This is a genomic window from Pseudomonas sp. 13159349, assembly GCF_013305685.1.
Classification (GTDB): domain Bacteria; phylum Pseudomonadota; class Gammaproteobacteria; order Pseudomonadales; family Pseudomonadaceae; genus Aquipseudomonas; species Aquipseudomonas asiatica.
In genome coordinates, this window is record NZ_CP045553.1 from 5067510 (window position 1) to 5182852 (window position 115343).

At 61.2% G+C, this 115343-nt stretch carries 87 protein-coding genes, 4 tRNA genes, 3 rRNA genes and 1 other RNA gene (1 of these 95 only partly in view); 36 read left to right on the top strand and 59 right to left on the bottom strand.

The window, feature by feature from the left end; all coding sequences use genetic code 11:
- On the top strand, positions 1-963 hold the 3' portion of the coding sequence (locus tag GEV38_RS23385; RefSeq protein ID WP_015271821.1) for a hypothetical protein. It extends 15 nt beyond the left edge of the window; 963 of the gene's 978 nt are visible here — the last part of the coding sequence; its start codon lies off the left edge, out of view; its stop codon occupies positions 961-963.
- Between the two features lie 479 nt (positions 964-1442).
- Here the strand turns inward: GEV38_RS23385 and mmsB are convergent, their stop codons facing one another.
- Both mmsB and GEV38_RS23395 read right to left on the bottom strand, forming a co-directional pair.
- On the bottom strand, positions 1443-2330 hold the full coding sequence (gene mmsB, locus GEV38_RS23390; protein WP_015271823.1) for a 3-hydroxyisobutyrate dehydrogenase: 888 nt from the start codon (positions 2328-2330) through the stop codon (positions 1443-1445).
- Positions 2331-2340: 10 nt separating this feature from the next.
- The gene (locus tag GEV38_RS23395) at positions 2341-3867 is read right to left on the bottom strand and encodes a CoA-acylating methylmalonate-semialdehyde dehydrogenase (RefSeq protein WP_054572782.1); all 1527 of its coding nucleotides are present in this window, start codon (positions 3865-3867) and stop codon (positions 2341-2343) included.
- Positions 3868-3999: 132 nt separating this feature from the next.
- Here GEV38_RS23395 and GEV38_RS23400 point away from each other — a divergent pair, with 132 nt between their 5' ends.
- Complete coding sequence (locus GEV38_RS23400) at positions 4000-4950, top strand: LysR family transcriptional regulator (protein WP_025340665.1); 951 nt, start codon at positions 4000-4002, stop codon at positions 4948-4950.
- 904 nt (positions 4951-5854) lie between these two features.
- On the opposite strand, the gene GEV38_RS23405 is transcribed toward GEV38_RS23400, so the two are convergent.
- From GEV38_RS23405 to mrcB, 20 genes are all read right to left on the bottom strand, one after another.
- A complete protein-coding gene (locus GEV38_RS23405) occupies positions 5855-6346 on the bottom strand; it encodes an OmpA family protein (protein WP_054571841.1) in 492 nt (163 codons plus the stop codon).
- Between the two features lie 4 nt (positions 6347-6350).
- Entirely contained in the window at positions 6351-7622 is a 1272-nt protein-coding gene (locus GEV38_RS23410; protein ID WP_054571842.1) for a diguanylate cyclase domain-containing protein, read from the bottom strand.
- Entirely contained in the window at positions 7619-8185 is a 567-nt protein-coding gene (locus tag GEV38_RS23415; protein WP_043935908.1) for a YfiR family protein, read from the bottom strand. Before GEV38_RS23415 ends, GEV38_RS23410 begins: the two co-directional genes overlap by 4 nt.
- Before the next feature lie 195 nt (positions 8186-8380).
- Entirely contained in the window at positions 8381-10456 is a 2076-nt protein-coding gene (gene recD, locus GEV38_RS23420) for an exodeoxyribonuclease V subunit alpha (protein ID WP_054571843.1), read from the bottom strand.
- Entirely contained in the window at positions 10453-14130 is a 3678-nt protein-coding gene (gene recB / locus GEV38_RS23425; protein ID WP_173896027.1) for an exodeoxyribonuclease V subunit beta, read from the bottom strand. Before recB ends, recD begins: the two co-directional genes overlap by 4 nt.
- Positions 14127-17609 (bottom strand): exodeoxyribonuclease V subunit gamma, encoded by a 3483-nt coding sequence (gene recC / locus GEV38_RS23430; RefSeq protein ID WP_015271831.1) that lies wholly within the window; start codon positions 17607-17609, stop codon positions 14127-14129. The genes recB and recC overlap by 4 nt, the downstream gene beginning before the upstream one ends.
- A gap of 178 nt (positions 17610-17787) precedes the next feature.
- Positions 17788-17903 (bottom strand): 5S ribosomal RNA (rrf, locus tag GEV38_RS23435).
- Between the two features lie 131 nt (positions 17904-18034).
- Positions 18035-20926, bottom strand: a 23S ribosomal RNA gene (locus tag GEV38_RS23440).
- Positions 20927-21169: 243 nt separating this feature from the next.
- A tRNA-Ala gene (locus GEV38_RS23445) sits at positions 21170-21245 on the bottom strand.
- A 24-nt stretch (positions 21246-21269) separates the two neighbouring features.
- Positions 21270-21346, bottom strand: a tRNA-Ile gene (locus GEV38_RS23450).
- Between the two features lie 85 nt (positions 21347-21431).
- Positions 21432-22968: ribosomal RNA gene (locus GEV38_RS23455) — 16S ribosomal RNA — on the bottom strand.
- Together the 16S, 23S and 5S rRNA genes with 2 tRNA genes alongside form the textbook arrangement of a ribosomal RNA operon.
- 672 nt (positions 22969-23640) lie before the next feature.
- The gene (gene msrQ / locus GEV38_RS23460) at positions 23641-24237 is read right to left on the bottom strand and encodes a protein-methionine-sulfoxide reductase heme-binding subunit MsrQ (RefSeq protein ID WP_015271832.1); all 597 of its coding nucleotides are present in this window, start codon (positions 24235-24237) and stop codon (positions 23641-23643) included.
- The gene (msrP, locus tag GEV38_RS23465) at positions 24237-25250 is read right to left on the bottom strand and encodes a protein-methionine-sulfoxide reductase catalytic subunit MsrP (RefSeq protein ID WP_015271833.1); all 1014 of its coding nucleotides are present in this window, start codon (positions 25248-25250) and stop codon (positions 24237-24239) included. The genes msrQ and msrP overlap by 1 nt, the downstream gene beginning before the upstream one ends.
- Before the next feature lie 79 nt (positions 25251-25329).
- Positions 25330-26181: a CDP-diacylglycerol--serine O-phosphatidyltransferase gene (gene pssA / locus GEV38_RS23470; RefSeq protein WP_009685387.1), complete on the bottom strand. Its 852-nt coding sequence runs from the start codon at positions 26179-26181 to the stop codon at positions 25330-25332.
- 150 nt (positions 26182-26331) lie between these two features.
- Positions 26332-27348: a ketol-acid reductoisomerase gene (gene ilvC / locus GEV38_RS23475; RefSeq protein WP_013974255.1), complete on the bottom strand. Its 1017-nt coding sequence runs from the start codon at positions 27346-27348 to the stop codon at positions 26332-26334.
- A gap of 52 nt (positions 27349-27400) precedes the next feature.
- Entirely contained in the window at positions 27401-27892 is a 492-nt protein-coding gene (gene ilvN / locus GEV38_RS23480; RefSeq protein ID WP_003250040.1) for an acetolactate synthase small subunit, read from the bottom strand.
- Between the two features lies 1 nt (position 27893).
- Positions 27894-29618 carry an acetolactate synthase 3 large subunit gene (locus tag GEV38_RS23485; protein WP_015271834.1) on the bottom strand — a complete coding sequence of 575 codons (1725 nt, stop codon included), beginning with the start codon at positions 29616-29618 and terminating at the stop codon, positions 27894-27896.
- 408 nt (positions 29619-30026) lie between these two features.
- Positions 30027-30359 carry a YqcC family protein gene (locus tag GEV38_RS23490; RefSeq protein ID WP_015271835.1) on the bottom strand — a complete coding sequence of 111 codons (333 nt, stop codon included), beginning with the start codon at positions 30357-30359 and terminating at the stop codon, positions 30027-30029.
- Positions 30359-31177, bottom strand: a complete 819-nt coding sequence (locus tag GEV38_RS23495; RefSeq protein WP_039615235.1) for a tetratricopeptide repeat protein — start codon at positions 31175-31177, stop codon at positions 30359-30361. The genes GEV38_RS23490 and GEV38_RS23495 overlap by 1 nt, the downstream gene beginning before the upstream one ends.
- A gap of 15 nt (positions 31178-31192) precedes the next feature.
- The gene (gene mrcB, locus GEV38_RS23500; protein ID WP_023661650.1) at positions 31193-33514 is read right to left on the bottom strand and encodes a penicillin-binding protein 1B; all 2322 of its coding nucleotides are present in this window, start codon (positions 33512-33514) and stop codon (positions 31193-31195) included.
- A 116-nt stretch (positions 33515-33630) separates the two neighbouring features.
- Here mrcB and GEV38_RS23505 point away from each other — a divergent pair, with 116 nt between their 5' ends.
- Positions 33631-35193 (top strand): bifunctional aminoglycoside phosphotransferase/ATP-binding protein, encoded by a 1563-nt coding sequence (locus GEV38_RS23505; RefSeq protein WP_054573650.1) that lies wholly within the window; start codon positions 33631-33633, stop codon positions 35191-35193.
- A 177-nt stretch (positions 35194-35370) separates the two neighbouring features.
- On the top strand, positions 35371-35649 hold the full coding sequence (locus GEV38_RS23510; protein ID WP_054573649.1) for a TfoX/Sxy family protein: 279 nt from the start codon (positions 35371-35373) through the stop codon (positions 35647-35649).
- A gap of 178 nt (positions 35650-35827) precedes the next feature.
- Here GEV38_RS23510 and GEV38_RS23515 read toward each other — a convergent pair whose 3' ends face one another.
- The 4 genes from GEV38_RS23515 to GEV38_RS23530 all read right to left on the bottom strand — a co-directional run bounded on the left by GEV38_RS23515 (position 35828) and on the right by GEV38_RS23530 (position 39562).
- Positions 35828-36709: a ChaN family lipoprotein gene (locus GEV38_RS23515; RefSeq protein WP_054573648.1), complete on the bottom strand. Its 882-nt coding sequence runs from the start codon at positions 36707-36709 to the stop codon at positions 35828-35830.
- Positions 36710-36876: 167 nt separating this feature from the next.
- A complete protein-coding gene (locus GEV38_RS23520; RefSeq protein WP_015271839.1) occupies positions 36877-37644 on the bottom strand; it encodes a heme ABC transporter ATP-binding protein in 768 nt (255 codons plus the stop codon).
- A complete protein-coding gene (locus GEV38_RS23525; protein WP_162491233.1) occupies positions 37644-38627 on the bottom strand; it encodes an iron ABC transporter permease in 984 nt (327 codons plus the stop codon). Before GEV38_RS23525 ends, GEV38_RS23520 begins: the two co-directional genes overlap by 1 nt.
- Positions 38628-38677: 50 nt before the next feature.
- Positions 38678-39562 carry a hemin ABC transporter substrate-binding protein gene (locus tag GEV38_RS23530; RefSeq protein ID WP_043935916.1) on the bottom strand — a complete coding sequence of 295 codons (885 nt, stop codon included), beginning with the start codon at positions 39560-39562 and terminating at the stop codon, positions 38678-38680.
- 148 nt (positions 39563-39710) lie between these two features.
- Between GEV38_RS23530 and GEV38_RS23535 the strand changes: the two genes are divergently transcribed.
- The gene (locus GEV38_RS23535) at positions 39711-40028 is read left to right on the top strand and encodes a Rieske (2Fe-2S) protein (RefSeq protein WP_015271842.1); all 318 of its coding nucleotides are present in this window, start codon (positions 39711-39713) and stop codon (positions 40026-40028) included.
- On the opposite strand, the gene sfsA is transcribed toward GEV38_RS23535, so the two are convergent.
- A complete protein-coding gene (gene sfsA / locus GEV38_RS23540; protein WP_013974266.1) occupies positions 40018-40731 on the bottom strand; it encodes a DNA/RNA nuclease SfsA in 714 nt (237 codons plus the stop codon). The genes GEV38_RS23535 and sfsA overlap by 11 nt on opposite strands.
- On the bottom strand, positions 40731-41903 hold the full coding sequence (locus GEV38_RS23545) for a pyridoxal phosphate-dependent aminotransferase (protein WP_015271843.1): 1173 nt from the start codon (positions 41901-41903) through the stop codon (positions 40731-40733). Before GEV38_RS23545 ends, sfsA begins: the two co-directional genes overlap by 1 nt.
- Before the next feature lie 210 nt (positions 41904-42113).
- Between GEV38_RS23545 and dksA the strand changes: the two genes are divergently transcribed.
- The 13 genes from dksA (at position 42114) to GEV38_RS23610 (ending at position 60966) form a co-directional block, all read left to right on the top strand.
- Positions 42114-42557 carry an RNA polymerase-binding protein DksA gene (dksA, locus tag GEV38_RS23550; RefSeq protein WP_003259209.1) on the top strand — a complete coding sequence of 148 codons (444 nt, stop codon included), beginning with the start codon at positions 42114-42116 and terminating at the stop codon, positions 42555-42557.
- Between the two features lie 64 nt (positions 42558-42621).
- Positions 42622-43509 carry a tRNA glutamyl-Q(34) synthetase GluQRS gene (gluQRS, locus tag GEV38_RS23555; protein ID WP_015271844.1) on the top strand — a complete coding sequence of 296 codons (888 nt, stop codon included), beginning with the start codon at positions 42622-42624 and terminating at the stop codon, positions 43507-43509.
- A gap of 245 nt (positions 43510-43754) precedes the next feature.
- Positions 43755-43931, top strand: a complete 177-nt coding sequence (locus GEV38_RS23560; RefSeq protein ID WP_003250005.1) for a hypothetical protein — start codon at positions 43755-43757, stop codon at positions 43929-43931.
- Positions 43915-46890 (top strand): sensor histidine kinase, encoded by a 2976-nt coding sequence (locus GEV38_RS23565; protein ID WP_161551537.1) that lies wholly within the window; start codon positions 43915-43917, stop codon positions 46888-46890. Before GEV38_RS23560 ends, GEV38_RS23565 begins: the two co-directional genes overlap by 17 nt.
- Positions 46891-46894: 4 nt before the next feature.
- The gene (locus GEV38_RS23570) at positions 46895-48337 is read left to right on the top strand and encodes a sigma-54 dependent transcriptional regulator (RefSeq protein ID WP_015271846.1); all 1443 of its coding nucleotides are present in this window, start codon (positions 46895-46897) and stop codon (positions 48335-48337) included.
- Positions 48338-49176: 839 nt separating this feature from the next.
- Positions 49177-50571 (top strand): polynucleotide adenylyltransferase PcnB, encoded by a 1395-nt coding sequence (locus GEV38_RS23575; RefSeq protein ID WP_173896029.1) that lies wholly within the window; start codon positions 49177-49179, stop codon positions 50569-50571.
- Complete coding sequence (gene folK / locus GEV38_RS23580; protein ID WP_013974273.1) at positions 50568-51047, top strand: 2-amino-4-hydroxy-6-hydroxymethyldihydropteridine diphosphokinase; 480 nt, start codon at positions 50568-50570, stop codon at positions 51045-51047. The genes GEV38_RS23575 and folK overlap by 4 nt, the downstream gene beginning before the upstream one ends.
- 262 nt (positions 51048-51309) lie before the next feature.
- Positions 51310-52110: a 3-methyl-2-oxobutanoate hydroxymethyltransferase gene (panB, locus tag GEV38_RS23585; RefSeq protein ID WP_015271848.1), complete on the top strand. Its 801-nt coding sequence runs from the start codon at positions 51310-51312 to the stop codon at positions 52108-52110.
- Entirely contained in the window at positions 52107-52970 is an 864-nt protein-coding gene (gene panC, locus GEV38_RS23590) for a pantoate--beta-alanine ligase (protein ID WP_013974275.1), read from the top strand. Before panB ends, panC begins: the two co-directional genes overlap by 4 nt.
- 227 nt (positions 52971-53197) lie before the next feature.
- On the top strand, positions 53198-54862 hold the full coding sequence (gene pgi / locus GEV38_RS23595) for a glucose-6-phosphate isomerase (RefSeq protein ID WP_015271849.1): 1665 nt from the start codon (positions 53198-53200) through the stop codon (positions 54860-54862).
- 242 nt (positions 54863-55104) lie between these two features.
- Positions 55105-57039, top strand: coding sequence for an acetate--CoA ligase (gene acs / locus GEV38_RS23600; protein WP_173896031.1), 1935 nt, complete (start codon positions 55105-55107; stop codon positions 57037-57039).
- Positions 57040-57081: 42 nt separating this feature from the next.
- Positions 57082-57951, top strand: a complete 870-nt coding sequence (locus GEV38_RS23605) for an oxygenase MpaB family protein (RefSeq protein ID WP_015271851.1) — start codon at positions 57082-57084, stop codon at positions 57949-57951.
- Positions 57952-58029: 78 nt separating this feature from the next.
- On the top strand, positions 58030-60966 hold the full coding sequence (locus GEV38_RS23610; protein ID WP_054573644.1) for a DUF748 domain-containing protein: 2937 nt from the start codon (positions 58030-58032) through the stop codon (positions 60964-60966).
- A gap of 122 nt (positions 60967-61088) precedes the next feature.
- Here GEV38_RS23610 and GEV38_RS23615 read toward each other — a convergent pair whose 3' ends face one another.
- Entirely contained in the window at positions 61089-61502 is a 414-nt protein-coding gene (locus GEV38_RS23615; RefSeq protein WP_010955354.1) for a VOC family protein, read from the bottom strand.
- A gap of 60 nt (positions 61503-61562) precedes the next feature.
- On the opposite strand from GEV38_RS23615, the gene GEV38_RS23620 reads away from it, so the two are divergent.
- The gene (locus GEV38_RS23620; RefSeq protein WP_015271853.1) at positions 61563-61865 is read left to right on the top strand and encodes a putative quinol monooxygenase; all 303 of its coding nucleotides are present in this window, start codon (positions 61563-61565) and stop codon (positions 61863-61865) included.
- 78 nt (positions 61866-61943) lie between these two features.
- Here GEV38_RS23620 and GEV38_RS23625 read toward each other — a convergent pair whose 3' ends face one another.
- The 16 genes from GEV38_RS23625 to rlmE form a co-directional block, all read right to left on the bottom strand.
- Positions 61944-62294, bottom strand: coding sequence for a BON domain-containing protein (locus GEV38_RS23625; protein WP_013974282.1), 351 nt, complete (start codon positions 62292-62294; stop codon positions 61944-61946).
- A 264-nt stretch (positions 62295-62558) separates the two neighbouring features.
- Positions 62559-64664, bottom strand: coding sequence for a polyribonucleotide nucleotidyltransferase (gene pnp, locus GEV38_RS23630; protein ID WP_054573643.1), 2106 nt, complete (start codon positions 64662-64664; stop codon positions 62559-62561).
- Between the two features lie 250 nt (positions 64665-64914).
- The gene (gene rpsO / locus GEV38_RS23635) at positions 64915-65184 is read right to left on the bottom strand and encodes a 30S ribosomal protein S15 (RefSeq protein WP_003249971.1); all 270 of its coding nucleotides are present in this window, start codon (positions 65182-65184) and stop codon (positions 64915-64917) included.
- Between the two features lie 147 nt (positions 65185-65331).
- Positions 65332-66249 carry a tRNA pseudouridine(55) synthase TruB gene (gene truB / locus GEV38_RS23640; protein ID WP_013974284.1) on the bottom strand — a complete coding sequence of 306 codons (918 nt, stop codon included), beginning with the start codon at positions 66247-66249 and terminating at the stop codon, positions 65332-65334.
- A gap of 3 nt (positions 66250-66252) precedes the next feature.
- Positions 66253-66651, bottom strand: a complete 399-nt coding sequence (gene rbfA, locus GEV38_RS23645) for a 30S ribosome-binding factor RbfA (RefSeq protein WP_015271855.1) — start codon at positions 66649-66651, stop codon at positions 66253-66255.
- 116 nt (positions 66652-66767) lie between these two features.
- On the bottom strand, positions 66768-69308 hold the full coding sequence (gene infB / locus GEV38_RS23650; RefSeq protein ID WP_054573642.1) for a translation initiation factor IF-2: 2541 nt from the start codon (positions 69306-69308) through the stop codon (positions 66768-66770).
- Positions 69309-69335: 27 nt separating this feature from the next.
- Entirely contained in the window at positions 69336-70817 is a 1482-nt protein-coding gene (nusA, locus tag GEV38_RS23655; RefSeq protein WP_003258062.1) for a transcription termination factor NusA, read from the bottom strand.
- A 59-nt stretch (positions 70818-70876) separates the two neighbouring features.
- Positions 70877-71335 (bottom strand): ribosome maturation factor RimP, encoded by a 459-nt coding sequence (gene rimP, locus GEV38_RS23660; protein WP_003249960.1) that lies wholly within the window; start codon positions 71333-71335, stop codon positions 70877-70879.
- Positions 71336-71465: 130 nt separating this feature from the next.
- Positions 71466-71542 (bottom strand) — tRNA-Met (locus tag GEV38_RS23665).
- 100 nt (positions 71543-71642) lie between these two features.
- Positions 71643-71728: transfer RNA gene (locus GEV38_RS23670), tRNA-Leu, on the bottom strand.
- Positions 71729-71749: 21 nt separating this feature from the next.
- Positions 71750-72148 carry a preprotein translocase subunit SecG gene (secG, locus tag GEV38_RS23675; protein ID WP_015271857.1) on the bottom strand — a complete coding sequence of 133 codons (399 nt, stop codon included), beginning with the start codon at positions 72146-72148 and terminating at the stop codon, positions 71750-71752.
- A gap of 4 nt (positions 72149-72152) precedes the next feature.
- Positions 72153-72908, bottom strand: coding sequence for a triose-phosphate isomerase (gene tpiA, locus GEV38_RS23680; protein ID WP_015271858.1), 756 nt, complete (start codon positions 72906-72908; stop codon positions 72153-72155).
- Between the two features lie 65 nt (positions 72909-72973).
- Positions 72974-74314 carry a phosphoglucosamine mutase gene (glmM, locus tag GEV38_RS23685; RefSeq protein ID WP_013974287.1) on the bottom strand — a complete coding sequence of 447 codons (1341 nt, stop codon included), beginning with the start codon at positions 74312-74314 and terminating at the stop codon, positions 72974-72976.
- A gap of 16 nt (positions 74315-74330) precedes the next feature.
- The gene (folP, locus tag GEV38_RS23690) at positions 74331-75182 is read right to left on the bottom strand and encodes a dihydropteroate synthase (protein WP_015271860.1); all 852 of its coding nucleotides are present in this window, start codon (positions 75180-75182) and stop codon (positions 74331-74333) included.
- An 8-nt stretch (positions 75183-75190) separates the two neighbouring features.
- Positions 75191-77095, bottom strand: coding sequence for an ATP-dependent zinc metalloprotease FtsH (gene ftsH / locus GEV38_RS23695; protein ID WP_015271861.1), 1905 nt, complete (start codon positions 77093-77095; stop codon positions 75191-75193).
- A gap of 203 nt (positions 77096-77298) precedes the next feature.
- Positions 77299-77925 carry a 23S rRNA (uridine(2552)-2'-O)-methyltransferase RlmE gene (gene rlmE / locus GEV38_RS23700; RefSeq protein WP_015271862.1) on the bottom strand — a complete coding sequence of 209 codons (627 nt, stop codon included), beginning with the start codon at positions 77923-77925 and terminating at the stop codon, positions 77299-77301.
- Positions 77926-78027: 102 nt separating this feature from the next.
- Here rlmE and yhbY point away from each other — a divergent pair, with 102 nt between their 5' ends.
- Positions 78028-78336, top strand: a complete 309-nt coding sequence (gene yhbY / locus GEV38_RS23705; protein WP_054573641.1) for a ribosome assembly RNA-binding protein YhbY — start codon at positions 78028-78030, stop codon at positions 78334-78336.
- 141 nt (positions 78337-78477) lie between these two features.
- Here the strand turns inward: yhbY and GEV38_RS23710 are convergent, their stop codons facing one another.
- From GEV38_RS23710 to grpE, 8 genes are all read right to left on the bottom strand, one after another.
- Positions 78478-78918 carry a hypothetical protein gene (locus tag GEV38_RS23710; RefSeq protein WP_052261053.1) on the bottom strand — a complete coding sequence of 147 codons (441 nt, stop codon included), beginning with the start codon at positions 78916-78918 and terminating at the stop codon, positions 78478-78480.
- Positions 78896-79378 carry a transcription elongation factor GreA gene (gene greA / locus GEV38_RS23715; protein WP_170976259.1) on the bottom strand — a complete coding sequence of 161 codons (483 nt, stop codon included), beginning with the start codon at positions 79376-79378 and terminating at the stop codon, positions 78896-78898. The genes GEV38_RS23710 and greA overlap by 23 nt, the downstream gene beginning before the upstream one ends.
- On the bottom strand, positions 79375-82596 hold the full coding sequence (gene carB, locus GEV38_RS23720; RefSeq protein ID WP_015271865.1) for a carbamoyl-phosphate synthase large subunit: 3222 nt from the start codon (positions 82594-82596) through the stop codon (positions 79375-79377). The genes greA and carB overlap by 4 nt, the downstream gene beginning before the upstream one ends.
- 105 nt (positions 82597-82701) lie before the next feature.
- The gene (gene carA / locus GEV38_RS23725; protein ID WP_013974294.1) at positions 82702-83838 is read right to left on the bottom strand and encodes a glutamine-hydrolyzing carbamoyl-phosphate synthase small subunit; all 1137 of its coding nucleotides are present in this window, start codon (positions 83836-83838) and stop codon (positions 82702-82704) included.
- 266 nt (positions 83839-84104) lie between these two features.
- A complete protein-coding gene (gene dapB / locus GEV38_RS23730; RefSeq protein ID WP_015271866.1) occupies positions 84105-84911 on the bottom strand; it encodes a 4-hydroxy-tetrahydrodipicolinate reductase in 807 nt (268 codons plus the stop codon).
- A 13-nt stretch (positions 84912-84924) separates the two neighbouring features.
- Positions 84925-86049: a molecular chaperone DnaJ gene (gene dnaJ, locus GEV38_RS23735; protein ID WP_013974296.1), complete on the bottom strand. Its 1125-nt coding sequence runs from the start codon at positions 86047-86049 to the stop codon at positions 84925-84927.
- A 197-nt stretch (positions 86050-86246) separates the two neighbouring features.
- Positions 86247-88172 (bottom strand): molecular chaperone DnaK, encoded by a 1926-nt coding sequence (gene dnaK, locus GEV38_RS23740; protein WP_015271867.1) that lies wholly within the window; start codon positions 88170-88172, stop codon positions 86247-86249.
- Positions 88173-88273: 101 nt separating this feature from the next.
- On the bottom strand, positions 88274-88831 hold the full coding sequence (gene grpE / locus GEV38_RS23745) for a nucleotide exchange factor GrpE (protein ID WP_003258073.1): 558 nt from the start codon (positions 88829-88831) through the stop codon (positions 88274-88276).
- A 191-nt stretch (positions 88832-89022) separates the two neighbouring features.
- On the opposite strand from grpE, the gene recN reads away from it, so the two are divergent.
- Positions 89023-90696 (top strand): DNA repair protein RecN, encoded by a 1674-nt coding sequence (gene recN / locus GEV38_RS23750; protein WP_025340710.1) that lies wholly within the window; start codon positions 89023-89025, stop codon positions 90694-90696.
- Between the two features lie 206 nt (positions 90697-90902).
- On the opposite strand, the gene fur is transcribed toward recN, so the two are convergent.
- On the bottom strand, positions 90903-91307 hold the full coding sequence (gene fur, locus GEV38_RS23755) for a ferric iron uptake transcriptional regulator (RefSeq protein WP_015271870.1): 405 nt from the start codon (positions 91305-91307) through the stop codon (positions 90903-90905).
- A 97-nt stretch (positions 91308-91404) separates the two neighbouring features.
- On the opposite strand from fur, the gene GEV38_RS23760 reads away from it, so the two are divergent.
- Positions 91405-91938, top strand: a complete 534-nt coding sequence (locus GEV38_RS23760) for an outer membrane protein assembly factor BamE (protein WP_015271871.1) — start codon at positions 91405-91407, stop codon at positions 91936-91938.
- Between the two features lie 61 nt (positions 91939-91999).
- Here GEV38_RS23760 and GEV38_RS23765 read toward each other — a convergent pair whose 3' ends face one another.
- Positions 92000-92434: a type II toxin-antitoxin system RatA family toxin gene (locus tag GEV38_RS23765; RefSeq protein ID WP_003258078.1), complete on the bottom strand. Its 435-nt coding sequence runs from the start codon at positions 92432-92434 to the stop codon at positions 92000-92002.
- Between the two features lie 162 nt (positions 92435-92596).
- On the opposite strand from GEV38_RS23765, the gene smpB reads away from it, so the two are divergent.
- Positions 92597-93079: an SsrA-binding protein SmpB gene (gene smpB / locus GEV38_RS23770; protein ID WP_013974300.1), complete on the top strand. Its 483-nt coding sequence runs from the start codon at positions 92597-92599 to the stop codon at positions 93077-93079.
- 126 nt (positions 93080-93205) lie between these two features.
- On the opposite strand, the gene GEV38_RS23775 is transcribed toward smpB, so the two are convergent.
- Complete coding sequence (locus tag GEV38_RS23775; protein ID WP_013974301.1) at positions 93206-93973, bottom strand: FCD domain-containing protein; 768 nt, start codon at positions 93971-93973, stop codon at positions 93206-93208.
- A 256-nt stretch (positions 93974-94229) separates the two neighbouring features.
- Between GEV38_RS23775 and GEV38_RS23780 the strand changes: the two genes are divergently transcribed.
- The 11 genes from GEV38_RS23780 to GEV38_RS23830 all read left to right on the top strand — a co-directional run bounded on the left by GEV38_RS23780 (position 94230) and on the right by GEV38_RS23830 (position 110328).
- On the top strand, positions 94230-95900 hold the full coding sequence (locus GEV38_RS23780; protein ID WP_015271872.1) for a lactate permease LctP family transporter: 1671 nt from the start codon (positions 94230-94232) through the stop codon (positions 95898-95900).
- A gap of 63 nt (positions 95901-95963) precedes the next feature.
- Positions 95964-97109, top strand: coding sequence for an FMN-dependent L-lactate dehydrogenase LldD (lldD, locus tag GEV38_RS23785; protein ID WP_013974303.1), 1146 nt, complete (start codon positions 95964-95966; stop codon positions 97107-97109).
- Between the two features lie 75 nt (positions 97110-97184).
- The gene (locus tag GEV38_RS23790; protein ID WP_054573640.1) at positions 97185-99995 is read left to right on the top strand and encodes an FAD-binding and (Fe-S)-binding domain-containing protein; all 2811 of its coding nucleotides are present in this window, start codon (positions 97185-97187) and stop codon (positions 99993-99995) included.
- 218 nt (positions 99996-100213) lie between these two features.
- Positions 100214-100510: a hypothetical protein gene (locus GEV38_RS23795; protein WP_013974305.1), complete on the top strand. Its 297-nt coding sequence runs from the start codon at positions 100214-100216 to the stop codon at positions 100508-100510.
- 99 nt (positions 100511-100609) lie between these two features.
- Positions 100610-101004, top strand: a transfer-messenger RNA (tmRNA) gene (gene ssrA / locus GEV38_RS23800).
- Between the two features lie 172 nt (positions 101005-101176).
- Positions 101177-102382, top strand: coding sequence for an integrase arm-type DNA-binding domain-containing protein (locus GEV38_RS23805; RefSeq protein WP_069868762.1), 1206 nt, complete (start codon positions 101177-101179; stop codon positions 102380-102382).
- Between the two features lie 460 nt (positions 102383-102842).
- Positions 102843-103082 (top strand): AlpA family transcriptional regulator, encoded by a 240-nt coding sequence (locus tag GEV38_RS23810; RefSeq protein ID WP_126583735.1) that lies wholly within the window; start codon positions 102843-102845, stop codon positions 103080-103082.
- Positions 103075-103641 (top strand): helix-turn-helix domain-containing protein, encoded by a 567-nt coding sequence (locus tag GEV38_RS23815; RefSeq protein WP_231125690.1) that lies wholly within the window; start codon positions 103075-103077, stop codon positions 103639-103641. The genes GEV38_RS23810 and GEV38_RS23815 overlap by 8 nt, the downstream gene beginning before the upstream one ends.
- Positions 103642-104126: 485 nt before the next feature.
- Positions 104127-106916 (top strand): DNA methyltransferase, encoded by a 2790-nt coding sequence (locus GEV38_RS23820; protein WP_126583734.1) that lies wholly within the window; start codon positions 104127-104129, stop codon positions 106914-106916.
- Between the two features lie 117 nt (positions 106917-107033).
- Positions 107034-109148 carry a DEAD/DEAH box helicase gene (locus GEV38_RS23825; protein WP_173896033.1) on the top strand — a complete coding sequence of 705 codons (2115 nt, stop codon included), beginning with the start codon at positions 107034-107036 and terminating at the stop codon, positions 109146-109148.
- The gene (locus GEV38_RS23830; protein ID WP_069868769.1) at positions 109141-110328 is read left to right on the top strand and encodes a GIY-YIG nuclease family protein; all 1188 of its coding nucleotides are present in this window, start codon (positions 109141-109143) and stop codon (positions 110326-110328) included. The genes GEV38_RS23825 and GEV38_RS23830 overlap by 8 nt, the downstream gene beginning before the upstream one ends.
- A 237-nt stretch (positions 110329-110565) precedes the next feature.
- On the opposite strand, the gene GEV38_RS23835 is transcribed toward GEV38_RS23830, so the two are convergent.
- The 3 genes from GEV38_RS23835 to GEV38_RS23845 form a co-directional block, all read right to left on the bottom strand.
- Complete coding sequence (locus GEV38_RS23835; protein WP_069868772.1) at positions 110566-111678, bottom strand: ImmA/IrrE family metallo-endopeptidase; 1113 nt, start codon at positions 111676-111678, stop codon at positions 110566-110568.
- A complete protein-coding gene (locus tag GEV38_RS23840) occupies positions 111671-112291 on the bottom strand; it encodes a hypothetical protein (RefSeq protein WP_069868774.1) in 621 nt (206 codons plus the stop codon). Before GEV38_RS23840 ends, GEV38_RS23835 begins: the two co-directional genes overlap by 8 nt.
- Before the next feature lie 324 nt (positions 112292-112615).
- Positions 112616-113182 carry a recombinase family protein gene (locus GEV38_RS23845; RefSeq protein ID WP_069868777.1) on the bottom strand — a complete coding sequence of 189 codons (567 nt, stop codon included), beginning with the start codon at positions 113180-113182 and terminating at the stop codon, positions 112616-112618.
- 226 nt (positions 113183-113408) lie between these two features.
- Between GEV38_RS23845 and GEV38_RS23850 the strand changes: the two genes are divergently transcribed.
- The gene (locus tag GEV38_RS23850; protein ID WP_054881517.1) at positions 113409-114368 is read left to right on the top strand and encodes a hypothetical protein; all 960 of its coding nucleotides are present in this window, start codon (positions 113409-113411) and stop codon (positions 114366-114368) included.
- A 539-nt stretch (positions 114369-114907) separates the two neighbouring features.
- Positions 114908-115273, top strand: coding sequence for a hypothetical protein (locus GEV38_RS23855; RefSeq protein ID WP_054881516.1), 366 nt, complete (start codon positions 114908-114910; stop codon positions 115271-115273).
- Positions 115274-115343: the final 70 nt, after the last annotated feature.

A 115343-nucleotide genomic window follows, 5' to 3' on the forward strand; every position in this document is an offset into this window, starting at 1 on the left:
GCGTTTCTCAATCTCAAGCTGCAAAACTATCATAGGCTGAAATCCGACCTGGCGCTGACCGGTCATTCCCTGGAAAAGTTTGACGTGCTGAATTCGCACATCGCCAATACTGTGGTCCGTAGCGGTGAACTTATCATCATCGGCGATCCCACCACGGCTTCCTGCACCAGCCAGGAAGCCTGGATGATGAGACAGGCGACGATTGCGCACATGGGGCTGATGCGCAACGGCCAAGGTGTGGATAACTTTTTCCTGGACAATTTCGAGACCTTGAAGAGCCTCATCGCGCATGCATCTGTGGGCGCTGGTGTAGTCAGTGAAGGGTGGAGCAAGCACCTGAAAGCTATCGAGGCCACCTTGATGGATATCGAGAAGCTGCATCAACAGCATCTCGGGTCAGGGGCCATGGCGGCTCGCGATCAGTTCTATGCAAAGCGTGCCGTCTTGTTCATGAAGTTGGATGAGCAGCTGAACAAGCTGGCGGCTTATGGTTCCGGGATAAGGAACAAAGGCTCGATCAAAAGGACGCTGGGGATATCCACAAAGAGTTATTTGCATACCGGCGAGATTGCAGGATATGCCAACAAAGTCTCAGGCGTGGCGACGGCTGCTAATTTGATCAAGAAAGGAACGTATGTAGGGATTGCATTAGACGTCGCTGCCACGGGCCTGGAGATACATAAAGCCTGTACGCTCGGACGCGAGGAGGAATGCAAAAAGGCGCATTATGTCGAGATTAGTTCATTAACCTTGGGCTTGTTGGGTACTACTGCTGGGGCAGCCAGTGGCAAGCTTATTCTTGGTGCTGCTTGCAGCGTGGTGTTTGGCGTAGCGACAGGTGGAACCGGAGCACTCGCTTGTGGGATATTCGGCGGTACAGTGGGGGGAATGGCAGGCGGAAAATTTGGGAATGAAGCAGGCGCCTGGGCTGGGGAACTTCTATACGAGGCAGTCGCAAAATGACAATCATGCACTGGATTTTTTTAGTCTACAGCATGACAGTCACAACTTTACTTTTCTTGAACCTGGCATTAACAATATATATCGCTCATCGCAAAATTGATTACATTGAAGGATTTTTATTAAATTGCAATGCAATAACCGGCGAAAAAAAACTCTGGCTACATGCTGGCTTGATGGGAAAATTCTTTCGACTAACGAATATATCATTCATACTGCTCATTCCTAAAATCTATGCACGAAAAAACCTCATTGACATCAAAGAAATAAATAATCTACCTTCAAAAATCAAGACCCTCCTAATCTTCATAGGCTCCTCGCTTTTGATATTGACTATCGCATTTTTTGGTTTGGGAATTTTCATGTATTACTTACCCCCCTTGCCTAAATAATGCTCAAAAAACATCGCAGTACGGGCCCCTCCCCTCTGGTGCGCAGTTACAGAGGGAAGGCCGCCCGGCCCGCGATAAAGTCCTCGCTCGTCAATCCTTCTTGCGGTAACCCTCGACGATCGCCGAGAAGTCCTTGCCACCCTCGCCGCGCAGGCTCATGGCCTGGTACAGCTGCTGGGCCACGGCCCCCAGGATCACCGGTTGATGCGCCTGGCGTGCAGCCTCGGTGGCCAGCCCCAGGTCCTTGAGCATCAGCTCGGCGCCAAAGCCACCGGTATAGCCACGCGATGCCGGCGCGGTTTCGATGATGCCCGGCCACGGGTTGTAGGTGTCCGAGCTCCAGCAACGCCCGGTCGAACTGTTGATGATGCCGGCCAGCACCTTGGTGTCGATGCCCAGCGCGTTGCCCAGGGCCATGGCCTCGGACACGCCGATCATCGAGATACCCAGCAGCAGGTTGTTGCAGATCTTGGCGATCTGCCCGGTGCCGACTTCACCGCAGTGCACGATGTTGCGGCCCATCTGCTCCAGTACCGGCTTGAGGGTGGCAAACAGCTCGGTGCTGGCACCGACCATGAAGGTCAGGGTGCCTGCCGCCGCGCCGCCGGTGCCACCGGACACCGGTGCATCGCCCATGTCCACGCCCTTGGCCGCTGCGGCCTTGGACACATCACGCGCCGTCTGCGGGTCGATGGTGCTGCAATCCACGGTCGGCGTGCCGGGGCGAATGCCCGCCAGCACACCGTCTTCGTTCAGGTACACGCTGCGCACATGGGCAGCAGCCGGCAGCATGGTGATCACCAGCTCGCTGTTGGCCGCCGCGTCCTTGGGCGACGGGCTGACCTGCCCGCCCAGTTCTGCCAGCTCGGCCAGCACAGCCTTGTTCAGGTCGAACAGGTTCAGTTGGTGCCCGGCCTTGATCAGGTTGCGGGCCATGGGTGCGCCCATGTTGCCCAGGCCAATGAATGCGATACGCATGACTCTCTCCTTAGCGCAGGCTGATGGTGGTGTTCACACCATCGTTGACACTGTCGTCATCGAACCAGCGGGCGGTGACGGTCTTGGTCTGAGTGTAGAACTGCACCACTTGCTTGCCGTACGGGCCGAGGTCGCCGAGCTTGGAGCCACGCGAGCCGGTGAAGCTGAAGAACGGTACCGGTACCGGGATCGGGATGTTGATACCGACCTGGCCGATGTCGATTTCGCTCTGGAACTTACGCGCTGCCGCGCCGCTCTGGGTGAACAGGCCGGTACCGTTACCGAACGGGTTGGCGTTGACCAGGGCGATGGCCTCGTCGAGGGTGTCGACCTCCAGGGTCACCAGCACCGGGCCGAAGATTTCCTGGGTGTAGACCTGCATGTCGGTCTTCACGCCCGAGAACAGGGTCGGGCCAATGAAGTTGCCTTGCTCGTAGCCCGGTACCGTGACGTCACGGCCGTCGAGTTCCAGCTTGGCGCCTTCCTTGATGCCGCTTTCGATCAGGCCCAGCACACGCTCCTTGGCGCGTTTGGAGACCACCGGGCCGACATCGGTGCCTGGCTCGCAGCCGGCATTGACCTTGAGCTTGCTGGCCGCTTCCTTGATATCCGGCAGCCATTCACGGGCCTTGCCCACCAACACCGCCACCGAGGTGGCCATGCAGCGCTGGCCTGCTGCACCGAAGGCGGCACCGACCAGGGCGTTGACGGTTTGCGTGCGGTTGGCATCGGGCAGCACCACCGCGTGGTTCTTGGCGCCCATCATCGACTGCACGCGCTTGCCGTGCTGGCTGCCCAGGTTGTACACGTGGGTGCCCACTTCAGTGGAGCCGACGAAGGAAATCGCCTTGATGTCCTGGTGGGTGCAAATGGCATCCACCACTTGCTTGCCGCCATGCACCACGTTGAGCACGCCAGCCGGTATGCCGGCTTCCAGCGCCAGTTCGACCAGCAGCATGGTCGACAGCGGGTCCTGCTCGGACGGCTTGAGCACGAAGGTGTTGCCGCAGACGATGGCCATGGGGAACATCCACAGCGGGATCATCGCCGGGAAGTTGAACGGGGTGATGCCGGCGCACACGCCGATCGGCTGGCGCAGGGTATAGGTATCGACGCCGCCGGCAACGTTCTCGGCGAATTCGCCCATCTGCAGGGTGCCGATGGAGGCGGCGTGCTCGACCACTTCCAGGCCGCGGAAGATATCGCCTTCGGCGTCGGCCAGGGTCTTGCCCTGCTCGGCACTGAGGACTTGGGCGATGCGTTTGGTGTTTTCGCGGATCAGCGCCTGCAGCTTGAGCATGATGCGCATGCGCGCACCGATCGGCGTGTTACGCCAGGTCTGGAAGGCACGTTGGGCAGCGGCCACGGCCGCGTCGACTTCTTCGACGGTGGCGAACGGTACGCGCGCCAGCACCTCTTGGGTGGCCGGGTTGACGATGTCGCGCCATTCGGTGGTCGTGGACTCGACCCATTGGCCGTCGATCAGCAGCTTGACCTGCTCGATTTTGGTCTGGTTAGGGGATTGCGGTGCGTTCATCTGCGTTCTCCTTGGAATTATTGTCGGGACGAGATCGCCAGCGCCGTGCAAACGCGAGGTGGCGTCCTGAGGCTTGTTTCGAGTATAGATGTGCAAACATCCAACAAGAACGCACAAAAAAACCGGATCATCATGCAAAAAGACCTTACATCCCTGAGCGCGCTCAACTGGGACGACCTGAAGTTCTTCCTTGAAGTGGCGCGTACGCGCAAGGCCAGCAGCGCCGCCAAGCGCCTGAGCGTGGACTACACCACTGTGTCGCGGCGCATCAGCTCGCTGGAGGGGGCGCTGGGCACCTTGCTGTTCGAGAAATCCCGGACCAACGGCTTTGTCCTCACCGCCGAGGGCCAGCGCTTGCTGGGCTATGCCGAGTCGATCGAGAGCACGCTGCACATGGCTTGCGAGCAGGTGTCCGGCTCGGGTGTGGCGTTGTCGGGGCATGTGCGCATGGGCTGCACCGAAGGCTTCGGCAGTTTCTTCGTCACCCCGCAGCTAAGCCATTTCGTCGATGCCTACCCGGCGATTTCGGTGGACATCCTGCCGCTGCCGCACTTCATCAGCCTGTCCAAGCGCGAGGCGGACATCGTCATCGCCCTGGAGCGGCCGGAGCATGGGCCTTATGTGTGCTGCAAGCTGTGCGACTACCGCTTGCGGCTTTACGCGACCCAGGGCTACCTGGACAGCCATGCACCGATCAACCAGATCGCGGACCTGGCCAGGCACCCGTTCATCAGCTACGTGGACGACCTGGCGTTCAGTTCGGAGCTGCTGTACCTGGCCAACCTGATCCCCAGCGCCAGCGCGCATTTACGCAGTACCAGCGTGATTGCCCAGTACACGGCAGCTTTGCAAGGACGTGGGTTGGCAATTCTGCCGTGCTTCCTCGCCGCACAGGACCCGCGGTTGGTGACGGTGCTGCCGGAGGAGATCGAGGTGACGCGGCAGTTCTGGATGTATTGCCGGGAGGATTTGAGGAAGTTGAAGCGGATTACCCTGCTGTGGGATTACATCCGAGGGGTGACCGAGGCGAATGCACCGTTGTTGATGGGGGAGACACGGGAGATGCGCTTTGCTCAGGAATGAGGGGCTGCTGCGTAGCCCATAGCCGGCAAGCCAGCTCCCACAAGGTCTGCGCCGGATTCAAGGCATGCGCAGGACCTGTAGGAGCGGGCGTGCCCGCGAACACCGGCGCAGCCGGTGCCAGTCACCGAGTCGCCTGCTTCGCGGGCTTGCCCGCTCCCACAGGCACTGTGCTGGATTCAAGACAGGTGCTGTACCTGTGGGAGCCGGCTTGCCGGCGAACACCGGCGCAGCCGGTGCCAGTCACCGAGTCGCCTGCTTCGCGGGCTTGCCCGCTCCCACAGGCACTGTGCTGGATTCAAGACAGGTGCTGTACCTGTGGGAGCCGGCTTGCCGGCGAACACCGGCGCAGCCGGTGCCAGTCACCGAGTCGCCTGCTTCGCGGGCTTGCCCGCTCCCACAGGCACTGTGCTGGATTCAAGACAGGCGCTGTACCTGTGGGAGCCGGCTTGCCGGCGAACACCGGCGCAGCCGGTGCCAGTCACCGAGTCGCCTGCTTCGCGGGCTTGCCCGCTCCCACAGGCACTGTGCTGGATTCAAGACAGGTGCTGTAACTGTGGGAGCCGGCTTGCCGGCGATCACCGGCGCAGCCGGTGCCAGACACCGAGTCGCCTGCTTCGCGGGCTTGCCCGCTCCCACAGGCACTGTGCTGGATTCAAGACAGGTGCTGTAACTGTGGGAGCCGGCTTGCCGGCGATCACCGGAACAGCCGGTGCCAGACACCGAGTCGCCTGCTTCGCGGGCTTGCCCGCTCCCACAGGTACTGTGCTGGATTCAAGACAGGTGCTGTACCTGTGGGAGCCGGCTTGCCGGCGAACACCGGCGCAGCCGGTGCCAGGCAACGCGTTGCCTGCTTCGCGGGCAAGCCCGCCCCTACACGCGGATATGCTGGCCTGGGAGGCTGTGGTCAGTAGGAAGCCACCACAATGGACACCCGCCGGTTCTCGGTACGCCCGGCGCTGGTGCGGTTGTTCGCCACCGGCTGGCTGCTGCCCAGCCCGCGGGACTGGATGTTCTGCGCCGGCATGCCTACCCCGACCAGCGCCCTGGCAACGCTCTGCGCACGGCGCTCGGACAGTTGCTGGTTATACGCCACCTTGCCGGACGAGTCGGCGTGCCCGTCCACCCGCACGCCCTGGATGCCAACGCCGAGCAGCGACTTGCCAATACGCTCGACAATCGCCTGGCTCTGGCTGTTGAGGTTGTCCAGGTCGCTGCCGAACAGCACCTTGCCGGACAAATCGTAGGCCCAGCCTTCGTCGGTCGGGGTAAAGCCTTCACGCTTGAGCACGGCAATCTGCTCGGCGGTCAGGCCTTTGGGCGGAGCGCTCTGGCAGCCGGTCAGCCCCAGCACGGCGAGCAACAAGACCCAAAGGGGGAAACGCAAAGCCTGTAACACGGGTTCAACTCCTGTTCTTGATTTCGCTGGCGGACCGTTCCGTCTGCGCCACTTGCCAATGGCCACGGCGTTTGCGCTTGGCCTGGTACATCGCCGCATCGGCGGCATTCAGAAGACTGGCGGGGTCGGCGCCGTCATCCGGGTAATAGGCAATACCGACACTCAACGAGGTGGCGATACTGCGACCGCTGTCCAGCTGCACCGGCAACTTCATGCTGGCAACGATCTTCTCGGCAATGTGCTCGGCGTCCTGGCGCGAATGCAAAGGCGTCAGCAGCACGGCGAACTCATCGCCACCCAGGCGCGCTACCAGGTCGTGCTCGCGCAGCAGGGCGCGAACGCGGTCGGCCACGCTTATCAGCACTTCGTCGCCGACCGCATGGCCGAGGGTGTCGTTGATCTGCTTGAAGTGGTCACTGTCGAGGAACAGCAGCGCCAGGTGATCCTGCTGCCGTTCGGCATTGCGCACGCTGCGGCTCAGGCGCCCCTCGAAGAAGGCGCGGTTGGGCAGGCCGGTCAGGCTGTCGTGGCTGGCCTGGTGCGCCAGGGTCTGGTTTTCGTTCTGCAGGTGGCTGTGCCATACCTCCAGCTCATCCAGCAGGGCATTGAAGTCATTGCCCAGTTCGTGGAGCTCGGCAATCGGCGCTTCCGGCACGCGCCGGTCGAAACGGCGCTCGCGGCGGGCAGCGTGGGCGACACTGGCCAGGCCGCGCAGCGGGCGGACGATATCGCTTAGCAGACGCCGCGACAGGTACTGGGCAGCCAGGGCGCTGAGCACCGTGCAGAACAGAATGCCGGCCAACCCGCTGAACAGGAACAGCAACAGGCTTCTCCCCTGGCCAACCAGCTCGATGCGCCCGACCTGCTGTTGCTGGTGCGTGATCGGCAGGTTGATCGGCTCATCCAGCAAGGCGGTGGCCACCTGCGCCTCCAGCCGCGCGAGCACGCCGGTATCGCTGCGCTGCCAATGCGCCAGCTGCTCGCCTTCGTTGTTGAAGACCCTGGCTTCGGCCACTTCCTCGGTACTGGCAATCAGCGCCAGCGACTCATTGGCCGCAGCGCTGTCGTCAAACACCACCGCCGCTTCCACGGTGTAGCTGATCGAGCGGGCGATCAGGTGCAGGTTGTCGTTGGCGTAGACACGCAAGGCGAGCACGCCCAGCAGGGTCAGGGATATGCCGGCCAGGCCCACGGCGAGCAAGGCGACGCTGAGGTGGCCACGGCCCAGCACCGAGCGCAGGGTCGGGCGCACGCCGCGCTTGCGGGTTGGTTTCATGGTTGCACCGCCCGGCGCCGCGACAATTGCAGCACGCTGGGATGAATGTGCACGCCGGAGCGTGCCACCGAGTCCAGGTTGACTTCAAAGGCTACCTGTTGGTCGCTGACCCGCAAGCAGAACAGGCTACCGACCGTGCACGGGTCGTCTGCCTCGCTGATGCTCAGCACCGGGTGGCCACTGACGCGCTCGAACAGCCGGTCGCGCTGGCCCTGGTCGAGTTTGCCAATGTAGATGGCGTCGCAGGCCTGGGCGACCTGGCTATCGTCTGCCAGCAGCCGCCGCACCTGCAGCGGTCGGCCAGACTCCTGCACATGGCCTTTGATCAGGTCATCGGCGTATTCGGTCGGGCCGACCAGGCACAGGCGCAAGGGCGAAGGTTCGACGGGCCAGCGGGCGTAGCTGAAGATGCCCAACACCACCTGGGTGACCGCCTTGGCACGTTGCTGCGCCTGGGCGGCAGTCATGGCGGGGTCTGCCTGGGCCGGACCTGCGGAAAGGAACAGGGCGGCCAGCAATAGCGAAAGCACACATCTCGTCACTCGCCTTGCGGCCACGTTCATGTGGGAAATCTCTTAAGGTCCTTTCCGATATCGGCGCAACGATAGCACATGGCCGCATCAATGTAGGTACGAGCAGCTTTGTGCATGGGGATTGATGGCCCCATCGCCGGCAAGCCAGCTCCCACAAGGACTCCACAGCCCTTGAAAACTGCGCTGCACCTGTGGGAGCTTGCCGGCGATAGGGCCTTATCGGTCCTACACCTGCTCCAGCATCAACCCGGAAATACGCCGCACCTTGCGCGCCACCGCCTCTTCGAAAATACCCTGACGAGGCTCGACCAGGCTGAAGCAATGCTTGGCGCGGGTGATGCCGGTGTATACCAGTTCCTTGGTCAGCACCGGGTTGAGCGCATCCGGCAGCACCAGCGCGGTGTGGCTGAACTCTGAGCCTTGGGACTTGTGCACGGTCATGGCGAATACCGTTTCCACTTCGTTCAGCCGGCTGGGCAGGACGAAGCGCACGCCCCCACTGCCGTCGTTACGCGGGAAGGCCACGCGCAGCAAGGGTTCGCCGCGCTCATCCGGCAGACGCAGGGCGATGCCGATGTCACCGTTCATCAGGCCCAGGCCGTAGTCATTGCGGGTGACCAGCACCGGCCGCCCTTCGTACCAGGGCTGCTGGCTGTCGATCAGCCCGGCATTGTGCAGTACCCGCGCCACCCGCTCGTTGAGGCCTTCGACACCCCAGGCGCCGCGGCGTACCGCACACAGCAACTGGAAGTCTTCGAAGCTGTGCAGCACCTTGCCCGCCCATTGCTCCCACGCGGGGTCATCAACGGCGGTATCGAGTGCCGGGCGGAAACGGCCAAGGGTACGCAGGTAGCTGCGATAACCCTGCGGGCCGTCGCTGCCGCGGTTCAGGCCGTCGAGCAGCAGGCGGTCGAAGGCGCGGTCCTGTTCGTGCTTCAGGGCCAGGCTATGCACATCGGGCGGCGGCGTGGCCAGCAGGTTGCGGGCCGCGTGGGAGTCCTGGCGATTGACCAGCCGGGCCAGTTGGCCAATGCCGCTACCTTCGCCAAAACGCCGCGAGAAGCGCAGCATCACCACTTGCTGGGCAAGCGGATTACGTTGCTCATCGCCGGCCTTGAGGCCGATGCCCGCCAGCGATTCGCCACCGGTCTGCTCCAGCCATGCCTCGGTCTCTGGCGAGTAACACCCCTCCTCGGCATCCCGGCACAGGTCACCCAGTACCGCACCGGCCTCGACGGAGGCCAGCTGGTCCTTGTCGCCCAGCAGTACCAGGCGTGCCCGTGGCGGCAGGGCATCGAGCAGGTTGGCCATCATTTCCAGGTCGATCATCGACGCTTCGTCGACCACCAGCACGTCCAACGGCAGCGGGTTGCCGGCATGGTGGCGGAAGTGCCGCGAACCGGGGCGGCTGCCGAGCAGGCGGTGCACGGTGCTGACCTCGGTGGGGATCTGCCCGCGCACCTGGGCGCTGACCTGCAGGCGCTCGACCTGCTGGCCAATGGATTCGGTCAGGCGCGCAGCCGCCTTGCCGGTCGGCGCGGCCAGGCGAATGCGCAATGGCCTGCCCTGCTCCACCGCCGGCGCCTGCAGCAAGGCCAAAAGGCGTACCACGGTGGTTGTCTTGCCCGTGCCGGGGCCGCCGGTGATGATGCTGAAGCCTGCGCGGGTGGCAAGGGCGCAGGCGAGCTTCTGCCAGTCCACCTGGCCAGCCGGCGTACCACCGTCAAACAGCTGCGCCAGGCGGCCACGCAAGTCGGCCGGGGGCGCTTCGGACTGGGTCAGGCGCTGGCGAAGTGTGTGGTCGATGCGCCGCTCGTAATTCCAGTAACGGCGCAAGTACAGGCGCTCCCCGCTGAGCACCAGAGGCCGTGCTTGCTGGCCCGAAGTACCACCGGCGGCCACCAGCGGACTGGCGGCAATGCGCTGGCGCCAGGCGTGCAGGTCGAGGTCGGCGAGCAACTGCGAAGGCAGCAGCAAGGGGCCGGTCAAGGCGTCGCCTTCAGGCGGCAAGGACAGGGCGAAATCGGGCTCGGCCAGGGTCTGCTGCAGGTCGAGGCAGACATGGCCGTGGCCCAGTTGGTGGCTGGCCAGGGCGGCGGCCAGCAACAGCAGTGGGTCGCTACCGGGGGCTAGCTCCTCCAGAAATGATACGAATGCACGGTCCAGGGCACGCAGCCAGCCGCGCTCTACCCAGCGGTCGAGCAGTTGCAGCAGGTCACCGCTGTCATGCTGTGGTGCCAATGCAAGCAGGTGCTCGGCGTGCAGCGGGGTGGGCAACAGGTCGACTAGGCTTCGGCTCATATCACGGCTCCGGCAAACAGGTCCTGCTGCACGGGCGGGTGCTCACCACGGAACAGCGCATCGAGGCTTTCGATCAGCTCACGCGGTGGCTTGGCGTGGTAAACGCCGTGACCACTGCTGCTGGCACCTCGCAGGAAGATGAACAGGGCGCCGCCGACATGGCGGTCGTAGTCGTAGTCAGACAGGCGGGCGCGCAACTGCCGATGCAGGGCCAGCAGGTACAGCACGTACTGCAGGTCGTAGCGATGTTCGAGGATGGCCTTTTCCATGGCCGGGGCATCGTAGGCCTGAATGTCCGGGCCCAGCCAGTTGGACTTGTAGTCAGTCACGTAGTAACGCCCGTCCAGCTCGAAAGCCAGGTCGATGAAACCTTTGAACATGCCATTGAGCACGGTCGGCTGCGCCGCCGGGCGGGCCAGGCCAGGGTGGGTGTGGCGTGCCACCAGGCGGTCGAGTTGTTCGGCATCGACCTGGTGGCTGGCGAACCAGAACTCCATTTCGATCTGGTAGTGGCGCAGCTGTCCGAGCGTTACACCGAGGTCGTTGCCCGGCAACGGCAGCGCTTCGCCCAGCAGGCGCTGCAGCCAATGCGTCAGGGTGGGGATCCAGCCGGTCCAGTCACGACGGTTGCAGCGCTGGCCAACGGTTCGCTCGATCAGCCGTGCATTGCCGCTGACCTGGCTGAAACCCTCGCGGCCAACCCATTCCAGCAAACCATGCAGGAAGGTGCCGGGGTTGGGCCCGCGCGGGAAGCGGTGAATATCGCCACTGTCGGCCGGGACCTCGCGCAGCATCTGGGTATCGACCACTTCATCATCCAGTAACTGCTGGGCCTGGGAACTGTCGGCACCGAGGGTCTGGTCGCCGACGCGCAGGGCACTGTACGAGGCAATCCACCAATGCTCGGCCCCCGCCGCGCGGCGCGGCTTGCGGGCAGGCAGCAGCTCATGCTCGGCGTGCGGCATGCGATATACCTGCTCATCTGCCGACGGTAGGCCCGGGCAGCTGATGTGCGGGCAAGTTGCAGCCAAGGCCTGCAACCAGTCTGTCAGTTGTTGCGGGCCCGGCAGGGCGAGGCCGCCTCCCAGCAGGTAGCCGAACGCCGAGCGGTGCAGTTGCGAGCTCTTCTGGTTGCCCCGCTTGAGGTCGGCGACACCCAGCCAGCAGGCATGCTGGGCACGGGTCAGGGCCACATAGAGCAGGCGCAGGTCTTCGGCCAGGCGCTCGTCGTCGGCGCGGTCGATCTGTTCCTGGTCTGGTGTGAGAGTGAGATGGGCGTTGCCCTGGCTATCATGCCAGGCCAACGGCAGGCGGCTGCCGTCCACCGGTTTGCTGGTGCAGATGAACGGCAGGTAGACCAAGGGGTATTCCAGGCCCTTGGATTTGTGGATGGTCACCACTTTCACCAACTGCTCGTCACTCTCCAGGCGCAGGATCTGCTCTTCACCAGCTTGGCCGGAACTGGCCAGGTGCTCGGCCAGGTGGCGGATCAGCGCCTGTTCGCCGTCCAGTTCGCCGGCGGCCTGTTGCAGCAGCTCGGCCAGGTGCAGCAGGTTGGTCAGCACCCGCTCGCCATCGCTGCGGCGGATCAGCGTGCGCGGCAGCTGGAAGTCATGCAGCAGGTGCCGCAGCATCGGCAGCACGCCCTGGCGCTGCCAGGTGTCGCGGTAACGGCGAAAACGCATGACCCAGTCTTCCCAGACCCGCTCGTCCTGGTTCAGGCGGTCCAGCGCAGCCAGCGACAGATCGAGGGTAAGGCTGGCCAGGGCGGCCTTGAGCAGGCGCTCCGAGTCGGGTTCGGCACAGGCCTTTAGCCAGGCCAACAGGTCGTGGGCTTCCTGGGCGGCGAATACCGAGTCCTTGTCGGACAGGTACACACTACGCACCTCGCGCGCGGCAAGCTCGGCGCGGACCATCTGCGCTTCATGGCCATCGCGCACCAGGATGGCGATGTCCGATGGCAGGCACGGGCGTAGTTCGCCCTCGGCATTCTGGAAACCAGCCGTGCCTTGCTGGCCGCCATTGAGCAAGGCGACGATATGGCTGGCGCAACTGGCTGCCAGCTGCTGCCGGTAAACGCTGCCGGAGACCGGCTCTTCGCTTTCCAGATGCCAGCATTGCAGGGCTGCGCAGGCTTCACCGTCGATCAACAGCTGTTCGCCACGGCCTTTGGCGCGGACCTCGATGAACGGCAGCGGGTTGTCATCAGCCTCGCGGAACAGGAATGCGCCACGCCCTGCCTCACGCGCCTCGGCCTGCAGGAACACCTGGTTGACCGCCGCGACCATGGCCTTGCTGGAGCGGTAGTTGGTGTCCAGGCTGTGCAGGCGACCACTGGTGGCACGGCGGGCGGCAAGGTAGGTGTAGATGTCGGCGCCACGGAAGGCATAGATCGCCTGCTTGGGGTCGCCGATCATGAACAGGCCGGTCTCGGCGCGGTTTTCGCTGATCTGGTAGATGCGCTCGAAGATGCCGTACTGCACCGGGTCGGTGTCCTGGAACTCGTCGATCAACGCCACCGGGAACTGTTCGCGGATCAGGCTGGCCAAGCGCTCGCCGGCCTCGCTGGCCAGGGCATGCTGCAGGCGCAGGGGCATGTCGTCGAAGCCCATTTCCGCACGCCGACGCTTCTCCACTTCGAAGCGTGCCGCTACCCAGTTGGCGGCATGCTCGAGCAATGGGGCATCCGGGCTGTCCAGGGCCTGTAACTGTTGCTGCAAGCTCTGCATGGCATTGAGGGCCGGGTGCTCGGGTGGCTCGCCCTTCCAGGCTTCGGCCATGCCCGCTGGGGTCAGGCGGGTAAAGCCGGTGCCCAGGTCAAGTTCCACCAGTTGTTCGTCTGCGGCCCAGGCGCAGAGTTTGTCGAACCAGGGCTCGAAGTAACGGGCCTGCATCTTGCGGCCATCGACCTGTTTGGCGGCCAGTGCATCACGGCAGATCTGGCGCAATTCCTCGGCCCATTGCGCCCAAGGCGCCTTGAGCCGGGCCAACTGCTCGCCACGCTGCTGCAGCGATGCCTGGATCAGTGCCGCCGGCTCGGGCCCATCGTGCTGGACGCGCACGCGACCGAACAGCGGGCGGATCCGCGGCAGCAAGGCGTCGGGGCTGCCCCAGTGGCCACGCACCCAGGCCAGCGCGTCGCCTTGCATGCCGTAGCAGAAGCGCCGCCAGTAGTCGCGCATGACCTGACCCAGCAGTTCGCTGTGGTCTGTTTCCAGGGTCTGGGTGAACAGGCTGCCGCTGTCGAAGGCATGTTCGCGCAGCATGCGCTGGCACCAGCCGTGGATGGTCGATACCGCTGCCTCGTCCATCCACTGCACGGCAATTTCCAGGCGCCCGGCACAGCGTGGCCAGGCTTCTTCCGGATAGTCGTCACGCAGTTGGTGTAACAGCGGGTCGGCCGCCTCCAGCTCGCCACGGAAGAACCGCGCAGCTTCGGCCAGGCGGGCGCGAATACGTTCGCGCAGCTCTTTGGTGGCGGCGTCGGTGAAGGTCACCACGAGGATCTGCGGTGGTAGCAGCTCGCGGTTGAAGCCCTGCTCGCCACCGTGACCGAGGATCAGACGCAGGTACAGCGCCGAAATGGTGAAGGTCTTGCCCGTGCCGGCGCTGGCCTCGATCAGCTGGCTGCCATGCAGGGGGAAACTCAGTGCCAGGGGACGGTCCTGGGTCATGCGCCTTTCTCCGGGTTGCCCAGGGTCTGCCACGGGGCGTTGAACAATGGGCGGTACAAGGCTTCGCACCAGCCTTCGAAGGTTTCATCAGCGGTGAGTGCGGCAAAGTCGCGGAACTGCCGGGCCAGGGCGATGCTTTCACTGCGCTCGCCGAAGCTGGTGCGCTCGTCGCCTTCGTAGGCGCGGGCGGCAGCAGCCAGGGCTTTGTCGCTATCGTCCTGGGCCAGCCAAGCGAACGCGGTCTTGGCCGCGACCGGCAACGGCGCATTCATCGCCGCCTGACGGGCTACCAGCAGGTCGCCCAGCAATTGCGCCGCCTGCGCTTGCGGCAGTGGCTCAAGCAGCAGGGTCAGGTCGCTGGCCACCAGCGCGCTGTTATAGGGGTAGCCCGCCGCGCAGGCCGCCAGGTGCGTGACCCAGGGCGCGATCAGGCGGTGCCACTTGAGGGCGTTACGCCCGGCACTGATAGTGTTGGGTACGGTGGTGATGCTGAGCAGGCTCTGGTCATCTGCCTGGAATACCCGCCCAAGCCACCCTTCGAGGCGGTGTGGGCCGTGCTCGAAATGCACGGGCAATGCCCCCTCGACCAGCTGCGGCCAGCGTTGCAATAGCTGGCGGTGGCGTTGCAGCAGGTCTGGCAGGGGCTCGATCAGCTCGCGCTGCAGCAGTTCGCCAAAGCCGGCCAGTGGCAGCACGCCACAGCCCTGCAAGCGCCGGGCTTGCGCCTGCAGGGCCTGTTCGGCATTGTCCGGCTCGGCCAGCGCTGCACCCAACAGGCTTTCACTGGCGCCGTATCGTTGCAGGGTATCGAGGACGAAGGGTTCCTCGTCCGGGGTCGGTGCTTCCAGCGCTTCGAAGTACACCTTCAGACGCTGGCTGAAGAAATGCCGCACCGGGTGGCGCAGGAAGTCATTCAGCTGGGTCAGGCTCAAGGCCTCCTCGTCATGGTATGGCGGTAGGCCGGGGTCAGCCTGCTGGTCCTCCTGGCCCTGCTGGTGCAACACCTGCCATTCGTGAGCAAAGCTGAACAGCGGGCTGCCCTTCTGGAAGTAGCGTGAACTGAACGGTTGCAGCGGGTGCTCCTGGGTCAGTGCGTGCAGCAGTTGCTCGCCTGGTTCTGCCGGCTGCCCCTGCTCCGCGCCTGCCAGCTGCCAGCCGGCTGCAAGGTGATCGCGCAACTGGCCGATGAGCACCGAGGCCGGGCGTTCGCTGTTGTCGCGGATACTGCGCCCGACCCAGCTGACATACAGCTGGTCGCGGGCCGACAACAGCGCTTCGAGCAGCAGGTAGCGGTCATCCTCACGGCGCGAGCGGTCACCGGGGCGGTAGTCGCTGGCCATCAGGTCGAAGTCCAGCGGCTGCTGGGCGCGGGGATAATCGCCATCGTTCATGCCCAGCAGGCAGACCACCCGGAACGGGATGGCGCGCATCGGCATGAGGGTACAGAAGTTCACCGAGCCGGCGAGGAAGCGCTGGGACAACTTGCCCTGGTCGAGGCCCGACAGCCAGGCTTCGCGCACTACGGTCAGCGGCAATGGGTCTTGCAGGCCGACGGCCTCGCACACCTCGAGCCAGCTATCACGCAGATCCTGCAACTGCACCAGCAGGAACTCGTCGCGCTCGCCCTCGGCCAGGAAAAACACTTGCAGCAAGGCATGCAGGCGTTCCCCCCACTGGCTGACAGTGGCAGGCTCGGACAAGGCCTGGCCGGCCACTTCGAGCGCGTCGAGCAAGGCGACCAGCGGGCCAATCAGCGCCGCATCCAGGCCACCGATTTCATCGTAGGGTTCGATGCCGTCACAGGCCTCACCCACGCCTACGGCATAACCCAGCAGCATGCGGCGCAGGCCGAACCGCCAGCTGTTCTGTTCCAGCCCAGCAGGCAAGCCCAGGCTGGCCCGCTGCTCGGCATTGAGGCCCCAACGGATGCCGGCACCCTCGATCCAGCGGTGCAGTGTGGGCAGATCGTTTTCGCGTATGCCGAAACGGGCGCGGACTGCCGGCACATCCAGCAGGTCGAGCACTTCGCTGACCGCAAAGCGGCTGTCCGGCAGCTTGAGCAGGTGTTCGAGGGCAATCAACAAGGGTTCGCGGCCACGTTGGCCCTGGTCGGTCAGGGTGAACGGGATGTAGCGCGGATCGTTGCGCTGCAACTGGCCGAATACGGCGCGAATATGTGGCGCGTAGGTATCGATGGCCGGCAGCATGACGATCACGTCACGTGGGCGCAGGGTTGGGTCTGCGCTGAACCGGGCCAGTAACTGATCGTGGAGGATCTCCACTTCGCGTTGCGGGCTGTGGGCGATGTGGAAGCGGATCGAGCGGTCCTTCGCTGGGTCGACTGGATGCCACTGCTCACGAGTTTCGGCGAGCGGACGCAGTTCGAGGATGTCGTCCTGCAACTGGTTGAGCAGCGTGGTGGGCGAGCCCTCACTGAACAGGTCGATTCGACCGTCGCTGAACACGCCCTGGTAACTGCCGGGGTCATCGTAGCTGTCGAGCAGGTTGATGTAGTCGCGGCCTTGTTTGCCCCAGGCGGCCAGCAAAGGGTGGGCATGTTGGTGTAGCGACTGGTCGTCCAGTTGCAAGGGCATGCCCTGCTTGCGTTGCTGGCGCTTGTACTGGTGGCGCAGCAGGTCCTTGTCGGCAACGATATCGGCCCAGTGGTGGCGGCAGGGGTTGTGCACGCACAGTAGCACCTGGCTGAAGCGTGCCAGGCCGGCCAGTGCCTCGAGGGCCTGGGCTGGCAGCGAGGAGATACCGAATACGATCACCCGGGCCGGCAGACCGGCAGGTGCCTGCTTCAGGCTGTTGATCCGTTCGATGAAGCGTTGATGTACGCCGGCACGGCTCTGCGCCATGCCCTGCTCACCAACATCCTCCAGCAATGCACGCCACAACTCGGCCTGCCAGCGGTTGCCCGGGGGCAGCGCCTTGCGTTCACCGCGGGCGGTGTTGAGGATGTGCTCGCCAGCGGCCCAGTCCTTGAGCCAGTCGGCGCGGTAGACCTGATACTGGTCGAACAGGTCGGCCAGGCGCTCGGCGAGCTGGTAACGCTTGCGCAGGTCGCTGTCGTCGGTGAGGAAGCGTCGCAACGGCTCGAAATGGGGACGTTCGATCAAAGCCGGGAGCAGACGCATCAGACGCCAGGTCAGCGGTGCCTTGTCGAGCAGGGAGACTTCGGGAATTTCGTCACGGCCCAGCACGCTGCGGTAAAGCTGCCACATGAAGCTGCCTGGCAGTTGCACATCGATGGCGGCGGCGATGCCACAGCCGCCCTGGTCATCGTCCTGAGGGTCTTCGGCAAGCGCCAGTTTGAGCCATTGGGCGATGCCATTGCTTTGCACCAGGGCGATTTCGTTTTCCAGAGGTGCCAAGGGATAGCGACGCATCCAGCTCACCACCAGGCTGCGCAGGTCGTCGAGGCGGTTGCCGTGGACGATCATGAAGCCGGGGTGGAGGTGAGTGCTGTTGGGCATCGGGAGGTCTCTGGCTGGCGCTGGGGGCTGAGAGGGCACGATATCACGCGGATGCCCGATAGGGCCGAGTGCCATCAGGCTGAAGCTCCCACAGAGGAGAGTTGTACAGGTCTGGGCTTATTGGCCAGAAAGACAAAACCCCTACCTGCATGTGCAGATAGGGGTTTTGCGAAATGAATCTTGACGATGACCTACTCTCACATGGGGAAACCCCACACTACCATCGGCGATGCATCGTTTCACTGCTGAGTTCGGGATGGGATCAGGTGGTTCCAATGCTCTATGGTCGTCAAGAAATTCTGTTGCCAGAATGTCCAGATGGACAGCCCAGCGAATTCGGATATGCGATATTTGTGATGTTGCGAACTTTCGGTTGTTTCGTCTTCACCACCGCAATCTGCGCTAGCAAATTGCTTGGGTGTTATATGGTCAAGCCTCACGGGCAATTAGTATTGGTTAGCTCAACGCCTCACAGCGCTTACACACCCAACCTATCAACGTCGTAGTCTTCGACGGCCCTTTAGGGGATTCAAGATCCCAGTGAGATCTCATCTTGAGGCAAGTTTCCCGCTTAGATGCTTTCAGCGGTTATCTCTTCCGAACATAGCTACCCGGCAATGCCACTGGCGTGACAACCGGAACACCAGAGGTTCGTCCACTCCGGTCCTCTCGTACTAGGAGCAGCCCCTCTCAAATCTCAAACGTCCACGGCAGATAGGGACCGAACTGTCTCACGACGTTCTAAACCCAGCTCGCGTACCACTTTAAATGGCGAACAGCCATACCCTTGGGACCGGCTTCAGCCCCAGGATGTGATGAGCCGACATCGAGGTGCCAAACACCGCCGTCGATATGAACTCTTGGGCGGTATCAGCCTGTTATCCCCGGAGTACCTTTTATCCGTTGAGCGATGGCCCTTCCATACAGAACCACCGGATCACTAAGACCTACTTTCGTACCTGCTCGACGTGTTTGTCTCACAGTCAAGCGCGCTTTTGCCTTTATACTCTACGACCGATTTCCGACCGGTCTGAGCGCACCTTCGTACTCCTCCGTTACTCTTTGGGAGGAGACCGCCCCAGTCAAACTACCCACCATACACTGTCCTCGATCCGGATAACGGACCTGAGTTAGAACCTCAAAGTTGCCAGGGTGGTATTTCAAGGATGGCTCCATGAGAACTGGCGTCCCCACTTCAAAGCCTCCCACCTATCCTACACAAGCAAATTCAAAGTCCAGTGCAAAGCTATAGTAAAGGTTCACGGGGTCTTTCCGTCTAGCCGCGGATACACTGCATCTTCACAGCGATTTCAATTTCACTGAGTCTCGGGTGGAGACAGCGCCGCCATCGTTACGCCATTCGTGCAGGTCGGAACTTACCCGACAAGGAATTTCGCTACCTTAGGACCGTTATAGTTACGGCCGCCGTTTACCGGGGCTTCGATCAAGAGCTTCGCTTGCGCTAACCCCATCAATTAACCTTCCGGCACCGGGCAGGCGTCACACCCTATACGTCCACTTTCGTGTTTGCAGAGTGCTGTGTTTTTAATAAACAGTCGCAGCGGCCTGGTATCTTCGACCGGCATGGGCTTACGGAGCAAGTCCTTCACCCTCGCCGGCGCACCTTCTCCCGAAGTTACGGTGCCATTTTGCCTAGTTCCTTCACCCGAGTTCTCTCAAGCGCCTTGGTATTCTCTACCTAACCACCTGTGTCGGTTTGGGGTACGGTTCCCAGTTATCTGAAGCTTAGGAGCTTTTCTTGGAAGCATGGTATCAACCACTTCGTCGCCTAGAGGCAACTCGTCATCAGCTCTCGGCCTTGAAATCCCGGATTTGCCTAAGATTTCAGCCTACCACCTTAAACCTGGACAACCAACGCCAGGCTGGCCTAACCTTCTCCGTCCCTCCATCGCAATAACTGGAAGTACAGGAATATTAACCTGTTTTCCATCGACTACGCTTTTCAGCCTCGCCTTAGGGACCGACTAACCCTGCGTCGATTAACGTTGCGCAGGAAACCTTGGTCTTTCGGCGTGCGAGTTTTTCACTCGCATTGTCGTTACTCATGTCAGCATTCGCACTTCTGATACCTCCAGCAAGCTTCTCAACTCACCTTCACAGGCTTACAGAACGCTCCTCTACCGCGTCATCAAAGATGACACCCGTAGCTTCGGTGCATGGTTTGAGCCCCGTTACATCTTCCGCGCAGGCCGACTCGACTAGTGAGCTATTACGCTTTCTTTAAAGGGTGGCTGCTTCTAAGCCAACCTCCTAGCTGTCTAAGCCTTCCCACATCGTTTCCCACTTAACCATGACTTTGGGACCTTAGCTGACGGTCTGGGTTGTTTCCCTTTTCACGACGGACGTTAGCACCCGCCGTGTGTCTCCCATGCTCGGCACTTCCAGGTATTCGGAGTTTGCATCGGTTTGGTAAGTCGGGATGACCCCCTAGCCGAAACAGTGCTCTACCCCCTGGAGTGATACATGAGGCGCTACCTAAATAGCTTTCGAGGAGAACCAGCTATCTCCGAGCTTGATTAGCCTTTCACTCCGATCCACAGGTCATCCGCTAACTTTTCAACGGTAGTCGGTTCGGTCCTCCAGTCAGTGTTACCTAACCTTCAACCTGCCCATGGATAGATCGCCCGGTTTCGGGTCTATACCCAGCGACTAAACGCCCTATTAAGACTCGCTTTCGCTACGCCTCCCCTATTCGGTTAAGCTCGCCACTGAATATAAGTCGCTGACCCATTATACAAAAGGTACGCAGTCACCTAACAAAGTAGGCTCCCACTGCTTGTACGCATACGGTTTCAGGTTCTATTTCACTCCCCTCTCCGGGGTTCTTTTCGCCTTTCCCTCACGGTACTGGTTCACTATCGGTCAGTCAGTAGTATTTAGCCTTGGAGGATGGTCCCCCCATATTCAGACAAAGTTTCTCGTGCTCCGTCCTACTCGATTTCATTGACAAGAGATTTTCGTGTACGGGGCTATCACCCACTATGGCCGCACTTTCCAGAGCGTTCCACTAATCTCAAATCAACTTAAGGGCTGGTCCCCGTTCGCTCGCCACTACTAAGGGAATCTCGGTTGATTTCTTTTCCTCAGGGTACTTAGATGTTTCAGTTCCCCTGGTTCGCCTCTTGCACCTATGTATTCAGTACAAGATACTCAGCTTATGCTGAGTGGGTTCCCCCATTCAGAGATCTCTGGATCACAGTCTGTTTGCCGACTCCCCAAAGCTTATCGCAGGCTACCACGTCTTTCATCGCCTCTGACTGCCAAGGCATCCACCGTATGCGCTTCTTCACTTGACCATATAACCCCAAGCAATCTGGTTATACTGTGAAGACGACATTCGCCGAAAATTCGCATGTTGCTCTTTCGAGCAGAACTCACAAATTTTACCTTAGCCTGATTAACCAGCAGTGAAACTGGTCATCAGTCTATATCTATCACATATCCGAATTTTTAAAGAACGATCTGACAAAAGTCAGAAATCAACATTCGAACTGAATGTTCATTTCTAAGTTCTGACAAGCTACTGCGTACGGCGAAAGTGGTGGAGCCAAGCGGGATCGAACCGCTGACCTCCTGCGTGCAAGGCAGGCGCTCTCCCAGCTGAGCTATGGCCCCGTATTCTACGGCTGAACCATGTAATGGTAGGTCTGGGCAGATTTGAACTGCCGACCTCACCCTTATCAGGGGTGCGCTCTAACCAACTGAGCTACAGACCTATAACAGGGTCGCGTTACAGCATCGTCTTTTACAATGAATCAAGCAATTCGTGTGGGAGCTCATCAGCAGGCTGATGTCGTCGATTAAGGAGGTGATCCAGCCGCAGGTTCCCCTACGGCTACCTTGTTACGACTTCACCCCAGTCATGAATCACACCGTGGTAACCGTCCTCCCGAAGGTTAGACTAGCTACTTCTGGTGCAACCCACTCCCATGGTGTGACGGGCGGTGTGTACAAGGCCCGGGAACGTATTCACCGCGACATTCTGATTCGCGATTACTAGCGATTCCGACTTCACGCAGTCGAGTTGCAGACTGCGATCCGGACTACGATCGGTTTTGTGAGATTAGCTCCACCTCGCGGCTTGGCAACCCTCTGTACCGACCATTGTAGCACGTGTGTAGCCCAGGCCGTAAGGGCCATGATGACTTGACGTCATCCCCACCTTCCTCCGGTTTGTCACCGGCAGTCTCCTTAGAGTGCCCACCATAACGTGCTGGTAACTAAGGACAAGGGTTGCGCTCGTTACGGGACTTAACCCAACATCTCACGACACGAGCTGACGACAGCCATGCAGCACCTGTGTCAGAGTTCCCGAAGGCACCAATCCATCTCTGGAAAGTTCTCTGCATGTCAAGGCCTGGTAAGGTTCTTCGCGTTGCTTCGAATTAAACCACATGCTCCACCGCTTGTGCGGGCCCCCGTCAATTCATTTGAGTTTTAACCTTGCGGCCGTACTCCCCAGGCGGTCAACTTAATGCGTTAGCTGCGCCACTAAAATCTCAAGGATTCCAACGGCTAGTTGACATCGTTTACGGCGTGGACTACCAGGGTATCTAATCCTGTTTGCTCCCCACGCTTTCGCACCTCAGTGTCAGTATCAGTCCAGGTGGTCGCCTTCGCCACTGGTGTTCCTTCCTATATCTACGCATTTCACCGCTACACAGGAAATTCCACCACCCTCTACCGTACTCTAGCTCGCCAGTTTTGGATGCAGTTCCCAGGTTGAGCCCGGGGCTTTCACATCCAACTTAACGAACCACCTACGCGCGCTTTACGCCCAGTAATTCCGATTAACGCTTGCACCCTCTGTATTACCGCGGCTGCTGGCACAGAGTTAGCCGGTGCTTATTCTGTCGGTAACGTCAAAACAGCAAGGTATTAACTTACTGCCCTTCCTCCCAACTTAAAGTGCTTTACAATCCGAAGACCTTCTTCACACACGCGGCATGGCTGGATCAGGCTTTCGCCCATTGTCCAATATTCCCCACTGCTGCCTCCCGTAGGAGTCTGGACCGTGTCTCAGTTCCAGTGTGACTGATCATCCTCTCAGACCAGTTACGGATCGTCGCCTTGGTGAGCCATTACCTCACCAACTAGCTAATCCGACCTAGGCTCATCTGATAGCGCAAGGCCCGAAGGTCCCCTGCTTTCTCCCGTAGGACGTATGCGGTATTAGCGTTCCTTTCGAAACGTTGTCCCCCACTACCAGGCAGATTCCTAGGCATTACTCACCCGTCCGCCGCTGAATCAAGGAGCAAGCTCCCGTCATCCGCTCGACTTGCATGTGTTAGGCCTGCCGCCAGCGTTCAATCTGAGCCATGATCAAACTCTTCAGTTCAATACTGCTTGGGTTTTTAAGAAACCCTAAACTTGGCTCAGCAATCTCAAATGACTATGTGATTTCTCGCATGGCCACTTGTGATGCTGATAATCTTTGTGACTATCAGTCCGTACTCACAAGCACCCACACGAATTGCTTGATTCGATTTGTTAAAGAGCGTTTGGTTAAGAGCCTTTCGTCTCAACCGAGGCGCGCATTCTACGCTTTCCTCATTTGCTGTCAAGCGTTTATTTTGAAGTTTTTTGCGAGAAACTCGTTTAGCTTCAAACACTTGACTTACCGCGATCTCTCGCAGCGGGAGGCGAATCATACAGCGTTTAGAAGCGCTGTCAACCATCATCTCAACCGCTGCCGATCATTTGATCGTAGCCCTTTCAACTTCGCTTCAACTATCTAACTCTTTGAAAATCAAGGAGTTTGTCGTTCCGGCGTCGCTGGAAGTGGGGCGCATTATAAGGGGATTCAGAAGGCGGTCAAGGGTTAATTTCATTTATTTGAAATGTTCCAGGCGAAGACCTTATCAAGGCTACCAGGTGCTCGCCACAACACCTTCTGCGCCTGTGAGATCGAGCGCCGCGCGGGCGGCGCTCGATCTCACAGGCGCCAGAAAACTCAAGGCAGGCACATTTCAAAGGCAATGCCATCTCAAGACAGGCCCTTGCCCCTCCCCTATCTCCGGCCAATCCTGGGCAGCACCCGCGCAACAGCAGGAACCCGCAACACCATCAACACAGCCCCAATAACCGCATAAATCGCCCACTCCCGCAGATCCGAGCGCACGATCCACAGAAAATGCAGCAAACCCAACCCAAGTATCACATACACCAACCGGTGCAGCTTCTTCCACCTCGCTCCCAACCGCCGCTGGCTATACCGATTCGAGGTAACCGCCAGGGCCAGCAATCCAAGAAACCCAAGCGCACCCACAATTATGTATGGCCGCTTGCGCAACTCCACCGCCAACTGCCCCCAGTCCAACCCAAGGATGAAGAACAGGTAAGCCAGGACGTGCAGCACGATATAGGCAAACACCCACAACCCCAACTGCCGGCGCACCACGATCCAGCCCGACCATCCCGTCAGCTTCTGCAGCGGCGTCATGCCCAAGGTAACCAGCAGGAAGGTCAGCGCCCCGAGCCCAAGCCGGTCCATCATGATCTTTCCGGGATCAGGCCCTAGCACATTCATCGCCGCCTCATACAACCACCAGACTGGGAACAGGCATCCCACGATGAAAATGGCCAGACGAAACCAGGGGTAACGCATCAATAGTTCTTCCGCAGATCAAGCCCGGTATACAGCGACGCCACTTCATCGGCATAGCCATTGAACATCTGGGTTTCCCGCACATTGGGACTGAACAGCCCGCTGGGCAGCCGCCGTTCACGCGCCTGGCTCCAACGGGGGTGGTCGACCGTCGGGTTCACATTGGCATAGAACCCATATTCATCCGGCGCCAGCCCTTCCCAGGTGGTGCCCGGCTGCTCCGCCACCAGGCTGATACGCACGATCGACTTGATGCTCTTGAAGCCATACTTCCACGGCACCACCAGCCGCAACGGCGCGCCATTCTGGTTGGGCAGCTCCCGGCCATACATCCCGACCGCCAGGATCGCTAAAGGATGCATTGCCTCATCCAGGCGCAAGCCTTCTCTATAAGGCCAGTCGATCAAGGCAAAACCCGAACGCTGCCCCGGCATGTGCTCCGGGTCTTTCAGGGTTTCGAAGCGCACATAACGTGCCTTGGATGTCGGCTCGACCTGCTTGAGCACCTGCGCCAACGGGAAGCCCAGCCACGGAATGACCATCGACCACGCCTCCACGCACCGCAGCCGGTAGATGCGCTCCTCGAGCTGGTACGGTTTGACGAAGTCCTCCAGCGCATAGCGGCCGGGCTTACCCACTTCGCCATCGACCACAACGCTCCACGGTTCGGTCTTCAGGCTGTCGCCATTGGCCGCCGGGTCGCCCTTGTCAGGCCCGAACTCGTAGAAGTTGTTGTAGTGGGTGGCATCCTTGAACGGCGTGATTGCCTCACCCTTGACCGTTACTGCCTGCCATCGGGTAGCTGCGAGCTTTTCATTGAACCAGCCAGGCGCCCTGCCCGCCTCGACATCGGCGTATCGGCTGGCTTCAGCTGCGCGCGCCATGCTCGGCAAAGCGCCCAGGGCCAGGCCAGCCAACGAGCCACCCAGCAGGGTACGACGGGAGAGATAGATGCCTTCGGGGGTGATCTCCGACGCCTTGCACTCGGAAGACCTGGGAAGCTTGATGAGCATGAGCGGCTCCACAGCACTGGATAACGGATGTACCAGTAAGACTATGGAGCCGGCGGGTTATTCCAGCATTAAATGATTGTCACGCTTTGCGACGGCGTGACTTCAGCAGGAACTGAATCGGGCCCGAAGCCGCATAGGCGAGGAAGATCAGCAGCAGGATACGCGGCGGGTCGCTGAACACCACGGCAAACACCAGCACCACGGCCAGGATAGCCACGAACGGCACACGCCCCTTCAGGTCCAGCTCCTTGAAGCTGTTGTACTTGATGTTGCTGACCATCAGCATGCCGGCAGCAGCCACCAGCAGCGCCACCAGGAACGACAGCTTGGAGCCCTGGATGCCGTAGTCGCTGAACGCCCACACGGTACCCGCGACCACACCCGCAGCAGCAGGACTGGCAAGGCCGATGAAGTAGCGCTTGTCGGCGGTGCCGACCTGGGTATTGAAGCGTGCCAGGCGCAGTGCTGCACCGGCCACATAGATGAAGGCAACCATCCAGCCAACCTTGCCCATGTCGCCCAGCGCCCAGCCAAAGGCCAGCAAGGCCGGAGCGACACCAAAGGCAACCATGTCCGACAGTGAGTCGTACTCGGCACCAAAGGCGCTCTGTGTGTTGGTCATGCGCGCGACACGGCCATCCAGGCCGTCGAGCACCATGGCCACGAAGATGGCGATCGCAGCGAAGGCAAAGTACTTGCTCGCCTCGCGCGGGTCACCGGCACTCAGGGCGCTCTGCGCGCTCATCGAGCTGATGATGGAATAGAAACCGGCAAACAGGTTGGCGGTGGTAAACAGGTTGGGCAGCAGGTAGATGCCACGATGGCGTACCTTGCGCCCTTCGGCGTCATGCCCTTCTTCAACGTGCTCATCGACAGGTAGCAGGCTTTCGGCGTCGGAGGGCTTGTTCGGCTCTTCGGGACGTTCGCTCATGGAGGGTACCTTGCAACAGGATGGAAAATGTTCGACACGGACCTGCAAAACAGGTTCTGACGGCAGGCCACTGGTCTGCTTTATACCAGAAGCTGACTGTCAGAACGAAAAAACGCGGCCGAAGCCGCGTTTTTCATCTTTCGATAAGACTTAGTTCTTGGTCTTGTCGACGATTTTGTTAGCCGAGATCCACGGCATCATCGAGCGCAGCTGCTCGCCGATGATTTCGATGCCGTGAGCGGCGTTGTTGCGGCGCTTGGCGGTCATCGATGGGTAGTTGGTAGCACCTTCGGAGATGAACATCTTCGCGTACTCGCCGTCCTGGATGCGCTTCAGGGCATTGCGCATGGCCTTGCGGGATTCTTCGTTGATGACTTCCGGACCGGTTACGTACTCACCGTACTCGGCGTTGTTGGAGATCGAGTAGTTCATGTTGGCGATGCCGCCTTCGTACATGAGGTCAACGATCAGCTTCAGCTCGTGCAGGCACTCGAAGTAGGCCATTTCCGGCGCGTAGCCAGCTTCAACCAAGGTTTCGAAACCGGCCTTGACCAGCTCGACAGTACCGCCACACAGAACAGCCTGCTCACCGAACAGGTCGGTTTCGGTCTCGTCCTTGAAGGTGGTTTCGATGATGCCGGTACGGCCGCCGCCTACGCCCGAAGCGTACGACAGGGCGACATTCTTGGCGTTGCCCGAGGCGTCCTGGTAGATAGCGATCAGGTCAGGGATACCGCCGCCCTTGACGAACTCGGAGCGAACGGTGTGGCCCGGGGCCTTCGGCGCGATCATGATCACGTCGAGGTCGGCACGTGGGACAACCTGGTTGTAGTGGATCGAGAAGCCGTGGGAGAAGGCCAGGGTAGCGCCCTTCTTGATGTTCGGCTCGATTTCCTGCTTGTACAGTTGGCCCTGGAACTCGTCCGGGGTCAGGATCATGACCAGGTCGGCAGCAGCGACGGCAGAGGCAACGTCGGTCACTTTCAGGCCGTGGGCTTCTGCCTTGGCAACGGTGGCCGAACCTTTACGCAGACCGATGGTGACATCCACACCGGAGTCCTTCAGGTTGCACGCCTGAGCGTGGCCCTGGGAACCGTAACCGATGATGGCGACTTTCTTACCCTGAATGATGGAAAGGTCGCAGTCTTTATCGTAGAAAACTTTCATGAAATACCCCTGGTTATATCTCGGCCCCTGCGGAGCCATCGCTAATTTGAATTCAGATGCTGAGCACTTTGTCGCCACGGGCAATGCCGGTAACGCCGCTGCGCACGGTTTCGAGAATCGATGCAGTGCCGATCGCCTGGATGAAGCTGTCCAGTTTGTCGCTGGTGCCGCTCAGCTGCACGGTGTACACGCTGGCAGTCACATCGACGATCTGGCCACGGAAGATATCCGTGGTGCGCTTGATCTCGGCGCGCTGGGCACCGGTGGCCTTGACCTTGACCAGCATCAGTTCACGCTCGATGTGAGCGCTTTCCGACAGGTCGACGAGCTTGACCACTTCGACCAGCTTGTTCAGGTTCTTGGTGATCTGTTCGATCACTTCGTCATGGCCAACGGTGGTCAGCGTCAGACGCGACAGGGTCGGGTCTTCGGTCGGCGCCACGGTCAGGCTTTCAATGTTGTAGTTACGCTGGGAGAACAGGCCGACCACGCGGGACAACGCACCTGGTTCGTTTTCCAGCAGCAGGGAGATGATGTGCCGCATATCAGGTACGCTCCGTCTTGCTCAGCCACATGTCACGCATCGAGCCATCCTTGATCTGCATCGGATAGACGTGCTCACTGCGGTCAACCGCGATGTCGATGAACACCAGGCGGTCCTTCATCGCAAACGCTTCTTCCAGCTTCGGCTTGAGGTCCTTCAGGCTGGTGATGCGGATACCCACATGGCCATAGGCCTCGGCCAGCTTGATGAAGTCAGGCAGCGACTCGACGTACGAGTGCGAGTGACGACCGTTGTAGGCCATGTCCTGCCACTGACGGACCATGCCCAACACACCGTTGTTCAGGTTGACGATCTTCACCGGCAGGCCGTACTGCATGCAGGTGGACAGCTCCTGGATATTCATCTGGATGCTGCCTTCGCCGGTCACGCAGGCCACGTCCTGGTCCGGGAAGTTGAGCTTGACGCCCATCGCCGCCGGGAAACCGAAGCCCATGGTGCCCAGGCCACCGGAGTTGATCCAGCGGTTCGGCTTGTTGAAGCGGTAGTACTGCGCCGCGAACATCTGGTGCTGACCCACGTCGGAGGTTACGAAGGCATCGCCATTGGTCACTTCGCACAGGGTCTCGATGACTTTCTGCGGCTTGATGACATTGCCGTCACCCTTGTCGTAAGGGAACAGCTCGCCATTGCCACGCCATTCGTCGATCTGCTTCCACCAGGCATCCAGCGCCGCCTTGTCAGGCTGCTCGCCGATTTCCTTGAGGATGCCGAGCATTTCGCTGAGCACGCTGTCGACCGGGCCGACGATCGGCACGTCGGCCTTGATCATCTTGGAGATCGACGCCGGGTCGATGTCGATATGGATGATCTTGGCATTCGGGCAGAACTTGGCCGGGCCGTTGACCACGCGGTCGTCGAAACGGGCACCGACGGCGAAGATGACGTCGGCATGATGCATGGCCATGTTGGCAGTGAAGCTGCCGTGCATGCCGAGCATGCCGAGGAACTGGCGGTCGGTACCCGGGAAGCCACCCAGCCCCATCAGGGTATTGGTGACCGGCAGGTTCAGCGACTTGGCGATTTCGGTCAGGGCTTCGGAGCCACCACCGAGGATCACGCCGCCACCGGAGTAGACGATCGGGCGCTTGGCCGCCAGCAGCATCTCTGCAGCCTTGCGGATCTGGCCGGAGTGGCCGCGTACCGCTGGGCTATAGGAGCGCAGCTTGACCTTTTTCGGATAGACGTATTCGAACTTCTCGGCCGGGTTGGTCATATCTTTTGGAATGTCGACCACGACCGGACCTGGGCGACCGGATTGCGCCAGGTAGAAAGCTTTTTTCAGAACTTCGGGGATTTCGCTGGCATGTTTGATCATGAAGCTGTGCTTCACGATCGGCCGCGAAATACCGATCATGTCGGTTTCCTGGAAGGCATCGGTACCCACCATGGTGCTAGGCACCTGGCCGGACAGGATGACCATCGGAATCGAATCCATGTAGGCGGTGGCAATACCGGTAATGGCATTGGTCGCGCCCGGGCCGGAGGTTACCAGCACCACGCCGGCCTTGCCGGTGGCGCGGGCGTAGCCGTCCGCCATATGGGTAGCTGCCTGCTCATGACGAACCAGGATGTGCTCGACTTCCGGTTCCTTGAACAGCGCGTCGTAAACATGCAGGAGAGCACCACCAGGGTACCCGTAGATGTGCTTAACGCCTTCGTCACGCAAGAAGCGGACGACCATCTCAGCGCCAGATAAAAGCTCCACGTTGTTCACCTCTAAAACGCCAGAATACCGCCCTCACTGGACGGGTCTTAATAGGTTTACTGCCAAGCAGAGCATGAGCGAACGTCAGCACTGACTGAGCAAGTATTGGGAGCGCCCCAGAGTGTTGCGGGGTTTTCCCACCCAGCGCGAGGTAACGCGTTGCGGGGTGTAACAGGTCGGCGCGGGTGTGCGCCTCATGATCTGCTTAGCGGGTCTGCTTCTGGCAGTCCCTCTACAGCGGAGATTGGATTCTTCTGATTCGGCGCCAACAAGTCAAGAAAAATTATTGCCAATTTTTCCCCAAGATGAATCCCTGCCACCACTAAAAATCGCTTCAGCAGCAGAATAAATAAGATTTCCACAAAAAAGGGCCACAATCTGCGGCCCTTGAAGGAAAAACTGAAGAAATCAGGCGGAAGGAGCAATCAATTGGTCAAATGCTGCCAACAGGCGGCGTAGCTCACGACTTTGCTCTGGCCGGTCGGTAAATACCGTTTCAGCCATTACCAGGATGCCGGACGCACTAGGCAGCGGGTGGCCCAGCTCGATGATGATCTTCATCCGCGGCAGGAAGATCCATTGGAGCCACTGCTCGAAACTGAGGGTATCGACTGCGAAAGGCACCGTGCTGGCCAGTGCCTCATCGCTTGGCGGCTCGTCATCCCACCAGCCTTGCACCTGCAGCTCTCGTTCGATCAGCAGCAGGTGGTCGGCAACATCCAGAATGCGCTGCTCGATCATCACGAATTGACCCGTGCCTTTTGCCGGGCCAGTGCGGCACCAGCGCTGTCACCCTGCTTCTCGCGGGCCTGGGCGATGGTGTTCCACAGCTCGGCCTGCAGGCTCGGGCGGCCGTTGGCGTAAGTCAAAGCACGACGCGCCAACTGCTCGGCCTGCGGTGCATCACCTTGCGACAGGCGTACCTGGGCCAGACGGTACAGTACCTGTGGCTCGCGCGGGGCAATGCGCTGAGCACGCTCCAGGCTCGATGCGGCACCGTTGAAGTCACCGCTGCCCTGCTGGGTCTTCGCGGTGGTCAGCAGCGCCAGCACCGGGCCGTCCAGCTGCTCGTCGGCCGACAGGCCACCGGTAGCAGCACCGCTACGCGGAATACCGGTTGGCGCGCTGGTGCTTTGCGGGGCGCTGTTCATCGCCGCGATGTCGAAGGGTTCGTCGGCGATCGGGTTTGGATTGGTGGTCATTGGTGCCGAAGTGACCGGACCAGTGGTAATTGGGCCTGGGGTGATCGGCCCCGGGGTAATCGGCGAGGTGCTGATTGGCGCCGCGCCATTGGCCGCCGGGAACGTCTGGATGCCCGAAGCGCCAGCGCCCTGTGGGATCATCACGGTCACGCCGGAGTCTTCAGGCAGCGTTTGAGCCTGCGCGGTACCTGCGTTATAGCCACCCGCAGAGCGATTGGCCGTCACGCGTTCGCTGTTGGACACCCGGGTGCTCGAGTCGACCACCGGAATATTGCCGCGCGGGACGCTGGCGCACCCCTGGAGCACAGCCAGCGCCGTCACGGCAGGAAACAGCCACTTGTTCACGTCACACCTCATCAATGCAGCCTGTTCTTAATTCATCCAGCCCTTGACCCAGTCCATGACCGATTCAACTGGATCCTGCTCGCCGCCACAGGTCGCGCCGGCGGGCGGTTCACTCCCGCGAATATACGGCATCTGCACCGCTCCCGGACAGCTGCCATCAGACCCATGGCCGCTGTACGGGTCAATCCAGGCCTGCACCACGTTGTCCGGTTGCGGCATGTCCAGCGGCAGCGGGTCGGCCTTCTTCATGAAGCTGGTCCACACCTGCAGGGCGCCGGTGGCACCAGTAAATGGCGTCTTGCCGTTGTCGTCACGACCCATCCATACCACGGCCAGCAGGTCCTGACTGAACCCGGAGAACCAGCTGTCGCGCGAATCGTTACTGGTACCGGTCTTGCCCGCCAGGGTGAGATTGCGCGGCAAAGTGTTGTACACCGAGCGGCCGGTGCCTTCGCGCATCACCCGCTGCATGGCGTTCTGCACCAGGTAGATAGCCCCCGGGTCGAAGGTTTGCTGGATCTGGAACGGGTAGCGTTTTAGCGGCTCGCCCTCGGCGGTGAGCACGCTGCGGATACCGCGCATCGGGGTATTGAAGCCGCCGTTGGCGATGGTCTGGTACATCGTCGCAACCTGCATTGGCGACATGCCGCCGGCACCCAGCAGCATGGCCGGGAAGGCTGGCCAGTCAACGTTCACTCCCAGCCGGCCAATGGTCTTGATCACGTTGGGCACACCCACTTCCAGGCCGATCTTGGCAGTCGACAGGTTGTAGGAGTTGGCCAGCCCCTGGTACAGGTAGATGGTGCCATGCGGGCGACGATCGTAGTTCTGCGGGCGCCAGACCTGGCCGTCGGCACCTTTGACCGAGAACGGCTCGTCCTGCACCCAACTGGTCAAGGTGTACTTGGTCGGTTGTTCCAGCGCGGTCAGGTACACCGCCGGCTTGACCAGCGAACCGATCGGCCGCACGGCATCAATGGCGCGGTTGAAGCCGGCGAAGCCGGCCTGCCGGCTGCCGATCAGCGCCTGCACCTCACCGGTTTCCGGATTGGTCACGACCATCGCCGACTCAACCTCGTCCGCCCCCTTGCGCCCCGCGAGGCGCTTGAAGGTCTCGCTCATCGAGGTTTCGGCCTTCATCTGCAGGATCGGGTCGAAGCTGGTGAAGATGCGCAGGCCTTCTTCGGTCAAGTCTTCATCGCGGTAGTCCTGGCGCAGCTGACGCTTGACCAGGTCGAGGAAGGCCGGGAACGAGCTGTCTGCCAGGCTGCCGCGCTTGGTCACGCCCAGCGGCATCTTCTTCGCTGCATCGACTTCTGCCTGGCTGGCCACGCCCTGCTCGGCCACCAGGTCGAGCACCAGGTTGCGGCGGGCCAGGGCGCGGTCCGGATAGCGACGCGGGTTGTAGTAGGACGGCCCCTTGACCATGCCCACCAGCAAAGCGATCTGGTGCAACTTCAGCTCAGACAGCGGTTGGCTGAAGAAGAACTGGCTGGCGAGGCCGAAGCCGTGCACCGCACGCTGACCATCCTGGCCGACGAACACCTCGTTGAGGTAGGCCTCGAGGATCTCGCGCTTGTCGTAGTGCAGCTCCAGCAATACGGCCATCATCGCCTCGGTCAGCTTGCGGCTGAGGCTGCGCTCGCTGGTGAGGTAGAAGTTCTTCACCAACTGCTGGGTCAGGGTGCTGCCACCCTGGCGCATGGAACCTGCCGAGGTATTGACCCACATGGCTCGGGCGATGGACTTGGGCGACACCCCGAAGTGGCTGTAGAAATCGCGGTCTTCCGTCGCCACCAGGGTTTCGAGCAGGTACGGCGGTACCTGGTCGATCTTGATCAGGATGCGGTCTTCGAGGTTTTTCGGGTAGATGCCGCCGATCATCAGCGGCTCCAGGCGCACTACGTCGAGCGTCTTGCCGTTGGCGCCGGAAAGGCCTGCCACGTAATCGCCGGAGAAGCGCACACGCACGAATTGCGCCGGCTCCATGCCCTCGTAGAACTGGAAACCACGAGTATTGAGCTCGACGGTGTTGCCGTTGACTGCCGCCGCTCCCGGCCCGTTGGCCGCGCTTTCACGCCGGTAGCCGAGCGCGTCCAGCTCTGTGAGGAAGTCGTTCTTGCTCAGTTTCTGGCCGGTGAACAGCTCCAGCGGCCGGGCATACACCTTGGCCGGGATGGTCCAGCGCTTGCCGGAAAACTTTTCCTGGACAACGGCATCGAGGTAAACCGCGAAGCCGGCGACTATCACCAGGCCGACCAGGCTGAGCTTCAAAGCCCAGCCCAGCCAGGCGCGGGAGCGGCCGGTCGGGCGTTTCTGAGGGGTACGGGGATTTCGAGTTCGGGTCATGGCGGCGGATTATACGCACTTTATAAAGGCTGGGCAGACGCCCCCGGCGGTAGGCAGGGACGGCACCATTGACCATAATGGCGCATTCGAATTCCCTGCCCCCGGAAGGATTTCCCGTGAGCCAAGCCCTTATCACTGCGTTGCAGAACCCAGCCCTGTACCCTCACCCCGTGGATGGGTTCCAGCTCATCGAGACGCATATCTCCTGGGTCCTGCTCACCGGCGAGTATGCCTACAAGATCAAGAAGCCGATGAACTTCGGCTTCCTCGACTTCACTGGCCTGGACCAGCGCCGGCATTTCTGTAACGAAGAATTGCGCCTGAACCAGCGCCTGACCGACGGCCTGTACCTTGAAGTGTTGCCGATAACCGGTAGCGTCGATGCGCCGCAGATCGGCGGTGAAGGCGAAGCCATCGAGTACGTGCTGAAGATGCGTCAGTTCCCCCAGGGGCAGATGCTCAACACCCTGCAGGCCAATGGTGAACTGAACGCCGCGCACATCGACCAGATGGCCCGGCAGATCGCCGAGTTCCACCTGCAGGCCCCACGCGTGCCGGTGGAGCACCCACTGGGCACGCCGGACAGCGTGATGGCACCTGTGGAGCAGAACTTCGAGCAGATTCGCCCGTTCCTCAGCGACAAGGCCGACCTGCAGCAACTCGACGCCCTGCAGGCCTGGGCACGCAGCAGCTTCGAGCGCCTGCATGGCCTGCTGGAAAAGCGCAAGGCCAATGGTTTCATCCGTGAGTGCCACGGTGACATCCACCTGGGCAACGCCACCCTGATCGACGGCAAGGTGGTGATCTTCGACTGCATCGAGTTCAACGAACCGTTCCGCCTGACCGATGTGTACGCCGATACGGGCTTCCTGGCCATGGACCTGGAAGACCGCGGCCTGAAATGCCTGGCCCGCCGCTTCATCAGCCAGTACCTGGAACTGACCGGCGACTACGAAGGCCTGGAACTGCTCAACTTCTACAAAGCCTACCGCGCGCTGGTGCGGGCCAAGGTTGCACTGTTCAGCATGCCAGCCGATGCCGATGGCGTGCAGCGCGCCACCACTCTTCGCACCTACCGCAACTATGCCAACCTGGCAGAAAGCTACAGCGCCATCCCGTCGCGCCTGCTGGCCATTACCCACGGTGTTTCGGCTGTGGGCAAAAGCCACGTGGCCATGCGCATGGTCGAAGCCCTTGGCGCCGTCCGCGTGCGTTCGGATGTGGAGCGCAAGCGCCTGTTCGGTGAACAGCAGCAGGCTGAGGCTGGCCAGCTGAGTACCGGCATCTATGATCAGGACGCCAGTGTCGCGACCTACCAGCGCCTGCACGAGGTGGCAGCGACCGTACTGCGGGCCGGCTTCCCGGTGGTGCTGGATGCCACCTACCTCAAACGTGATCAGCGCCAGGCCGCGGCGGACATCGCCAGCCAGACGGGCGTGCCGTTCCTGATCCTCGACTGCCATGCGCCAGAAGCGGTCATCGCCAGCTGGCTGGAACAGCGCCGGGCAGAAAACACCGACCCGTCGGATGCCACCCTGGAAGTGGTCAAGACCCAGCAGGCCAGCCGTGAGCCGCTGAGTGCACAAGAGCTGGTGCAGAGCACCCGCGTCGATACCCAGAGCGCCGGGAGCATGGACCAAGTGATCGAGCAGATTCGCCAGCGCTTGCCTGGGCTGTAAGTTCAGCGTTTTCCTGGACCGGCCACTTCGCGGATGAACCCGCGAATAGGCCGGCACAGGACATCTCGTCGCCCCCTATGGCAAAAGGCCGCGCATTTCCTATCCCCCGCTACACTCCTCTCTGACCTGCTCGCGATTTATCCCCCAATCCCCGTTCAGCCATCGCAAGGAGGCTCGATGAACGATGAATTGCAGCATCTGAAGAACCTTGGCAAGACCTCTGCGCAGTGGCTGCATGCAGCCGGCATCCACAGTGCATCGGATCTGCGTCGCCTGGGCGCGGTGGGTGCGTACCAGGCCGTGAAGACACGAGGGTTCCGCGCATCGAAGGTGCTGTTGTATGCCATTGAAGGCGCCCTGCTGGACATGCACTGGAACGATTTGCCGCTGGAGCGCAAAGAAGCGCTCAACCAACAACTGGATGCGAAAAACCCTGCGCAAAAAAATCAGAAATAATCTCGGGAAAGGGATTGACGCCGAAATGAGAATAGTTATGATTATCACAACTGGTCGCGAGACTGGTTGGATAAGCTAAGAGCCCCTGGTTCGGACTCTCAGATTATCTCCTCATCAGGCTAATCACGGTTATTGACCCGGCAATTTGCCGGGTCTTTTTTTGCCTTTTACAGCCCCGTCACCGCAGTTGCGCGCAATAGTCCTGCTCCGGCATCGCTGCCGTGTACCACACAAAATCAGCCTCGCCTGCCTCGACCTGCTCACCAACCTCAGCTAGCAGTAGCACCTTGCTCTCCCCCTGCGCTTGCAGGTCAGCCAAGTGCAACGGTACACCCAGGTCCTTGCGCACGTGATAGGCCCCGGCCAGCAGCAGTGCTGGCTGCGGCGCCGCCAGCAAGCGCTCGGCCATGCGCCGGTCGCGCTGCTGCTGCACGGCCAGCATCGCCGGCAACTGGCTTTCTGGCAGCATCCCGCAATGCCCGGCACGCACATGCTCCAGCAAGGCGGCCTTGACCGTCGGCGCATTGGAGCGTTCGCCCGGTAACAAAGCCGGCTGACGATAGGCCTGGCGCATCTCGCCGGGCGAGAGGTTGGCGGCCAGCACAGGCACCCGCTGCTGCAAAGCCTCGGTCACGATTGGCCCGTACAGCTGCCAATCCCAGCCGTCCTGCCAAGCCATGGCCCTGGGCAGGTCTGCCGGTAATGGTTGCCCCGCGAGCTTGTCCAGCAGCGGTTGTTGCTCAGGCTGCAGCATTTCCAGCAGCAGGCTGCCCTGCACACGTTGGTCTTGCAGGGCGCGCAGCAGCCACAGCTGCAGTGCGTGATGGTCAGGGTTGTCGTGTTTCTCGCCGACAAGCACCCGGGGGGCGGCAGACAGGCGCTGCACCAGTTGCTCAGGGCTGATCAGTTGGCCTTTGGCAAGATCGACGATATGCCCCAGCTCGGCATGGCTGCGCCCCTCACTGCTCTGCCAGGCGGGCGGCGGTGGCAGGCTGGCCTGGCAGCCACCCAGTACCAGCACCAGGCACAGCAAGAAAGCGGACAGCAGCGGATGTCGCATGGGCAGTATCTCCATTCATGGTCTGCACGAGCCCTTGTAGGAGCGGCCTTGTGTCGCGATAGGGCCGCAAAGCGGCCCCAGATTTTCAGCAGTGATGCACAAATTGCCGGGGCTGCTCTGCAGCCCTTTCGCGACACAAGGCCGCTCCTACAAAGATCGCGCCAGCGTTAGCGAGTGATGATCAGCGGATGCCCACGCTCCGGGTGCGCCTGTACCAGTACGTCGATCCCGTATACCGCCTTCAACGCCGCCGGCGTCAGCACTGCTGACGGTGCGGCAAAGGCATGGCAGCGCCCCTGCTCCAGCAGCAGGATACGATCACAGTAGCGCGCCGCCAGGTTCAGGTCATGCAGGATCACCAGCACCGCGGCGCCACGGTCGGCAAAGCGGCGCACGGCTTCGAGGGTGGTGTGCTGGTGCAACGGGTCGAGCATCGAGGTTGGCTCGTCCAGCAGCAGGGTTGTACCCGCCTCGCCCGGCCACAGCTGCGCCAGCACCCGAGCCAGGTGCACTCTTTGCCGCTCGCCGCCAGACAACGCCAGGTAACTGCGCTCCACCAGGTGCCAGGCATCCGCTGCCCGCAAGGCCGCTTCGACGATTTCAGCATCGCGCCGCTGCCCGGTGCCATGGGGCATGCGCCCCATGCCCACCACTTCCTCGACCCGGAACGAGAACCCCAGGCTGGACACCTGCGGCAACACCGCCAGGCGCCTGGCCCGCTCCTGCCCTGCCCAGTCCGCCAGTGGCCTGCCCTGTAGCGTCACCCGCCCGTGATCGGGCGCCAGCTCACCACACAGTACTCCTAGCAGGCTGCTCTTGCCGGCACCGTTGGGGCCGAGCACGCCCACCACCTGCCCCTGGCTCAGCTGCAGATGAATGTCATGCAGCACTTCGTTGCTGCCCCGCCGCAAGTACAGCCCCTCGGCTTGCAACATCAACTGCGCCCTCGTATCAGCAGGAACAGGAAGAACGGTGCGCCGATAAAGGCCGTGACGATGCCGATCGGCAGCTCGGCAGGCGCCAGCAGCAGCCGCGCCGCCAAATCGGCGAACAGCATCAGCACACCGCCAGCCAACAAGGAAGCTGGCAGCACCACACGGTGATCAGGCCCGGCCAGCAGGCGCACCAGGTGCGGCACCACCAGGCCGATGAAACCGATCAGCCCTGCTGACGCCACCGCCGCACCCACGCCGAGCGCCGTGCAGAACACCAGCTCGCGCTTGAGCCGCTCCACGTCAATGCCCAGGTGACGCGCCTCCGATTCACCAAGCAGCATGGCATTCAACGCCTTGGCCCGACGTGGCAGCCACACTGCCACGCCCGCAGCCACCAGCAGCAAAGGCCACAGCCGCTGGTAACTAGCACCATTGAGGCTGCCCAGGTTCCAGAAGGTCAGCGTGCGCAGCGTGGCGTCGTCGGCCAGGTAGGAGAACAGCCCCACGGCAGCACCGCCCAGCGCGGTCATGGCCACACCGGCCAGCAGCATCGTGGCGACGTTGGTCTGGCCGTCGCGTCGCCCCAGACGATAAACCAGCGCAGTCACGCCCAGCCCGCCGATGAAAGCGCACACCGACAACAGGTAAGGGGCAAGCACATCCGGCATGCCGCCCAGCCAACTGCCGCCAACGATGGCCACCGCCGCGCCCACCGCTGCTCCGGCGGCAACCCCTACCAGCCCGGGGTCGGCCAGCGGGTTACGGAACAGCCCCTGCATGGCCACACCAGACAGCGCCAGCACCGCGCCCACCGCCAACCCCAGCAAGGTGCGCGGCAGGCGGATCTGGCCGAGGATCATCTCGGCCTGCTGCAGGCCGTCAGCGGCAATGGGCAACCCCAGCAGGCGCAAGCCGGCACGCAGGGTATCGAACAGCGGCAGGCTGACCGGCCCCAGGGCCAAAGACAACCACACCGCCAACAGGCACAACAGGCTCAGGCAAACGAACAGTGTGCGTGGCTGGACGCGTTGTTTCATTGGGAGAGGCTGATCTTGGCGGCCGGATAGAAGGTAGCCGCAAGCAACTGAAGTGTTGCCGGCAGGCGTGGCCCGAGCCCGCCGACCAACAGTGTCGGGTCAAGCGATACCAGGCGTTTCTCTCGCACGGCGCGCGAGGTCGCCAGCGCGGGGTTTTCTTTCAGCAACGCCTTCAAGGCTTCGTCATCGGCCAGCGCCCGGTCGGAAAACACGATCACATCCGGGTCCAGCGCAGCCAGTGCTTCGCTGGAGAAATTCTTGTAGCCCTGATGTTCTGCCAAGTTGCGCCCGCCCGCCTGGCTCAGCAGCCAGTCGCCGGCGGTACCCTGCCCGGCGATCAGCGGCTTGGCACCCGCATGCCCGACCAGCAGCAACACTCCTGGCGCCTTCTGCCCGGCCTGGGCCTGCCTGACCCTGGCCTGCAAGGCATCGAGCTGCTGGTGGTAACCCGACGCCAAGACCGCGGCCTGCTCTTCTGCGCCCAGCAATTGCCCCAGATGCTTGAGGTTTTCATCCACCGCCGCCACCTCGGCTTTGCTGGAGAACAGTTCGACCCGCACGCCAGCCTTGCGGATTTGCGCCAGTACCGGTGGCGGCCCCATTTCTTCGGTGCCCACCAGCACATCTGGGCGCAGGCTGAGAATGCCTTCCGCAGACAACTGCCGCTGGTAGCCGACGCTAGGCAGTGACTTCAGCGATTGCGGGTGCTGGCTGGTGGTGTCCACACCCACCAAGCGCGCTTCACCGCCAAGAGCGCTGATCCATTCGCTCAGTGCGCCACCAGCGCTGACCCAACGCTGCGGCAGCTCGGCCGCCAGGGCCTGGGTGGACAGCACAACGCTCGCGCACAGAGCGAGCAAGGCGACAGGACGGCGCATCATCGGGTTCCTTCTGCAGGCGAGCCGCGCGCCTTGTGGCGAGCGACGGAACTGCGCACCATAGGCAGCCGGGCGCAGCGAATATGGACAATTTGATAATTATTCGCATTGAAGCGTCAAGCCATCACTTGTTCCACGAGTCGTCCTTGCCATGCACTTCCTTTGTACCTCCCACGGCCTGGCCGAAGGCCATAGCCGAGCCTTCAGCGTAGACGGCATCGAACTGTTCGGCGTGCGCCGCCAGGGCCAGGTGTACCTCTACCGCAACCGTTGCCCGCACCGCGGTATCCCGCTGAACTGGGTGGAAGATGCGTTTCTCGATGACAGCGCCAGCCTGATTCACTGCGCCCATCATGGCGCGCTGTTTCTGATCGAAAGTGGAGAATGCGTGGCCGGGCCGTGCGAGGGCGAGCAACTGCAGGCCCTGGGCTGCCACGAGGACAGCCAGGGCATCTGGCTCAAGGGGTAAGCAGCACCGGCAGGCGGCGGTCGATGACAATGCCTTCGGAGTCCAGGCGTGCGCCGTAGGCCAGCACCTCCACTCCATCTGAAACTGCCGCGCGCAGGGCCTGGGCATAAGCCGCATCGATTTCCTCGGCCGGGCGCACCGCGTCGATACCGGTCAGGTTCACACAATACAGCTGCACAGCCCGCACGCCTTGCCTGGCCAACTTCGCCAGCTCTCGCAGGTGCTTGGCGCCGCGCTGGGTCACCGCATCAGGAAAGGCCGCGACCGTGCTGGCTGGGTAGCCCAGGGTCACGCTCTTGACCTCGACATAGGCCGGGGCACCGTCGAACTCCAGGCGAAAGTCGATGCGGCTGCCTTCCTCGCCGTAGGCTACCTCACGCCTTAGCGCACTGAAACCGGCCAGTTCGGCGATGATGCCGGCACGCAGGGCCTCTTCGACCAGCGCATTGGCCCGCCCGGTATTCACACAGGCCAGCCGCCCCTGCGGGGTTTCGCTGATTTCCCAAGTACCCGGGAGCTTGCGCTTGGGGTCGTTGGAGCGGCTGAACCACACCTGCCCGCCTTCACGCATGCAGTTGAGCATGGAGCCGGTGTTGGGGCAGTGGATGGTGAGTTGTTCGCCGCCGGGCAGTTCGATATCCGCCAGAAAGCGTTTGTAGCGGCGCAGCAGGCGGCCCTGTTCGAGTGGGGGATGGAACTGCATCAGCCTTGCCAGCTCCGCAGGCCGCGAGCAATCCGCTGCACCGCCTCTTCCAGGCGCGGCAGGCTCTGGGTGTAGGCAAAGCGCACATGGTGGCCGGCCAGGTGACGGCCGAAGTCCAGGCCCGGGGTGAAGGCCAGGTGCTCGGTCTCCAGGAAGTGCCGGCAGAAGGCGAACGCGTCACCGCCAAAGGCACTGATATCGGCATACAGGTAAAACGCCCCCTGCGGCTCGACGGCAATGCGGAAGCCCAGTTCGCGCAAGGCAGGCAACAGGTAATCGCGGCGGCGGGCGAACTCGGCGCGGCGCTCCTCGAAAATGGCCAGGGTTTCGGGCTGGAAACACGCCAGCGCGGCATGTTGGGCCATGCTTGGCGCACTGATGTACAGGTTTTGTGCCAGCTTCTCCAGGTCGGCCACCGCGCCAGGAGGCGCCACCAGCCAGCCGAGGCGCCAACCGGTCATGCCGAAATACTTGGAAAAACTATTCAGGACGAATGCCGAGTCGTCCACTTCCAGCACGCTGGGCGCGTCCATGCCATAGGTCAGCCCGTGATAGATCTCGTCCACCACCAGATGGCCGTGCCGTTCACGGGTGGCGCGGGACAGGCTGGCCAGGTCGTCACGCCCCAGCACGGTACCGGTCGGGTTGGCCGGCGAGGCGACCAGGGCTCCGACCGTGTCCTTGTCCCAGTAGCGGTCGACAAGGTCGGCAGTCAGCTGGTAATTCACGTCCGGGCCCACCGGCACCAGCTGCGCCCCGCCCTCGACCAGGCGCAGGAAGTGGCGGTTGCACGGGTAGCCTGGGTCGGCCAGCAGCCAGTGCTTGCCTGGGTCTACCAGCAAGCTGCTGGCCAGCAGCAGCGCACCGGAGCCACCCGGGGTGATGAGGATGCGTTCAGGGTCGACACTCAGGCCGTAACGCTGGCCATAGAACCCGGCAATGGCTTCGCGCAGTGCCGGCAGGCCGCGTGCGGCGGTGTAGCGGGTGTGCCCGGCGGCCAATGCTGCCTGGCCGGCGGCAACGATGGGCGTGGCCGTGGTGAAGTCCGGCTCGCCGATTTCCAGGTGGATCACGTCGTGCCCGGCCGCCTGCAGCTCGTTGGCCCGGGCCAGCAGCGCCATGACGTGGAAGGGTTCGATGGCGCGGCTGCGCGCACTGTAGGGGTGGGCCATGACCTTCTCTCAATTGGGTCTAAACTGGAGATTCTACCTCTGCACGCCACCGAACGTGCGGCTCAGGCCGCTGTCAATTACCAGGATCGGGCGGGGTAGCGCACCCCCGATCTATCTGGTAAGTTCGGCGGCTCGCAGTCGCAGGGCCGGCGGGTGCCGGAGATGGAGCAGCCTGCGCATTGGATCAGATGAGTGAGAGGCGGTCTATTCATGTCCACCGTAGAAAAGCAAAAAGCCCAGACCATGTACGGTGTCGAGCCCTACGTAGAATCCAAAGGTGAAGAGTACATGGGCGAGCCCATGAAGAAGCACTTCACCAAGCTTCTCGGCGCCTGGAAGCAAGAGCTGATGACCAGTGTGGACCGCACTGTGGACCACATGAAGGACGAGGCAGCCAACTTCCCCGACCCGGCCGACCGTGCCAGCCAGGAAGAAGAATTCGCCCTGGAGCTGCGCAACCGCGATCGCGAGCGCAAGCTGATCAAGAAAATCGACAAGACCCTCGACAAGATCAAGGCCGACGAGTACGGCTGGTGCGAATCGTGCGGCATCGAGATCGGCCTGCGTCGCCTGGAGGCCCGCCCTACCGCCGACCTGTGCTTCGACTGCAAGGAAATCGCCGAGAAAAAGGAAAAGACGGTCGGCAAAGGCTGATCTTTCTTTCCACCTGAACGGGGCGCATCATGCGCCCCGTTTCATTTATATGCCCAGCCTGACCATGACCCACTCAAGCTACATCGGGCGTTTCGCCCCCACGCCCAGCGGCTTCCTGCACTTCGGCTCGCTGGTCGCCGCCCTCGCCTCCTGGCTCGATGCCCGCGCCGTGAACGGCCGCTGGCTGCTGCGCATGGAAGACACCGACCCGCCTCGGGAAATGCCCGGTGCTCGCGATGCGATCCTGCAGACCCTGGAGCGCTACGGCCTGGAGTGGGACGGCGAAGTGGTGTTCCAGAGCCAGCGGCACGATGCCTATGCCGCGGTAGTCGACCGCCTGTTCAACATGGGCCTGGCCTACGCCTGCACCTGCTCGCGCAAGCAGCTTGAGGGTTACAACGGTATCTACCCGGGCCTTTGCCGCAATGCCGGGCATGCTAGGGATGGCGCGGCGATCCGCCTGCGCGTGCCAGAGCTGATCTACCGCTTTACCGACCGCGTACAGGGCGAGTTCCAGCAGCACCTGGGGCGTGAAGTGGGCGATTTCGTCATCCAGCGCCGCGACGGGCTGTATGCCTACCAACTGGCGGTGGTACTGGACGATGCCTGGCAAGGTGTTACCGACATCGTGCGTGGCGCCGACCTGCTCGACAACACCCCGCGCCAGCTGTACCTGCAAGAGTTGCTGGGCTTCTCGCAGCCACGTTACCTGCATATTCCGCTGATCGTGCAGCCGGACGGGCACAAGCTGGGCAAGTCGTACCGCTCGCCGCCGCTGCAGGCGGACCAGGCGACACCGCTGTTGCTGCGGGCGCTGCGGGCGCTGGGGCAGAAAGCCGACCCCGAGTTGTTGCAGGCAACGCCGGCGGAGGTATTGGCGGTAGCTCGCAAGCAGTGGCGGCCCGAGGCGATTGCGCAGCGGACCACGGTGCCAGAGGCTGATTTGCGCTGAGGCAGGCCCGGCCCTATCGCCGGCAAGCCAGCTCCCACAGGTACAGCGCAGCACTCAGATCCTGTGGTGACCCTGTGGGATCTGGCTTGCCGGCGATAGGGCCAGAACAGGCAACCCACCCCTCAAAAACAAAAGCCCAATAAATTCAACCTCTTGGCGAACACCATGGATTCCCGCTAGCATCCCCCCAGCCATTTGCGCCAATAATAAGTCCAAGCCCGCAGCGCCCAACCATCGAGGCCAGCATGTACATCTATCGTTTGGTCCTGCTTCTGGTCGTGGGGATCTACCTGTTCTCCCCGGCCATCATGGACTGGTGGATCGAACCGACCGGAGCCTGGTATCGCCCTTACCTGCTCTGGCTGATCCTGATCGTCGTCACCTTCATCCTGCAGAGCCAACGAGATGCCGATGAGCTTTAGCCTGACCCAGATGATCCTGATCAGCGCCGCGTACCTCATGGTGCTGTTCGGTGTGGCCTGGATCAGCGAGCGGGGGTTGATCCCGCGCTCGATCATTCGCCACCCGCTGACCTACACCCTGTCGCTGGGCGTATACGCCAGTGCCTGGGCCTTCTATGGCTCGGTGGGCCTGGCCTACCAGTACGGCTACGGCTTCCTTGCCTGTTACCTGGGGGTGTCCGGCGCGTTCCTGCTGGCGCCAGTGCTGCTCTATCCGATCCTGAAGATCACCCGTACCTACCAGCTGTCCTCGTTGGCCGACCTGCTGGCGTTCCGCTTTCGCAGCACCTGGGCCGGGGCGCTGACCACCATCATCATGCTCATCGGCGTTCTGCCCTTGCTGGCCCTGCAGATCCAGGCGGTAGCAGACTCGATCAGTATCCTTACCGGTGAGCCGGTCAAGGCACGTGTGGCCTTCGCCTTCTGTACGCTCATCATCCTGTTCACCATCTTCTTCGGCTCGCGGCACATCGCCACACGCGAAAAGCACGAAGGGCTGGTGTTCGCCATCGCCTTCGAGTCGGTGATCAAGCTGCTGGCCCTGGGCGGTATCGGCCTGTATGCCCTGTATGGCGTGTTCGGCGGCCCGCACGAACTGGAAGTGTGGCTGCTGCAGAACCAGACCGCCCTGGCCGCTCTGCATACGCCGCTGCAGGAAGGTCCATGGCGCACCTTGCTACTGGTGTTCTTCGCCTCGGCCATCGTCATGCCGCACATGTACCACATGGCCTTCACCGAAAACCTCAACCCGCGCTCGCTGGTCAGCGCCAGCTGGGGCCTGCCGCTGTTCCTGCTGCTGATGAGCCTGGCCGTGCCGCTGGTGCTGTGGGCCGGCCTGCGCCTGGGCGCCACCACCAACCCCGAATACTTCACCCTGGGCCTGGGGCTTGCCGCCAACAACCAGGCACTGGCGCTGCTGGCCTACATCGGCGGCTTGTCGGCCGCCAGCGGGCTTATCATCGTCACAACCCTGGCGCTGTCGGGCATGGCCCTCAACCACCTGGTGCTGCCGCTGTACCAGCCGCCGGCCGAAGGCAACATCTACCGCTGGCTGAAGTGGACCCGCCGCGCGCTGATCGTCGCCATCATCACTGCGGGCTTCATGTTCTACCTAACCCAGAACAACCACCAGAGCCTGGCCAACCTGGGCATCGTCGCCTTCGTGGCCACGTTGCAGTTCCTGCCGGGCGTGCTGTCGGTGCTGTACTGGCCGACTGCCAACCGCCGTGGCTTCATCGCCGGCCTGCTGGCCGGCACCCTGGTGTGGATGGTGACCATGCTGCTGCCATTGCTGGGCAACCTGCAGGGCTTCTACATCCCGCTGCTGGACATGATCTACGTGCTGGACGACACCAGCTGGCACATGGCGGCCATCGCCTCGCTGGCGGCCAACGTGCTGTTGTTCACCCTGATCTCGCTGTTCACCAACGCCAGCAACGAAGAGGTAAGCGCCGCCGAAGCCTGCGCAGTGGACAATGTGCGCCGCCCGCAACGCCGCGAGCTGCACGCCGCCTCGCCACAGGAGTTCGCCACTCAACTGGCCAAGCCGCTGGGCGCCAAGGCCGCACAGAAGGAAGTGGAACAGGCCCTGCGCGATCTCTACCTGCCGTTCGACGAGCGCCGCCCCTATGCCTTGCGCCGCCTGCGCGACCGCATCGAGGCCAACCTGTCCGGCCTGATGGGGCCGAGCGTGGCCCAGGACATGGTCGAGACCTTCCTGCCGTACAAGTCCGGTAACGAAAACTACGTGACCGAGGACATCCACTTCATCGAAAGCCGCCTGGAAGACTACCACTCCCGCCTGACCGGCCTGGCCGCCGAGCTCGACGCCCTGCGCCGCTACCACCGCCAGACCCTGCAGGAACTGCCCATGGGCGTCTGCTCGCTGGCCAAGGACCAGGAAATCCTGATGTGGAACAAGGCCATGGAAGAGCTCACCGGCATCGCCGCCAAGCACGTGGTCGGCTCGCGCCTGGTCACCATCAGCGAACCCTGGCGCGGCCTGCTACAAGGCTTCATCAACGTGCCAGACGAGCACCTGCACAAGCAGCGCCTGGCGCTGGACGGCCAGCCGCGCTGGCTGAACCTGCACAAGGCGGCCATCGACGAGCCGCTGGCCCCGGGCAACAGCGGCCTGGTACTGCTGGTGGAGGATCTTACCGAAACCCAGGCCCTGGAAGACAAATTGGTGCACTCCGAACGCCTGGCCAGCATCGGCCGTCTGGCCGCCGGCGTGGCCCACGAAATCGGCAACCCGATCACCGGCATCGCCTGCCTGGCGCAGAACCTGCGCGAAGAGCGTGAGGGCGATGGCGAAATCATCGAGCTGTCCAGCCAGATTCTCGAACAGACCAAGCGGGTATCGCGCATCGTCCAGTCGCTGATGAGTTTCGCCCATGCCGGCGGCAGCCACCAGAACAGCGAAGAACCGGTATGCCTGGCCGAAGTGGCGCAGGACGCCATCGGTCTGCTGGCGTTGAACCGGCGCAATTTCGAAGTACAGTTCTTCAACCTCTGCGACCCGGAGCACTGGGCCGAAGGGGACCCGCAGCGCCTGGCCCAGGTGCTGATCAACCTGCTTTCCAATGCCCGCGACGCCTCGCCGCCCGGCAGCGCCGTGCGCGTGCGCAGCGAAGTCAACGAGCACACCGTCGACCTGATCGTCGAAGATGAGGGCAGCGGGATCCCGAAGAACATCATGGACCGCTTGTTCGAACCCTTCTTCACCACCAAGGACCCGGGCGAAGGAACCGGACTGGGGCTTGCTCTGGTCTATTCCATCGTGGAAGAGCATTATGGGCAAATCACCATCGACAGCCCGGCCGATATCGAACGGCAACGTGGCACCCGGATCCGCGTGACCCTGCCCCGGCATGTCGTAGCGACGTCCCCTGAAATTCGAGACCGTCGAGAGAATTGAATCAATGCCGCACATTCTGATCGTCGAAGACGAAACCATCATCCGCTCGGCCTTGCGTCGCCTGCTCGAACGGAACCAGTACCAGGTCAGCGAAGCCGGCTCGGTGCAGGAAGCCCAGGAACGCTTCAGCATTGCCACCTTCGACCTGATCGTCAGCGACCTGCGCCTGCCAGGCGCACCCGGCACCGAACTGATCAAGCTCGGCCAAGGCACCCCGGTGCTGATCATGACCAGCTACGCCAGCCTGCGCTCGGCGGTAGACTCGATGAAAATGGGCGCGGTGGACTACATCGCCAAGCCCTTCGACCACGACGAGATGCTGCAAGCGGTGGCGCGTATCCTGCGCGACCGGCAGAACGCCCCGGCTGCCGCACCGGCGGCCGAGCCACGCGCCACCAATGGCAAGGCCGCCCCCGCCGACAAAGGCAGCGCGGTGGCCGCCAATGGCGAAATCGGCATCATCGGCTCGTGCCCGCCGATGCAGGACATGTACAGCAAGATCCGCAAGGTCGCGCCCACCGACTCCAATGTGTTGATCCAGGGCGAATCGGGCACCGGCAAAGAGCTGGTCGCACGCGCCCTGCACAACCTTTCGCGCCGGGCCAAGGCACCGATGATCTCGGTGAACTGCGCAGCCATCCCCGAGACACTGATCGAGTCCGAGCTGTTCGGCCACGAGAAAGGCGCGTTCACCGGCGCCAGCGCCGGGCGCGCCGGCCTGGTGGAAGCTGCCGATGGCGGTACCCTGTTCCTCGACGAAATCGGCGAACTGCCGCTGGAAGCCCAGGCCCGCCTGCTGCGCGTACTGCAGGAAGGCGAGATTCGCCGGGTGGGTTCGGTACAGTCGCAAAAGGTCGATGTACGCCTGATCGCCGCGACCCACCGCGACCTGAAGAACCTGGCCAAGGCCGGCCAGTTCCGTGAAGACCTGTATTACCGCCTGCACGTGATCGCCCTGAAACTGCCTGCCCTGCGCGAGCGCGGCAGCGACGTCAACGAGATCGCCAGCGCTTTCCTCGCCCGCCAGAGCGCGCGCATTGGCCGCGACGACCTGCACTTCTCGGCCGAAGCCGAGCAGGCCATTCGTCACTACAGCTGGCCGGGTAACGTGCGAGAGCTGGAAAACGCCGTGGAGCGTGCGGTGATCCTCAGCGAGAGCGCAGAAATTTCCGCCGACCTGCTGGGCATCGATATCGAGCTGGGTGACCTGGAGGAGGACGAAATCCTCGATAACGCCCTGGTCGGGGCCAGTACGGCCAATGCCAGCCATGAGCCGACCGAGGACCTGTCGCTGGAAGATTACTTCCAGCACTTCGTGCTCGAGCACCAGGACCACATGACCGAGACCGAGCTGGCCCGCAAGCTCGGGGTCAGCCGCAAGTGCTTGTGGGAACGCCGCCAGCGCCTGGGCATCCCGCGACGCAAGAGCAACGCTACCAGCGAATAACCGCGCTGCCTGGGCGGGAGGTTCCTCCTGCCCCTATCTACAACCTCTCCAGCCTCTTCGCGGGCATGCCCGCTCCCACAGGAATTTCACTGCCCTAAAGGGTGGTGCCCCCCTGTGGGAGCGGGCGTGCCCGCGAAAGGGCCAGCAAAGCCAGCGCACACACCCCCGGTAACACATCAGACCCTGCAAAAATCTGTTACCCAAGCTTTCCGCCGTAACAGTTCCCGAGGCGTACGGTAACGAAATTTCGACATTTCCGACCGCTGAAAAACTGCTCACCACCTCCAACCCATTGATTTTACTGGGTTTGCAAAAGTTGGCACGGCACCTGCTATATGTCTGGTACAAGAACAATAACAAGCACTGCAACTCAGAATAAGAACAAGACGAAACGGCTCACGCACAATAAAAACAAGACGGCGGAGGCGCAGCTAACTGATTCTTTTGGAGAGGATGCGTGTTTGGGGCTTGCCCCACAACCAGGCAGAGAACAACAAAAACTGCACTAAAAAGCAGCGCCTGAACTGGTTGGATCGACAGATCAACGTGACATCAGCGACCAAAGCAATCCGTTTGCTCTTAACCCCTGGATTGGGGGTCGTCCACAAGCTTCGAGATTTGTGGACAGGGCACTCAACAAAAACAAGAAGCCCAGCAAAAAAACAATAAGAGCACGCAACGACTTCTTGGGGAGCTTAGGCTCCCCTTGTCGTTTCTACCCTTCTGGCAGGCATCCTGCTACCCGCCTACACCATTCCTTGAGTAAATGCTAGAATCCCCGCCCATCATGCGGCCATTCTCCTATTCTTGGCCGAACATTCCTTCAAACAGTGCATCCCATGCTGAAGAAGCTGTTCCAGTCGTTCCGCCCGCCCGTACCGGGCCCGCACCACAGGCGCACCACGCCTGAGGTGATCAACAAGAGCCAGCACTCGCTGCAACGCCACCAATTCAGCCGCCATGCGGTGAACATCGTGGAACGCCTGCAGAGCGCCGGTTACCAGGCTTACCTGGTCGGTGGCTGTGTCCGCGACCTGATGCTGGGCATCACGCCGAAAGACTTCGACGTCGCCACCAGTGCCACCCCTGAACAGGTCCGTGCCGAGTTCCGCAACGCACGCATCATTGGCCGCCGCTTCAAGCTGGTCCACGTGCATTTCGGACGTGAAATCATCGAAGTCGCAACTTTCCGCGCCCACCATTCGGAAGACGACCAGGGCGACAGCCACCGTTCGTCGCACAATGCCAGTGGCCGCATTCTGCGTGACAACGTGTACGGCACCCTGGAAGAGGACGCGCAACGTCGCGACTTCACCATCAACGCCCTGTACTACGACCCGGTCAGCGAGCGCATCCTCGACTACGCCAACGGCGTGCACGATATCCGCAACCGCTTGCTGCGCCTGATCGGCGACCCTACCCACCGCTATCAGGAAGACCCGGTGCGCATGCTGCGCGCGGTGCGCTTCGCCGCCAAGCTCGACTTCGGCATCGAAAAACACACGGTCCAGCCGATTCGAGAGCTGGCCCCACTGCTGCGGGAAATTCCGCCAGCGCGCCTGTTCGAAGAGAGCCTCAAGCTGTTCCTCTCCGGCCAGGGCGCCATCGTCTTCGAAATGCTGGTCGACCTTCAGTTGTTCGAGCCGCTGTTCCCGGCCAGTTCGCATGCCCTGGACGAGCGCCCGACCTACACCCACACGCTGATCAGCCAAGCGCTGAACAACACCGACCTGCGCGTGAAGCAAGGCAAACCGGTAACCCCGGCCTTCCTCTTCGCCGCGCTGCTGTGGCCAGCCCTCCCGGCTCGCGTGCTGCACCTGCAGAACCAAGGCGTGCCGCCTATCCCGGCCATGAACGGTGCGGCCCACGACCTGATCGCCGAACAATGCGCACGTATCGCCATCCCCAAGCGCTTCACCCTGCCGATCCGCGAGATCTGGGACATGCAGGAGCGCCTGCCACGCCGCAGCGGCAAGCGCGCCGACATGCTGCTGGACAACCCGCGCTTCCGCGCCGGCTACGACTTCCTGCTGCTGCGCGAAAGCGCCGGGGAACAAACCGACGACCTCGGCCAGTGGTGGACCGACTACCAGGATGCCAACGACAGCGAGCGTCGCGAGATGATCCGCGAACTGGGCAGCCGTGACGAAGGCACCGGCGCCGGCCCGCGCAAACGCAAGCGCAGCGGTGGCAAGCGCAAGCGCAAGCGCAGTGGCGACGAGGCGTTCGAGTGAGTACCCGCGCCTATATCGGCCTGGGCAGCAACCTGGACGCACCTGCCGAGCAGCTGCGCAGCGCCTTGCAGGCCCTCGACCAGGTCGAAGCCACACGCCTGGTGGCGGCCTCGGCCCTGTATACCAGCGATTCGCTGCTGCCCGGCCAGCCGCGCTACACCAACGCCGTCGCCGCCCTGGACACCGCCCTGCCACCGCTGGCCCTGCTCGATGCACTGCAGGCCATCGAGAACGATCAGGGCCGCGTGCGCAAGGAACGCTGGGGCCCGCGCACACTGGACCTGGACATCCTGCTGTTCGGCGACCAGGTGCTCGATGAGCCGCGCCTGAAAGTGCCGCATTACCACATGCATGCCCGGCCTTTTGTGCTGTACCCGCTGGCGGAACTGGTACCGGGCGATTTCCGCCTGGCCGACGGCCGCGCCCTTGCGCAACTGCTTGACGACTGCCCGTTCGTCGGCCTGGAACGCCTGTAAACCGGGCGTTCCAGCCTTGCACACTGGCGCGGTAACGCCAGTAACACCCTGATCGTAACAATGCGGTAACAGGGTGATTGACTTCCCCCACCTCGCTCACGACTATAGGCGTCCCGTGTGGCACCAAAGTGCCGCATACCCGTATTTAGGCCCGGACGGACCTGTGCCCGAACATCACGCGCGATGATGTGCCGCTCCGGAAAATGACTACACGCGTTGAATGCAGTCGTTTCTTACAGCGCCTGAACGAGGAATTTCCTACATGCCTGAAGTAACCCTGACCACCCTCAATGGCCTCAAGGCCAAGGGTGAAAAAATCACCATGCTGACCTGTTACGACGCCACCTTTGCCAAGGCCGCCAGCCAGGCCGGTGTCGAAGTGTTGCTGGTGGGCGACTCGCTGGGCATGGTCCTGCAAGGCCACGACAGCACACTGCCGGTAACCACCGCGGACATGGCCTACCATACCGCCAGCGTCAAACGTGGCAACGACGGCGCGCTGATCCTCGCCGACCTGCCGTTCATGGCGCATGCCACCCCGGAGCAGGCCTTTGCCAACAGCGCCACGCTGATGCAGGCCGGCGCCCACATGGTCAAGATCGAAGGCGCTGCCTGGCTTGCCGAGACCATCCGCCTGCTGGCCGAGCGTGGTGTGCCAGTATGCGCGCACATGGGCCTGACCCCGCAGACTGTCAACGTGATGGGCGGCTACAAGGTCCAGGGCCGCCAGGAAGCCCAGGCCCGGCAGATGCGCGCCGACGCGATCGCCCTGGAACAGGCCGGTGCGGCCATGCTGCTGCTCGAATGCGTGCCCAGCGAACTGGCGGCGGAAATCACCAGTGCCGTATCCATCCCGGTGATCGGCATTGGCGCCGGCAGCGGCACCGATGGCCAGGTACTGGTCCTGCACGACATGCTCGGCCTGTCGCTGAGCGGCCGCGTACCGAAGTTCGTGAAGAACTTCATGCAAGGCCAGCCGGATATCCACAGCGCCCTCGTCGCATACGTCGAGGCGGTCAAGCAAGTCAGCTTCCCAGGCAGCGAACACGGGTTCAGTGCATGAATACAGTCAAGACCGTCCGCGAACTGCGCGCCGCTGTCGCCCGCGCCCGCGGTGAAGGCAAGCGCATCGGCTTCGTGCCGACCATGGGCAACCTGCACAGCGGCCATGCCGCCCTGGTAACCAAGGCTGCGCAGCGCGCCGATTTCGTGGTCGCCAGCATCTTCGTCAACCCGCTGCAGTTCGGCGCCAACGAAGACCTCGACAAGTATCCGCGCACCCTCGCCGCCGACCAGGAGCGCCTGCTTCAGGCTGGCTGCAATCTGCTGTTCGCGCCCAGCGTCGAAGAGATGTACCCCGACGGCATGAGCGTGCAAACCCGCGTCAGCGTACCCCACCTTTCCGAAGGCTTGTGCGGCGCCAGCCGGCCCGGTCATTTCGAAGGCGTGGCCACCGTGGTCAGCAAGCTGTTCAACATGGTCCAGCCCGACCTTGCCGTGTTCGGTGAAAAGGACTTCCAGCAGCTGGCGGTTATCCGCGCCATGGTGCGCGACCTGAACATGCCGATCCAGATCATCGGCGAGCCCACCGTGCGGGCCGAGGACGGCCTGGCGCTGTCGTCGCGTAACGGCTACCTCACGCCGGAGCAGCGTGCTACGGCACCTGCGCTGTACCGCACGCTGCAGCATATCGCTGGGGCCATCCGCCATGGCCAGCGGGACTTTGCCGCACTGGTTGCCGAAGGCAAGGCGCAGTTGACCGCCGCGGGTTTCCGCCCGGATTACCTTGAGGTGCGTCATGCGGTAAGCCTGCGACCCGCGATGATCGATGATCGTGATCTGGTGGTGATTGCGGCGGCTTACCTGGGTAACACACGGTTGATCGACAACCTGTACCTTCATCTGGAAGAGAAGACCGCGTAACGGCCTGGGGCTGCCTTGCAGCCCATTCGCAGCACAAGGCTGCTCCTACAGAAACCACCTTCTTCTGTAGGAGCAGCCTTGTGCTGCGAGTGGGGCGCAAAGCGCCCCCAAATTCCCCCGCCTTACCCATTCCCTGCAAGTGGCCTTTGCCTATAATGGTGCCAGCCTGAACCCGGCAATGAGTGCCGTGTCCAAGGTCTCACCACGCACCAAGGGAACCCCGCGCAATGGCGTATTACCGCACACCCCACGATGTCACGGCCCTGCCCGCCTGGCAGGCGCTTCAGCAACACCGCGACGCCATGCAAGGTTTCAGCATGCGCGAAGCTTTCGCCGCCGATACCAAGCGCTTCGACCAGTTCTCCCTGAGCTCCTGCGGCCTGTTCCTCGACTATTCGAAAAACCTGATCACCGAACAAAGCCGCGACCTGCTGGTGAACCTGGCCAACGAAGTGGGCCTGCAGGACGCCATCAAGTCGATGTTCAGCGGCGAAATCATCAACGCCTCCGAAGGTCGCCCGGTGCTGCACACCGCCCTGCGCCGTCCGGTAGGCGACAAGCTCAGCGTCAACGGCGTGAACGTCATGCCGGAAGTGCACAAGGTGCTCAACCAGATCACCGAACTGGTCGGCCGCATTCACGACGGCCTGTGGCGTGGCTACAGCGAAAAGCCGATCACTGACGTGGTCAACATCGGCATCGGCGGCTCGTTCCTCGGCCCCGAACTGGTGTCCGAGGCGCTGCTGCCCTACGCCCAGCGCGGCGTGCGCTGCCACTACCTGGCGAACATCGACGGCAGTGAGTTCCACGAGCTGTCGGCCAACCTGCGCGCCGAAACCACCCTGTTCATCGTCTCGTCGAAGTCGTTCAACACGCTCGAGACCCTGAAGAACGCCATAGCCGCCCGTACCTGGTACCTGGCCCAGGGCGGTTCGGAAGCCGAGCTGTATCGCCACTTCATCGCCGTTTCCAGCAACAAGGCCGCCGCCGTGGCCTTCGGCATCCGCGAAGAAAACATCTTCCCGATGTGGGACTGGGTGGGCGGGCGCTACTCGCTGTGGTCGGCCATCGGCCTGCCGATCGCCCTGGCCATCGGTACCGCCAACTTCAAGGAACTGCTGTCCGGTGCCTACACCATGGACCAGCACTTCCAGACCGCGCCGTTCGACAAGAACATGCCGGTGCTGCTGGCCCTGCTGGGCGTGTGGTACGGCAACTTCTGGGGCGCCCAGAGTCACGCGATCCTGCCGTACGACCACTACCTGCGCAACATTACCAAGCACCTGCAACAGCTGGACATGGAGTCCAACGGCAAGAGCGTGCTGCAGGACGGCACCCCGGTGAAGACCGACACCGGTCCGGTTATCTGGGGTGGCGTCGGTTGCAACGGCCAGCATGCCTACCACCAGCTGCTGCACCAGGGCACCCAGCTGATTCCGGCCGACTTCATCGTGCCGGTGGTGAGCTTCAACCCGGTGGCCGACCATCATCAGTGGCTGTACGCCAACTGCCTGTCGCAGAGCCAGGCGCTGATGTTGGGCAAAACCCGCGAGGAAGCCGAGGCAGAGCTGCGTGGCAAAGGCCTGAACGAAGCGGACATCGAAAAGCTGGCCCCGCACAAGGTGATCCCAGGCAATCGTCCGAGCAACACCCTGGTGGTGGAACGCATCAGCCCGCGCCGCCTGGGCGCGCTGGTGGCGATGTACGAGCACAAGGTGTTCGTGCAGAGCGTGATCTGGGGCATCAACGCCTTCGACCAGTGGGGCGTGGAGCTAGGCAAGGAGCTGGGCAAGGGCGTTTACCAACGCCTGGTCGGCAGCCTGGAAGAAAGCGCCGAAGATGGTTCCACCCAAGGCCTGATCAACTACTTCCGCGGCCGTCACCGCGGTTGATCCCAAAGCCGTCACACGGTCGCTCCGTGTAGGAGCGGCCTTGTGTCGCGATGGGCCGCAGAGCGGCCCCAACAATTGATGCGCCAGCGCTGAAATCCCGGGGCCGCTCTGCGGCCCATCGCGACACAAGGCCGCTCCTACAGGGACCGAGTCTACCCTCAAGGAACATCACCTCTGGCTACACTGTCCTATCGAATAGCCGTTGCAGTCCATCGCCCCTTACAAGAGCAGGACCACCCGCCATGTTCGATATCCGCAACTACCCTCAGGCCCTGGCCGTCAGCCAGTCCGCCGCCCTAACCCCCGACGAGTACCGCCGCCTCTACCGCCAGTCGGTGGATGACCCCGACACCTTCTGGGCCGAACAGGCCAAGCGCCTGGACTGGATCAAGCCCTGGTCGAGCGTGCAGCAATGCGACCTGAAGACCGGCAGCGCCCGCTGGTTCGACGGCGCCCAGCTCAACGTCAGCTACAACTGCATCGACCGCCACCTGGCCCGACGCGGCGAACAGACTGCCCTGCTGTGGGAAGGCGACGATCCCAAGGATTCCAAGGCCATCACCTACCGCGAACTGCACCGCCAGGTCTGCCGCCTGGCCAATGCGCTGAAAGCACGCGGGGTAAAGAAAGGCGACCGGGTGTGCATCTACATGCCGATGATCCCCGAGGCCACCTTCGCCATGCTTGCCTGCACCCGCATCGGTGCCATCCACTCGGTGGTGTTCGGCGGCTTCTCGCCAGATGCCCTGCGCGACCGTATCCTTGATGCCGACTGCCGTACGGTGATCACTGCCGATGAAGGCGTGCGCGGCGGCAAACGCATCCCGCTGAAACAGAACGTCGACAAGGCCCTGGCCAGCTGCCCTGCGGTCAGCAGCGTATTTGTGGTGCGCCGCACCGGCGGCGATGTCGTCTGGGCCGAAGGCCGTGACTTCTGGTACCACGAGGCAACGGAAAAGGCCGGCGACGACTGCAGTCCCGAGCCGATGGGTGCCGAAGACCCGCTGTTCATCCTCTACACCTCCGGCAGCACCGGCAAACCCAAAGGCGTGCTGCACACTACCGGCGGCTACCTGCTGCAGGCCACCCTCACCTTCAAGGTGGTGTTCGACTACCGTGACGGCGAGGTGTTCTGGTGCACCGCCGATGTCGGCTGGGTCACCGGCCATAGCTACATCGTCTATGGTCCGCTGGCCAATGGCGCGATCTCGCTGATGTTCGAAGGCGTGCCCAACTACCCGGGCACCTCGCGCTTCTGGCAAGTGGTGGACAAACACAAGGTGAACATCTTCTACACCGCCCCGACCGCCCTGCGCGCGCTGATGCGCGAAGGCTCCGCGCCGCTGCAGAGTACTTCACGCCAGAGCCTGCGCCTGCTGGGCAGCGTCGGCGAGCCAATCAACCCGGAAGCCTGGGAGTGGTATTTCGAAGAAGTCGGGCAAAAGCGCTGCCCCATCGTCGATACCTGGTGGCAGACCGAAACCGGCGGCATCATGCTTACCCCGTTGCCCGGCTCGCAGTCGCTCAAGCCCGGCTGTGCCACCCAGCCCATGTTCGGCGTGCAACCAGTGCTGCTGGACGAAAAGGGCAAGCTCATCGAAGGCCCCGGTGCCGGCTTGCTGGTGATCAAGGCCAGCTGGCCCGGGCAGATCCGTAGCGTCTATGGCGACCATCAGCGCATGGTCGACACCTACTTCAAGCCGATGCCCGGCTATTACTTCACCGGCGACGGTGCCCGCCGCGATGCCGATGGAGACTACTGGATCACCGGGCGTATCGATGACGTGATCAACGTTTCCGGTCACCGTATCGGTACCGCCGAAGTGGAAAGCGCGCTGGTGCTGCATGACAGCGTTGCCGAAGCGGCGGTGGTCGGTTACCCCCACGACCTCAAGGGCCAAGGCGTTTACGCCTTCGTCACACCGATGAATGGTGTAACGCCGGACGACGCGCTCAAGGCCGAGCTACTGGCCCTGGTCAGCAAGGAAATCGGCAGTTTCGCCAAACCCGAGCTGATCCAGTGGGCTCCGGCGCTGCCCAAGACACGCTCAGGCAAGATCATGCGGCGTATACTGCGCAAGATCGCCTGCAACGAACTCGACAACCTGGGCGATACCTCGACCCTGGCCGACCCCAGCGTGGTGCAGGGCCTGATCGACAAACGCCTCAACCAGTAACCGGCGGCCGTTGCCCATGGCCGCCCTGAACCACAGGTCGCCATGGAAGCCCTTCGCCGCCGCATCGAAACCCAGGTCATGAGCCTTACCGGGCTGGCCCTCGGCCAGCTCGACCTGGAATCGCCCAAGGGCGACCCCGGCCTGTTCGGCCCGCACAGCATCAGCTGGCGGGTACATGGCGACTTCCCGAGCATGCTGGTCGGTGGCATCAGTGCCCTCATGCTGCAGTTGCTGCACCCGCTGGCCCTGGCCGGGGTGTGGGACCATTCCAACTTCCGTGAAGACCTGCTCGGCCGCCTGCGCCGTACCAGCCAATTCATCTCCGGCACCACCTTCGGCGCCACCCGCGATGCCGAGTGGCTGATCGACAAGGTGCGCACCATCCACCTGCAGGTAACCGGCACCGCGCCGGATGGCCGCCCGTATGCGGCCAGCGACCCGGACCTGCTGACCTGGGTGCACGTGGCGGAAGTCAGCAGCTTTCTCGCCGCCCACCTGCGTTACCGCAACCCGCAACTAGCGCGCGCCGAGCAGGATGCCTACTACGCAGAGATCGCATTGATTGCCGAGCGCCTTGGCGCCCGCGACGTGCCGCGCTCGTGCCAGCAGGTCGAGGACTATCTGCAGCGCATGCGCCCCCAGTTGCACTGCGACGCACGCAGCCATGAGGTGGTCGGCATCCTGCTCGACGCCCCCGCCCCCAGCCGCCTGGCACAGCCGGTGGGCAAGCTGATGCTGCACGCCGGCATCGACCTGCTGCCGGGCTGGGCCCAGACCATGCTCGGGCTACAGCACGGTCCGTTGCAGCGGCGCATGATCCGCTTGGGCCTGCAACGCACCGCGCCAGTACTGCGCTGGGCGATGCGCGACGGCTCAGCGCACCGGGCCAAACGGCGCATGGGCATCGAATGAGGTCAACTGGTCGCCTCAGCGGAACTGATTTAACGTGCCATACTCCAAGCTCTCCTGCTTAGACAGACGAAGCGACACATGTACAAAGGATTGACTCGCGCCGCTGGCGCACTGCTGGCCCTGGTAGCCCTCTACAGCCTTCTTGGCTTTTTCGTTCTCCCCGGTGTCGCGCTGCGCATCGCCAACCAACAGTTGGCCCAATACGCAACCGTGCCTGCCCACCTCGAACGGATCGAACTCAACCCCTTCAGCCTCGAACTGACACTGTGGGGCCTGCAGATCGGCGAGCCTGGCAAGGAGCAGGTCGGCTTCGACCGGCTGTACGCCAACCTTTCGCTCGACAGCCTGTGGAGCGGTGCCCTGCACATGGATGCAGTGGAACTGGTCAAACCGCGCAACGAAGTGCTGTTCGCCAAGGACGGTACTCTCAACCTGACCCGCCTGTTCAAACTGCCAGCCAGCGAAGCCAAGCCTGACGAGCCACCCAGCGACCCGTTCCCGCTACGCATCGGCAGCATCAAGCTCAGCGATGGCTACCTGCACTTCGAGGACCTGCGCCCGAGCGAGCCGATCGAGTTCCTCTACGACAACATGAACCTGGAGCTGAAAAACCTCAGCACCCTGCCCAACGACAATGCCGACATGACCCTGGTGGCCATCGGCCCCAACGGCGGGCGCATCGACTGGAAAGGCACCCTTAGCCTGGCGCCAATCGCCTCTGAAGGCACACTGAAGATCACCGAAGGCAAGATGAAGGCATTCTGGCCCTATGTGCGCGATGCCGTGCCACTGGTGCTGGAAGACGGCGTGGTCAGCCTCGACACCCACTACAAGCTCAACCTCGCCAAGCAGACCGAACTGTTGCTGGACAACGCGTCGGTGCGCATCGCCCCCTTTGCCATCAAGGCCCCGGATGGCCGCCCGCTGGCACGCCTGGCCAGCCTGGAAGTAAGCGAAACCTCGGTCGACCTGGTCAAGCAGCTGGTCACCGTGGGCAAGATCCGCAGCGAAAAACTGGAAACCTGGGCCGCGCTGGAAAAGGACGGCCAGCTCGACTGGCAGAAACTGTTCGCCAGCCAGCCGGCCAAGGCTACGCCGAAGGAAAAGGCCGAACCGGCCGCCGCCGAGCCCACGCCCGAACAGCAAGCCGCCAAGGAGCCGAGCAAACCCTGGCAGGTGCTGCTCAAGGACGTGCAACTGCGTAACTACCTGGTGCACCTGGCGGACCGTACTCAGAAGGAGCCGGTGGCCCTCGACGTCGGCCCGCTCAACGCCGACCTGCAAGGTTTCGACAGTCTCAACAAGTCGCCCTTTACCCTCAAGCTCGATACCGGCGTGGGCAAGCAAGGCAAGCTTCAGGCGGCCGGCCAGGTCAACCTGGCGCCCATCTGGGCCAAGCTGGACGTGAGCACCCGCGATATCGACCTGCGAGTGGCCCAGGCCTATATCAGCCCGTTCATCCTGCTGGAGCTGCGCAGCGGCATGCTCGCCAGCGACCTCAAGGTCGACCTGAAGAACACCTCACCACTGGCCTTCAGTGTTGCCGGCAAGGCACAGGTCAGCCAGCTGCACACCCTCGACACCATCAAGAGCCGTGACTTCGTCAAATGGCAACAGGTGAACGTCGACGGCCTGTCCTACGTGCACGGCGATGCGCTGTCGATCGACAAAGTGACCCTGCTGCAACCCTATGCGCGTTTCATCATCAACGAAGACCGCACGACCAACATCAACGACCTGCTGATCCCGCAGCCGGCCGGCGCCCCGGCGACCAGCCAGGCCAAGCCGGCCGCTGCCAGCAACGACAAGCCGCTGGGCATCCACATCGGCCAGATCGACCTCAACGACGGCTCGGCCAACTTCGCCGACCTGTCCCTCACCCCCAACTTCGCCACGGCCATCCAGCAGCTGAACGGTCGAATCGGCACCATCGACAACCGCAAGCCTGTGCCGGCCAAGGTCGACGTCAAGGGCAAGGTCGACCGCTACGCGCCGGTCACCATCAAAGGCGCCCTCAACCCGTTCAACCCGCTGGCCAGCCTGGACATCGCCACCAGCTTCAAGCGGGTCGAGCTGACCACACTCACCCCCTACTCCGGCAAGTTCGCCGGCTTCCGTATCCGCAAAGGCCGGCTCAACCTCGACCTGCATTACCTGATCACCAATGGCCAGCTGAAGGCCGAGAACAAGGTGGTGGTTGAGCAGTTGCAGTTGGGCGAGAAGGTCGACAGCCCGGACGCAGTGGACCTCCCTATCCGCCTGGCGGTGGCACTGCTGAAGGATACAGAAGGCAAGATCTCGATCGAGCTGCCGGTATCCGGAGACCTCAACAACCCGCAGTTCAGCGTGATGCCGATCGTCTGGCAAACCCTGCGCAACCTGGTGTTGCGTGCGGCGCAGGCGCCGTTCAAGTTCATTGGCGGGCTGGTTGCCGGCGGTGGCTCGGAAGATCTGGGCAATGTGTCCTTCGCCCCGGGCTCCAGCGAGCTTAGTGGCGACGCCCAGGCATCGCTGGACAAATTGGCGTCGGCCCTGAAGGAACGCCCGGAGCTGCGCCTGGAAATCGAAGGCACCAGCGCCCAGGCCAGCGACGGCCCGCTGATCGCCCAGCAGCGCCTGGAGCGTGAGTACCAGGCCACCTGGTACAAGATCCTGCAGCGCCGCGGTGACAAGGTGCCGGCCAATGCCTCGATGCTGGTGGTCGACGACAGCGAAAAACCGGCGATGCTCGAAGGCATCTACCGTAACCGCCTGAAGCAACAGCCGCCTGCGGAATGGGAGCAACTGGGCCGCGACGAGCGCACCGCCAAGCTGCGCGAGGCGGTGATCAAGTCCTGGGCCGAAAGTACTGCGCTGCTGCGCACACTTGGCCAGGAGCGGGCCAGCAGCATCAAGGATTACCTGGTAGACAAAGGCCAGCTGGAAGATGACCGGGTGTACTTCATCGATACCAGTCTGGGCCAGGCCGAGAGCGATGGTCGGGTGGTGACGCCGATGCATCTGGATGCCGAATAACTTCTACTAGCAGGTCTGGCCTCTTCGCGGGCTTGCCCGCTCCCACTGGTACTGGCACAGGCCTTGAACTGTGTACGGTCCCTGTGGGAGCGGGCAAGCCCGCGAAGAGGCCGGTACAGGCTTCACACCAACCGCTGCCCCGACACCGCCGGGTGGTACAACGGCTGCACCTTGTTCCCTGCCGGGTCCAGCAGGTGGAAGCTGCGCGCCCCGTCACCATGGTTGAACGGCCGGTCCAGCAGGGTCACGCCATGGGCCTTGAAATACTGGTACCAGGCCTCCAGCTCCTCCACGCTATCGACGATGAACCCATAGTGGTCCAGGGTCTGCAAACCATTGGCCGCCCCTGCCCCGCGCCCCAGCGACAGGTTGTCGTTACCACAAGTGAGATACACCAGGTCTTCGTTGGCGCGGTTCAGCACCTCCATGCCCAGCACATCGACGTAGAAGCGTTCGCACTCCTCCAGGTTGGGCACCAACAAGGCAATATGACGCAGGCCGTTCAGGCGACCAGGGCGTGCAGGCAATTCGGACATTGGCGAAGCTCCATTTTTGTATACAATTTACAGTAGAATTTAAAACAAAAGGAGAGCCTTGTGTATAGCCTGTTCATCAAGACCCGAGTGAAGCCCGGTTGCGCAGAGGATTTTCTCAATGCGATCAAGGTCAATGCCGCAGCCTCAGTCGCCACTGAACCTGGTTGCCTGGCATTCGATGTGTCGCAAGACCGGGTCGACCCGGAGTTGATCTACCTGTACGAGATCTACCGCGACGATGCAGCCTATGAAGCGCATACCCAAACCGCGCACTTTCGCGACAGCCGGCCATTGGTCGAGCCGCTGATCGTCGAGCAAGAATGCTTCGAGAGCGATGTGATCGCGCGTAACCCGGTGTACTAGCCGCCAATGAAAAGCCCCGGCAAATAGCCGGGGCTCGGAGCGAAGGTGGCCAAATCCGTTTGGCCGACGGGACATTCCTTATTCGGCTTTCAGGCCGTCAGACATAACGCTTTTCACGCCTTTGATGTTCTTGGTGATGCGTACTGCTTCTTCTTTCTGGGATTGAGTGATCGCCACGTCAGACGACAGCGAGACGACGCCTTGGCTGGTCTCGACTTTGATGTCGCTGCCTGGAATACCTTTTTCAGTCAGCAGGTCCGCTTTCACCTTGGTAGTGATCCAGGTGTCGGAACCTTCCTGCTTGGCGTTATCCACGGTGTTGGCAGCCAACATGACTGGAGCCTGGGTTGGCTCCGCAGCGAATGCGCCGTTAGCCATGGTCAGGGTCAGGGCGGTAGCAGTAGCGGCAGCAATGGCGAACTTCTTCATGTGAGTCACTCCTGTTTTTTCGAAAGGTCTGCGCCGTATGTCCTGGCGTCAGATATGGAGGTAGCTGCATGCGCTGTGCCAGCTTTTCCGTCTCGCTTGTTTCCTTTTAAATCAACAAGTTAGCCAAATTTAGATTTGGCCGATGTCGTGCATTCTGCAATCCGCACGATAAAACTGCTTGCAAGATGCAAGTCCGCAAAAGGTTCCGTACAGCCATAAAAAAAGGCCCCTTGCGGGGCCTTTCTTTCTACTACGAGGCAATCATCAGACGCCCGAGGCCTTGGCCGCGGCAACGTCTTTGATCGACAGCTTGATACGGCCGCGGTTGTCCACGTCCAGTACCAGTACTTCGACTTCCTGGCCTTCTTTCAGGATGTCGGTGACTTTCTCGACGCGAGCATCGCTCAGCATGGAGATGTGCACCAGGCCGTCCTTGCCAGGCAGGATGTTTACGAACGCACCGAAGTCGACGATGCGCTCGACCTTGCCGACGTAGATCTTGCCAATCTCGGCTTCGGCGGTAATGCCCAGGATACGTTGCTTGGCAGCATCTGCCGCTTCCTTGGTTTCGCCGAAGATCTTGATCGAGCCATCGTCTTCGATGTCGATCGAAGCCTTGGTCTCTTCGCAGATGGCGCGAATGGTGGCGCCGCCTTTACCGATGACGTCACGGATCTTGTCGGTGTCGATCTTCATCGCGATCATGGTCGGGGCGTTGGCCGACAGCTCGCTACGCGACTGGGCGATGATCTGGTTCATCTGGCCGAGGATATTCAGGCGCGCTTCCAGGGCCTGGCCCAGGGCGATCTCCATGATCTCTTCGGTGATACCGTTGATCTTGATGTCCATCTGCAGCGCGGTAACACCCTTGGCGGTACCGGCTACCTTGAAGTCCATGTCGCCCAGGTGGTCTTCGTCACCCAGGATGTCGGTCAGGACGGCGAACTTGTCACCTTCCTTGACCAGGCCCATGGCGATACCGGCAACCGGTGCCTTCATCGGTACACCAGCGTCCATCAGGGCCAGGGAAGCACCACAGACCGAAGCCATGGAGCTGGAACCGTTGGATTCGGTGATTTCCGATACCACGCGGATGGTGTACGGGAACTCGCTGTCGCTCGGCAGCATGGCCTGCACGCCACGACGGGCCAGACGGCCGTGGCCGATTTCACGACGGCCAGCGCCGCCCATGCGGCCGCACTCACCCACCGAGAATGGCGGGAAGTTGTAGTGCAGCATGAACGGGTCTTTTTTCTCGCCTTCCAGGGTGTCCAGCAGCTGGGCGTCACGGGCAGTACCCAGGGTCGCAACGACCAGGGCCTGGGTTTCGCCACGGGTGAACAGCGCCGAACCGTGAGTCTTCGGCAAGACGCCGACTTCGATGTTCAGCGGGCGCACGGTGCGGGTGTCACGACCGTCGATACGCGGTTTGCCGTTGACGATGTTCTCACGGACGGTGCGGTATTCCAGCTCGCCGAAGATTTCCTTGATGGCGCCGGCGGACGGGCCGGTCTCTTCGTTGCTCAGACGGGCAACAGCCTCGTCGCGCAGCTGGCCCAGGCGGTTGTAGCGGTCAGCCTTCTGAATGATGGTGTAGGCCTGCGAAACGGCTTCGCCGAACTCGGCGCGTACCAGGTTCATCAGCTCGACGTTGGCCGGGGCTGGCTGCCAGTCCCAGGTCGGCTTGCCGGCTTCGGCAGCCAGTTCCTTGACGGCCTGGATCACGGCCTGGAATTCGTCGTGGGCGAACAGCACGGCGCCCAGCATCTGGTCTTCGGTCAGCTCTTTGGCTTCCGACTCAACCATCAGTACAGCCGATTCGGTACCGGCAACGACCATGTCCAGGCTCGAGGCAGCCAGTTGCTCGTAGGTCGGGTTCAGCAGGTAGCCGGTGCTTTCGTGGAAGGCAACGCGAGCGGCGCCGATCGGGCCTTCGAACGGAATGCCGGAGATGGCCAGGGCGGCCGAGGTACCGATCATCGCAGCGATGTCCGGGTCGGTCTTCTTGCTGGTGGAAACCACGGTGCAGACAACCTGCACTTCGTTCATGAAGCCTTCCGGGAACAGCGGACGGATCGGACGGTCGATCAGGCGCGAGGTCAGGGTCTCTTTCTCGGAAGGACGGCCTTCACGCTTGAAGAAGCCACCCGGGATCTTGCCGGCGGCGTAGGTCTTTTCCTGGTAGTGGACCGACAGCGGGAAGAAGCCCTTGCCTGGATCGGCCTGTTTGGCACCGACCACGGTCACCAGCACGGTGACGTCGTTGTCGACGGTAACCAGCACGGCGCCGGTTGCCTGACGGGCAATACGGCCCGTTTCGAGAGTAACGGTCGACTGACCGAACTGGAATGTCTTGATTACCGGGTTCACGGTTTCCTACCTTTTTTCAGTGGCTCTGGGGGAACTGGTTTCTTGCGAATTCTTGGGCAGAACGGGGAATCGGCCCCATTGACCGTCCAGATACAACACGAGGCTGGGAGCCTGGCACCAAGCGGAAAATCCGCTCAGCATTGCCAGGCTGCCAACCTCGGAGATACGCGTGGCGTGTCCAACGGCAGCACTGCAAAACAGCCCTGCCGAAGCCTGCGACACGCCATGCACACCACTGGCCAAGCCGCTATTAGCGACGCAGACCCAGGCGACCGATCAGGGCGCTGTAACGAGTGGTGTCTTTGCCCTTCAGGTAGTCCAGCAGCTTACGACGCTGGTTGACCATACGGATCAGACCACGACGGGAGTGGTGGTCTTTGTCGTTGGCCTTGAAGTGGCCTTGCAGCTTGTTGATGTTGGCGGTCAGCAGAGCAACCTGCACTTCCGGGCTACCGGTATCGCCGGCGGCTTGCTGGTATTCGGCAACGATCTGAGCTTTTTCTTCAACGCTGAGGGCCATTTGGCTTCTCCTGATAACGGATCCCGCATGCGGGGTCCAATAGGCCAGGGACAAATCCCTGTATTAATAAAAAAGGTGTGACCGTGCCTACTGACAGCCACCCTTGGTGCCGTGGGGCCTGGCAATTGCCCGACCCCGCGGTTTCGGTCATTCCGACCGAATCAGTCGACGCGGCGCAATGCGCCCGTCTTCGCTCACTTCACCGATACCGATGAAGCGCGCGTTGTGATCCTGTACCCGGACCATGCCAAATTGCGGCGCGTCCGGCGCGCGTACCGCCTGCCCATGCAGCCAGTAAAACGCACTGTGCTCGGACAGGCACACCAGTGGCCAGTCCTGCAGGCCGCTGTCCGAAGGCATCAGGAAGCGGTCGAGCGCTTCGTTGCCACCTTCGGCGTGGGCCTGTTCGAGTTCCTCGAGGGTGACCGTCTGTGCCAGCGCGAAAGGCCCGGCCTGGGTCCTGCGCAGCTCGGCGACATAGGCGCCGCAGCCAAGGGCCTCACCGATATCCTCCACCAGGGTGCGGATATAGGTGCCTTTGCTGCATCCTACGCTCAGCCGTGCACGGGTGCCTTCGCACTCGAGCAACTCCAAGCGGCCAATTGTAACAGAACGCGCCTCGCGCTCCACTACCTCTCCTGCACGTGCCAGCTTGTAAAGCGGCTGGCCATCACGCTTGAGCGCCGAGTACATCGGCGGTATCTGGCTGATCTGGCCACGAAAACGCGGCAGCAGGGCCTCGATGTCGGCGCGACCAACGGTCACCTCACGGGTCTGCAGCACTTCACCTTCGGCATCGCCGGTGTTGGTAGTCTGCCCCATCTGCATGACCGTTTCGTAGCCCTTGTCGGAATCGAGCAGGTACTGCGAAAACTTGGTCGCTTCGCCAAAGCACAGCGGCAGCACGCCGGTTGCCAGCGGATCGAGGCTGCCGGTGTGCCCGGCCTTTTCCGCATTGAGCAGCCAGCGCACCTTTTGCAGGGCGGCGTTGGAGGTGAAGCCCAGCGGCTTGTCGAGCAGGATGATGCCGCTGACGTTGCGGCGGATACGTTTGACCTGGGCCACCGCTTACTCCTCGGCGTCCAGCTTGTCGCCATCCTTGTGCAGACGGTCTTCGGCGACCGCGCGCTCGATCAGTGCCGACAGGTGGGCACCACGGCTGACGCTTTCGTCGAAGTGGAAATGCAGTTGCGGCACGCTGCGCAGTTGCATCACACGGCCCAGGTGCAGGCGCAGGAAGCTCGCGGCGCTGGTCAGGGCCTTGAGGGTCTGCGGTACGGCGTCGGCGCCGTCCTGGCCCATCACGGTGATGAACACCTTGGCGTGGCCAAGATCACGGCTGACATCGACGGCCGTGATGGTCACCAGGCCGACGCGCGGGTCTTTGACTTCACGGCGGATCAGCTCCGACAGCTCGCGCTGCATCTGGTCGCCGATGCGTTGGGTACGGCTATATTCTTTTGCCATTCTTGCTACCTGTAACTTAAAGCGGCAAACGCCCGGTCAGGCTGAAGCCTGACCGGGCGCTACCTACTGAGGCACTGCCCACCGCCCTGCGGCGGGGGCTGGCGCCCTGCTCACCCTTAAAGGGTACGAGCAACCTGGACTTTCTCGAAGACTTCGATCTTGTCGCCGACCTTGACGTCGTTGTAGCTCTTCACGCCAATACCGCACTCCATGCCGTTACGCACTTCGGAGGCGTCGTCCTTGAAGCGACGCAGCGACTCCAGTTCGCCTTCGAAGATCACAACGTCTTCGCGCAGTACGCGGATCGGACGGTTGCGGTACACGGTACCCTCGATGACCATACAGCCAGCGATGGCGCCGAACTTCGGCGAACGGAACACGTCACGTACTTCGGCGACACCCAGGATGTTCTCGCGAACATCGCTGCCGAGCATGCCGGTCAGGGCCTTCTTGACGTCTTCGATGATGTCGTAGATCACGTTGTAGTAACGCATATCCAGACCTTCCTGCTCGACGATCTTGCGCGCGCCGGCGTCGGCACGCACGTTGAAGCCGAACAGTACTGCATTCGAAGCCAGCGCCAGGTTGGCGTCGCTTTCGGTGATACCACCGACGCCGCCACCGATCACGCGCACCTGAACTTCGTCGTTGCCCAGGCCCGACAGCGAACCCTGCAGTGCTTCCAGGGAACCACGCACGTCGGTCTTGAGGACGATGTTGAGGGTCTTCTTCTCTTCCTGACCCATGGTCTCGAAGATGTTTTCCAGCTTGCCAGCGTGAGCACGGGCCAGCTTGACCTCGCGGTACTTGCCTTGACGGAACAGGGCAACTTCACGAGCCTTCTTCTCGTCGGCAACCACGGACAGCTCGTCACCGGCTTCCGGGGTACCGTCAAGGCCGAGGATTTCGACCGGAATCGACGGGCCGGCTTCCTTCACAGGCTTGCCGTTCTCGTCGAGCATGGCGCGCACGCGGCCATAGTTGGAACCGCACAGGACCATGTCGCCCTGACGCAGGGTACCGTCCTGAACCAGGATGGTCGCGACCGGGCCACGGCCCTTGTCCAGGCGTGATTCGACAACCACACCACGACCTGGAGCGGTCGGGGTAGCGGTCAGTTCCAGGATCTCGGCCTGCAGCAGGACAGCCTCGAGCAGTTCGTCGACGCCGGTACCCATCTTGGCCGAAACCTTGACGAACGGAGTATCACCACCCCAGTCCTCGGAGGTCACGCCTTCGACAGCAAGCTCGTTGCGGATGCGATCGATATCGGCACCCGGCTTGTCGATCTTGTTCACTGCAACCACCAGCGGAACGCCAGCTGCCTTGGCATGCTGAACGGCTTCGCGGGTTTGCGGCATCACGCCGTCGTCCGCTGCCACCACCAGGATGACGATGTCGGTAGCCTTGGCACCACGGGCACGCATTGCGGTGAACGCAGCGTGACCTGGGGTATCGAGGAAGGTGACCATGCCGCGGTCGGTTTCCACGTGGTAGGCACCGATGTGCTGGGTAATACCACCGGCTTCGCCAGCGGCAACCTTGGCACGACGGATGTAGTCGAGCAGCGAGGTCTTACCGTGGTCAACGTGACCCATGACGGTAACGACCGGCGCACGCGATTCGACTTCACCTTCGAACTTCAGCGATTCGGCCAGGGAGTCTTCCAGGGCGGTATCGCTGACCAGGGTCACTTTGTGGCCCAGTTCTTCGGCGACCAGCTGAGCGGTTTCCTGGTCGAGCACCTGGTTGATGGTGACCGGGGTACCCAGCTTGAACATGAACTTGACCACTTCAGCGGCCTTGACCGACATCTGTTGGGCCAGTTCCGAGACGGTGATGGTCTCGCCGATGGTCACGTCACGGATGACTGGACCGGTCGGGTTCTGGAAGCCGTGCTGGTTGCGCTTCTTCAGCTTGCTCTTGCCACCCCGGCCACGGCGTACGCCATCGCTCTCTTCATCGGTGGTGCGCGGTGCGGCACGAGGAGTCGGAGCCTTTTCCTTCTCCTTGACCTTGACCTTGATCGACACGCGCGGGGCCTCGCCACGACGCTCGCCACCACGACGGTCTTCGTCACGGGTGCGGCCTTCGTTGCGACGGGCTTCGTCCTTCTTGCGCTCGGCAGCACGGGCTGCGGCGTCTTCGGACGCCGGGGCGTCGGCAACTACCGGGGCCGGGGTAGCGGCAGGTGCCGCCTCTGGCTTGGCGGCAGGCGCAGGGGCTGCAGCAGCGGTTTCGGCGGCCTGACGGCGAGCCTGCTCTTCGTTGCGCTGGCGAACTTCGGCCTCGACCTTGTCGCGAGCGGCGTTTTCAGCCGCGCGGCGCTCTTCCAGCTCACGCTTCTGCTCAGCCTGGATTTCTTCCGGGCTGCGCTGCACGAATACTTTCTTCTTGCGTACTTCTACGCTGATGCTCTTGCTACCGGCGACACGCAGGGTGCTGGTGGTTTTGCGCTGCAAGGTAATCTTGCGCGGCTCTTCCGCCTTGCTCTTGTGGCTGCTCTTCAAATGAGTCAGCAAGGTCTGCTTCTCATTGTCGGTCACTACCTGACCGGCGTCGGTGTGCGGCAGACCTGCCTCACGCATCTGCTGCAGCAGGCGCTCTACCGGTGCCTCGACCTCTTGGGCCAGTTCTTTCACCGTGACTTGCGTCATGCACTTCTCTCCTCAGGCCGCGCCTAATTACTCGAACCAGTGGGCTCGGGCGGCCATGATCAACTTGCCGGCACGCTCTTCGTCGATGCCGTCGATGTCGAGCAGATCGTCGATCGACTGCTCGGCCAGGTCTTCGCGGTTAACCACGCCGCGCACCGCCAGTTCCGCCGCCAGGTCCTTGTCCATACCCTCGAGGGAGAGCAGGTCGTCAGCCGGATGGGCGTCTGCCAGTTTTTCTTCGGTAGCGATGGCCTTGGTCAACAAACGGTCCTTGGCTCGAGCGCGGAGCTCGTTGACGATATCTTCGTCAAAGCCATCGATGTTGAGCATTTCTTCCAACGGTACGTAGGCAATTTCTTCGAGGCTGGTGAAGCCTTCGTCGACCAGCACTTGGGCCAGCTCCTCGTCGACTTCCAGTTCATCGATGAAATTGCGCAGGATGTCACCGGTTTCGGCCTGCTGCTTGGCCTGGATGTCCTTCTCGGTCATCACGTTCAGGGTCCAGCCGGTCAGCTGACTGGCCAGGCGAACGTTCTGACCGCCACGACCAATGGCCTGGGCCAGGTTGTCCTCGGCAACGGCGATGTCCATGGCATGGGCATCTTCATCAACGATGATCGCCGCGACTTCAGCCGGCGACATGGCGTTGATGACGAACTGCGCCGGGTTATCGTCCCACAGGACGATATCCACACGCTCACCACCCAACTCCCCGGATACGGCCTGGACGCGCGAACCACGCATGCCGATACAGGCGCCTTGCGGGTCGATGCGCTTGTCCTTGGAGCGGACGGCGATCTTGGCTCGCGAACCCGGATCACGGGATGCAGCCATGACTTCGATGAGGCCCTCGGCAATTTCCGGCACTTCGATGCGGAAAAGCTCGATCAGCATCTGTGGCGCGGTGCGCGACAAGATCAGCTGTGGGCCACGGTTCTCGGTGCGAATTTCCTTGAGCAGCGCACGCAGGCGCACGCCAACACGGAAGGTCTCGCGCGGAATGATGTCTTCGCGGGCCAGCAGGGCCTCGGCGTTGTTGCCCAGGTCAACGATGACGTTGTCGCGGGTAACCTTTTTGACGGTACCGGAGATGATCTCGCCAACGCGCTCGCGGTAGGCATCGACCACCTGGGCACGCTCGGCCTCACGGACCTTCTGCACGATGACCTGCTTGGCGGTCTGGGCGGCAATACGACCGAATTCGATGGACTCGATCTTCTCTTCGATCACGTCACCAACCTTGGCTTCAGGGTGGGTTTCGTGAATCTTGCTCAACCAGGTCTCGATCGCCGGATCATCAAGATCGGCTTCGTCGACCACGGTCCAGCGACGGAAGGTCTCGTAGCTACCGGTGTGGCGGTTGATTTCCACACGCAGGTCGACTTCGTCTTCAAAACGTTTTTTGGTTGCAGTGGCCAGTGCCACTTCCAGCGCTTCGAAAATGACGCCGGGCGGTACACCTTTTTCGTTGGATACCGATTCAACAACCAGCAGTACTTCTTTGCTCATCGTACGCCTCGCCTTGCGCAAGCCATTGGGCCCGGATAGTCCGCCGGGCCCGGCACGTCTCAGTCAAAACTGGGAATAATATTGGCCTTGTCGATCGAGTCGATCGGCAACAGGAATTCTTGATTGTCCACCTGGACCACCACATCCTGCTCCTCCACACCGCGGAGAAGGCCCTGGAAGTTACGACGACCCTCGAAGGGTGAGCGCAGCTTGATCTTCACTTGTTCGCCGGCATGCGAGGCAAACTGTTCCAGAGTGAACAGTGGGCGATCCATGCCTGGAGAAGACACCTCGAGGGTGTATTCACTGCTGATCGGATCTTCCACATCGAGAATTGCGCTGGCCTGACGGCTGACCGCTTCGCAGTCGTCCACCAGGATGCCGCCTTCCTTGTCGATGTAGATGCGCAGTACCGAATGCTTACCCTGGGAAACGTATTCGATCCCCCAGCATTGATAGCCCAGACCCTCGACAACCGGGGCCAACAAGGCCTGCAACTGTTCTAGCTTGCTCGACACCTGAACCCCCTCGTGCATGCTGTGCAAATAAAAAATGGGCGAAGCGCCCATCCCTGAAAGCGCCGTTGGACAACGACGCCGAAAACTGTTCGGTTAGCAAAAAGCCCCTGAAAAGGGGCTCCGCTGAAGCTGGTTGCGGGGGCTGGATTTGAACCAACGACCTTCGGGTTATGAGCCCGACGAGCTACCAAGCTGCTCCACCCCGCGACAAAGCTGGGGCAAAAGTATAAGACCGAACCCTCTTGAGGGTCAAATCCGAACCTTCACCTGCAAGAAAGCCCGCTAAAGCGGGCTCTCAAGCTTTAATTGGTACCGAGAAGGGGACTCGAACCCCTACACCCTATGGGCACAACCACCTCAAGGTTGCGTGTCTACCAATTCCACCACCTCGGCAATACTACTACTTGAAACCCGTTACTTCTGCTCTTGTGCCGGAGGAGGTACATCACCCGTGTTAGGAGTGGTTTCGCTCTTCTGCTGCTGGAGCACCGGTACATCATCATTAACTGCCGGTTTCTGCGGCTCTTTCACTTCTAGCACTGCTGGATCTGGAAGACCTGCTTGGCTAAGCTGGTGAGCTTGTTGCTTCGCGAAGTATCCTAACCCAAGTGCTGTCAAAAAGAAAGTGGCAGCGAGTATAGCAGTTAATTTACTCAGAAACGTTGCAGAACCCTGGCTCCCGAACACGGTATTTGAAGCACCCGCGCCGAAAGATGCACCTGCTTCCGCACCTTTACCCTGTTGCAACAGAACCAGCACTACAAGCGACAGCGCTGCCAACAGATGAAAAACAACGATGACTGTTTCCAGCATTTGTTCAGTTTCCTGCGGCGCGACAAATTGCACCGAATTCGTCTGCGTTCAGGGAAGCTCCACCAATGAGCCCCCCATCGATATCCGGCATGCCGAACAGTTCGGCCGCATTGGCCGCCTTCACGCTGCCGCCGTAGAGCAACTGCACCTTCGCAGCCACTTCAGCATCTTTTGCCGCCAACTGGCTACGGATGGCTGCGTGCACATCCTGGGCCTGCTGTGGCGTGGCCGTAAGGCCGGTACCGATGGCCCATACAGGCTCATAGGCAATTACTGCATTGGCAAAAGCCTTAACACCGAATGCCTCGATGATACTGCTTAGTTGACGCCCGACAACTTCGAGCGTTTTGCCAGCCTCGCGCTCTTCAAGGGTTTCCCCGATGCAAAGCACTGGTTTCAAACCTTTGGCCTGGGCCGCTGCAAACTTGCGATTGAGCACTTCGTCGGTTTCACCAATGACCTGGCGACGCTCCGAATGACCAATCAACACCAACTTGCAGCCTGCTTCAACCAGCTGTTCCGGAGCAACTTCTCCGGTCAGCGCACCCTGTTCGGGTTGTACTGCAGAATTCTGTGCGCCGACAGTAATTTCCTTACCTGCCAGGCCATCGATCACTTGATTGATGAACAAGGCCGGTGGAAATACAACGACTTCCACTCCGCTCGGCAAGGCCAGATTTCTCAAGCCTTCGGTCAGCTCAGCGACGCTAGCGCGGGTACCGTGCATCTTCCAGTTACCAGCTACCATAGGGCGACGCATGCTTTACCTCGTCGGTCAAAGTGGGCGCAGATAGTACCCAACCCTATCTGCGCTGGCAAGCGCCTTCAGACACAAACTTCGCCGACCAGTTTGGCCAACGCTTCTGCGTGCGCACGCACCTGGCTTTCGTCCTCGCCCTCGACCATCACCCGCACCAACGGCTCGGTACCGGATTTTCGCAGCAGCACGCGGCCGCGGCCTGCCAAGGCCTCGGTCACCTTGGCACTGGCTTCCTTGACCGCCGGGTGCTCCAGTGGGTCGACCTTGCTGGCGCCATAGCGCACGTTGATAAGCACCTGCGGGCACTTGCGCAGGGCCTGACGAGCCTGCGCCAGGGTTTCGCCACGACGCTTGAGTGCCATCAATACCTGCAGCGCTGCGATGATCGCATCACCGGTGGTGGTGTGGTTGCAGCACACGACGTGCCCGGAGTTTTCGCCACCGACCAGCCACTCACGCTCCAGCAGCTCTGCCATGACGTAACGGTCACCGACCTTCGCCCGCACGAACGGAACATCCAGTTCCTTCAGCGCAAGCTCCAGGCCCAGGTTGCTCATCAGCGTGCCCACCACCCCGCCCTGCAGCTTTCCACGCTCCTGCAGGTCGCGAGCAATGATGAACAGCAGTTCGTCACCATCAACGATGGCGCCGGTGTGGTCGACCATCAGCACGCGGTCGCCATCACCGTCAAAGGCAATGCCCAGGTCGGCATGGCCTACCAGCACGGCAGCCTGAAGCGATTCGATGTGAGTCGAGCCACAGCCTTCGTTGATGTTCAGGCCGTCTGGCTGGGCATGCAGCACGGTCACTTCGGCACCCAGCTCGCGGAAAACGCTTGGCGCGACCTTGTAGGTGGCACCGTGGGCGCAATCGACAACCAGCTTGAGGCCGTCGAAGCTGGTGCTGGTCGGCACACTGCTCTTGCAGAACTCGATGTAGCGGCCGGCTGCATCGTTGATGCGCGAAACCTTGCCCAGCTTGCCCGACTCGACAACGGTCATCGGCTGATCGAGCAATTCCTCGATCATCAACTCGACTTCGTCCGGTAGCTTGGTCCCTTGGCCCGAGAAGAACTTGATGCCATTGTCATCGTGCGGGTTGTGCGAGGCGCTGATGACGATGCCGGCTTCGGCGTGGAAGGTACGCGTCAGGTAGGCGATGGCCGGCGTAGGCATCGGCCCGAGCAGCATCACATCGGCACCTGCCGCGGACAGGCCGGCTTCGAGTGCGGACTCGAACATGTAGCCGGAGATACGCGTGTCCTTGCCAACCAGAACTCGGCAGTGGCCTTGCTTGCGGAAGGCCATGCCGGCCGCCCAGCCAAGCTTCAGCATGAAGTCAGGCGTGATCGGGTATTCGCCGACGCGGCCACGAATGCCGTCGGTACCAAAGTATTTTCTGCTCATAGGGACTCCAATGTTCTTATTCGGCGTTTTGCACCGCAGCGATCATGCGCACCACATCAACGGTTTCGGCCACGTCATGGACACGAAGGATGCTCGCCCCCTTGGTCATGGCCAACGCCGCCAGCGCAAGGCTGCCATACAACCGCTCGCCAACCGGACGTTCCAGCGTCAGGCCGATCATGCTCTTGCGTGAAACACCCACCAGCAGCGGGCGCCCAAGGCGATAGAGCGCTTCCATGTGCTTGAACAGGCTCAGATTGTGCGACAGTGTCTTGGCGAAACCGAAGCCCGGATCAAGGATGATTCTGTTTGCGTCGATGCCCGCCGCGGCGCAGGCGACCATTCGCTGTTCAAGGTAGCGCGTAACGTCGGCGGTCACATCTTCGTAATGCGGGTCGTCCTGCATGTTACCCGGCTCGCCACGCATGTGCATGAGGCACACCGGCAGGCCGGTATCCGCGGCTGCGTCCAGGGCGCCATCGCGCTCCAGGGCACGCACGTCGTTGATCAACCCTGCACCGAGGCGTGCCGATTCACGCATGACGGCTGGCGTGGAGGTATCGACCGAGATGACCACATCGAGGCGGCTGTTGATCGCCTCGACCATGGGAGCTACCCGCTCCAGCTCCTCGGTCACCGATACCGCGCGCGCACCCGGCCGCGTGGACTCTCCGCCGATGTCGATCAGCGTGGCACCTGCGGCAACCATAGCTTCGGCATGACGCAACGCCTCATCACGCTGGTTGAAGCGCCCGCCATCGGAGAAGGAATCAGGGGTGATATTGAGAATACCCATGACATGGGTACGCGACAAATCAAGAACCCGGTTGCCGCAAGGCAACCGGGTCGGGTACTGCACTGAGCTCATAGATGCCCTTAGTGTTGAGCCGCTGGACCGCCGATCGGCGATTCCGGGCGATCACCCTGGGCAGCTGGTTTGCCCGAAGCCGAGTCATCATCCCAGTCGCGCGGTTCGCGGGGGGTACGGCCAGCCATGATATCGTCAATCTGCTCGGCGTCGATGGTCTCGTACTTCATCAGCGCTTCGGCCATGGCATCGAGCTTGTCACGGTTGTCGGTGAGCAGCTGCTTGGCCGTGGCGTAGCACTGGTCGATGATGCTGCGCACTTCCGAGTCGATCAGCTTGGCGGTTTCGCCGGAAACGCTGGCGTGCTGGCTCGCAGCACTGCGACCCAGGAACACCTCACCTTCTTCCTCGGCGTACATCAGCGGCCCGAGTTTTTCGGAAAGGCCCCACTTGGTCACCATGTTGCGGGCGATCTGGCTGGCACGCATGATGTCGTTGGACGCACCGGTAGTGACGCCGTCGAAGCCCAAGGTCATTTCCTCGGCGATACGGCCGCCGTACAGCGAGCAGATCTGGCTGATCAGTGCGCGCTTGGACAGGCTGTAGCGGTCTTCTTCCGGCAGGAACATGGTCACGCCCAAGGCACGGCCACGCGGAATGATCGAAACCTTGTAGACCGGATCGTGCTCAGGCACCAGGCGACCGACAATGGCGTGGCCAGCCTCGTGGTAGGCAGTGTTCTGCTTTTCTTTCTCGGACATGACCATGGTCTTGCGCTCGGCGCCCATCATGATCTTGTCCTTGGCCAGTTCGAACTCTTTCATTTCGACCAGGCGCTTGTTGGCGCGCGCGGCAAACAGCGAGGCCTCGTTGACCAGGTTGGCCAGGTCCGCACCGGAGAAGCCAGGGGTACCACGGGCAATGACCGCCGGGTTGACGTTCTCGCCGACCGGCACCTTGCGCATGTGTACCTTGAGGATCTGTTCACGACCACGAATGTCCGGCAGGCCCACCACTACCTGACGGTCGAAGCGGCCGGGGCGCAGCAGCGCCGGGTCGAGCACGTCCGGACGGTTGGTAGCGGCGATGACGATGATGCCATCGTTCATCTCGAAGCCGTCCATCTCCACCAGCAACTGGTTGAGGGTTTGCTCACGTTCGTCGTGACCGCCACCCATGCCTGCGCCACGGTGCCGACCAACGGCGTCGATCTCGTCGATGAAGATGATGCACGGGGCGTGTTTCTTGGCCTGTTCGAACATGTCGCGCACACGGCTGGCACCGACACCGACGAACATTTCCACGAAGTCCGAACCGGAAATGGTGAAGAATGGCACCTTCGCTTCGCCGGCGATGGCCTTGGCAAGCAAGGTCTTACCGGTACCGGGCGGGCCGACCATCAGCACGCCGCGCGGGATACGACCGCCCAGGCGCTGGAACTTGCCCGGGTCGCGCAGGAACTCGACCAGCTCGCCGACTTCTTCCTTGGCTTCGTCGCAACCTGCAACGTCGGCCAGGGTGGTCTTGACCTGGTCTTCAGACAACAGGCGCGCCTTGCTCTTGCCGAAGCTCATCGGCCCGCCCTTGCCCCCCGCTCCGCCCTGCATCTGGCGCATGAAGAACATGAACACGGCGATGATCACCAGGATCGGGAAGCTCGCTACCAGCAGCTGTGTCCAGATGCTCTGCTGCTCAGGCTGCTTGCCTTCGATGATGACGTGATTGTCGACCAGGTCGCCAATCAGGCCGTTGTCGGTAATGGCCGGACGCACGGTCTTGAAATTGTCGCCATCGGCGCGCTTGCCGGTGATGATGTAGCCGTCGACGGTCACACGCTCGACCTTGCCATCCTTGACCTGCTGGATGAAGTCGGAATAGTTGAGGGTCTGCGGCTCGTTAGGGCTGGAGAAGTTGTTCATCACTGTCACCAGGACAGCTGCGATGATCAACCACAGGATCAGATTCTTTGCCATGTCGTTCAATTCGCTACCCTCTGAGGTCGGCGCACGACGCAGCCGTTCCTCGCATGATATTCATCGCCCTAACTTACTACATTACCTACGCAGCCGCAGGCACCGTCTGTAACCCTTTGTGAAAGCTAGACTACACGAAGTTCGGACGATCCTGACGCGGCGGCCGATTGGAAATAACTATCGGCGACCACGCTTCACGCCTTTCATGCCCCTTTGAAACCCCTGCCCAGCAGGTACTGCTCGCGGGAACGGTCACGCGACGACGACGGCTTGCGCATCTGTACCTTGTCGAACTTGCTGCGCACGTCCTTGAGGTACACGTCAAAACCTTCGCCCTGGAAAATCTTGATCAGGAAATCGCCGCCGGGCTTTAGCACGCGGGTTGCCAGATCGAGGGCCAGCTCGCAGAGGAACATGGCACGCGGCATGTCCACCGCAGGCGTACCACTCATATTGGGGGCCATGTCGGAAATCACAAGGTCTACGTGCGAATCGCCGACGGCCTCGAGAATGCGCTGCAGCACTTCATCCTGGGTGAAATCGCCCTGGATGAAGGTCACATCGGGGATCGAGTCCATCTCCAGGATGTCGGACGCGATCAGGCGGCCCTGGCCACCAATCAGACGACTGGTCACCTGCGACCAGCCACCAGGAGCAGCGCCGAGATCGATCACGCTCATACCTGGGCGGATCAGCCGGTCCTTTTCCTGGATCTCCAGCAGTTTGTAGCTCGCACGCGAGCGGTAGCCGTCCTTTTGTGCCTGTTTCACAAAAGGATCGTTGAAATGCTCTCGCAGCCAGTTTGCGCTGCTTTTGGAACGTTGTACCACGGGGCACCTCGATGATATGCGTCGTGATTGACTGGGCGGAGCCGGTGGCCCTCGGGTAAAATGCCGGTCAATTTTACAGAATCAGACGGAAAGGGTCAGATTATGCCGCTCAATAACGAGCAGAAGAAGCAATACAAGTCCATTGGTCATGACCTGAAGCCGGTCCTGATCGTCGCTGGCAACGGTTTGAATGAAGGCGTCATCGCCGAACTGGAGCGCGCCTTGGTCGACCATGAGCTGATCAAGGTCGAAATTCGCTCGGAAGACCGCGAAGAGCGCGCCAAGACCATTGCCGAACTGTGCAAGGCCGGCCGTGCCGAACTGGTGCAGACCATCGGCAAGAAAGCGCTGATCTACCGCAAGAACCCACAGCCGAACAAGCAACTGTCCAATATCCACCGTTACAAGTAACGGCAAAGGGGCTGCTGCGCAGCCCATCGCCGGCAAGCCAGCTCCCACAGGTACGGCGCATGGCCTGAATTCGATGCGGTCGGTGTGGGAGCCGGCTTGCCGGCAATGGGCCGCGAACCGGCCCCAGCGATCTCGAGCCGCTTAGCGGCGCACCTTGACCGGAACCGGCTGGGCCACCAGCACGATGCCGGAAAAGCCCAGCACCAGGAAACAGAGCAGCTGCCAACGCTCGCCAACGGAAATACCGTAGCGCAAGGTGTAATACCCCACGCAGGCACCGAAGCCGAGCAGCAGCATCTGGCCGCGGAACTGCCGCCACCAGGCCGACAGGCCGTCCACCCTTGCCAGCACTGCCAGCTGGGTCAACAAGCCAAGCAGCGCCACGCCGATCAACCAGCGGTCGATCTGCCCGGCGACATCCTGCACCAGCAGCGGCGCCAGGCCACTGACCTTGAGCGCGGGCACCAACCCCACGTGAAACACCCACAAGCCGCCGACCCAGAAAACCTGGGCCAGCTGCCAGAGGATCCCCTCGAGGGATGGCGCCCGCAGGCGCCGGTCAGATGTGCTTGACTTCGACAATCTCGTACTCGACCGTGCCGCTAGGCGTCTTGACGACGACAGTATCACCTTCTTCCTTGCCGATGATGGCACGGGCAATCGGCGCTCCGCTCGAGAGCTTGCCCTGTTTCACGTCGGCTTCATCCTCGCCGACGATCTGATAGGACACCTCTTCATCGGTTTCGGTGTTGGCCAGTACCACGGTGGTACCGAAAATCACCTTGCCGGTGTGAGGGATGGTGGTCACGTCGATCACCACCGAGTTCTGCAGACGACCTTCGATATCGCGGATACGGGCCTCGACCATGCCCTGCTCTTCACGAGCAGCGTGGTATTCGGCATTTTCCTTCAGGTCACCCAGTTCGCGCGCTTCACCAATGGCCTGGCTCAGGCGCGGGCGCTCGGTCTTGCTCAGGAAGAGCAGCTCCTCTTCCAGGGCGCGAGCGCCCTGGACGGTCATCGGGTACTTGGTAATGCTCATGCTTTCAGTCCTGCATGCAGATCCTGCAGGCGACGAACGGTCTTTTCCGGACCAAATTTCAGCGCCTCGCAGATGGCTTCACCGGCCGCAATGGTGGTGGTGCAGTAAATTTTGTGCTGCAGCGCATTGCGACGAATCGAGTAGGAATCGGCGATCGACTGGCGGCCTTCGGTGGTGTTGATGATCAGCGACACCTCGTCGTTCTTGATCATGTCGACCACGTGCGGGCGACCCTCGGTCACCTTGTTCACGCGGCGCACTTTAAGGCCGGCCGCCTCGATAACCTTGGCGGTGCCGGCAGTGGCGACCACTTCGAAGCCCAGGGCAATCAGGTCGCGGGCAACGCCAGCCACTTGCGGCTTGTCGTCGTCACGCACGCTGATGAATGCGGTACCGCCGGTCGGCAGTACTTCGCTGGCACCCATCTGGGCTTTGGCGAAGGCTTCACCGAAGCTGTCACCGACACCCATGACTTCACCGGTCGATTTCATCTCAGGGCCGAGGATCGGGTCAACCCCCGGGAACTTGGCGAACGGGAAGACGGCTTCCTTGACGCTGTAGAAGTTAGGGATGATTTCCTGGGTGAAGCCCAGCTCTTTCAGGGTTTTGCCGGCCATGACGCGGGCCGCGATCATCGCCAGGGAGGTGCCGATGCACTTGGAGACGAACGGCACGGTACGCGAAGCGCGCGGGTTGACTTCGATGACGTAGATCTTGTCGCCCTGCAGGGCCAGCTGCACGTTCATCAGGCCGACCACGCCCAGTTCCAGGGCCATTTTCTTGACCTGTACGCGGACTTCGTCCTGCACTTCCTTGCTCAGCGAGTAAGGTGGCAGCGAGCACGCCGAGTCACCGGAGTGAACGCCGGCTTGCTCGATGTGCTGCATGATGGCGCCGATCACCACATCGGTGCCGTCGCACACCGCATCCACGTCCATCTCGATGGCGCAGTTGAGGAAGTGGTCGAGCAGTACAGGGCTGTCGTTGGACACCTGCACGGCTTCGCGCAGGTAGCGCTTGAGCTCGTCCAGCTCGTAGACGATTTCCATGGCACGGCCGCCCAGTACGTAGGACGGGCGCACTACCAGCGGATAGCCGATGCCGCCAGCAGCGCTGATGGCTTCTTCTTCGCTGCGCACGGTGGCATTTGGCGGCTGCAGCAGGTTCAGGCGCTGAACCATCTGCTGGAAGCGCTCGCGGTCTTCAGCGCGGTCGATGGCATCCGGGCTGGTACCGATGATCGGTACGCCGGCTTCTTCCAGGGCGCGGGCCAGTTTCAGCGGGGTCTGGCCACCGTAGTGGACGATCACGCCTTTCGGCTTCTCGACACGGCACACTTCCAGCACGTCTTCCAGGGTCAGCGGCTCGAAGTACAGGCGGTCGGATGTGTCGTAGTCGGTGGAGACGGTTTCCGGGTTGCAGTTGACCATGATGGTCTCGTAACCGTCTTCACGCAGCGCCAGTGCGGCGTGTACGCAGCAGTAGTCGAACTCGATACCCTGGCCGATACGGTTAGGGCCGCCACCCAGGATCATGATCTTGTCGCGGGTCGACGGGTTGGCCTCGCACTCTTCCTCATAGGTGGAGTACAGGTAGGCGGTGTCGGTAGCGAATTCAGCAGCGCAGGTGTCGACGCGCTTGTACACCGGGAACACTTCCAGCTTGTGGCGGTGACGGCGCAGGTTCTTGTCGGTGATACCCAACAGCTTGGCCAGGCGCTGGTCAGAGAAGCCCTTGCGCTTGAGGCGCAGCATGTAGTCCTTGTCGATCGACGACAGGGCCAGGGTCTTGACCTTCTCTTCTTCCTTGATCAGGTCTTCCATCTGCACCAGGAACCACATGTCGATGCCGGTCAGGTCGAAGATCTGCTCGCAGGTCATGCCGGCACGCATGGCGTCAGCCACGTACCAGATACGCTCGGCGCCCGGTACGGTCAGCTCGCGCTTGAGGATGCTGCTGGCTTCGGGGTTGGCCAGGTCGACTTTCGGGTCGAGGCCGCAGGCGCCGACTTCCAGGCCGCGCAGAGCTTTCTGCAGAGACTCCTGGAAGGTACGGCCGATGGCCATGACTTCACCCACGGACTTCATCTGGGTGGTCAGGCGGGCGTCGGCTTTCGGGAATTTCTCGAAGGCGAAGCGCGGCAGCTTGGTGACGACGTAGTCGATCGACGGCTCGAAGGACGCCGGGGTGCGGCCGCCGGTGATGTCGTTCTGCAGTTCGTCGAGGGTGTAGCCGACAGCCAGCTTGGCAGCGATCTTGGCGATCGGGAAGCCAGTGGCCTTGGAGGCCAGCGCCGAGGAACGCGAAACGCGCGGGTTCATCTCGATCACGACCATGCGGCCTGTGTTCGGGCAGATACCGAACTGCACGTTGGAACCGCCGGTTTCAACACCGATTTCACGCAGCACCGCCAGGGAGGCGTTGCGCATGATCTGGTATTCCTTGTCAGTCAGGGTCTGTGCCGGGGCGACAGTGATCGAGTCACCGGTGTGCACGCCCATCGGATCGAAGTTCTCGATCGAGCAGACGATGATGCAGTTGTCCTTCTTGTCGCGGACAACCTCCATCTCGTATTCCTTCCAGCCGATCAGCGATTCGTCGATCAGCAGTTCCTTGGTCGGCGACAGGTCCAGGCCACGGGCGCAGATTTCTTCGAATTCTTCACGGTTGTAGGCGATACCACCACCGGTGCCGCCCATGGTGAACGATGGACGGATGATGCACGGGAAGCCCAGGCGCTCGAGGACGGCGTTGGCTTCTTCCATGCTGTGGGCGATACCGGAGCGCGGGCACTCCAGGCCGATGTCTTTCATGGCCTTGTCGAAGCGCGAGCGGTCTTCGGCCTTGTCGATGGTGTCGGCATTGGCACCGATCATTTCCACGCCGAACTTTTCCAGAACGCCGTGGCGCTCCAGGTCCAGGGCGCAGTTCAGTGCAGTCTGGCCACCCATGGTCGGCAGCAGTGCGTCCGGGCGCTCTTTCTCGATGATCTTGGCCACCGACTGCCACTTGATCGGCTCGATGTAGGTGGCGTCGGCCATGGCCGGGTCGGTCATGATGGTGGCTGGGTTGGAGTTCACCAGGATGACGCGGAAACCTTCCTCGCGCAGGGCTTTACAGGCCTGGGCGCCGGAGTAGTCGAATTCGCAGGCCTGGCCGATCACGATCGGGCCAGCGCCGAGAATCAGGATGCTTTTGATATCTGTACGTTTTGGCATGGTTGTCACTCAAATCCGGGGTCAGTCGGCAAGCCGCTTTGAACAATCTGGGTCAGGCGCTTCCGGGCGCGGCGCAAGCCGGCCCGGGGCCTTGAAGCAGGATGCTCAGCGGCGCTTGGCCATGGCATCGATGAAACGATCGAACAGTGGCGCGACGTCGGTCGGGCCTGGGCTCGCTTCAGGGTGGCCCTGGAAGCTGAAGGCGCTCTTGTCGGTACGCTCGATACCCTGCAGGGTGCCGTCGAACAGCGACTTGTGGATGGCGCGGACGTTGCCCGGCAGGGTGGCCTCGTCAACGGCAAAGCCGTGGTTCTGGCTGGTGATCATGACCACACCGGTGTCCAGATCCTGGACCGGGTGGTTGGCACCGTGGTGGCCATGACCCATTTTCACGGTCTTGGCGCCAGAAGCCAGGGCCAGCAGCTGGTGGCCCAGGCAGATACCGAATACCGGGATCTCGGTCTCGAGGATTTCCTTGATCGCCTGGATGGCGTAGTCGCAAGGCTCGGGGTCACCAGGGCCGTTGGACAGGAACACGCCGTCCGGGTTGAGTGCCAGCACTTCGCTGGCCGGAGTCTGGGCCGGCACCACGGTCACGCGGCAGCCACGGGCAACCAGCATGCGCAGGATGTTCAGCTTGACGCCGTAGTCGAAGGCGACCACGTGGTAAGGCAGGTCAGCGGCTTCGATGGTCGGGTGGCTGTCGGTCTTCAGTTCCCACACGCTGGAGCGCCACTCGTAGCGTTCCTTGGTGGAAACGACCTTGGCCAGGTCCATGCCCTTCAGACCCGGGAAAGCGCGGGCAGCGGCGATGGCGGCTTCTTCGCTGATGTTGTCACCGGCGAGGATGCAACCGTTCTGAGCGCCCTTTTCACGCAGGATTCGGGTCAGGCGACGGGTGTCGATGCCGGCGATGGCGACGACGTTGTTGGCCTTGAGGTACTCAGGCAGCGACTGGGTGTTACGCCAGTTGCTGGCCAGCAGCGGCAGGTCACGAATGACCAGGCCAGCGGACCAGACGCGGTTCGACTCGGCGTCTTCCGGGGTAGTACCGGTATTGCCGATGTGCGGGTAGGTCAGGGTAACGATTTGCTGCGCATAGGAAGGGTCTGTAAGGATTTCCTGGTAGCCGGTCATAGCGGTGTTGAATACCACCTCACCAACGGTCTGACCGTCGGCACCGATAGCTTCACCGCGGAAAATACTGCCGTCGGCAAGGGCGAGTATGGCTGGCTTTGTCAAGAAGACCTCCCGTAAATCAAGCATGAAAGGGCGATCGCAGGTTGCAAAAAAGCGGAGTGACGTATGGACACGTCACCCCGCTTTCATGTGCTGAATTCAATTCGCTGCGCGCTTTTAGTGGACACACTAAAGCTGTAGCTTACAGAAAAGTGCGTTTTCGGTCTACCGCGGATGTGCCTCTAAAACACATCAATGCGACAGGCTGACATCTGTGCTGGCTTCATTCGCGGGTAACCCCGCGAAGAAGCCAGCACGGCTCCAACTGCTTAACGCAGCTCGAGCACATCCTGCATGTCATACAGGCCAGGCTCACGCCCGTCCAGCCACAGCGCCGCACGTACGGCACCCTTGGCGAAGGTCATGCGGCTGGAAGCCTTGTGGGTGATCTCCACGCGCTCGCCTTCGGCTGCGAACAGCACGGTATGGTCACCCACCACATCTCCAGCACGCACGGTGGCGAAGCCGATGGTCTGACGCTCACGTGCACCGGTCTGCCCTTCACGGCCATACACGGCCACTTCCTGCAGGTTGCGACCCAGCGCCTGGGCAACCACTTCACCCATGCGCAGCGCGGTGCCCGACGGCGCATCGACCTTGTGCCGGTGGTGCGCTTCGAGGATTTCGATATCCACATCGTCACCCAGCACGCGCGCTGCGGTATCCAGCAGCTTAAGGCACAGGTTGACGCCGACGCTGAAGTTGGCGGCAAAAACGATCGGGATTTCCTTGCCAGCCTCGGCCAGCAGCTGCTTCTCTTCCGGCGTGAAGCCAGTAGTACCAATGACCATGGCCTTGCCCGCCTTGCGGCAGAACGCCAGGTTCTTCAGGGTCACCGAAGGGTGAGTGAAATCGATCAGCACGTCGAACTCGTCGACCACCTTGGACAAGTCGTCGGAAATCGGCACACCAATACGACCCAAGGCCGCCAACTCACCAGCATCAGCCCCAACCAGCGAGCTGTCCGGGCGGTCTATCGCCGCCGTCAGGCCCGCCTGGGGGGCCTGTTGCTGCACGGCCTCGACGAGGGTCTTGCCCATCCGCCCTGCCGCACCCATCACTGCAATACGTCGCATAGCCATTTCCTTGTCAGAGATCGCCGAAGAAGCGCTTCACGCCATCGAACCAGCCACTGGCCTTGGGCGAGTGAGAGCTATCGCCTTCCAGCGAATCACGCAGCTCTTCGAGCAACTCGCGCTGACGACGACTGAGATTGACCGGGGTTTCCACCGCCACACGACACAGCAGGTCGCCCGCACCACCACCGCGCACCGGGGCAACACCCTTGCCGCGCAGGCGGAACTGCTTGCCGGTCTGGGTACCCTCCGGGATCTTCAGCTTCACCCGACCATCGAGGGTCGGCACCTCCAGTTCGCCACCCAAGGCAGCATCGGTGTAGCTGATTGGCACTTCGCAGTACAGGTGCTTGCCATCACGCTGGAAGATCTCGTGCTCACGCACGTTGATCACTACATACAGATCGCCGGTCGGGCCACCATGGGTACCAGCCTCGCCCTCGCCCGAGAGGCGGATGCGGTCGCCAGTATCGACACCTGCCGGCACCTTGACCGACAGCGTCTTGTATTCCTCGACACGGCCTTCGCCGTGGCACGAGGTGCAGGGGTCGGTAATGATCTTGCCCTGGCCATGGCAGCGCGGGCAGGTCTGCTGTACCGAGAAGAAGCCCTGTTGCATGCGCACCTGGCCGATACCGCCACAAGTCGGGCAGGTGGACGGGGTCGAGCCCTTCTTGGCACCGGAGCCGTCGCACGGCTGGCAGTTGACCAGCGTGGGCACACGGATGCTGACCGTGGTGCCACGTACCGCTTCTTCCAGGTTCAGTTCCAGTGTGTAGCGCAGGTCACTGCCGCGCTGGGCACCACCACGCGAGCCGCCGCGGCCACCCCCGAAGAAGTCGCTGAACACATCGCCGAAGATGTCGGAGAAGTTGGCACCACCGAAACCTGCGCCACCACCACCCATGCTCGGGTCCACACCCGCATGACCGTACTGGTCGAACGCAGCACGCTTGCTGGCGTCAGACAGCACTTCGTAGGCCTCGTTGGCCTCCTTGAACTTGTCTTCCGACTCTTTGTCGCCTGGGTTGCGGTCCGGATGGTACTTCATCGCCAGGCGACGGTAAGCCTTCTTGAGGTCTGATTCGCTGGCGCCGCGCTCGACACCCAATACCTCATAATAATCACGCTTGGACATAGGTCATTTGCACCTTGTTGGGCGTCTGGCATCTACGCCGCGCCATCAGCACCCGCCCTTTGCCCACCAGGGCCACCGACAGATGCTGTAAAAATTCTCGAATTCCAGATACGCCAACGCGGGAGCAAGCCCCCGCGCGGCGACATCCTACCAGCTCACCACCAAACGGCAGTGAACTGGCCGACAACATGCAGGGATTACTGCTTGTTGTTGTCTTTCACTTCTTCGAACTCAGCGTCAACCACGTCATCGTGCTTGGCTTCCGGCTCGGCCTGCTGTGCGCCGCCCTGAGGCTGTTCGGCCGACTGCTCGGCGTACATCTTCTGGGCAACCGGCGCCGAAACCTTGGACAGCTCCTCGACCTTGGCGTCGATGGCAGCCTTGTCGTCGCCTTTGACAGCGGCTTCCAGGGCAACAACGGCAGCCTCGATGGCGGCTTTCTCTTCAGCGGTAACCTTGTCACCAGCGTCAGCGACCATCTTGCGGGTCGAGTGAACCAGCGCATCACCCTGGTTACGGGCAGCGGCCAGCTCTTCGAACTTGCGGTCTTCCTCAGCGTTGGCCTCGGCGTCACGCACCATGCGCTCGATCTCTTCGTCCGACAGGCCGGAGTTGGCCTTGATCACGATCGACTGCGACTTGCCGGTAGCCTTGTCCTTGGCACTGACGTGCAGGATGCCGTTGGCGTCGATGTCGAAGGTTACTTCGATCTGCGGAACGCCACGTGGAGCCGGCGGAATGTCAGCCAGGTCGAACTTGCCCAGCGACTTGTTCTGTGCAGCCTGCTTGCGCTCACCCTGCAGCACGTGAATGGTCACGGCACCCTGGTTGTCGTCGGCAGTCGAGAACACCTGCGACTTCTTGGTCGGGATGGTGGTGTTCTTCTCGATCAGCGAAGTCATCACGCCACCCATGGTTTCGATACCAAGGGTCAGCGGGCTGACGTCCAGCAGCAGTACGTCCTTGACGTCACCAGCCAGCACCGCGCCCTGGATGGCAGCACCCATGGCCACGGCTTCGTCCGGGTTGACGTCCTTGCGCGCTTCTTTACCGAAGAAGTCGGCAACGGCTTTCTGCACCAGCGGCATACGGGTCTGGCCACCGACCAGGATCACGTCGTCGATCTTGCTTGCATCGATACCGGCGTCCTTCAGGGCGATACGGCAAGGCTCGATGGTACGGGCAACCAGGTCTTCGACCAGCGATTCCAGCTTGGCGCGGGAAATCTTCACGTTCAGGTGCTTCGGACCGGTAGCGTCTGCAGTGATGTACGGCAGGTTTACGTCGGTCGACTGAGCGGAGGACAGTTCGATCTTGGCCTTTTCAGCGGCTTCTTTCAGACGCTGCAGTGCCAGCGGATCGTTCTTCAGGTCCATGCCGGACTCTTTCTTGAACTCGTCGACGAGGTAGTCGATCAGGCGCATGTCGAAGTCTTCGCCACCCAGGAAGGTGTCGCCGTTGGTAGCCAGTACTTCGAACTGGTGCTCACCGTCGACTTCGGCAATCTCGATGACCGAAACGTCGAAGGTACCACCACCCAGGTCATAAACGATGACGGTGTGGTCGCCCTTGGCCTTGTCCATGCCGTAAGCCAGTGCAGCGGCAGTCGGCTCGTTGATGATGCGTTTTACATCCAGACCAGCGATGCGACCGGCATCCTTGGTGGCCTGACGCTGACTGTCATTGAAGTAGGCCGGAACGGTGATGACCGCTTCGGTAACTGGCTCGCCGAGGTAGTCTTCGGCGGTTTTCTTCATTTTCTTCAGGACTTCGGCGCTGATCTGCGGCGGAGCCATGTCCTTGCCACTGGCCTGTACCCAGGCGTCGCCATTGCTGGCCTTGACGATCTTGTAAGGCACCAGCTTGATGTCTTTCTGTACAACATCTTCTTCGAAGCGGCGGCCGATCAGGCGCTTCACTGCGAACAGAGTGTTGTGCGGGTTGGTGACCGCCTGACGCTTGGCCGACTGACCAACCAGGATTTCGCCGTCATTGGCGTAGGCCACGATCGAAGGGGTGGTACGCGCACCTTCGGCGTTTTCGATGACCTTGACGTTACCGTTTTCCAGAACAGAGACGCACGAGTTGGTGGTCCCCAGGTCGATACCGATGATTTTACCCATGTTAACTCTCCCGAAACTTGAATTTGGTAGCAGCGACTACTTTGGCCAACTGCGGTAATACTTGAAGGCTTGACACCTAGATGGGGATGCCCGGATGGATTTCAAGCCTTTTCATTGATCGAGGGTTGCGCCGCGCTTGGCGCCTTGCTGACCACCACCATGGCGGGGCGCAGCAGACGACCGTTGAGCAGATAGCCCTTCTGGAACACGTTCAGCACGCTGTTCGGCTCCACTTCGGCGTTTTCCTGCATGGCCATGGCCTGGTGGTGCTCTGGGTTGAACGGCTGGCCGTGCGGGTCGACTGCTTCGAGGTTGTAGCGCTTGAGAGTGTCCTGGAACATCTTCAGGGTCAGCTCGACACCCTCGCGGATCTGCTTGACGTGCTCATCGTCGGCACTGGAGTGCGCCAGGGCCAGTTCCAGGCTGTCGATCACCGGCAGCAGGTCGCCCGAGAACTTCTCGAGGGCAAACTTGTGGGCTTTCTCGACATCCTGCTCGGCACGACGACGAGCGTTCTGCACGTCGGCAACGGCGCGCAGCGCCTGGTCCTTGGCGGCGGCCAGCTGCTCCTCGAGTTCCAGGACGCGGGCATCGGCAGCATTACCTGCACCGGTCTCTTCGACGTTAAGGTCTTTCTCGTTCAGCTGTTCGTCAGCCATGGGGTCTCTCCTGCGCAATTTTGTGGACTGCGAGCCAGGCTCGCCTTTGATGTCGGCTATATGGGGCCGGAAAAACCAGCTTCAAGGGGCAAGGTCGTTTTCCCGGCTGCAACAGAATCTGCCAAGGGGCATTGGCAGGCCCGAAAAAAGTACTGTATAAATAACCAGACCTGACTTTCGGGAGCCGCCCCATGCTGGTGCACCTGTCCATTCACAACTACGCCATCGTCGAGCACCTCGACCTCGAGATCGCCCGAGGCATGTCCGTCATCACCGGTGAGACCGGTGCAGGCAAATCGATCATGCTCGATGCCCTCGGTCTGGCCCTGGGCGACCGGGCCGACAGTGGCGTGGTGCGCCCCGGCACGGACAAGGCAGACATCCTCGCCACCTTCGACCTGGTGGACATCCCCGAGGCGCATGCCTGGCTGGCCGAGCGTGACCTGGACAACGACGGCCTGTGCATCCTGCGCCGGGTGATCACCGCCGAAGGCCGCAGCCGCGGCTACATCAATGGCACGCCCTGCCCGCTCGGCGACCTCAAGGCGCTGGGCGAGTTGCTGATCGATATCCACAGCCAGCACGAGCACCAGTCACTACTCAAGACCGACACCCACCGCCGCCTGCTCGACGAGTACGCCGGCGCCGTCGACCTGGCCCGCCAGGTACAGCTGGCAGCCAAGCGCTGGAACCAGACCCGTCTGGAACTGGAGCGCCTGTCCAACTCCGGCGATGAGCAGCGCGCCCGCCATCAGCTGCTGAGCTATCAGCTGGAGGAACTGGACAACCTCGGCCTGGGCGAACACGAGCTGGAGCAGTTGGAGCAGGAACACAAGAACCTGACCAGCGCCGAAGCCCTGTTCGGCATCTGCCGCCAGGTCATCGACCAGTGCAGCGAGAGCGATTCGGGCAATGTGCTCAGCGCCCTCACCTCCAGCCTCAACCGCCTGGGTGCCGCCACCAACTCGCCAAAGGCACTGGGCGAAGCAGCCAACCTGATCGCCAGTGCGCAGATCCAGGTCGAAGAAGCCGTGGGCGAGCTCAACCGTTTTCTCGACAACTTCGACGCCGACCCCATGCGCCTGCAGGCACTGGAAGAACGCCTCGACACTATCTATACGCTGGCGCGCAAACACCGTGTGCACCCCACCGAACTGCCCCACCTGCAACAGCAGCTGATGGAAGAGCTGGAGGGCCTGAACGCCAGTGACGAGTCGATCGAGCGGTTGGGTGAAGAGCTGGCCGCCTTCGCCCAACACTATAAAGAGAAGGCTCGCGAGCTCAGCGCACTACGCCAACAGGCTGCCCAGCAGCTGGCAGTGGCCGTCGAGCAGGAGATCCAGCGCCTGGGCATGCCCGGCGGGCGCTTCTGCATCGCACTTACCCCCAATGAGGGAGCAGACCTTTCGCCTCATGGCCTGGAGCAGATCGAGCTACTGGTCAGCGCCAACCCTGGCCAACCGCTCAAGGGCCTGGCCAAGGTGGCTTCAGGTGGCGAACTGTCCCGCATCAGCCTGGCGATCCAGGTGATTACCGCGCAGACCTCACGCATTCCAACCCTGGTGTTCGACGAAGTCGACGTCGGTATCGGCGGGCCTACTGCCGAAATCGTCGGCCAATTGCTGCGCCGCCTGGGCGAGCGAGGCCAGGTGCTGACCGTAACCCACCTGCCGCAAGTAGCAGCACAAGGTCATCACCACCTGTTCGTACACAAGGTGCGCAATAGCGACACTACCCACACCGCCGTGGCCAATCTGGGCAAGCGCGAGCGGGTCGAGGAAGTGGCGAGGATGCTGGGCGGCATAGACCTGACCAAGGAATCCCTGGCGCATGCGCGCAAGATGGTGGTAAGCGGCAAGGCCTGACACTCCCTGTAGGAGCGGCCTTGTGTCGCGAAAGGGCCGCAAAGCGGCCCCGGCAATCTATGCTGCGAAGCTGAAAACCTGGGGCCGCTGCGCAGCCCTTTCGCGACACAAGGCCGCTCCTACAAGGCCCATCGCCGCGCTCAAGATCCCCGAAAGCACAAAGGCGACCCGAAGGTCGCCTTTGTCATTCATAACGATAAAAATCGTTACTTCTTTTTACGTACGTACAGGACCAGATTGTGGTCCACCAGCTCGTAGCCATGCTCGGCCACGATTTCGCGCTGGCGTTTCTCGATCTCGGCATCCATGAACTCGATGACTTCACTGGTCTCCACGTTGACCATATGGTCGTGGTGACCGCCATCGGCCAGTTCGAACACCGCATGACCGCCGTCGAAGTTGTGGCGAACCACCAGACCAGCCGCTTCGAACTGGGTCAGTACGCGGTAGACGGTGGCCAGGCCCACGTCCTCGCCAGCCTCCATCAGCGCCTTGTAGACATCCTCGGCGCTCATGTGACGCTGCTCGGTAGAGTCGAGCATCTGAAGGATCTTGACTCGAGGCAGGGTCACCTTGAGACCGGCTTTGCGCAATTCGCTATTTTCAACCATGGTCAGCTTTCTCGCCGATGCTGCTTCGCAGCTTCTCTTAATACGGGTATGATCGGGGTTTACGTTGTCCAGCCAAGATAGTGGAAGTCGCCCACCGATGCAAAACACCAAGCTCTTGCTAACCAGCCTCACCCTAGTGGGACTGCTCGCACTCGCCGGTTGCTCGTTTCCCGGGGTTTACAAAATCGACATCCAGCAGGGCAATGTCGTTACGCAAGACATGATAGACCAATTGCGCCCCGGAATGACCCGCCGGCAAGTAAGGTTTATCATGGGTAACCCGCTAATCCAGGACACCTTCAACACCAACCGTTGGGATTACCTGTACAGCCTGCAGCCAGGCGGCGGCAAACGCCAGCAAGAACGCATGAGCGTGTTCTTCAACGAAAGCGACCAGTTGGTGAGCCTGTCCGGCGACTTCATGCCAGGAGTCAGCCGCGACCAGGAAATCCTCGGCGGCAGCAGCGACACCACGGTCAGCCCGGCCAACCAGCCAGAGCAGCCAACCGCGCAGCCTGAAGAAAAACCGGCCAAGCCAGGTTCGGTGGAAGAATCCATCCAGCGCGAAATCGACACCATCGAGACCACCCCGGTCCCGACTCCGGCTCCGCTGGAAACCTCGCCTCAATAAGCGGCGAGCAGATACAAAAAAGCCCGGACCTGGTCCGGGCTTTTTGTTGCCGCAGTTTCAGTCAGGCATTCAGTTGCTTGGCACGCTGGCAAAACGCATCCACCAGCGTATTTGCCGCCTGGTTGAACAGCGGCCCCAAAGTCGCGCGCACCAGCGGGCCAGCATAGTCGAACGAAAGGTCCAGGCTGATCTTGCAGGCCTTTTCACCCAGCGGCTTGAACACCCAAAGGCCATGCAACTGGGTGAACGGCCCCTCCTCCAGGTTCATCTCGATAGACTGCCCAGGCACCAGTACATTGCGCGTGACGAAGTGCTGGCTCATGCCGCCCTTGGCCACTTCGAGCTTGGCACGCATGTGCGTGTCGCTGGCTTCGATCACCGTCGAGGCCGAGCACCAAGGCAGAAACTGCGGATAGCTGGCCACATCGTTGACCAGATCGTAGAGCGCCTGGGCGGGATACGGCAGCAGGGCGGAACGTTGAATATGGGTAGTCATCCAGGCATCACTTCCAAGGCTGGGTGGCGGCGCTTCGCAGCGTGCCGAAAACAGGTTCTGTCGCAAAGACAGGGGCTGTATTGTCCGGCATTCATTGCAGTGGCTCAAGCACACCGAAATCCCATAGCCGACGACGCGGCGACTGCCTATAATGCCGCCCCTATGGCTAAACAAAAGAAACATCCGACCGGGACCATCGCGCAGAACAAGAAGGCGCGACACGATTACTTCATCGAACACAAGTTCGAGGCCGGGCTGGTCCTGTCCGGCTGGGAAGTAAAAAGCCTGCGAGCCGGCAAGGCGCACCTGACTGACAGCTACGTGCTGCTGAAGGACGGTGAGGCCTGGCTGTTCGGCAGCCACATCACCCCGCTGACCACGGCCAGCACCCACGTCATAGCCGACCCCATCCGCACTCGCAAGCTGCTGCTGAACAAGCGCGAGCTCGAGCGCCTGGAAGCGGCCGTGGCGCAAAAAGGCTACACCTGCGTGGCCCTGGCGCTGTACTGGAGCAAGCACCTGATCAAGTGCGAAATCGCACTCGGCAAGGGCAAGAAGGAATTCGACAAGCGCGATACCATGCGCGAGCGCGATTCCAACCGCGAGCTGCAGCGGGCTGTGCGGAACAAGGGCAAGGAAGAGTAATACCTCTTCTTCAGCCTGCTCCGGCCTCTTCGCGGGCTCGCCCGCTCCCACAGGTATCGCGCCGCCTTCGGGTCCGGCGCATATCCTGTGGAAGCGGGCAAGCCCGCGAAGAATCCAACACCGATCTCAACGCCCGCTACGCCGCTCCGCCCGCGCCACTCGCTGCGCTTCTTCATGCGCCTCTTCCAGCACCTCCTGCACATACAGAATGTGCCGGCTGGACACTTCCCGCGCATCCTCCGCCCTGCCCTCGACTATCGCCAGGTACAGCTCCCGGTGCTGGCTGATCAGCATGTCCCGGGTCTCGGTCCGTTGCTGGTACATGCCGCCGATGTTGGTCACCACGTTGCGCTTGAGCAGGTCGAACAAGCCCCGAATGGTGTGCAGCAACACGGCATTATGGCTAGCCTCGGCAATCGCCAGGTGGAAGCGCGCATCGGCCGCGCCTTCCTCCGCCCGGGTCACTTCGTCGGCCCTGGCATAGCAGTCCTGCAGCGCATCGAAGGCCGCCTTGAGGCGCGCCCGGTCCGGCTGGGTGGCGCGCTGGGCCGCGTAGTAGGCGCAGGACGCCTCCAGGGTATGGCGGAATTCGAGCAGGTCACGCTGCGCCTCGGCACTGTGCTCAAGCAGTTGCAGCAATGGGTCGCTGAAAGTGGACCCCAGAGACTCGGCGACAAAATTGCCCCCACCCTGGCGGCTGACCAGCAGCCCCTTGGCCACCAGCTTCTGGATCGCCTCACGCAGTGATGGGCGGGACACGCCGAACTGCTCGGCAAGGACGCGCTCGGCCGGCAGCCGCTGACCCGAGGTCAGCGTACCTTCCAGAATCATCCCTTCCAACCGATCGACGATGTCGTCGGACAGGCGCCGTTGGCGGACCTGATCAAAAACCATCACATGCTCTCCACAAACCCCCGGCAGATTTCAGGGGGCGCCTATTCTCGCCGATCCGGGCCTTGCAAACACCCACCAGCCGACGATTTTCCCCGCCCATCAGATGCCCACTCATCGGCACACGACCAAAGTTTTGCACGGGACAAATTGACACACCCACGAAGACGCTTTTAACCTAGCGCCCAGCCATTGTAAATTGGTCTTACCAATTATCCAATGCCAGTGCCTGACCAACAACAATTAGGGGCCACCCCATATGCAAACCTGGCAACAAATCTATAGTCCGCTTGGTAGTCTTGGCCTGTCCGCACTGGCGGCGGTCATCCCCATCGTCTTCTTCTTCCTTGCCCTCGCGGTGTTCCGCCTCAAAGGCCACGTGGCCGGCAGCATCACCCTCGCATTGTCGATCCTGGTGGCGATCTTCGCCTTCCAGATGCCTGTCGACATGGCATTCGCCGCTGCAGGTTATGGCTTCCTCTACGGCCTCTGGCCGATTGCCTGGATCATCGTTGCCGCGGTGTTCCTGTACAAACTCACGGTCAAGAGCGGCCAGTTCGAAGTGATCCGCAGTTCGGTGCTGTCGATTACCGACGACCAGCGCCTGCAAGTGCTGCTGATCGGTTTCTGCTTCGGTGCGTTCCTGGAAGGTGCGGCGGGCTTTGGTGCACCGGTGGCAATCACTGCCGCGCTGCTGGTGGGCCTGGGCTTCAACCCGCTGTACGCCGCCGGCCTGTGCCTGATCGCCAACACCGCGCCAGTGGCCTTTGGCGCCTTGGGCATCCCGATCATCGTGGCCGGCCAGGTCACCGGTATCGACGCCTTCCACATTGGCGCCATGACCGGTCGCCAGCTGCCGCTGCTGTCGCTGTTCGTACCGTTCTGGCTGGTATTCATGATGGACGGCCTGCGTGGCGTGAAGGAAACCTGGCCTGCCGCCCTGGTCGCCGGCCTGAGCTTCGCCGTCACCCAGTACTTCACCTCGAACTTCATCGGCCCGGAGCTTCCGGACATCACCTCGGCCCTGGCCAGCCTGATCGCCCTGACCCTGTTCCTGAAAGTCTGGCAGCCAAAGCGTTCGTTCGCCGAAGCCAAGGGCAGCGTCGGTGCCGCCGTGGTCCAGCCAAGCGGCAGCCAACCAAGCCCCTACAGCTTTGGCGAGATCTTCAAGGCCTGGTCGCCGTTCCTGATCCTCACCGTGCTGGTCACCATCTGGACCCTGAAACCGTTCAAGGCGGCCTTCGCCCCGGGCGGCGCGATGTACAACTTCGTGTTCAACTTCGCCATCCCGCACCTCGACCAACTGGTGATCAAGACCGCACCGATCGTCGCCGCGCCAACCGCCATGCCAGCGGTGTTCAAGCTCGACCCGATCTCTGCCACCGGCACCGCGATCTTCCTCTCGGCGCTGATCTCCATGGCCGTGCTGAAGATCAACTTCAAAACTGGTCTGACCACTTTCAAGGAAACCTTCTGGGAGCTGCGCTGGCCAATCCTGTCGATCGGCATGGTGCTGGCCTTCGCCTTCGTCACCAACTACTCGGGCATGTCCTCGACCATGGCCCTGGTGCTGGCCGGTACCGGTGCCGCGTTCCCGTTCTTCTCGCCGTTCCTCGGCTGGCTGGGTGTGTTCCTGACCGGTTCCGACACCTCGTCCAACGCCCTGTTCAGCTCGCTGCAGGCCACCACCGCGCACCAGATCGGGGTCAACGACACTTTGCTGGTAGCAGCCAACACCAGCGGCGGCGTGACCGGCAAGATGATCTCGCCGCAGTCGATCGCCGTGGCTTGCGCCGCCACCGGCCTGGTTGGCAAGGAATCCGACCTGTTCCGCTTCACCGTCAAGCACAGCCTGTTCTTCGCCACCATCGTCGGCCTGATCACTCTGATCCAGGCCTACTGGCTGACCGGCATGCTGGTTCATCACTAAAGTGAAAGGGGCCGGGCGCCGTCGCGCGCCCGGCAATCCCCACATGCAACGCTGCGAGAATCCATGATCATTTCTGCCTCTACCGACTATCGCGCCGCGGCCCAACGCAAGCTGCCTCCCTTCCTGTTCCACTATGCCGACGGCGGCGCCTACGCCGAGCACACCCTGCGCCACAACGTCTCGGACCTGGCCAGCATTGCCCTGCGTCAGCGCGTGCTGAAGAACATGTCCGAGCTCAGCCTGCAGACCAAGCTGTTCGACGAAACCCTGAGCATGCCGGTGGCCCTGGCCCCGGTCGGCCTCACCGGCATGTACGCCCGCCGTGGTGAAGTGCAGGCGGCACGTGCGGCGGCGGCCCACGGCATTCCGTTCACCATGTCCACGGTGTCGGTGTGCCCGATCGAAGAAGTGGCCCCGGCCATCGACCGGCCGATGTGGTTCCAGCTGTACGTGCTGAAGGACCGCGGCTTCATGCGCAACGCCCTGGAGCGGGCCAAGGCCGCCGGGGTCAAGACCCTGGTGTTCACTGTCGACATGCCGACACCCGGCGCCCGCTACCGCGACGCCCACTCTGGCATGAGCGGCAAGAACGGCCCGCTGCGCCGCGTGCTGCAAGCCATGACCCACCCCGAGTGGGCATGGGATGTCGGTGTGATGGGGCGCCCACACGACCTGGGCAACATTTCCACCTACCGTGGCAACCCCACCGGCCTTGCCGACTACATCGGCTGGCTGGCCAACAACTTCGACCCGTCGATCTCCTGGAAAGACCTGGAGTGGATCCGCGAGTTCTGGGACGGCCCGATGATCATCAAAGGCATTCTCGATGCCGATGACGCCCGCGATGCGGTCAGGTTCGGTGCTGACGGCATCGTCGTGTCCAACCACGGCGGCCGCCAGCTCGACGGCGTGCTGTCCAGCGCCCGCGCCCTGCCGGCAATTGCCGATGCGGTCAAAGGTGACCTGAAGATCCTCGCCGATTCCGGCATCCGCAGCGGCCTCGACGTGGTGCGCATGATCGCCCTCGGCGCCGACACCGTACTGATCGGCCGCGCCTTCCTCTACGCCCTTGCCGTGCACGGCCAGGCCGGGGTGAAAAACCTGCTGGAGCTGTTCGAAAAGGAAATGCGCGTAGCGATGGTGCTGACCGGCGCCAAGTCGATCAGCGAGATCACCCGCGACTCGCTGGTACGCGAACTGGGCGCCTGACCGCCCGCAAGAACGACCGCCTGATTGACCCGGGGCATGGGGCGCACAGACGCCACGGCCCCGCGAGGAGACTGCATGAGCCTGCCCGCCGCGTTCCTGCGTGATGCCGAGCGCCTGATCCCCGCCGAACGCCGCTTCGACGACCCCACCTCCACTTTGGCTTTCGGCACCGATGCCAGCTTCTACCGGCTGATCCCCAAGCTGGTGGTGCGCGTCGAGTCAGAAGACGAAGTGGTCGGCCTGATCAAACTGGCCCAGCGCGAGCGGGTGCCGGTCACCTTCCGCGCCGCCGGCACCAGCCTGTCCGGCCAGGCCATCAGTGACTCGGTGCTGATCGTGCTGGGCGATAACTGGAACGGCCGCGAAATCCGCGGCCAAGGCGAGCAGATCCGCTTGCAGCCCGGCGTCATCGGTGCCCAGGCCAATGCCTGGCTGGCTCCCTTCGGGCGCAAGATCGGCCCCGACCCGGCGTCGATCAACGCCTGCAAGATCGGCGGCATCGTCGCCAACAACGCCAGCGGCATGTGCTGCGGCACCGCGCAGAATACCTACCACACCCTGGCCGGCCTGCGCCTGGTGCTGGCCGACGGCACGCGCCTGGACAGCGAAGACCCGGCCAGCGTCGCCGCGTTCGAGGCCAGCCACGCCGGCCTGCTGGAAGCACTGGCCCGCCTGGGCCGCGAGACCCGCGCCAACACTGCACTCGCCGAGCGCATCCGGCACAAATACCGGCTGAAGAACACCACTGGCCTATCGCTGAACGCACTGGTGGACTACGACCAACCGCTGGATATCCTGCAGCACCTGTTGGTCGGCTCCGAAGGTACCCTGGGCTTCATCAGTGCCGTCACCTACGACACCGTGCCCGACCACCCGCACAAAGCCAGCGCACTGCTGGTTTTCCCCAGCGTGGAAAGCTGCTGCCGCGCGGTGACCGTGCTCAAGCGCCAGCCGGTCTCGGCCGTTGAACTGCTCGACCGCCGCAGCCTTCGCTCGGTGCAGAACATGCCCGGCATGCCACTGTGGGTAAAAGGCCTGTCGGACAACGCCTGCGCCCTGCTGATCGAGTCCCGTGCCGCCAGCCAGAGCCTGCTGCATGAACAGCTGCAACAGGTGATGGCCTCGATCGCCGACTTCCCACTGGAACAGCAGGTGGACTTCAGCGAAGACCCCGCCGTGTACAACCAGCTGTGGAAAATCCGCAAGGACACCTTCCCCGCCGTCGGCGCCGTACGCCAGACCGGCACCACCGTCATCATCGAAGACGTCACCTTCCCCATCGAGCAACTGGCCGAAGGCGTCAACCGCCTGATCCAGCTGTTCGACAAGCATCGCTACGATGAAGCGATCATTTTCGGCCACGCCCTGGAAGGCAACCTGCACTTCGTCTTCACCCAGGGTTTCAACAGCGCCGAGGAAGTCGCACGCTACCAGGCCTTCATGGACGATGTGGCGCAACTGGTGGCGGTGGAGTTCGGCGGCTCGCTCAAGGCCGAGCACGGCACCGGGCGCAACATGGCACCGTTTGTGGAGCTGGAATGGGGCCATGACGCCTACCAATTGATGTGGAAGCTGAAGCGCCTGCTCGACCCAAACGGCATCCTCAACCCCGACGTGGTGCTGAGCGAAGATCCGGACATTCACCTGAAGAACCTCAAGCCGCTGCCCGCTGCCGACGAGATCGTCGACAAGTGCATCGAGTGCGGCTTCTGCGAACCGGTGTGCCCTTCCAAAGGCCTGACCCTCAGCCCACGCCAGCGCATCGTCATGTGGCGTGACATCCAGGCCAAACAGCGCGCCGGCATCGACACCCGGGAATTGCGCCAGACCTACCAGTACCAGGGCATCGACACCTGCGCCGCCACCGGCCTGTGCGCACAGCGCTGCCCGGTTGGCATCAACACCGGCGAACTGGTGAAGAAACTGCGCAGCCAGGCCGCCGAACACGAAAAAACCGCCGACTGGCTGGCCGAACACTTCCACACCGCCCTGGGCGGCGCGCGCCTGACCCTGACCGCCGCCAATACCGCACGCAAGCTGCTCGGCGCCCCACGCCTGGGCCGCCTGAGCGCCTCGCTGCACAAAGCCAGCAAAGGCCGCCTGCCAAAGTGGACCCCGGCGATGCCACAACCACTGCGCCCACTGGACTTCGGCCCGGCCAGCAACGACGCCCGCCCTCGCGTGGTGTACCTGGCTGCCTGCGTCTCGCGGGTGATGGGCCCGGCCTATGCCGACCGTGAGCAGAGTTCGCTGCTGGACAAGACCCGCGCCCTGCTGGAAAAGGCCGGCTACCAGGTGGTGTTCCCTGACAACGCCGACAGCCTGTGCTGCGGCCAACCGTTCGCCTCGAAGGGCTACCCCGAGCAGGCCGAACACAAACGCCAGGAACTGCTTGCCGCCCTGCTGCACGCCAGCCGCGGCGGCCTCGACCCTATCTACTGCGATACAAGCCCCTGCGCTCTGCGCCTGGTGCAGGACCTGGACGACACCCGGCTGGACCTGTACGACCCAGTGCGCTTCATCCGCACCCACCTGCTCGAGCGCCTGGAGTTCACCCCCCAGGACGAACCAGTGGCCGTGCATGTGACCTGCAGCACCCAGCACCTGGGCGAAAGCCAGGCGCTGATCGACCTGGCGCGGCGGTGCAGCAAACAGGTGGTGATCCCGGAGGGCATACATTGCTGCGGCTTTGCCGGTGACAAAGGCTTCACCACCCCCGAGCTCAACGCCCACTCGCTGCGCAGCCTGAAGGATGCGGTGCAATATTGCAGCGAAGGCATCTCCACCAGCCGCACCTGCGAGATCGGCCTGTCCAGCCATAGTGGCATCGATTACCACGGGCTGGTCTACCTTGTAGACCGCGTCACCCGGCCACGCAGCATATGACCGTTTAACGCAAAACCTGATAGCTGCCGCAATCCCTGTGGGAGCGGGCATGCCCGCTCCCACAAGTACCGCGCCGGCTTTGGGCCCACGCTGTACCTGTAGGAGCGGCTTCAGCCGCGAACACCGGCAAAGCCGGTACCATCCCGATTGAACCCCCGCCAATCCCCCGCAGTCCACCCTTACAGGCCCACCTTCCAGAGGCCCAGAAGGAGACTCCCATGAAAGGTACCGCGCTTTCGGCCCTGTTCGCGGCCGCCACCCTGCTGGCTTCGCCGGTATTCGCCGCCGAAGACCTCTGCACCGCCAACCTGCAAAAGATCGATGACAGCATGGCGACCGCCGGCGCTACCTCCGAAGGCCTGGACAAGGCCATCACCGAGCACGTCGACAAAGCCAAGGCTGCCCAGGCATCGGGGGACACCAAGGAATGCATCGCCATCACCAGCAAAGTCCTGGAGCGGTTGGAAAAAACGGAGAAAGGCAGCGGCACCAGCGGCGGCGGTAGCGGCGCGTGAGCCCAAAAGCGGGCGACCGGACCGGCTGTCGACGTCGCCCGCGCAATGGCGTATACTCAGCCTTACGTACCGTAAGGTGCGTTAGCTTAGAGCTAGTGTGGGGCCGATCAGGATTCGACGCCGGTAGCGAAACTCTAGGTGCATGCCGAGTTGGTAACAGAACTCGTAAATCCACTGTTGCAACTTTCTATAGTTGCCAATGACGAAAACTTCGAGGCGGAGTACGCTCTCGCTGCGTAAGCAGCCGAGCCCGACCTTCTGGTAGCTTCGGCTCCAGCAATCATCAGGGGATGCCTGTAAACCCGAAATGATTGTCATACAGAACAGGATCGTCGTGTAGCACGTTGGGGGCAAAGCGACTAAAACTTACCCAACTCGTCCAAAGCACCCTGCCCGTCGGGCGGCTGCGGATTAACTCAGTAGACACGGCTAAGCATGTAGTACCGACAGCGGAGTACTGGCGGACGGGGGTTCAAATCCCCCCGGCTCCACCAATTTTTCTTCCCAGGAAGACCCAGAAAAGCCGTAAAGCCTAGAGAAATCAAAGCTTTACGGCTTTTTTGTTGCCCACGTTTTCCCACCTGATCCCAGGGCATCCCAGGGTTGACGGGGGCATATATGGGGGCATAAAACGCTCATCAGCTCGCTCGGAGAGGATGTGCCCCCATGCCCCTGAAAGACACCAACTGCCGCAACGCCAAGTCCCAGGACAAGCCATACCGCCTGTACGACGAACAAGGTTTGTACCTGGAAGTACAGCCCAATGGAGGCCGTTACTGGCGCTTGAAGTACCGCTTTCTGGGAAAGGAAAAACGACTGGCTCTTGGCGTTTACCCAGAGGTCGGCCTGCAGGAGGCCCGTCGCAAACGTGATGACGCTCGTGTTCAGCTTGCCGGCGGACAAGACCCTTCGCTGCAAAGACGCATGGCCAAGGTGGTCAGCCAGCTCGATCACCAACACACCTTTGAATCGGTCGCTAAGCAATGGCTCACCATTCGCGAATCATCCTGGGATCCGGAGTACACCCGCACGGTGCGGCAGCGCCTTGAGCTCAATGCCTTTCCCTGGCTGGGAAAACTACCGGTCAGCAGCATTAGCACGCCCATGCTGGTCGAAAACCTGCAGCGCATCATCAAGCGCGGTGCTCGCGAGACGGCACGTCGTGTAGCTCAAATCTACAAACAGATTTTCGAGTTCGCCGAAGCTGCCGGTATCACGCCGCCCAACCAGATAGGGAATCTCTCACGGACTCTCCCAGCCAAGCGGGTGAAACACTTTGCTGCCGTGACCGATCCTGAAAAACTCGGTGCACTGCTCAAAGCACTGGATCGCTACACGGGAACACTGCCTGTTTGTTGTGCACTCAAACTGGCCCCGTTGCTGTTCTGCCGGCCCGGTGACCTGCGCCACATGGAGTGGTCGGAGGTCAATCTGGATGCGGGCGAGTGGTTGATTCCCGGCCACAAGATGAAAGGGCTCACTGCCACCAAACTGGATCGGCCGGATCATTTGGTTCCTCTCAGCCAACAAGCAGTCGCGGTTCTGCGCGAGCTGAAACCACTCACCGGCGGACATCGGTACGCCTTCCCCTCGGCACGAGGAGGCGACCGGCCGATGTCCAACAATGCAGTACTCAGTGCGTTACGCCGCATGGACATCAGCGGCGACGAAATGACAGGGCACGGCTTTCGTGCGACCGCGAGAACCATAGGTGCTGAGGTGCTGGGGTTTCGCCCCGATCTTCTAGAGCATCAGCTTGCTCACACGGTAAAAAATCCATTGGGCCGCGCATATGACCGAACATCATTTCTGCCAGAGCGCCGCGACATGATGCAGCGCTGGTCCGATTACCTAGATGCGATCAAGGCTTGAGCTCACTGCTTGGGCTTGCAATACCGATCCCCGCTTGGTAAAAATCTGGCATCCCTCGGACGTTCATAGGACTCCATGGGATCGTCACGCTGCCTCGGTTACGGCGTTAAGAATCCGAAGTCCATCTGCTGTTAGCAAATGGACTATCTGGCCACCTCATCGGGGTATGGCCAGCATCTCGCAGGGCCTTTTGCGCCTGTTCGCCTGCAGCAAGGCTGCTAAAGAAACTTACGGACTCCTATTCCGTACCAGCAGGGTCTTTCCTCTCCCCCACGCCAAAGACACAGCTTCAGCTGTCATCCGGACAGCTGCCGCCGGCAATAAATCTCGGAGGCCCGTAACACGGGGCCCGACAAACGCCCCTGCTTTGCAGTAGGGAAATCCGAGCGCCGCTCCCAGCACATATGCGTATTGCAACACTTGAGGACTGCTGCAACGCCACCGCCTGAGCACCAATCAAATGTCAGCACGAACTATTGAACCCAGCCCAGAGGAACCGCGTTTCCTTCGCCTGCCCGAGGTTGAGCTCGCGGTCGGTAAAAAGCGATCCACAATCTATCGCGACATAGCAGCAGGAAAATTCCCTGCTCCATATGATCTAGGCAGCAGCAGATCGGTTGGCTGGCTCAGCACGGAGATATATGCCTGGATCCTGAGCCGGCCGCGTGTGCAGCTGCGTGGGGGGCGTAGAAATGGCTAATCCCCCCGCCCTGCGCGCGCAGACTCAGTGGTTTCATGTCTTTAGGGCTATGATCGATCAGGGTGATGTCGCCCGAATAGGGCCCCACGCGTTCACGGTTTATACCGTCATCAAGGCACACGCCAATTTCGACGATGGCTTATCGAAGCCAGGCATCCAGCGGATTTCCGAACAGTCGGGAGTCAGTCAGGCACAGGTCAAACGGGCACTAGGGGTTCTCGAAGAGGCTGGTCTCATCGCAAAGAAAAAGTGCGGTCGAGCCAATCAATACACCCTACGTGAAAAGGTTCAGCTCCTTGAAAACGGCCTACCTCATACCGTCGCAACCTGGGATTACGTGCCAGGCCGCGCCCAGCACACCATTTCTGAGCTCAAAAAAGCCATGACCGCTGGCGATCTTGTAAGTACGCAGATACTGAACATCGAGCGCCTGAATATACAGATCAACCTGGCTGGTGGTAACGCCCAAGTCGATAGCTCATCACTGCAAATCGACCTCGATCGGTTGCCTCCTGGTATCCGTGAGACCCTGCGCAGGCACCTCAAAAATTCACAATGAGGTTATGCACAGCTCAGAGTGATACGTATCCGCCTGAGCTGTGATTGATCACGAAGTAGCTCACCTAGAGCTACATAGCGCTGGTATCCAGCTCAGGCTGAGCCGCTAAAAAGACAGAGAAAAAAGAGAAGCTCAGGAGGCTACACAGCCTCCTGAGTGAACGCGCCGAAGGTTAAGAACGGTTACCGTAACCTCGATTCGACGAATCCCGCCAGTCCCCAGCCATCTGAGCTTTTTAGCATTACAGAAGCGCCTTCCTTTATCATCCCAGCATCGTGTAGAGACTGAGTCACCCGTTACTGGCTCAAGGCGGCCGGCTGTCGCATTCAGTGGCATCCGGCATAAACCGATGCGGCTGAGCACGGCTGAGTTGCCGACGCCAAGCAGACAGAGCGGCAAGTGCCGACCTGAATGTGGCCGTCATCCCAAATTTTAGCGCTAAACTCGCCGCCTTCGCGCATCAGCGATCTGGACAGTGGTAAATCATGAATGCAGTAGAAATTGAGTCCGCCATATCGGATCTGGCCCTAGAGACCTTTGACGCAGCGGAGTTTCCGTTCATCTTCTTGGCTGCATTTGGCAGAAAGGATGCGGAAATCAAGCGCCTGCGCGCCGGCAACAACAACGCATCGGACGTACCCGGCGGCGTACTACTGCGCAATAACATTCATATCGCCGCATGCGAGCCCGGCACCGTGGGCGAAACGCTCAAGGCTTTGCGTACCAGCCCGGCTACCACTAAAGCTAAAGCCAAGTTCGTCTTCGCTACCGACGGGCAAACCATAGAGGCTGAGGAGGTGATCACAGGTGAAACCATCACCTGTGATTATTCAGACCTTCCCAATCACTTTGGTTTCTTGCTGCCGTTAGCCGGCATCTCCACCATCAAGGAGATCAAGGACAACCCCATCGACGTGCGCGCCACCAGCCGCCTGAACAAGCTGTACGTCGAACTGCTGAACGAGAACCCGGACTGGGCCAAAGCCGAGCGTCGCGCAGACATGAACCATTTTATGGCGCGCCTGGTATTCTGCTTCTTTGCCGAAGACACCGACATCTTCAATGGCGATGGCCTGTTTACCAAGACGGTTGAGCAGTACAGCGAACGCGATGGTTCCAACACCGATCAGGTGCTGTCGGAAATCTTCCGTGCCATGAACATCAAGCTGGCTGAGCGCACGACCGTTCAACCGCGTTTACCAAACTGGGCCAACACCTTCCCCTATGTAAATGGAGGTTTGTTCTCTGGCAGCACCGAAGTGCCGCGCTTTACGCAGATTGCACGTACCTACCTGCTCCACGCGGGGAGGCTGAACTGGAAAGAAATCAACCCAGATATTTTTGGCAGCATGATCCAGGCCGTTGCCGACGACGAGGAGCGTGGCGCGCTGGGCATGCACTACACCAGCGTACCCAATATCCTCAAGGTACTGAACCCGCTCTTCCTGGATGATCTGCGTGCTCAACTGAGCGCGGCAGGTGACAACAAGGCCAAGCTGCTGAACCTGCGCAAGCGCATGGCACGCATCCGTGTGTTCGACCCGGCCTGTGGTTCCGGCAATTTCTTGGTCATCGCCTACAAGCAAATGCGTGAGATCGAGGCGGAGGTCAATCGCCGCCGGGGCGAGGCTCACAATAAGTCCGAAATACCGCTGACCAATTTCCGCGGCATCGAACTGCGCGATTTTCCGGCAGAAATTGCCCGTTTGGCCCTGATCATTGCTGAGTTTCAGTGCGACGTGTTGTATCGCGGGCAACAGGATGCGCTGGTTGAATTTCTGCCACTGGACTCGCAGAATTGGATTGTATGCGGCAATGCGTTGCGGCTGGATTGGTTAAGCATCTGCCCGCCTACGGGGAAGGGAGTGAAAGTAGTCGGTGATGACTTGTTCAGCACACCGTTGGATAAAACCGAAATCGACTTCGCAAATGAAGGTGGCGAAACGTACATTTGCGGCAATCCGCCATACCTGGGGAATACTTGGCAAACTGCCGACCAGAAATCCGACATTCGTGCCGTAGTGAATGGTCGCACCAGCTCCACGGGGTTTCTGGACTATGTAGCCGGCTGGTTCATCAAGGCTGCCGACTGGATTTCCCTAGCCGAGGGCGCAGCCGCGTTCGTGACTACCAATTCCATCTGCCAAGGCCAGTCGGTGCCGATTCTCTGGCCAATACTTTTCGATGCGCGCTGCGACATTCTCTTTGCTTACACCTCGTTCAAATGGGCCAACCTTGCCAGCCATAATGCAGGCGTGACCGTGGCCGTGGTAGGCATAGGCACGCCCGCCAGTGCCACTCGGCACCTATACGAACATAGAGATGACGGGGAAGTAGTGCAGCGTGAAGGCGCATGTATTACGCCTTATCTCACCATCGGTCCCCGCGTTATCGTCGAAAAACGAAAGGAGCCCATGTCTGGACTGAGTGTCATGGAGTTTGGTAATAAGCCGAGCGACGGCGGCAATCTTCTGATGAGCCGAGACGAACTGGAATCTATAGGTCTGACAGCCGCGCAGCGCGAGCGATTCATCCGACGCATCTACGGCTCGGACGACTTCATCAACGGAGGCTCTCGGTTCTGTATCTGGGTCGAAGACCAACACCTGCAAGAAGCCCAAACAATTACTGCACTCAGTGAACGCATCGAGGCGGTGCGTAAGGTGCGCCTCGCAAGTCCCGATAAAGGCGCGCAAGCATTGTCGAAGCGGGCTCATCAGCTCAAGCTAATGCGATACGGCGCGCAAATGACGATTATCGTTCCGGCCATCTCATCGGAGCGGAGACCTTATCTGCCGGTGGGTCTAATTTCAAACCGCGCCGTAATGAACAACAAGGCGTATGCACTCTACGACGCCCCCATCTGGAATATGGCGCTGATAGCTTCACGCCTACACTGGGTCTGGATTGGAGCAGTCTGCGTACGGCTCGAAATGCGCTTCTCATACTCCAACACCCTCGGCTGGAACACCTTCCCCGTCCCTCTGCTCACCGAACAGAACAAGACTGACCTGACTCGCTGTGCCGAGGATATTTTGCTTGCCCGCGAAGCCCACTTCCCCGCCACTATCGCCGACCTGTACGACCCGGACACCATGCCGGAAAACCTGCGTCGCGCCCACGAGCGCAACGATGAAGTGCTGGAGCGTATCTATATCGGTCGCCGCTTTAGAAACGACACCGAACGACTGGAAAAGCTGTTTGACCTATACACCAAGATGACAGCGGAAACAGCAAAGGCCGCGCCGAAGAAGCCACGGGGAAAAAAGGCATGAGCAACACCCCTGCTAGCCAGATTACACCACTCGAAGGCTATCGCGAGTGGTTGGCTGACCTCAAAGGTCGCATCAACAATATCGGGGCGACGGCACCCTCATGGAGGAAAAATCACAGTGACTAGCACGACCAACCCGACCAACAGCTACACGGTGCCGTCGGTATCCATCGCTACAGCGCACACTGGAGCATCCAGCAAGGCCAACGAGCTGGGCATGCGCACAATGCAGGAACGCGCCTATACCAAGCGTGGCGAACAGTACCTGCTGATCAAATCACCACCGGCATCAGGCAAGTCCCGCGCCCTGATGTTTATCGCGCTGGATAAACTGAATAACCAGGGCCTGCAGCAAGCCATCGTAGTAGTACCCGAGCGCTCCATTGGCGGCAGCTTCGCCGATGAGCCGCTAAGCCAACATGGTTTCTACTGGGACTGGCAAGTAGCCCCACAGTGGAACCTGTGCAATGCCCCTGGGATCGATGAGCCGCGTGTTGCCAAGTCCAAGGTAGACGCCGTGCATGCCTTCCTGAACAGCAGCGACAAGGTGCTGGTTTGTACCCATGCCACCTTCCGCTTTGCCGTGGAAGAGTTGGGCATCGACGCATTCGACAACCGCCTGGTTGCCATCGACGAGTTCCACCACGTTTCCGCCAACCCGGACAATAAACTCGGCAGCCAACTGAGCGCCTTCATCAACCGCGACAAAGTGCATCTGGTTGCCATGACGGGCTCCTATTTCCGCGGTGACAGCGAGGCCGTGCTGGCCCCGTCGGAAGAGAACAAGTTTGAGACGGTGACGTACACCTACTACGAGCAACTCAACGGCTATCGCTGGCTCAAGTCGCTGGATATTGGCTACTTCTTCTACACGGGCAGATACGTGGATGCGGTCGCCAAGGTGCTGGACCCGTCGCTGAAAACCATCGTCCACATTCCAAACGTAAATGCACGCGAGAGCCTCAAGGACAAGGAGCGCGAGGTTAACGAGATCATGAGCGCGCTCGGCGAGTGGCAGGGTGTAGACCCTGCCACGGGCTTTCACCTGGTCAAAGCCAAAGATGGCCGTACACTGAAAGTCGCCGATCTGGTGGATGACAGCGACCCTGCCAGGCGCTCCAAAGTGCTCGGCGCACTGAAAGACCCGGCTCAGAAGAGCAACCGCGACAACGTGGATGTGATCATTGCACTGGGCATGGCTAAGGAGGGCTTTGACTGGATCTGGTGCGAGCATGCGCTGACCATCGGCTACCGTTCGAGCCTGACGGAAATCGTGCAGATCATTGGCCGTGCCACTCGCGACGCCGAGGGTAAGGAGCGCTCGCGCTTCACCAACCTGATCGCCGAGCCTCTGGCCGATCAAGCTGCCGTTGCCGAGGCGGTGAACGATATGCTCAAGGCTATTTCAGCCAGCCTGCTGATGGAACAAGTGCTGGCCCCGCGTTATGAGTTCACTCCGAAAGACACCGGGCCGAAAGAGGGTTTCATTTATAACGGTGGCGAGGGCTACCAATCAGGTGGTACTAACCTGGGAGTGAATGAAACCACAGGCCAGTTCCATGTCGAGATCAATGGGCTGACCACACCGCAGAGCACAGAAGCCACTCGCATCTGCAAAGAAGACTTGAACGAAGTAGTTACCAGCTTCCTGCAGGACAAAAACGTGGTGGAGCGCGGCCTGTTCGACAAGGAAAACACCTTGCCGGAAGAGCTGACCCAACTGCGCATGGGCAAGATCGTGCGCGAGCGTTACCCAGACTTGAGCGACGTTGACCAGGAAGCCATTCGCCAACACGCCATTGCCGCCATGAACATTACCCAGCAGGCCAAGCTGGCCCTGGCACAAGTTGATGCTAACGGTAGCGACAACGTACAGGGCAGCACGGCGCTCCTGGATGGCGTGCGCAAATTCGTTAATGTGCGCGAGCTGGACATCGACCTGATCGACCGGATCAACCCCTTCGATGCCGCCTATGCGGTGCTGGCGAAGGCGATGGATGAAAAATCTCTGCGCCAGGTGCAAGCCAGCATTGCAGCCAAGAAGGTGAGCATTCCCGAAGACGAAGCGCGTGAGCTGGCCAAACGTGCTCTGCAGTTCAAGAACGAGCGCGGCCGCCTGCCCGACATCAACTCCGCCGATGCCTGGGAAAAGCGCATGGCTGAAGGCGTAGCCGCTTTGGCACGCTACCGCGCCCAAGCAAAAGCGGCGCAGGGGAAATCCGCCAATGGCTGATATGAACGATGACGACCTGCTGGATGCGCTGGGGGTAGAAGTCCCTACGCTCAAGACAGCCACTCGAACTCCTCGCGACGAGCGCATCATTGATGGCTTCGAGGATATTCAGCGCTTCTATCAAACCCACGGGCGCGCCCCACTGCATGGCGAAGACCGCGATATCTTCGAGCGCTTGTATGCTGTGCGCCTGGATCAACTGCGCAAGCTGCCGGAGGCGCAAACCCTACTGTCCGGCCTCGATAGTCACGGCTTACTGACAGGCGCGGTCACCACGGCTAATGTGGATGACCTGGATGAGGACGCCCTGCTCGCCGAGCTGGGCATCGGCAGTGAGTCCGTCGACCAGGACGACATCACGGTACTGCGGCATGTGCGTTCTAGCGCGGCAATCAAGGCGGCAGAAGACATTGCCGCTCGGAATCCATGTAAAGACTTCAAGAAATTCAAGCCGCTGTTTGATGAAGTGGAAATAGGTCTAAAGCAAAAACGCTGGGTGACCAAACCTTTTGGCAAGAACGCCAGTGTTGAGGTTGGAGACTTCTTCATTCTAAGCGGGCTAATTGCCTACGTCGCTGAAGTCGGAGACACCTACAAAACGCCGAACGCGGAGACGAATGGGCGCTTGCGCGTCATCTATTCCAATGAAACGGAAAGCGATCTGTTACTGCGATCCCTACAGCGGGCACTGTACAAGGATAGTGAGGGACGTGCCGGATCTCGACTTATCAAGGTCGATTCCGGCCCACTGTTCAGCGACATAGCCGAGCCGGACGACATAGGAAGCGGAACTATCTATGTGCTGCGCAGCCAATCCAACCACCCCTTCGTAGCCGAGCACCGCGAGCTAATCCACAAGATCGGCGTGACCGGTGGCGAGGTGGAAACCCGCATCGCCGGAGCGGATAAAGACGCTACATACCTGCTGGCTGATGTGGAGGTGGTCGCTACTTACAAGTTGCACAACCTGAACCGAACAAGGCTGGAAAACATCTTCCATCGCCTGTTCGGCGCGGCGCAGCTAGACTTGACCATCGAAGACCGCTTCGGCCATCCGGTCAAACCTAGGGAGTGGTTCCTAGTGCCGCTGCATGTGATCGATGAGGCGGTTGAGCGCATTCGGGATGGGTCGATCACCAATTTCACATATGACCCGCAAACGGCTCGCCTGATCGGCTAATACGCAGCTAAATCGTAATGATCAAATCCGGGTGGAAGCCAGCCTCCTCGCCTGGATACCAGCTCGGATTGCAAACTACATGGGCGCCCGCTACGTCATAGTCGACGGCAGTGGGCGAATGCCCATGTACCCATAGCGCCATCTGCTCACCCCCATGAGGCTTTTTCAGCGATTAGCAATATGCGGTATCCATGTGAGTGCCGACATGCAGGCTGCTGTGGACAGTTTCAGCGCGACTTAACCTACGTTAGCCCCGACCAGTCGCAGAGGAGATGAAGGTACATCCAACATGTACTGCCTAGTCACCAACTCTGCCGTAAGCCCGGCAGCTGTCAACACACGCTTCCAGGTTCCGTAATCCAGGAGATTGATCGCCCTCTGTACCAGCATAGGCGACTCCATAGGGATCAACTCGTCAAACTCTTCGTGCTTCGTGAAACCCTTTCGATTGAGGTAGGTGAAGCCCGACTTAGCTTGCTCGGCGGTGAGCAAATTCAGGGTGTGAGCCCTGAAAATGAGCGCCTTGAAGCTTACCTTCCAACGAAGCTTCATATCCTTGAGTGCCGGCCAGTTGAGGTACTTGCCTCGCATAGGGGGAAACTCTGATGCGAAACTTGCCCGGGGCATCAACAGAGCGCTGGCAAACTGGTTAGCTTGATCCTCAGAAAGACGGCAACCAGTCTCAATGCCTTGGTGCATGACCAAATGGCCCATTTCATGGGCAAGGTCGAAACGTTGTCGGCATGGATTCACCTTTGCGGTGTTCCTCACGATCAACGGTCGTTTGTTGGACAACGAGAACGCATCGACCTTGTCATCGGCTTCGGCCAGGTTCACCACTAGCACGCCAACTTTTTCTGCCAGCTTGGTCACACTGGACAGGGGGCCGATCCCAAGGCCCTGTTCACGGCGAAATTTTTCAGCAACCAGCTCGATCTTATTGATACCGGATACCGGCTCCTCAAGCATGCTGAAACTCACTGCAGGAAAAGCAACCTCCTTATCCAACTCGTCAACCAGCAGCTCAAACATCTCGACTTGAGCCGCAATGGTCTTCTTGAGAGTCTGCGAGGAGGATCGGACGCTTCGAAAATGGCATTGCTCCAACTCCACCGAACTGCGTCGTGGCGTGAAGAAAAAACTCTCGCGCACGCCCAAGGCTTCGGAGAGCTGGGCGAGTTGGGTGCCCGAAGGAATCGCATTGACTTCCAGCTTGTGCGCGTATTGCCGGGTAACGCCCAAGAGCACTCCAATATCGGCGAGCGAACGCCCCGCAGCGCATCTAGCGAGACGGAGCTTGTCGGGCGAAAAATCGTCGCCAAGAGGCAGAAGGCCTGTTCTGTCATTCATTTAGTGGATCAGCATCTCGTGTTGCGCTCTGGTCTGCATCTTTGTCCCGACGAGCGACTAATGGTTCATCGATTGCCACCTCTTGTGGAAGCTCGGTGGTACGTGGAGCAAACAGAGGCACGTAGTCATGCACCCACTTACATACGACGTTCCGGTTGGTATCGAAGCCCAGAATCGAAGCAGTCAGCGTCGGCCCGTCAAAGTTGCCGTCAGTGTCGACATACAAACGCCAGGTAATGTTCTTGTCGATCGCAGGCCCCAGCAGGCTAGCCTGGTAAAGCTCAACTCGGTTGGATTGCAGTCGATACCCTTTCTTTCTGACCTCCGGATCGTCCATTACTACCTGCATCAGCACGCCATTCACACTCAGCGTGAAGTCCATGGTGCGATTGGTGAGCAGCAACCACGGCAGAGTCGGATCGCGGTGTAAGCGTTTGAAGCGGCCGTGAACGCGGCCGTACGGAAGTGTTCCCATAGTCCAATTGGTATCGTCATCAGTAGAGGTGACTTCCAAAGCACGGTAAGCCGCATCCAAAGCGTTATTGCAGATCAGCTCAACGTGTTCAGCCTTTAGCTTCGGTTCCAGCTCACTCGGGTGTTGGATCGGGGACATGGGCCTCTCCATAAAAGAGTGCAAAAAATAGGTACTGTCAACCGACATTTTTGTGCAAATTATAGAATCTGTCAACCTTGTCCCCCGCGATGATCAATAGGTGCCTGGCGAAACTTAGGAAACCTAAGCTACCGAAGACCATTTTTCCGGCAACAACACGTGAGCCTGGCGGTGAGCGCTTAGGTTGTACAGTTTTTGTTCAACCACCCCAAAGCCACCATACACAAGGCTACGTTCAGCTCAACGTATCTGCTCACTGGCCTACAGCGCTTACAGGACGGTCATAATCACCTAGTCGCAGTTTCGTGTGCTGCCAGGTGCAAATTATCTCGGCTCTGCCTTACCGACGTATCGATACAACGTTGTTCTCGATACCCCGTATCGCTTGGCTACAATGCCAACCTGAATCTGTGGATCTTTAAGCAGAGCCTTTATTTCGCGGACTTGAGCCTCTCCCAGTGCAGGTTTACGACCACCTTGACGTCCTCGTGCGCGAGCCGCCGCCAGCCCTGCGCGGGTACGCTCTCGAATCAAGTTGCGCTCGAATTCGGCCAGGGCAGCGAACACATGAAAGATCAGCTTGCCAGCAGCGCTGGTGGTTTCGATTCGCTCGTTGATCGACTCGAACCCCACCCTTTCCTGCTCCAGCCGACTGACGATCTCAACCAAGTCAGGCAAGGAGCGGCCAAGGCGGTCAAGCCGCCATACGACCAGAGTGTCGCCACTGCGCAAAGCCTTGAGACAGTGCCCCAGCTCCGGCCTATCCGCTGACTTGCCGCTCATGGTCTCCTCGTAGACCACGGAGCACCCAGCCAGGGCAAGTGCATCTCGCTGCAAGTCGAGATTCTGATCATCAGTCGAAACTCGGGCGTACCCAATCCGCTTTCCCATACATTTTTCTCACACTGATTTCGGTACGGGAAAAGTGACAGGAAAGCAGCAAAACCCTAGCCCAGAAGCTCATCTGGAATAGGTGTGCCATAAACGACCGTTTACGGATTGTCGGCCTCGTCAATTTCAGGCGCTGAAAGCGACCGAAAACGAACCTCAGAATATTTTTTCTCGCTCAACATTTCTTTTTAGCAGCTCAGCACCCGAGCTGAACGGAGGAATGACCATGAAGCAGAGTTTCTACTCACATTTTGACCGGGATTTGGCGAGGGCCGGTTCGGCGAACCTCAATGAGGCAGTCCGACGCGGGCTCCTCAGTCAACACGAGGCAATGATCCACGACCATCAGTGGGCACAGTTTAGTATTTACGCCAAGGAGTCTCATGAGGTGGATGTCCTGGAGCTCGTCAATGAAAAACTGGTGCGGCAATACGGCGAAGAACTCTGTACGCAGGTGTACCACGGGAATCTTTCGGTGCAGACCGCGGAGGGCCTTCTTGAGACAGTGAGTTCAGTTATGGCCCTCGCAACCAGCGGTGACTGGAATGTCGTGATGCCTGATATCGGCGTTCCTGGCCATGCACGGATTACAGCCCCACACAGCCTTGATCAAGCGAAGTTCGAAGCCGCAGTAGAAGATGTTCAGGCCCGCGTATCAGAGCATCTGGCGGTGGTGTTGATGTTAGTGCGGCATCTCGGCATATCAATACGTGAAGCTTTTTTCTTCGACGCCCAAGCGGCTCTAGAGGCAGCCAAGGGGGATGGATTTATTCCCCTGGAAAGCGGCAAAGAAGGGAAGTATACACAGAGGATAATTAACATCTCGATGCCAAAGCAGATCGCTGTTTTGGAGACGGCATCCGCCGCCCAAGATGTTCATCGCTATCCACAAACAAAGCAGACATGGCGGTTCTGGAAGCAGAACAGCTTACCTGCTGCCAAGGATATTTTGCTTTTTCATGGGCTGAGTTTCTGTGATTGCCGAGCAGCGTTTGCATGTGAGCTTTACAAGCAGTGGTCCGGTCATGAAGCCCCGATTCTTGGAGGGCGCGCTCCTAATATCGAGGATCTAGAGGCGCGACATCACGTCGCCTACGAGCTTGGGAAATTGCGTATATGGGAAACTGATGCATACGTCGGTGCCCGAGCTAACCTGCGAAAGGAAGCTGCCACTACCGGTCGCTAAGCCATCACAGCAGTTTGGGACTACATCAGACGCCCTTATCCTTGACAGACCTCGAATCAAAGGAGTCAGGGTATGGATGGTTTTGAGCTGCTTGTATACGCCGTGCTTGCCGTCATCAGTGCGCTGATTATCACAGGTGTAATTGGCTATCTGGTCGCAGCGCACCTGGACAAGAAGCACGACGACGATTGAGCCTTCAGCGGAACGACCAGATCCCTGCAAAAAATTGTCCGCTGCCCCTTGGCAGCGGGCGCTTACACACCCCATCGGCAAGGCATCCTACCGCTGCGACAAGCACTATTCGCCCAAGTCTATGAGGTCATGGAACGAATCTGGAAGGGCTGGCAGTTTCCTCGCCATAGCGAAAGTGACCTGAGCGCCGAAGCGTTTAGTTCAGCGACATGCACACCCGCCATGTGGCGAGCTAGCTTGCCCAACACGCTGAAACTCGTCCGCCGACTCGCAAGCAACACCTCATCTTGGGTTTTCCGAAAGCTACCGGAGAGTGCCTAGCGACCTCATCCACCCGGAGCATCACCATGGAATTTCGTCACCTCGGTATCGGGCATTACTTCCCACCTATTGCACCAAACGGTCGGGTTTACGCTGTGCCTCTTGGGCAGGAATCCCAGGTAGAAGTTTTCTGCCTTACCCCTGTAGGCATCATAGGTGCGGGCATTCAATTGCACTGGTCAGAAATCATTGGTTGTTACTACGACGGCGAATCCTGGGAGATCATCCCGCGCAACTACTCCGGACGAGGAATGCGCTTCCGCAGGGGCCTATCCTGCATCATGGTGATCGAAGGTAACGAGGCCCTCACGACGCACATACAGGGCTACCCCATCCCCATGTGCGTGATGAACCGCATTGCATTCGAACAGCAGCGAGCCAGTGAGGAGTAGCGCGTTACCGTCACCACCCGCTACGCGACACGGGTACCAGCTAGGCCGGCACCTACCAAAGATTATTTTA

Coding starts and splice junctions, on each gene's coding strand:
- secG (WP_015271857.1), bottom strand. CDS start 72,148: ATGCTGGAAACAGTCATCGTTGTTTTTCATCTGTTGGCAGCGCTGTCG.
- fur (WP_015271870.1), bottom strand. CDS start 91,307: ATGGTTGAAAATAGCGAATTGCGCAAAGCCGGTCTCAAGGTGACCCTG.
- GEV38_RS23845 (WP_069868777.1), bottom strand. CDS start 113,182: ATGGGAAAGCGGATTGGGTACGCCCGAGTTTCGACTGATGATCAGAAT.
- GEV38_RS23805 (WP_069868762.1), top strand. CDS start 101,177: ATGCCCCTGAAAGACACCAACTGCCGCAACGCCAAGTCCCAGGACAAG.
- dnaK (WP_015271867.1), bottom strand. CDS start 88,172: ATGGGTAAAATCATCGGTATCGACCTGGGGACCACCAACTCGTGCGTC.
- dnaJ (WP_013974296.1), bottom strand. CDS start 86,049: ATGTCCAAGCGTGATTATTATGAGGTATTGGGTGTCGAGCGCGGCGCC.
- pgi (WP_015271849.1), top strand. CDS start 53,198: ATGGCGTATTACCGCACACCCCACGATGTCACGGCCCTGCCCGCCTGG.
- GEV38_RS23570 (WP_015271846.1), top strand. CDS start 46,895: ATGCCGCACATTCTGATCGTCGAAGACGAAACCATCATCCGCTCGGCC.
- panC (WP_013974275.1), top strand. CDS start 52,107: ATGAATACAGTCAAGACCGTCCGCGAACTGCGCGCCGCTGTCGCCCGC.
- sfsA (WP_013974266.1), bottom strand. CDS start 40,731: ATGCAGTTCCATCCCCCACTCGAACAGGGCCGCCTGCTGCGCCGCTAC.
- GEV38_RS23605 (WP_015271851.1), top strand. CDS start 57,082: ATGGAAGCCCTTCGCCGCCGCATCGAAACCCAGGTCATGAGCCTTACC.
- dapB (WP_015271866.1), bottom strand. CDS start 84,911: ATGCGACGTATTGCAGTGATGGGTGCGGCAGGGCGGATGGGCAAGACC.
- GEV38_RS23410 (WP_054571842.1), bottom strand. CDS start 7,622: ATGAAACCAACCCGCAAGCGCGGCGTGCGCCCGACCCTGCGCTCGGTG.
- GEV38_RS23760 (WP_015271871.1), top strand. CDS start 91,405: ATGCAAAACACCAAGCTCTTGCTAACCAGCCTCACCCTAGTGGGACTG.
- GEV38_RS23795 (WP_013974305.1), top strand. CDS start 100,214: ATGAAAGGTACCGCGCTTTCGGCCCTGTTCGCGGCCGCCACCCTGCTG.
- GEV38_RS23850 (WP_054881517.1), top strand. CDS start 113,409: ATGAAGCAGAGTTTCTACTCACATTTTGACCGGGATTTGGCGAGGGCC.
- GEV38_RS23780 (WP_015271872.1), top strand. CDS start 94,230: ATGCAAACCTGGCAACAAATCTATAGTCCGCTTGGTAGTCTTGGCCTG.
- panB (WP_015271848.1), top strand. CDS start 51,310: ATGCCTGAAGTAACCCTGACCACCCTCAATGGCCTCAAGGCCAAGGGT.
- msrQ (WP_015271832.1), bottom strand. CDS start 24,237: ATGCGTTACCCCTGGTTTCGTCTGGCCATTTTCATCGTGGGATGCCTG.
- ilvC (WP_013974255.1), bottom strand. CDS start 27,348: ATGAAAGTTTTCTACGATAAAGACTGCGACCTTTCCATCATTCAGGGT.
- GEV38_RS23530 (WP_043935916.1), bottom strand. CDS start 39,562: ATGATGCGCCGTCCTGTCGCCTTGCTCGCTCTGTGCGCGAGCGTTGTG.
- smpB (WP_013974300.1), top strand. CDS start 92,597: ATGGCTAAACAAAAGAAACATCCGACCGGGACCATCGCGCAGAACAAG.
- GEV38_RS23400 (WP_025340665.1), top strand. CDS start 4,000: ATGCAAAAAGACCTTACATCCCTGAGCGCGCTCAACTGGGACGACCTG.
- GEV38_RS23560 (WP_003250005.1), top strand. CDS start 43,755: ATGTACATCTATCGTTTGGTCCTGCTTCTGGTCGTGGGGATCTACCTG.
- GEV38_RS23415 (WP_043935908.1), bottom strand. CDS start 8,185: ATGAACGTGGCCGCAAGGCGAGTGACGAGATGTGTGCTTTCGCTATTG.
- recD (WP_054571843.1), bottom strand. CDS start 10,456: ATGAGCCGAAGCCTAGTCGACCTGTTGCCCACCCCGCTGCACGCCGAG.
- mmsB (WP_015271823.1), bottom strand. CDS start 2,330: ATGCGTATCGCATTCATTGGCCTGGGCAACATGGGCGCACCCATGGCC.
- GEV38_RS23790 (WP_054573640.1), top strand. CDS start 97,185: ATGAGCCTGCCCGCCGCGTTCCTGCGTGATGCCGAGCGCCTGATCCCC.
- folP (WP_015271860.1), bottom strand. CDS start 75,182: ATGAGCTCAGTGCAGTACCCGACCCGGTTGCCTTGCGGCAACCGGGTT.
- nusA (WP_003258062.1), bottom strand. CDS start 70,817: ATGAGCAAAGAAGTACTGCTGGTTGTTGAATCGGTATCCAACGAAAAA.
- GEV38_RS23545 (WP_015271843.1), bottom strand. CDS start 41,903: ATGGCCCACCCCTACAGTGCGCGCAGCCGCGCCATCGAACCCTTCCAC.
- ilvN (WP_003250040.1), bottom strand. CDS start 27,892: ATGCGGCACATCATCTCCCTGCTGCTGGAAAACGAACCAGGTGCGTTG.
- GEV38_RS23610 (WP_054573644.1), top strand. CDS start 58,030: ATGTACAAAGGATTGACTCGCGCCGCTGGCGCACTGCTGGCCCTGGTA.
- dksA (WP_003259209.1), top strand. CDS start 42,114: ATGTCCACCGTAGAAAAGCAAAAAGCCCAGACCATGTACGGTGTCGAG.
- GEV38_RS23520 (WP_015271839.1), bottom strand. CDS start 37,644: ATGTTGCAAGCCGAGGGGCTGTACTTGCGGCGGGGCAGCAACGAAGTG.
- carB (WP_015271865.1), bottom strand. CDS start 82,596: ATGCCAAAACGTACAGATATCAAAAGCATCCTGATTCTCGGCGCTGGC.
- GEV38_RS23490 (WP_015271835.1), bottom strand. CDS start 30,359: ATGATCGAGCAGCGCATTCTGGATGTTGCCGACCACCTGCTGCTGATC.
- GEV38_RS23840 (WP_069868774.1), bottom strand. CDS start 112,291: ATGTCCCCGATCCAACACCCGAGTGAGCTGGAACCGAAGCTAAAGGCT.
- GEV38_RS23765 (WP_003258078.1), bottom strand. CDS start 92,434: ATGACTACCCATATTCAACGTTCCGCCCTGCTGCCGTATCCCGCCCAG.
- GEV38_RS23535 (WP_015271842.1), top strand. CDS start 39,711: ATGCACTTCCTTTGTACCTCCCACGGCCTGGCCGAAGGCCATAGCCGA.
- GEV38_RS23515 (WP_054573648.1), bottom strand. CDS start 36,709: ATGCGACATCCGCTGCTGTCCGCTTTCTTGCTGTGCCTGGTGCTGGTA.
- infB (WP_054573642.1), bottom strand. CDS start 69,308: ATGACGCAAGTCACGGTGAAAGAACTGGCCCAAGAGGTCGAGGCACCG.
- GEV38_RS23855 (WP_054881516.1), top strand. CDS start 114,908: ATGGAATTTCGTCACCTCGGTATCGGGCATTACTTCCCACCTATTGCA.
- GEV38_RS23625 (WP_013974282.1), bottom strand. CDS start 62,294: ATGAAGAAGTTCGCCATTGCTGCCGCTACTGCTACCGCCCTGACCCTG.
- glmM (WP_013974287.1), bottom strand. CDS start 74,314: ATGAGCAGAAAATACTTTGGTACCGACGGCATTCGTGGCCGCGTCGGC.
- GEV38_RS23830 (WP_069868769.1), top strand. CDS start 109,141: ATGGCTGATATGAACGATGACGACCTGCTGGATGCGCTGGGGGTAGAA.
- ftsH (WP_015271861.1), bottom strand. CDS start 77,095: ATGGCAAAGAATCTGATCCTGTGGTTGATCATCGCAGCTGTCCTGGTG.
- GEV38_RS23495 (WP_039615235.1), bottom strand. CDS start 31,177: ATGAGGTGTGACGTGAACAAGTGGCTGTTTCCTGCCGTGACGGCGCTG.
- GEV38_RS23395 (WP_054572782.1), bottom strand. CDS start 3,867: ATGAACGCACCGCAATCCCCTAACCAGACCAAAATCGAGCAGGTCAAG.
- GEV38_RS23775 (WP_013974301.1), bottom strand. CDS start 93,973: ATGGTTTTTGATCAGGTCCGCCAACGGCGCCTGTCCGACGACATCGTC.
- GEV38_RS23510 (WP_054573649.1), top strand. CDS start 35,371: ATGAACGATGAATTGCAGCATCTGAAGAACCTTGGCAAGACCTCTGCG.
- rpsO (WP_003249971.1), bottom strand. CDS start 65,184: ATGGCCCTCAGCGTTGAAGAAAAAGCTCAGATCGTTGCCGAATACCAG.
- recN (WP_025340710.1), top strand. CDS start 89,023: ATGCTGGTGCACCTGTCCATTCACAACTACGCCATCGTCGAGCACCTC.
- GEV38_RS23820 (WP_126583734.1), top strand. CDS start 104,127: ATGAATGCAGTAGAAATTGAGTCCGCCATATCGGATCTGGCCCTAGAG.
- lldD (WP_013974303.1), top strand. CDS start 95,964: ATGATCATTTCTGCCTCTACCGACTATCGCGCCGCGGCCCAACGCAAG.
- grpE (WP_003258073.1), bottom strand. CDS start 88,831: ATGGCTGACGAACAGCTGAACGAGAAAGACCTTAACGTCGAAGAGACC.
- GEV38_RS23810 (WP_126583735.1), top strand. CDS start 102,843: ATGTCAGCACGAACTATTGAACCCAGCCCAGAGGAACCGCGTTTCCTT.
- GEV38_RS23575 (WP_173896029.1), top strand. CDS start 49,177: ATGCTGAAGAAGCTGTTCCAGTCGTTCCGCCCGCCCGTACCGGGCCCG.
- rbfA (WP_015271855.1), bottom strand. CDS start 66,651: ATGGCAAAAGAATATAGCCGTACCCAACGCATCGGCGACCAGATGCAG.
- mrcB (WP_023661650.1), bottom strand. CDS start 33,514: ATGACCCGAACTCGAAATCCCCGTACCCCTCAGAAACGCCCGACCGGC.
- GEV38_RS23815 (WP_231125690.1), top strand. CDS start 103,075: ATGGCTAATCCCCCCGCCCTGCGCGCGCAGACTCAGTGGTTTCATGTC.
- recC (WP_015271831.1), bottom strand. CDS start 17,609: ATGCCCAACAGCACTCACCTCCACCCCGGCTTCATGATCGTCCACGGC.
- pssA (WP_009685387.1), bottom strand. CDS start 26,181: ATGAGCGAACGTCCCGAAGAGCCGAACAAGCCCTCCGACGCCGAAAGC.
- GEV38_RS23565 (WP_161551537.1), top strand. CDS start 43,915: ATGCCGATGAGCTTTAGCCTGACCCAGATGATCCTGATCAGCGCCGCG.
- tpiA (WP_015271858.1), bottom strand. CDS start 72,908: ATGCGTCGCCCTATGGTAGCTGGTAACTGGAAGATGCACGGTACCCGC.
- msrP (WP_015271833.1), bottom strand. CDS start 25,250: ATGCTCATCAAGCTTCCCAGGTCTTCCGAGTGCAAGGCGTCGGAGATC.
- GEV38_RS23835 (WP_069868772.1), bottom strand. CDS start 111,678: ATGAATGACAGAACAGGCCTTCTGCCTCTTGGCGACGATTTTTCGCCC.
- greA (WP_170976259.1), bottom strand. CDS start 79,378: ATGAGCATTACCAAGTACCCGATGACCGTCCAGGGCGCTCGCGCCCTG.
- gluQRS (WP_015271844.1), top strand. CDS start 42,622: ATGACCCACTCAAGCTACATCGGGCGTTTCGCCCCCACGCCCAGCGGC.
- GEV38_RS23615 (WP_010955354.1), bottom strand. CDS start 61,502: ATGTCCGAATTGCCTGCACGCCCTGGTCGCCTGAACGGCCTGCGTCAT.
- acs (WP_173896031.1), top strand. CDS start 55,105: ATGTTCGATATCCGCAACTACCCTCAGGCCCTGGCCGTCAGCCAGTCC.
- yhbY (WP_054573641.1), top strand. CDS start 78,028: ATGCCGCTCAATAACGAGCAGAAGAAGCAATACAAGTCCATTGGTCAT.
- recB (WP_173896027.1), bottom strand. CDS start 14,130: ATGACCCAGGACCGTCCCCTGGCACTGAGTTTCCCCCTGCATGGCAGC.